The 110,380-nt window shown below is 65.6% G+C and carries 115 protein-coding genes and 4 tRNA genes (1 of these 119 only partly in view); 65 read left to right on the top strand and 54 right to left on the bottom strand.

Translation table 11 applies throughout. The annotated features are described in order from the left end of the window. The 4 genes from AC07TU_RS11800 to AC07TU_RS11785 all read right to left on the bottom strand — a co-directional run. Positions 1–1,768, bottom strand: partial view of a TonB-dependent siderophore receptor gene (locus AC07TU_RS11800; RefSeq protein WP_495188094.1) — the 5' portion only. Its footprint begins 377 nt before the window's first position; 1,768 of the gene's 2,145 nt are visible here — the first part of the coding sequence; the start codon lies at positions 1,766–1,768; the stop codon falls past the left edge of the window. A 111-nt stretch (positions 1,769–1,879) separates the two neighbouring features. Next, a complete protein-coding gene (greB, locus tag AC07TU_RS11795) occupies positions 1,880–2,359 on the bottom strand; it encodes a transcription elongation factor GreB (protein WP_495188386.1) in 480 nt (159 codons plus the stop codon). A gap of 2 nt (positions 2,360–2,361) precedes the next feature. Then, the gene (locus tag AC07TU_RS11790) at positions 2,362–2,775 is read right to left on the bottom strand and encodes a GNAT family acetyltransferase (RefSeq protein WP_495188093.1); all 414 of its coding nucleotides are present in this window, start codon (positions 2,773–2,775) and stop codon (positions 2,362–2,364) included. Between the two features lies 1 nt (position 2,776). Continuing rightward, positions 2,777–4,789 carry a lytic transglycosylase domain-containing protein gene (locus AC07TU_RS11785; protein WP_495188385.1) on the bottom strand — a complete coding sequence of 671 codons (2,013 nt, stop codon included), beginning with the start codon at positions 4,787–4,789 and terminating at the stop codon, positions 2,777–2,779. 71 nt (positions 4,790–4,860) lie between these two features. Between AC07TU_RS11785 and dapA the strand changes: the two genes are divergently transcribed. From dapA to AC07TU_RS11750, 7 genes are all read left to right on the top strand, one after another. Then, positions 4,861–5,742 carry a 4-hydroxy-tetrahydrodipicolinate synthase gene (dapA, locus tag AC07TU_RS11780; RefSeq protein ID WP_495188384.1) on the top strand — a complete coding sequence of 294 codons (882 nt, stop codon included), beginning with the start codon at positions 4,861–4,863 and terminating at the stop codon, positions 5,740–5,742. A gap of 11 nt (positions 5,743–5,753) precedes the next feature. Next, entirely contained in the window at positions 5,754–6,215 is a 462-nt protein-coding gene (locus tag AC07TU_RS11775; RefSeq protein ID WP_495188092.1) for an ankyrin repeat domain-containing protein, read from the top strand. Between the two features lie 50 nt (positions 6,216–6,265). Beyond that, a complete protein-coding gene (smpB, locus tag AC07TU_RS11770; protein WP_495188091.1) occupies positions 6,266–6,748 on the top strand; it encodes an SsrA-binding protein SmpB in 483 nt (160 codons plus the stop codon). Between the two features lie 43 nt (positions 6,749–6,791). Continuing rightward, entirely contained in the window at positions 6,792–7,313 is a 522-nt protein-coding gene (locus AC07TU_RS11765; RefSeq protein WP_066575275.1) for a DUF2062 domain-containing protein, read from the top strand. 71 nt (positions 7,314–7,384) lie between these two features. Next, positions 7,385–9,433: a M13 family metallopeptidase gene (locus tag AC07TU_RS11760; protein ID WP_495188090.1), complete on the top strand. Its 2,049-nt coding sequence runs from the start codon at positions 7,385–7,387 to the stop codon at positions 9,431–9,433. Positions 9,434–9,501: 68 nt separating this feature from the next. Further along, entirely contained in the window at positions 9,502–11,889 is a 2,388-nt protein-coding gene (locus tag AC07TU_RS11755; RefSeq protein WP_495188089.1) for a response regulator, read from the top strand. A gap of 41 nt (positions 11,890–11,930) precedes the next feature. Beyond that, positions 11,931–12,281, top strand: coding sequence for a response regulator (locus AC07TU_RS11750; RefSeq protein ID WP_495188088.1), 351 nt, complete (start codon positions 11,931–11,933; stop codon positions 12,279–12,281). Here AC07TU_RS11750 and AC07TU_RS11745 read toward each other — a convergent pair. From AC07TU_RS11745 to AC07TU_RS11730, 4 genes are all read right to left on the bottom strand, one after another. Then, entirely contained in the window at positions 12,278–12,796 is a 519-nt protein-coding gene (locus tag AC07TU_RS11745) for a phosphoribosyltransferase (RefSeq protein ID WP_495188087.1), read from the bottom strand. The two genes, AC07TU_RS11750 and AC07TU_RS11745, sit on opposite strands and share 4 nt — an antisense overlap. Further along, entirely contained in the window at positions 12,796–13,812 is a 1,017-nt protein-coding gene (locus tag AC07TU_RS11740; protein ID WP_495188086.1) for an adenosine deaminase, read from the bottom strand. Before AC07TU_RS11740 ends, AC07TU_RS11745 begins: the two co-directional genes overlap by 1 nt. 40 nt (positions 13,813–13,852) lie before the next feature. After that, entirely contained in the window at positions 13,853–14,548 is a 696-nt protein-coding gene (locus tag AC07TU_RS11735; protein ID WP_495188085.1) for a class I SAM-dependent methyltransferase, read from the bottom strand. Between the two features lie 91 nt (positions 14,549–14,639). Next, positions 14,640–15,197, bottom strand: coding sequence for a DNA-3-methyladenine glycosylase I (locus tag AC07TU_RS11730; RefSeq protein WP_495188084.1), 558 nt, complete (start codon positions 15,195–15,197; stop codon positions 14,640–14,642). Between the two features lie 143 nt (positions 15,198–15,340). Between AC07TU_RS11730 and recA the strand changes: the two genes are divergently transcribed. The 3 genes from recA (at position 15,341) to AC07TU_RS11715 (ending at position 17,972) form a co-directional block, all read left to right on the top strand. After that, positions 15,341–16,420 (top strand): recombinase RecA, encoded by a 1,080-nt coding sequence (gene recA, locus AC07TU_RS11725; protein WP_495188083.1) that lies wholly within the window; start codon positions 15,341–15,343, stop codon positions 16,418–16,420. Positions 16,421–16,698: 278 nt separating this feature from the next. After that, positions 16,699–17,178: an FKBP-type peptidyl-prolyl cis-trans isomerase gene (locus tag AC07TU_RS11720; protein ID WP_495188082.1), complete on the top strand. Its 480-nt coding sequence runs from the start codon at positions 16,699–16,701 to the stop codon at positions 17,176–17,178. A gap of 152 nt (positions 17,179–17,330) precedes the next feature. Next, positions 17,331–17,972 carry a glutathione S-transferase family protein gene (locus AC07TU_RS11715; protein WP_495188081.1) on the top strand — a complete coding sequence of 214 codons (642 nt, stop codon included), beginning with the start codon at positions 17,331–17,333 and terminating at the stop codon, positions 17,970–17,972. Here AC07TU_RS11715 and AC07TU_RS11710 read toward each other — a convergent pair. Further along, positions 17,963–19,330 (bottom strand): dicarboxylate/amino acid:cation symporter, encoded by a 1,368-nt coding sequence (locus tag AC07TU_RS11710; protein ID WP_495188080.1) that lies wholly within the window; start codon positions 19,328–19,330, stop codon positions 17,963–17,965. The two genes, AC07TU_RS11715 and AC07TU_RS11710, sit on opposite strands and share 10 nt — an antisense overlap. A gap of 72 nt (positions 19,331–19,402) precedes the next feature. On the opposite strand from AC07TU_RS11710, the gene AC07TU_RS11705 reads away from it, so the two are divergent. Genes AC07TU_RS11705 through AC07TU_RS11685 form a run of 5 tightly spaced genes read left to right on the top strand, consistent with a single transcriptional unit; the run spans position 19,403 to position 26,113 of the window. Then, the gene (locus AC07TU_RS11705; RefSeq protein WP_495188079.1) at positions 19,403–20,653 is read left to right on the top strand and encodes a M24 family metallopeptidase; all 1,251 of its coding nucleotides are present in this window, start codon (positions 19,403–19,405) and stop codon (positions 20,651–20,653) included. A gap of 3 nt (positions 20,654–20,656) precedes the next feature. Then, entirely contained in the window at positions 20,657–21,208 is a 552-nt protein-coding gene (locus AC07TU_RS11700; RefSeq protein ID WP_495188078.1) for a hypothetical protein, read from the top strand. 49 nt (positions 21,209–21,257) lie between these two features. Continuing rightward, a complete protein-coding gene (gene alaS / locus AC07TU_RS11695) occupies positions 21,258–23,915 on the top strand; it encodes an alanine--tRNA ligase (protein WP_495188077.1) in 2,658 nt (885 codons plus the stop codon). Beyond that, positions 23,890–24,267: a hypothetical protein gene (locus tag AC07TU_RS11690; RefSeq protein ID WP_495188076.1), complete on the top strand. Its 378-nt coding sequence runs from the start codon at positions 23,890–23,892 to the stop codon at positions 24,265–24,267. The genes alaS and AC07TU_RS11690 overlap by 26 nt, the downstream gene beginning before the upstream one ends. Positions 24,268–24,295: 28 nt before the next feature. Next, entirely contained in the window at positions 24,296–26,113 is a 1,818-nt protein-coding gene (locus AC07TU_RS11685) for a DUF885 domain-containing protein (RefSeq protein ID WP_495188075.1), read from the top strand. On the opposite strand, the gene AC07TU_RS11680 is transcribed toward AC07TU_RS11685, so the two are convergent. The 3 genes from AC07TU_RS11680 to AC07TU_RS11670 all read right to left on the bottom strand — a co-directional run bounded on the left by AC07TU_RS11680 (position 26,110) and on the right by AC07TU_RS11670 (position 30,771). Continuing rightward, positions 26,110–27,885: a cation:proton antiporter domain-containing protein gene (locus AC07TU_RS11680; protein WP_495188074.1), complete on the bottom strand. Its 1,776-nt coding sequence runs from the start codon at positions 27,883–27,885 to the stop codon at positions 26,110–26,112. The genes AC07TU_RS11685 and AC07TU_RS11680 overlap by 4 nt on opposite strands. Positions 27,886–27,963: 78 nt before the next feature. Further along, on the bottom strand, positions 27,964–29,388 hold the full coding sequence (locus AC07TU_RS11675) for a serine hydrolase (RefSeq protein WP_495188073.1): 1,425 nt from the start codon (positions 29,386–29,388) through the stop codon (positions 27,964–27,966). 159 nt (positions 29,389–29,547) lie between these two features. Continuing rightward, positions 29,548–30,771, bottom strand: coding sequence for an NADP-dependent isocitrate dehydrogenase (locus AC07TU_RS11670; protein WP_495188072.1), 1,224 nt, complete (start codon positions 30,769–30,771; stop codon positions 29,548–29,550). 285 nt (positions 30,772–31,056) lie between these two features. On the opposite strand from AC07TU_RS11670, the gene AC07TU_RS11665 reads away from it, so the two are divergent. Then, positions 31,057–31,788, top strand: coding sequence for a phosphatidylserine decarboxylase (locus tag AC07TU_RS11665; protein ID WP_495188071.1), 732 nt, complete (start codon positions 31,057–31,059; stop codon positions 31,786–31,788). A 10-nt stretch (positions 31,789–31,798) separates the two neighbouring features. Then, positions 31,799–32,548, top strand: a complete 750-nt coding sequence (pssA, locus tag AC07TU_RS11660; protein WP_495188070.1) for a CDP-diacylglycerol--serine O-phosphatidyltransferase — start codon at positions 31,799–31,801, stop codon at positions 32,546–32,548. Between the two features lie 11 nt (positions 32,549–32,559). Here the strand turns inward: pssA and AC07TU_RS11655 are convergent, their stop codons facing one another. The 3 genes from AC07TU_RS11655 to AC07TU_RS11645 all read right to left on the bottom strand — a co-directional run bounded on the left by AC07TU_RS11655 (position 32,560) and on the right by AC07TU_RS11645 (position 34,433). Then, positions 32,560–32,886, bottom strand: a complete 327-nt coding sequence (locus AC07TU_RS11655) for a hypothetical protein (protein WP_495188069.1) — start codon at positions 32,884–32,886, stop codon at positions 32,560–32,562. Between the two features lie 52 nt (positions 32,887–32,938). Beyond that, on the bottom strand, positions 32,939–33,157 hold the full coding sequence (locus AC07TU_RS11650; RefSeq protein WP_495188068.1) for a hypothetical protein: 219 nt from the start codon (positions 33,155–33,157) through the stop codon (positions 32,939–32,941). A gap of 130 nt (positions 33,158–33,287) precedes the next feature. After that, a complete protein-coding gene (locus AC07TU_RS11645; RefSeq protein ID WP_495188067.1) occupies positions 33,288–34,433 on the bottom strand; it encodes an acyltransferase family protein in 1,146 nt (381 codons plus the stop codon). Between the two features lie 256 nt (positions 34,434–34,689). On the opposite strand from AC07TU_RS11645, the gene rpsB reads away from it, so the two are divergent. The 3 genes from rpsB (at position 34,690) to pyrH (ending at position 37,432) form a co-directional block, all read left to right on the top strand. Further along, on the top strand, positions 34,690–35,511 hold the full coding sequence (gene rpsB, locus AC07TU_RS11640) for a 30S ribosomal protein S2 (RefSeq protein WP_495188066.1): 822 nt from the start codon (positions 34,690–34,692) through the stop codon (positions 35,509–35,511). Between the two features lie 98 nt (positions 35,512–35,609). Then, the gene (tsf, locus tag AC07TU_RS11635; RefSeq protein WP_495188065.1) at positions 35,610–36,536 is read left to right on the top strand and encodes a translation elongation factor Ts; all 927 of its coding nucleotides are present in this window, start codon (positions 35,610–35,612) and stop codon (positions 36,534–36,536) included. Positions 36,537–36,682: 146 nt separating this feature from the next. Next, the gene (gene pyrH, locus AC07TU_RS11630; RefSeq protein WP_495188064.1) at positions 36,683–37,432 is read left to right on the top strand and encodes a UMP kinase; all 750 of its coding nucleotides are present in this window, start codon (positions 36,683–36,685) and stop codon (positions 37,430–37,432) included. A 59-nt stretch (positions 37,433–37,491) separates the two neighbouring features. On the opposite strand, the gene AC07TU_RS11625 is transcribed toward pyrH, so the two are convergent. Then, positions 37,492–37,743, bottom strand: a complete 252-nt coding sequence (locus AC07TU_RS11625; protein WP_495188063.1) for a hypothetical protein — start codon at positions 37,741–37,743, stop codon at positions 37,492–37,494. Between the two features lie 221 nt (positions 37,744–37,964). Here AC07TU_RS11625 and frr point away from each other — a divergent pair, with 221 nt between their 5' ends. The 17 genes from frr (at position 37,965) to AC07TU_RS11540 (ending at position 51,973) form a co-directional block, all read left to right on the top strand. Further along, positions 37,965–38,522, top strand: coding sequence for a ribosome recycling factor (gene frr, locus AC07TU_RS11620; RefSeq protein ID WP_495188062.1), 558 nt, complete (start codon positions 37,965–37,967; stop codon positions 38,520–38,522). Beyond that, positions 38,519–39,259 (top strand): isoprenyl transferase, encoded by a 741-nt coding sequence (locus AC07TU_RS11615; protein WP_495188061.1) that lies wholly within the window; start codon positions 38,519–38,521, stop codon positions 39,257–39,259. Before frr ends, AC07TU_RS11615 begins: the two co-directional genes overlap by 4 nt. After that, the gene (locus AC07TU_RS11610; RefSeq protein ID WP_495188060.1) at positions 39,256–40,035 is read left to right on the top strand and encodes a phosphatidate cytidylyltransferase; all 780 of its coding nucleotides are present in this window, start codon (positions 39,256–39,258) and stop codon (positions 40,033–40,035) included. Before AC07TU_RS11615 ends, AC07TU_RS11610 begins: the two co-directional genes overlap by 4 nt. Further along, entirely contained in the window at positions 40,032–41,189 is a 1,158-nt protein-coding gene (locus AC07TU_RS11605) for a 1-deoxy-D-xylulose-5-phosphate reductoisomerase (RefSeq protein ID WP_495188059.1), read from the top strand. The genes AC07TU_RS11610 and AC07TU_RS11605 overlap by 4 nt, the downstream gene beginning before the upstream one ends. After that, positions 41,186–42,319 carry an RIP metalloprotease RseP gene (gene rseP / locus AC07TU_RS11600; protein ID WP_495188058.1) on the top strand — a complete coding sequence of 378 codons (1,134 nt, stop codon included), beginning with the start codon at positions 41,186–41,188 and terminating at the stop codon, positions 42,317–42,319. The genes AC07TU_RS11605 and rseP overlap by 4 nt, the downstream gene beginning before the upstream one ends. Before the next feature lie 78 nt (positions 42,320–42,397). Next, positions 42,398–45,169 (top strand): outer membrane protein assembly factor BamA, encoded by a 2,772-nt coding sequence (gene bamA / locus AC07TU_RS11595; RefSeq protein ID WP_495188057.1) that lies wholly within the window; start codon positions 42,398–42,400, stop codon positions 45,167–45,169. After that, positions 45,169–45,819 carry an OmpH family outer membrane protein gene (locus AC07TU_RS11590; protein WP_495188056.1) on the top strand — a complete coding sequence of 217 codons (651 nt, stop codon included), beginning with the start codon at positions 45,169–45,171 and terminating at the stop codon, positions 45,817–45,819. Before bamA ends, AC07TU_RS11590 begins: the two co-directional genes overlap by 1 nt. Beyond that, positions 45,816–46,298, top strand: coding sequence for a 3-hydroxyacyl-ACP dehydratase FabZ (gene fabZ, locus AC07TU_RS11585; RefSeq protein ID WP_495188055.1), 483 nt, complete (start codon positions 45,816–45,818; stop codon positions 46,296–46,298). The genes AC07TU_RS11590 and fabZ overlap by 4 nt, the downstream gene beginning before the upstream one ends. Positions 46,299–46,413: 115 nt before the next feature. Beyond that, a complete protein-coding gene (gene rpmE / locus AC07TU_RS11580) occupies positions 46,414–46,644 on the top strand; it encodes a 50S ribosomal protein L31 (RefSeq protein ID WP_495188054.1) in 231 nt (76 codons plus the stop codon). Positions 46,645–46,803: 159 nt separating this feature from the next. Next, positions 46,804–47,130 carry a PilZ domain-containing protein gene (locus tag AC07TU_RS11575; RefSeq protein WP_495188053.1) on the top strand — a complete coding sequence of 109 codons (327 nt, stop codon included), beginning with the start codon at positions 46,804–46,806 and terminating at the stop codon, positions 47,128–47,130. A gap of 77 nt (positions 47,131–47,207) precedes the next feature. Next, positions 47,208–47,924, top strand: a complete 717-nt coding sequence (gene ccmC, locus AC07TU_RS11570; RefSeq protein WP_495188052.1) for a heme ABC transporter permease CcmC — start codon at positions 47,208–47,210, stop codon at positions 47,922–47,924. Continuing rightward, the gene (ccmD, locus tag AC07TU_RS11565) at positions 47,921–48,052 is read left to right on the top strand and encodes a heme exporter protein CcmD (protein ID WP_495188051.1); all 132 of its coding nucleotides are present in this window, start codon (positions 47,921–47,923) and stop codon (positions 48,050–48,052) included. The genes ccmC and ccmD overlap by 4 nt, the downstream gene beginning before the upstream one ends. Continuing rightward, positions 48,049–48,483, top strand: coding sequence for a cytochrome c maturation protein CcmE (ccmE, locus tag AC07TU_RS11560; RefSeq protein WP_495188050.1), 435 nt, complete (start codon positions 48,049–48,051; stop codon positions 48,481–48,483). The genes ccmD and ccmE overlap by 4 nt, the downstream gene beginning before the upstream one ends. Before the next feature lie 10 nt (positions 48,484–48,493). Further along, complete coding sequence (locus AC07TU_RS11555; RefSeq protein ID WP_495188049.1) at positions 48,494–50,428, top strand: heme lyase CcmF/NrfE family subunit; 1,935 nt, start codon at positions 48,494–48,496, stop codon at positions 50,426–50,428. Continuing rightward, complete coding sequence (locus tag AC07TU_RS11550; RefSeq protein WP_495188048.1) at positions 50,425–50,952, top strand: DsbE family thiol:disulfide interchange protein; 528 nt, start codon at positions 50,425–50,427, stop codon at positions 50,950–50,952. The genes AC07TU_RS11555 and AC07TU_RS11550 overlap by 4 nt, the downstream gene beginning before the upstream one ends. Further along, positions 50,949–51,326, top strand: coding sequence for a cytochrome c-type biogenesis protein (locus AC07TU_RS11545; RefSeq protein WP_495188047.1), 378 nt, complete (start codon positions 50,949–50,951; stop codon positions 51,324–51,326). Before AC07TU_RS11550 ends, AC07TU_RS11545 begins: the two co-directional genes overlap by 4 nt. Beyond that, entirely contained in the window at positions 51,323–51,973 is a 651-nt protein-coding gene (locus AC07TU_RS11540; RefSeq protein WP_495188046.1) for a tetratricopeptide repeat protein, read from the top strand. The genes AC07TU_RS11545 and AC07TU_RS11540 overlap by 4 nt, the downstream gene beginning before the upstream one ends. 2 nt (positions 51,974–51,975) lie before the next feature. On the opposite strand, the gene cmk is transcribed toward AC07TU_RS11540, so the two are convergent. Continuing rightward, positions 51,976–52,620, bottom strand: a complete 645-nt coding sequence (gene cmk / locus AC07TU_RS11535) for a (d)CMP kinase (protein WP_495188045.1) — start codon at positions 52,618–52,620, stop codon at positions 51,976–51,978. Next, positions 52,617–53,954 carry a 3-phosphoshikimate 1-carboxyvinyltransferase gene (aroA, locus tag AC07TU_RS11530; RefSeq protein ID WP_495188044.1) on the bottom strand — a complete coding sequence of 446 codons (1,338 nt, stop codon included), beginning with the start codon at positions 53,952–53,954 and terminating at the stop codon, positions 52,617–52,619. Before aroA ends, cmk begins: the two co-directional genes overlap by 4 nt. Before the next feature lie 111 nt (positions 53,955–54,065). On the opposite strand from aroA, the gene AC07TU_RS11525 reads away from it, so the two are divergent. From AC07TU_RS11525 to AC07TU_RS11515, 3 genes are all read left to right on the top strand, one after another. Beyond that, the gene (locus AC07TU_RS11525) at positions 54,066–54,380 is read left to right on the top strand and encodes a TIGR02300 family protein (RefSeq protein WP_495188043.1); all 315 of its coding nucleotides are present in this window, start codon (positions 54,066–54,068) and stop codon (positions 54,378–54,380) included. Positions 54,381–54,468: 88 nt separating this feature from the next. After that, positions 54,469–54,544: transfer RNA gene (locus tag AC07TU_RS11520), tRNA-Ala, on the top strand. A 156-nt stretch (positions 54,545–54,700) separates the two neighbouring features. Further along, positions 54,701–54,868, top strand: a complete 168-nt coding sequence (locus tag AC07TU_RS11515; RefSeq protein WP_495188042.1) for a hypothetical protein — start codon at positions 54,701–54,703, stop codon at positions 54,866–54,868. A gap of 16 nt (positions 54,869–54,884) precedes the next feature. Here the strand turns inward: AC07TU_RS11515 and AC07TU_RS11510 are convergent, their stop codons facing one another. Beyond that, positions 54,885–56,180 (bottom strand): MFS transporter, encoded by a 1,296-nt coding sequence (locus AC07TU_RS11510; RefSeq protein WP_495188041.1) that lies wholly within the window; start codon positions 56,178–56,180, stop codon positions 54,885–54,887. Between the two features lie 158 nt (positions 56,181–56,338). Between AC07TU_RS11510 and pgsA the strand changes: the two genes are divergently transcribed. Genes pgsA through AC07TU_RS11495 form a run of 3 tightly spaced genes read left to right on the top strand, consistent with a single transcriptional unit; the run spans position 56,339 to position 57,599 of the window. Next, complete coding sequence (gene pgsA, locus AC07TU_RS11505) at positions 56,339–56,893, top strand: CDP-diacylglycerol--glycerol-3-phosphate 3-phosphatidyltransferase (protein ID WP_495188040.1); 555 nt, start codon at positions 56,339–56,341, stop codon at positions 56,891–56,893. Beyond that, complete coding sequence (gene moaD, locus AC07TU_RS11500) at positions 56,893–57,144, top strand: molybdopterin converting factor subunit 1 (protein ID WP_495188039.1); 252 nt, start codon at positions 56,893–56,895, stop codon at positions 57,142–57,144. Before pgsA ends, moaD begins: the two co-directional genes overlap by 1 nt. After that, positions 57,141–57,599: a molybdenum cofactor biosynthesis protein MoaE gene (locus tag AC07TU_RS11495; RefSeq protein WP_495188038.1), complete on the top strand. Its 459-nt coding sequence runs from the start codon at positions 57,141–57,143 to the stop codon at positions 57,597–57,599. Before moaD ends, AC07TU_RS11495 begins: the two co-directional genes overlap by 4 nt. Here AC07TU_RS11495 and AC07TU_RS11490 read toward each other — a convergent pair. Beyond that, complete coding sequence (locus tag AC07TU_RS11490; RefSeq protein ID WP_495188037.1) at positions 57,554–58,489, bottom strand: hydrogen peroxide-inducible genes activator; 936 nt, start codon at positions 58,487–58,489, stop codon at positions 57,554–57,556. The genes AC07TU_RS11495 and AC07TU_RS11490 overlap by 46 nt on opposite strands. A gap of 102 nt (positions 58,490–58,591) precedes the next feature. Further along, positions 58,592–59,335 carry an SDR family oxidoreductase gene (locus tag AC07TU_RS11485; protein ID WP_495188036.1) on the bottom strand — a complete coding sequence of 248 codons (744 nt, stop codon included), beginning with the start codon at positions 59,333–59,335 and terminating at the stop codon, positions 58,592–58,594. Positions 59,336–59,433: 98 nt separating this feature from the next. On the opposite strand from AC07TU_RS11485, the gene AC07TU_RS11480 reads away from it, so the two are divergent. Beyond that, positions 59,434–60,333 (top strand): AraC family transcriptional regulator, encoded by a 900-nt coding sequence (locus tag AC07TU_RS11480; RefSeq protein ID WP_495188035.1) that lies wholly within the window; start codon positions 59,434–59,436, stop codon positions 60,331–60,333. Between the two features lie 6 nt (positions 60,334–60,339). On the opposite strand, the gene ahpF is transcribed toward AC07TU_RS11480, so the two are convergent. The 3 genes from ahpF to AC07TU_RS11465 form a co-directional block, all read right to left on the bottom strand. Beyond that, positions 60,340–61,917 (bottom strand): alkyl hydroperoxide reductase subunit F, encoded by a 1,578-nt coding sequence (ahpF, locus tag AC07TU_RS11475; RefSeq protein WP_495188034.1) that lies wholly within the window; start codon positions 61,915–61,917, stop codon positions 60,340–60,342. A 112-nt stretch (positions 61,918–62,029) separates the two neighbouring features. Next, positions 62,030–62,593 (bottom strand): alkyl hydroperoxide reductase subunit C, encoded by a 564-nt coding sequence (ahpC, locus tag AC07TU_RS11470; protein ID WP_075152053.1) that lies wholly within the window; start codon positions 62,591–62,593, stop codon positions 62,030–62,032. 136 nt (positions 62,594–62,729) lie between these two features. Then, the gene (locus AC07TU_RS11465) at positions 62,730–63,494 is read right to left on the bottom strand and encodes a sulfite exporter TauE/SafE family protein (RefSeq protein ID WP_495188033.1); all 765 of its coding nucleotides are present in this window, start codon (positions 63,492–63,494) and stop codon (positions 62,730–62,732) included. 170 nt (positions 63,495–63,664) lie between these two features. On the opposite strand from AC07TU_RS11465, the gene epsC reads away from it, so the two are divergent. Then, entirely contained in the window at positions 63,665–64,363 is a 699-nt protein-coding gene (epsC, locus tag AC07TU_RS11460) for a serine O-acetyltransferase EpsC (protein ID WP_495188032.1), read from the top strand. After that, positions 64,360–64,701 carry a DUF2794 domain-containing protein gene (locus AC07TU_RS11455; RefSeq protein WP_495188031.1) on the top strand — a complete coding sequence of 114 codons (342 nt, stop codon included), beginning with the start codon at positions 64,360–64,362 and terminating at the stop codon, positions 64,699–64,701. The genes epsC and AC07TU_RS11455 overlap by 4 nt, the downstream gene beginning before the upstream one ends. A 116-nt stretch (positions 64,702–64,817) precedes the next feature. On the opposite strand, the gene AC07TU_RS11450 is transcribed toward AC07TU_RS11455, so the two are convergent. Then, entirely contained in the window at positions 64,818–65,093 is a 276-nt protein-coding gene (locus tag AC07TU_RS11450; RefSeq protein ID WP_495188030.1) for an acylphosphatase, read from the bottom strand. 139 nt (positions 65,094–65,232) lie between these two features. On the opposite strand from AC07TU_RS11450, the gene AC07TU_RS11445 reads away from it, so the two are divergent. Continuing rightward, complete coding sequence (locus tag AC07TU_RS11445; RefSeq protein ID WP_495188029.1) at positions 65,233–66,009, top strand: polyphosphate kinase 2 family protein; 777 nt, start codon at positions 65,233–65,235, stop codon at positions 66,007–66,009. Here AC07TU_RS11445 and AC07TU_RS11440 read toward each other — a convergent pair. Then, a complete protein-coding gene (locus tag AC07TU_RS11440) occupies positions 66,006–66,635 on the bottom strand; it encodes a carbonic anhydrase (protein WP_495188028.1) in 630 nt (209 codons plus the stop codon). The two genes, AC07TU_RS11445 and AC07TU_RS11440, sit on opposite strands and share 4 nt — an antisense overlap. Positions 66,636–66,700: 65 nt before the next feature. Between AC07TU_RS11440 and lipA the strand changes: the two genes are divergently transcribed. Together lipA and AC07TU_RS11430 are read left to right on the top strand one after the other, a co-directional pair. After that, positions 66,701–67,639, top strand: a complete 939-nt coding sequence (lipA, locus tag AC07TU_RS11435) for a lipoyl synthase (RefSeq protein ID WP_495188027.1) — start codon at positions 66,701–66,703, stop codon at positions 67,637–67,639. Continuing rightward, positions 67,639–68,133 carry a type II toxin-antitoxin system RatA family toxin gene (locus tag AC07TU_RS11430; RefSeq protein ID WP_495188026.1) on the top strand — a complete coding sequence of 165 codons (495 nt, stop codon included), beginning with the start codon at positions 67,639–67,641 and terminating at the stop codon, positions 68,131–68,133. The genes lipA and AC07TU_RS11430 overlap by 1 nt, the downstream gene beginning before the upstream one ends. Here the strand turns inward: AC07TU_RS11430 and AC07TU_RS11425 are convergent. Genes AC07TU_RS11425 through AC07TU_RS11415 form a run of 3 tightly spaced genes read right to left on the bottom strand, consistent with a single transcriptional unit; the run spans position 68,061 to position 70,280 of the window. Further along, complete coding sequence (locus AC07TU_RS11425; RefSeq protein WP_495188025.1) at positions 68,061–68,597, bottom strand: CinA family protein; 537 nt, start codon at positions 68,595–68,597, stop codon at positions 68,061–68,063. The genes AC07TU_RS11430 and AC07TU_RS11425 overlap by 73 nt on opposite strands. After that, positions 68,594–69,124, bottom strand: coding sequence for a hypothetical protein (locus AC07TU_RS11420; protein WP_495188024.1), 531 nt, complete (start codon positions 69,122–69,124; stop codon positions 68,594–68,596). The genes AC07TU_RS11425 and AC07TU_RS11420 overlap by 4 nt, the downstream gene beginning before the upstream one ends. 4 nt (positions 69,125–69,128) lie before the next feature. Further along, a complete protein-coding gene (locus tag AC07TU_RS11415) occupies positions 69,129–70,280 on the bottom strand; it encodes a bifunctional 2-C-methyl-D-erythritol 4-phosphate cytidylyltransferase/2-C-methyl-D-erythritol 2,4-cyclodiphosphate synthase (protein WP_495188023.1) in 1,152 nt (383 codons plus the stop codon). Between the two features lie 271 nt (positions 70,281–70,551). Here AC07TU_RS11415 and AC07TU_RS11410 point away from each other — a divergent pair, with 271 nt between their 5' ends. Further along, complete coding sequence (locus tag AC07TU_RS11410; protein WP_495188022.1) at positions 70,552–71,193, top strand: hypothetical protein; 642 nt, start codon at positions 70,552–70,554, stop codon at positions 71,191–71,193. A gap of 48 nt (positions 71,194–71,241) precedes the next feature. Here the strand turns inward: AC07TU_RS11410 and AC07TU_RS11405 are convergent, their stop codons facing one another. Continuing rightward, positions 71,242–72,438, bottom strand: a complete 1,197-nt coding sequence (locus AC07TU_RS11405) for an MFS transporter (protein WP_495188021.1) — start codon at positions 72,436–72,438, stop codon at positions 71,242–71,244. A gap of 136 nt (positions 72,439–72,574) precedes the next feature. On the opposite strand from AC07TU_RS11405, the gene AC07TU_RS11400 reads away from it, so the two are divergent. The 11 genes from AC07TU_RS11400 to AC07TU_RS11350 all read left to right on the top strand — a co-directional run bounded on the left by AC07TU_RS11400 (position 72,575) and on the right by AC07TU_RS11350 (position 84,082). Further along, a complete protein-coding gene (locus AC07TU_RS11400) occupies positions 72,575–73,459 on the top strand; it encodes a LysR family transcriptional regulator (protein ID WP_495188020.1) in 885 nt (294 codons plus the stop codon). Positions 73,460–73,520: 61 nt separating this feature from the next. Further along, positions 73,521–74,546 (top strand): tRNA dihydrouridine synthase DusB, encoded by a 1,026-nt coding sequence (gene dusB, locus AC07TU_RS11395; protein ID WP_495188019.1) that lies wholly within the window; start codon positions 73,521–73,523, stop codon positions 74,544–74,546. Beyond that, positions 74,522–75,634 (top strand): two-component system sensor histidine kinase NtrB, encoded by a 1,113-nt coding sequence (locus AC07TU_RS11390; RefSeq protein ID WP_495188018.1) that lies wholly within the window; start codon positions 74,522–74,524, stop codon positions 75,632–75,634. Before dusB ends, AC07TU_RS11390 begins: the two co-directional genes overlap by 25 nt. Position 75,635: 1 nt before the next feature. After that, positions 75,636–75,887: a CBU_0592 family membrane protein gene (locus AC07TU_RS11385; protein ID WP_495188017.1), complete on the top strand. Its 252-nt coding sequence runs from the start codon at positions 75,636–75,638 to the stop codon at positions 75,885–75,887. Beyond that, on the top strand, positions 75,884–77,329 hold the full coding sequence (gene ntrC / locus AC07TU_RS11380; protein WP_495188016.1) for a nitrogen regulation protein NR(I): 1,446 nt from the start codon (positions 75,884–75,886) through the stop codon (positions 77,327–77,329). Before AC07TU_RS11385 ends, ntrC begins: the two co-directional genes overlap by 4 nt. 60 nt (positions 77,330–77,389) lie before the next feature. Beyond that, positions 77,390–79,651 carry a sensor histidine kinase gene (locus AC07TU_RS11375; protein WP_495188015.1) on the top strand — a complete coding sequence of 754 codons (2,262 nt, stop codon included), beginning with the start codon at positions 77,390–77,392 and terminating at the stop codon, positions 79,649–79,651. 5 nt (positions 79,652–79,656) lie between these two features. Next, positions 79,657–81,033 carry a nitrogen assimilation response regulator NtrX gene (gene ntrX, locus AC07TU_RS11370; RefSeq protein WP_495188014.1) on the top strand — a complete coding sequence of 459 codons (1,377 nt, stop codon included), beginning with the start codon at positions 79,657–79,659 and terminating at the stop codon, positions 81,031–81,033. A gap of 138 nt (positions 81,034–81,171) precedes the next feature. Continuing rightward, the gene (hfq, locus tag AC07TU_RS11365) at positions 81,172–81,696 is read left to right on the top strand and encodes an RNA chaperone Hfq (RefSeq protein WP_495188013.1); all 525 of its coding nucleotides are present in this window, start codon (positions 81,172–81,174) and stop codon (positions 81,694–81,696) included. A gap of 20 nt (positions 81,697–81,716) precedes the next feature. Continuing rightward, entirely contained in the window at positions 81,717–83,009 is a 1,293-nt protein-coding gene (gene hflX / locus AC07TU_RS11360) for a GTPase HflX (RefSeq protein WP_495188012.1), read from the top strand. Beyond that, positions 83,009–83,659, top strand: coding sequence for a peptidylprolyl isomerase (locus tag AC07TU_RS11355; protein ID WP_495188011.1), 651 nt, complete (start codon positions 83,009–83,011; stop codon positions 83,657–83,659). The genes hflX and AC07TU_RS11355 overlap by 1 nt, the downstream gene beginning before the upstream one ends. A gap of 78 nt (positions 83,660–83,737) precedes the next feature. Then, positions 83,738–84,082, top strand: a complete 345-nt coding sequence (locus AC07TU_RS11350; RefSeq protein WP_495188010.1) for a hypothetical protein — start codon at positions 83,738–83,740, stop codon at positions 84,080–84,082. Positions 84,083–84,210: 128 nt separating this feature from the next. On the opposite strand, the gene mazG is transcribed toward AC07TU_RS11350, so the two are convergent. The 10 genes from mazG to AC07TU_RS11300 all read right to left on the bottom strand — a co-directional run bounded on the left by mazG (position 84,211) and on the right by AC07TU_RS11300 (position 93,545). Next, positions 84,211–84,933 carry a nucleoside triphosphate pyrophosphohydrolase gene (gene mazG / locus AC07TU_RS11345; RefSeq protein ID WP_495188383.1) on the bottom strand — a complete coding sequence of 241 codons (723 nt, stop codon included), beginning with the start codon at positions 84,931–84,933 and terminating at the stop codon, positions 84,211–84,213. Positions 84,934–85,024: 91 nt separating this feature from the next. Continuing rightward, the gene (locus AC07TU_RS11340; RefSeq protein WP_495188009.1) at positions 85,025–85,645 is read right to left on the bottom strand and encodes a retropepsin-like aspartic protease family protein; all 621 of its coding nucleotides are present in this window, start codon (positions 85,643–85,645) and stop codon (positions 85,025–85,027) included. Further along, positions 85,642–86,406 carry an MBL fold metallo-hydrolase gene (locus AC07TU_RS11335; protein WP_495188008.1) on the bottom strand — a complete coding sequence of 255 codons (765 nt, stop codon included), beginning with the start codon at positions 86,404–86,406 and terminating at the stop codon, positions 85,642–85,644. Before AC07TU_RS11335 ends, AC07TU_RS11340 begins: the two co-directional genes overlap by 4 nt. 9 nt (positions 86,407–86,415) lie before the next feature. Further along, positions 86,416–87,195 carry a TatD family hydrolase gene (locus AC07TU_RS11330; RefSeq protein ID WP_495188007.1) on the bottom strand — a complete coding sequence of 260 codons (780 nt, stop codon included), beginning with the start codon at positions 87,193–87,195 and terminating at the stop codon, positions 86,416–86,418. Then, positions 87,192–88,748 (bottom strand): methionine--tRNA ligase, encoded by a 1,557-nt coding sequence (gene metG / locus AC07TU_RS11325; RefSeq protein WP_495188006.1) that lies wholly within the window; start codon positions 88,746–88,748, stop codon positions 87,192–87,194. The genes AC07TU_RS11330 and metG overlap by 4 nt, the downstream gene beginning before the upstream one ends. 60 nt (positions 88,749–88,808) lie before the next feature. Then, on the bottom strand, positions 88,809–89,792 hold the full coding sequence (locus tag AC07TU_RS11320) for a DNA polymerase III delta subunit-related protein (RefSeq protein WP_495188005.1): 984 nt from the start codon (positions 89,790–89,792) through the stop codon (positions 88,809–88,811). Further along, entirely contained in the window at positions 89,789–90,412 is a 624-nt protein-coding gene (gene tmk, locus AC07TU_RS11315) for a dTMP kinase (protein ID WP_495188004.1), read from the bottom strand. The genes AC07TU_RS11320 and tmk overlap by 4 nt, the downstream gene beginning before the upstream one ends. Beyond that, positions 90,409–91,596, bottom strand: a complete 1,188-nt coding sequence (locus AC07TU_RS11310) for a D-alanyl-D-alanine carboxypeptidase family protein (RefSeq protein WP_495188003.1) — start codon at positions 91,594–91,596, stop codon at positions 90,409–90,411. The genes tmk and AC07TU_RS11310 overlap by 4 nt, the downstream gene beginning before the upstream one ends. 28 nt (positions 91,597–91,624) lie before the next feature. Continuing rightward, complete coding sequence (locus AC07TU_RS11305; protein ID WP_495188002.1) at positions 91,625–92,506, bottom strand: SPOR domain-containing protein; 882 nt, start codon at positions 92,504–92,506, stop codon at positions 91,625–91,627. Next, positions 92,490–93,545 (bottom strand): lytic murein transglycosylase, encoded by a 1,056-nt coding sequence (locus AC07TU_RS11300; protein ID WP_495188001.1) that lies wholly within the window; start codon positions 93,543–93,545, stop codon positions 92,490–92,492. The genes AC07TU_RS11305 and AC07TU_RS11300 overlap by 17 nt, the downstream gene beginning before the upstream one ends. A 104-nt stretch (positions 93,546–93,649) precedes the next feature. On the opposite strand from AC07TU_RS11300, the gene AC07TU_RS11295 reads away from it, so the two are divergent. Beyond that, positions 93,650–93,739, top strand: a tRNA-Ser gene (locus AC07TU_RS11295). Positions 93,740–93,750: 11 nt separating this feature from the next. Here the strand turns inward: AC07TU_RS11295 and AC07TU_RS11290 are convergent. The 6 genes from AC07TU_RS11290 to AC07TU_RS11265 all read right to left on the bottom strand — a co-directional run bounded on the left by AC07TU_RS11290 (position 93,751) and on the right by AC07TU_RS11265 (position 97,981). After that, on the bottom strand, positions 93,751–94,332 hold the full coding sequence (locus tag AC07TU_RS11290; protein ID WP_495188000.1) for a TetR/AcrR family transcriptional regulator: 582 nt from the start codon (positions 94,330–94,332) through the stop codon (positions 93,751–93,753). After that, the gene (locus AC07TU_RS11285) at positions 94,329–94,967 is read right to left on the bottom strand and encodes a GNAT family N-acetyltransferase (RefSeq protein WP_495187999.1); all 639 of its coding nucleotides are present in this window, start codon (positions 94,965–94,967) and stop codon (positions 94,329–94,331) included. The genes AC07TU_RS11290 and AC07TU_RS11285 overlap by 4 nt, the downstream gene beginning before the upstream one ends. Next, positions 94,960–95,490, bottom strand: coding sequence for a hypothetical protein (locus AC07TU_RS11280; protein WP_495187998.1), 531 nt, complete (start codon positions 95,488–95,490; stop codon positions 94,960–94,962). The genes AC07TU_RS11285 and AC07TU_RS11280 overlap by 8 nt, the downstream gene beginning before the upstream one ends. 174 nt (positions 95,491–95,664) lie before the next feature. Beyond that, positions 95,665–96,717 carry a Leu/Phe/Val dehydrogenase gene (locus AC07TU_RS11275; RefSeq protein ID WP_495187997.1) on the bottom strand — a complete coding sequence of 351 codons (1,053 nt, stop codon included), beginning with the start codon at positions 96,715–96,717 and terminating at the stop codon, positions 95,665–95,667. 105 nt (positions 96,718–96,822) lie between these two features. Beyond that, positions 96,823–96,899: transfer RNA gene (locus tag AC07TU_RS11270), tRNA-His, on the bottom strand. A 38-nt stretch (positions 96,900–96,937) separates the two neighbouring features. Beyond that, the gene (locus AC07TU_RS11265; RefSeq protein ID WP_495187996.1) at positions 96,938–97,981 is read right to left on the bottom strand and encodes an ATPase, T2SS/T4P/T4SS family; all 1,044 of its coding nucleotides are present in this window, start codon (positions 97,979–97,981) and stop codon (positions 96,938–96,940) included. A 107-nt stretch (positions 97,982–98,088) separates the two neighbouring features. Here AC07TU_RS11265 and AC07TU_RS11260 point away from each other — a divergent pair, with 107 nt between their 5' ends. After that, the gene (locus AC07TU_RS11260) at positions 98,089–98,733 is read left to right on the top strand and encodes a prolyl hydroxylase family protein (protein WP_495187995.1); all 645 of its coding nucleotides are present in this window, start codon (positions 98,089–98,091) and stop codon (positions 98,731–98,733) included. Positions 98,734–98,829: 96 nt separating this feature from the next. Here the strand turns inward: AC07TU_RS11260 and AC07TU_RS11255 are convergent, their stop codons facing one another. From AC07TU_RS11255 to lon, 5 genes are all read right to left on the bottom strand, one after another. Beyond that, positions 98,830–101,547 carry a TonB-dependent receptor domain-containing protein gene (locus AC07TU_RS11255; protein ID WP_495187994.1) on the bottom strand — a complete coding sequence of 906 codons (2,718 nt, stop codon included), beginning with the start codon at positions 101,545–101,547 and terminating at the stop codon, positions 98,830–98,832. Between the two features lie 103 nt (positions 101,548–101,650). Continuing rightward, positions 101,651–103,300: a beta-helix domain-containing protein gene (locus AC07TU_RS11250; RefSeq protein ID WP_495187993.1), complete on the bottom strand. Its 1,650-nt coding sequence runs from the start codon at positions 103,298–103,300 to the stop codon at positions 101,651–101,653. A gap of 261 nt (positions 103,301–103,561) precedes the next feature. Then, positions 103,562–103,636 (bottom strand) — tRNA-Val (locus AC07TU_RS11245). A 145-nt stretch (positions 103,637–103,781) separates the two neighbouring features. Beyond that, positions 103,782–104,054, bottom strand: a complete 273-nt coding sequence (locus tag AC07TU_RS11240; protein WP_066580003.1) for an HU family DNA-binding protein — start codon at positions 104,052–104,054, stop codon at positions 103,782–103,784. 159 nt (positions 104,055–104,213) lie between these two features. After that, entirely contained in the window at positions 104,214–106,607 is a 2,394-nt protein-coding gene (gene lon / locus AC07TU_RS11235; RefSeq protein WP_495187992.1) for an endopeptidase La, read from the bottom strand. A 151-nt stretch (positions 106,608–106,758) separates the two neighbouring features. On the opposite strand from lon, the gene AC07TU_RS11230 reads away from it, so the two are divergent. Next, positions 106,759–108,351 carry a M1 family metallopeptidase gene (locus tag AC07TU_RS11230; protein ID WP_495188382.1) on the top strand — a complete coding sequence of 531 codons (1,593 nt, stop codon included), beginning with the start codon at positions 106,759–106,761 and terminating at the stop codon, positions 108,349–108,351. 2 nt (positions 108,352–108,353) lie between these two features. After that, positions 108,354–109,400, top strand: coding sequence for a serine hydrolase domain-containing protein (locus AC07TU_RS11225; protein ID WP_495187991.1), 1,047 nt, complete (start codon positions 108,354–108,356; stop codon positions 109,398–109,400). A gap of 54 nt (positions 109,401–109,454) precedes the next feature. Here AC07TU_RS11225 and AC07TU_RS11220 read toward each other — a convergent pair whose 3' ends face one another. The 3 genes from AC07TU_RS11220 to AC07TU_RS11210 are packed head-to-tail and all read right to left on the bottom strand — an operon-like array spanning position 109,455 to position 110,350. Next, complete coding sequence (locus AC07TU_RS11220; protein ID WP_495187990.1) at positions 109,455–109,610, bottom strand: hypothetical protein; 156 nt, start codon at positions 109,608–109,610, stop codon at positions 109,455–109,457. 36 nt (positions 109,611–109,646) lie between these two features. Then, the gene (locus AC07TU_RS11215; RefSeq protein ID WP_495187989.1) at positions 109,647–109,988 is read right to left on the bottom strand and encodes a hypothetical protein; all 342 of its coding nucleotides are present in this window, start codon (positions 109,986–109,988) and stop codon (positions 109,647–109,649) included. 47 nt (positions 109,989–110,035) lie between these two features. Next, the gene (locus tag AC07TU_RS11210) at positions 110,036–110,350 is read right to left on the bottom strand and encodes a putative quinol monooxygenase (protein WP_495187988.1); all 315 of its coding nucleotides are present in this window, start codon (positions 110,348–110,350) and stop codon (positions 110,036–110,038) included. Positions 110,351–110,380: the final 30 nt, after the last annotated feature.

Genomic DNA, 110,380 nt, shown 5'->3' with positions numbered 1-110,380 from the left:
AGCCTAGGCTGAGATCCCATCCCTTGAGGATCTTGCCCGCGAGCTCGGCCTCATAGCCCTCGGACACCGTGCCGCGCGCGGGGCGCATGGCCGGGTTGGTCGTGCCGGGAATGAAATAGCCTTCATCGACGACCGCGAAATTGTCCTGCTCGATCCGGAAGATCGCGGCGGACGCGCGAAGGCGGCCGTCCATCCACTCGCCCTTCAGGCCTGCCTCATAGCTGTTGCCGACCACCGGAGGCAGGTAATCGCCGTTGCGATCCCTGCTGTCCTGCGGATTGAAGATGCTGGTGAAGCTTGCGTAGGCGGAGATGTTGCCGGTCACGTCGAACACCAGGCCGGCGTAGGGCGTGACGCGGCCGGCATGGCGAATGGTGTAGGCGGCCGGCGTGTAGAGTGCGACTTCCTCGTTGCGTTCCCACCAGCTGACGCGCGCGCCCGCGATCAGCTTGAGCGGGTCGAGCAGTTGGAGGCGGGCCGCGCCGTAAACGGCATATTGCTCGGTCGTGCCGAAGCCGCTCATCCGATAGCGATTGCCCCAGACGGGCTCGGCGTATTTGCTGCCGTCCCACAGATTATAGTTGCCGATGGGGGCGACCGTTGCGGGATCGGGGTCGCGGTTGGTCCAGCCGCCGCTCAGGTGGCGATAATTGCCCCCGACGATCAGCTCGTGCTCACGGCCCAGCAGGTCGAAATTGCCGCGAAGCTGTGCGCTGGCGTTCCACTGTTTGGGACGGGATTCGTACCAATAGCCCTCGGCGGTCATGCCGATGCCGGTGATGCGATCGGGATAGCCGCCGGTCCAGAGCAGTTTCGATTCCTCGAATTGTTCATGATAGGCGACGTCGGCGCGGAGCGACCAGTTGCTGCCGAGGCGCTGTTCGATGGTCAGGAACGCGGTCTTCTCGGTCGTGTCCCACAGATTCCAGCCCGCGCCGGTGGTCTTGGAACGTGGCCAGTTGGTGCGGGTGCCGTCGGCATACCAATAGGGCAATTGGCCCCAGAGGGTGCCGTCGCGCTCGTCACGCTGGTAGCTGGCGCCGATGCTGACCCGGGTGTTCGTGCCGAGATCGGCATCGATCACGCCATAGAAGAGCCAGCCCTTCGACTTCTCGATATCGACGAACGAATCCTGCCGGCTGTATTGCGCGACGAACCGCCCGCGCACCGATCCGTCGGCAGTGATCGGCACGGTGATGTCGCCGGTCGCGGCAAAACGGTTCCAAGAGCCGCCCTCAAGGTCGAGCGTGCCTTTGAGCTCGCTTGAGACGGCGTGCTTGCGCACCAGGTTGATCGTCGCGGACGGTTCGCCGGCGCCCTGCATCAGCCCGTTGGCGCCGCGGATCACCTCGATCCGTTCAAAGATGGCGCTGCTGTTCTTCTCCAGCCCGATATTGCCGGTGACGAAGGGCGCGCCATCGAGCTGGTAGTTGGTGATGTCGAAGCCGCGTGCCGCCAGCGTGTTGCGGCCGCGATCGACCGCCTTGACCGAGATTCCAGTCGTGTAGCCGAGCGCTTCGCCGACATTGACGGCGGCCTGATCCTCAAGCTGTTCGCGGGTGATGATGCTGATCGACTGGGGCGTCTGGCGCGGGGAGAGGTCCAGCCCGGTGGCGAGCGTGTTCTTCTGTTCGCCGCGGCCATAGACGACGATTTCGTCGGACTTCTGCTGCTCACCCGCCGTCTCGTCATCCTGCGCGGCAAACGCCGCCGCAGGTACGGTCAACACGAGCGCGGCGGTGGCCAGCAAGCGGTACGTCGTCTTCATGGAAATCCCCTGTACTGCGCGCCGTCGTGGATCGCCGGACAGGGGCGGGCAGCGCGTTGTGCGTGCCCTGAGCATGATCGCTATTGCGAGTCAATCTTAATTGCAATGAGATCAGCCGGGATAGCTGATTTCCATCACCTCAAATTCCTTCTCGCCCGCGGGCAGCATCACGCGGCGCAGATCGCCGATCGCGGCGCCGCGCAGTGCGCGGGCGAGGGGGGCGTTCCAGCCGACCAGACCCTTGCCCGCGTCCGCCTCGTCATCGCCGACGAAGGTCAGGGTGCGGTGGTTTTCGTCCTCGTCCGCGATGGTGACGGTGGCGCCGAACCAGATGCGGCTGCGATCCTCCTGCCGGCAGGGATCGACGACCTTGGCCGCCTTCATCCGCTTCGACAGCCAGCCCAGCCGCCGGTCGATCTCGCGCAGGCGCTTGCGGCCGTAGATATAGTCGCCATTCTCGGAGCGGTCGCCATTGCCCGCGGCCCAGGCGATGGTCTCGACCAGCTTGGGCCGCTCGCCGCCGAACAGTGCGTCATACTCGGCCTTGAGCGCCGAATAGCCTGCGGGGGTGATGTAGTTGGGACGGTCGATACTCAAAGAAGGCGGCCCATGCTGATGATCGGCTCCTCGCCATAGCCCATGCGCGCCCAGAAGCGGGCGGCCTCGTCATTGCCGGCGCGTACCTGAAGATTGAGCTTGGTACAGCCCCTGGCCGCCAGCTTCTTCTCCGCGGCGCGGACCAGCTTCGTCCCGATCCCGCAGTGACGGGCATTGGGATGGACCGCAAGCTTGTAGAGCCAGCCGCGATGGCCGTCATAGCCCGCGAGGATCGTGCCGAGCACGCGGCCGCCCTCGACCGCGACGAGGAACAGGTCACGCTGGACGGCCAGTTTCTGCGGGACGGCGACGGCGGCGTGGCTGTGGAGCGGGTCCTCGGGAAAGACGGTGCGCCACAGCGCATCGACCTCGCCGAACTGCGCTTCCTGATAGGCCAGGATCTCGATCACGTCAGCCGGGGCGGTTCTTGCCGAGATACCAGCTCAGATGCGCCGGACCACGCGAGCGGGCATAGTTCGGGTGCAGCAGATCATAGACCACGGCGTTCTCGAGCACGCGCTGGACATAGTTCTTGGTCTCGAAGATCGGGATCGCCTCGACCCAGTCAACGACCTCGATGCTGCCGGTGCGTGGATCGCCATTGGCGCGCAGCCATTTGTTCACATTGCCCGGCCCCGCATTGTAAGCGGCAACCGCGAGCGGGTAGCTGCCGCCATAATAGCTCAGCATCCGCTGGAAATAGCTCGAGCCGAGGCGGATATTGTAGTCCGTGTCCACGGTGAGCGAGGACATGTTGTAGCCCAGGCCGAGCTTGCCGGCGGTCTCGCGCGCGGTTCCGGGCATCAGCTGCATCAGCCCGCGGGCACCGGCATGGCTGACTGCCTGCTTGTCGAACTGGCTTTCCTGCCGCGCGATGGCGTGGATGATCGTGAAATAGCCTTCCTCGCCCTGCGGCACGCGCACCGACGGGTAGCCCGCAACGGTATAGTCGCTGAGGCCATTCAGAAGTGCGCTGCGGCCGACCATCACGCCCAGATCGGGGCGGCCGATGCTGCGCGACAGCTCGGTGGCGAGGACATGGTCCTCGGCGCTGGTGGCGTCGGCAGCGATCTGGCGGAGGAACAGGCTCTGGTCCTGCCAGCGGCCGAGCGTGCCGAGCAGCCGCGCGGCCTGAACCACCTCGCGATTGTAGAAGGCAGTGCGTGCACTCGACGAGGCACGGGTGCCGTCGAAGGCTGGCGGTGCCTTGAGCGCGCGGCTCACCCGCTCGGCTGCGAGCTGGCCGTAATAGAGGTCGGAAAAGGCGGCGGCGCGCTCATAATAGCCCTGTGCCGCGGCCTGCTGCCCGGCGGCCTCGGCGGCGCGCCCGGCCCAGTAGAGGCCCTTGGACTGGGTGGTGGGGGTACGGCTGCCGCGCGAATAGCGGTCGAACATCATCACCGCATCGGCCGGACGGCGCAGCTTGTGCATCGCGACCGTGCCGGCGAGCCAGACAAGGCTGGTGTAATCGTCGCGGATGCCGAGGCCCATCGCAGCGACATCGGCGCCGGGGGGCAGGGCATCATCGACCTGCGAGGCGATCGAATAGGCAAGGCTGAACTGGCCGTCGCTCTCCGCCGCGCGGGCATTAACCAGCAGGACTTCGTACCATTCCTCGACATTGCCGGGGAGCGTCGCGAGGTCGCGCGGCCGGGCGAGGAGCGAACGGGCCGAGCCGCTGCCGCCATTGTTACGGAACCACATCGCACGATCGGCGATGAAACCGGGATCGCGCGCGCCGAGCGCCTCGACCGCGGCGGCCTTGTCCTGCGCGTCGGGCCAGTTGCTCTGCATCGACAGGCGCGCGTCGAACAGCGGCCGGTTCTGCGGCGAGGTATAGGCGGCCTGGCGTGCGGCGGCGGTGCGCGCATCCTGCCAGAGCAAGGCGTCCATCCGGGCATCATGATCCGCCGGGGTCAGTGCGCCCGGGAAGCCCGAGAGCACGGCGCTCTCATCGGCGGGGCGGAGCGCGCCGCTGCGCCAGGCGCGGCGGGCCTGCTCATTCGCCTCGGTCCGGCGGCCCGACGCGGCCAGCGCCTCGGCATAACGGACCCGGCCGGCAGCGGTGGCGGGCGGAAACCGTTCGAAGAAGCGGATGACCAGCGAAGGTGCCTCGGCGCCCGAGGTCAGCGACGTCTCTGCCGCGGCGCGGCGGCTGGTCTCGCCCGGCCAGCCGGGGTGGGCGAGCAGGAAGTTCGCATAGTCGCTGAACGGCCAGCGATCCGATTGCTGGAGCCGCTTCCACTGGTCGAGATTATACTGAATCCCCGAACTGGCGGGGGCGGGATATTCCTGCGGCGAGGCGGTCAACGCAGCGAGCTGAATACGCGCGCGTTCCACTCCATCCTGCACGACCTGAGAAGAGACCGCGACACCCGATACGCCGGCGAGCAGAAGCCCGCTCCTGAACAAAGAGGCAAGCATGCTGGACATGATACGCACCGCGCGCCTATTGGCCACCCCGAAATTCGGAAAATTGGGGCTTTTTGGCGCATATGTTCACCGGTTCGATCCCCGCCCTGATTACCCCCTTCCGTAACGGCGACTTCGCCGAGGACGTGTTTCGCGACTTTGTCGAATGGCAGATCGCCGAGGGATCGTCCGCGCTGGTGCCGGTGGGCACGACGGGCGAAGCGGCGACGCTGACCAAGGACGAGCATTTCGAGGTGGTGCGCGTCTGCGCCGATCAGGTGCGCGGCCGCGTGCCCGTGATCGCGGGCACGGGCTCGAACGACACCCGCGTCGCGATCGGCAACGTCAAGGCGGCGAAGGAAGCCGGCGCCGATGCGGTGCTGATGGTGCCGCCCTATTACAACCGGCCTAGCCAGGAAGGCATCTTCCGCCATTTCGAGGCGGTGGCGGCCGAATGCGAGCTGCCGATCGTCCTCTACAACGTGCCCGGCCGCACCGTCACCGACATTCAGCCCGAGACTGTGATCCGTATCGTCCAGGCGTTCCCCGGCAAGTTCGTCGCGATCAAGGATGCGACGGGCGATCTGGCGCGCGTGTCGAGGCATCGCGCGGCGCTTCGTGCGGGCTTCGCGCAGCTTTCGGGCAATGACGATACCGCTCTGGCGTTCAACGCGATGGGTGGAGTCGGGTGCATCTCGGTCAGCGCGAACGTCGCGCCGAAGCTGTGCGCGCAATTCCAGGCGGCATGGGCCGAGGGCGATACCGCGCTGGCGCTGGCGCTGCACGACCGGTTGTTCGCGCTGCACAACGCGATGTTCACCGACGCCTCGCCCGGGCCGGTCAAGTACGCCGTGAACAAGCTGCGGCCCGAGATTTCCGCCGAGCTCCGGTTGCCGATGGTCGGGCCAAGCGAGGCGAGCAAGGCGGCCGTGGATGCGGCGATGAAGGCCGCAGGTCTCATCTAGGAGCTGAAGCGATGCCGCAATGGCCATGGAAGAAGGCACGTCCCGGCGTCGATCTCTATGGCCGCAGCCCGCTCTGGCACCACGCGGCCGAAGGCGATCTCAAGGCGGCGGCGAAAGCGATCCGCGACGGCGCCGACCCGACGGCAGCGGACAAGGACAATTATACCGCACTCCATGTCGCGGTTCAGAACGGCCATGCGAAGATGGTCGAACTGCTCCTCAGCCACGGCGCCGATCCCAATGTCGCCGACCGGCACGGCAACGGACCGCTATGGACGGCGGGCTATTATGCGGGCCGCGACGCCAAAGGGCCGGATGGCCTTGCGAGCGTCGTCGCGCTGCTGGGAGCGGGCGCCGATCCGCGTCGTCTCAACCGGGTCGGCAAGCCGCCGTTGCTATGGGCGAACGCCTGTCCGGAACTGCGCGCCGCGTATGATTCTGCCGGTTTCACCGATGTGATTCCGGACACCTGAGGCGTTAGGGCTTTCCCTGCGCCGCGCGCGGGCCTACATCGCCCCTCCTTATGGCCCGTCCGCGTCCCACCGAATTCGACAAGAAGAAGATCGTCGCCGAGAACCGGAAGGCGCGCTTCGAGTATTTCATCGAGGACGTGTACGAAGCCGGCATCGCGCTTCAGGGCACCGAGGTGAAGGCGCTGCGCTTCGGCGAGGGGTCGATCGCGGAAAGCTATGCCGAGATCCGCAACGAACAGGCCTGGCTGGTCAACGCCAACATTCCCGAATTCAGCCACGGAAATCGTTTCAACCACGAGCCGAAGCGTCCCCGTAAATTGCTCCTTCATCTGCGGCAGATAGAAAAGCTGCATGGCGCGGTAGCGCGCGAGGGGATGACCCTGGTGCCGCTGTCGATCTACTTCAACTCGCGCGGCCGCGCGAAGGTGGAGCTGGCGCTGGCGAAGGGTAAGAAGACGCACGACAAGCGTGAGTCCATCAAGGAACGTGACTGGAAGCGTGAACAGGGAAGGCTCCTCCGCGACCGTGGCTAAGCCGACCTTCTGGGAGCGGGTACGGGCATGGGCGGATCGCAACATGCCCACCCGCGAGAGCCTGGAGGCGAACCGCTTCCTGCGCCCGGTGGCGCATCGCGTGCTGGCGCCGGAGCTTTGGCGCTTCACTCGCCGGTCGGTGCCGCGTGGTGTCGCGCTGGGCATGGTGACGGGGATCATGATCCCGGTCGCGCAGATCTTTTTCTCCGCGCTGCTGGCGCTGCCGTTCCGGGCGAATATCCCGGTTGCCTCGCTGACGACGTTCCTGACCAATCCCTTCACCACCCCGCCGCTCTGGGCGTTCGCCTATTGGGTCGGACGCAAGATCCTGCATTTCGACGCGACCGTCCCCGGACAGCCGATCGCGACTCATGTTGCGAACGACAGCTGGCTCAACTGGTTGTGGTCGGAAGCCGGGCCGGCGCTGATCACCGGACTGGTGACGATCACGATCATCTCGTCGATCCTGGGTTATGTGATCAGCGCGGTGGGCTGGCGCCTGTGGATCGCCAACAAATGGCGCAAGCGGAAGAAAGAGCGCGCGGCCGCTATTGGCGGCCAGTAACACGCGAGACTTGATCGGGCGTATCATCGGCGTAAGACACGCGCATCTCGACTCTTGTCCATAGGTGCATGATGCGTCTTCTCGTTACTTCCATCCTTCTTGCCGGCACCGCAATCGCGGGCACGGCGACAGCGCTTTCGGCGCGTGAGGCGCCCGCTCCGGCCGCCGAAACCGGCTCGAAGCCTCAGCTCGGCACGTTCGGCTTCGACGAGAAGGGCATGGACAAGACTGCGGCCCCCGGCGACGATTTCTACACCTTCGCCAACGGGACTTGGGCGAAGAGCACGCCGATCCCGGCAGACAAGTCGAACTACGGCATGTTCACCGCGCTGGACGACCTGTCGAAGCAGCGCGTGCGCGGGATTCTCGACGCGGTGAAGGACGACAAGAACAGCGCGATCGGCCGCGCCTATACCAGCTATCTCGACACGGCGTCGGTCGAGTATCGCGGACTGGCGCCGATCCAGCCCTGGCTGACCAAGGTCAAGGCGCTGGACAGCAAGGCCGGTTACTCGGCGCTGGTGGTCGAAGCGGCGAAGATGGGCATCAACGGCCCGTTTGGCGGCTATGTCGGCCAGGACGACAAGCATCCCGAGAACTACATCTTCACCATCTACCAGGGCGGCACCGGTCTGCCTGATCGTGACATGTACCTGCTCGACAACCCCAAGATGGCGTCGATCCGCACGGCCTATGTCGCGCACCTTGCGAAGATGCTGACGCTGGCGGGCGAGGACAATGCCGAGGCGCGCGCCAAGGCGGTGATGGATCTGGAGACCCAGATCGCCAAGGTCCAGTGGACCCGTGAGGACGCGTCGGACGCGGTCAAGGGCTACAACAAGTTCACGCTGGCGCAGACCGCGCAGTTCGGGAGCCCGACCCTCGACATGCCGGCGCTGCTCAAGGCGATCAGCCCGAAGATCACCGACGTGCTGATTGGCCAGCCGAGCGCGGTGAAGGGCACCGCCGACATCCTCGACAAGGCGCCGCTTGAGGTGCTCAAGGATCAGATGCTGCTGCGCAGCCTGGGCGGCCTGGCCAACTATCTGCCCGATTCGGTCGCGAATGAGAATTTCGCCTTCTACGGCACCACGCTGCAGGGGACCCCGCAGCGCGAAGAGCGCTGGAAGCGTGCGGTGAGCTTCACCGAAGGCGTGCTGGGTGAGGCGGTCGGCAAGGAATATGCCGCGCGCTACTTCCCGGCCGAGTACAAGGTCGAGATGAACAAGCTGGTCGCCAACGTGCTCGACGCGATGGGGCGGCGGATCGACGCGCTCGAATGGATGCAGCCCAAGACCAAGGCGCGCGCCAAGGCGAAGCTCAAGAACTTCACCGTCAAGGTCGGATATCCCGACCGCTGGCGCGACTATTCGGGCCTTGAGGTCAAGAGCGACGACCTGTTCGGCAACGCAGTCCGCTCCAACCAGTTCGACTTCCAGTACATGATCGACAAGCTGGGCGGACCGGTGCGCAAATGGGAATGGGGGATGCTGCCCCAGACGATCAACGCCTATGCCAATTTCGGGATGATGGAAGTGGTGTTCCCGGCCGCGATCCTGCAGCCCCCCTTCTTCGATCCCAAGGCGGATCCGGCGGTCAACTATGGCGGGATCGGCGCAGTCATCGGCCACGAGATCAGCCATCATTTCGACGATCAGGGCGCCAAGTATAACGAGAAGGGCGAGCTGTCCGACTGGTGGACCCCGGCCGATACCAAGGCGTTCGAGGCGGCGAGCAAGGCGCTGGTCGCCCAGTACGACGCCTATGAGGCGCTCCCAGGCGAGCATGTGAAGGGTGAGTTCACGCTGGGCGAGAATATCGGCGACCTCGCCGGCCTCACCATCGCCCATGACGCCTACCAGCATTCGCTGAAGGGCAAGAAGGCGCCGGTGATCGACGGGTTCAGCGGCGACCAGCGCTTCTACCTAGGCTGGGCACAGATCTGGCGGCGCAACTATCGCGAGGCCAATCTTCGCGCGCGCCTGCTGACCGACCCGCACAGCCCGTCGATCCAGCGCGCCTGGGTCGTCCGCAACCTTGACCCCTGGTACGGTGCGTTCGGTGCGAAGGACGGTCAGAAGCTGTATCTGGCACCTGCGAAGCGCGTCCGCATCTGGTGAGCGCAACCTGCGGCTCCGGCTGGCGCTGAACGCTTGACCGGAGCGCAGGGGAGCGGAAAAGGGGAGTAATGGCCTCGCGTCCCGCTCTCCTTTCCAGCGACCCCCGTTCCGCCGCAGCGCCGCTGATCATCGCGATCGCTGCGGGTGCCGCGGCGGCGGGGATCGTGCTGCTCCTGACCGGTTCGATCATGGTGGCGGCGGGGTTCCTTGCCGCGGCACTGGCGATCGCCGGTGTCGCCTACCTCGTCGTCAGGCTCTGGCCGGCGGCAAGGGAGGAAGAACCGGCTATCGACTGGTCGGTCGCGCACATGCTCGCCTCGATGAGCAACGACGCGCTGGCGGTTACCGATCGCGCCGGGCGCCTGGTCTGCGCCAACGAGCGGTTCGGCGCCTTCTTCCCGACCTATCCCGCGCCGCCTGGCGTCGTGCCGGGCGAATGGGCCTCGGCCCAGCTCGGCACCGCAGGCCGCACCGCGTGGCGCGATGGGCAGGCATCGAGCGGGGCGTTCGATGCCGCCGGAACCAAGCTGACCGCGCATATCACCCGTGTCGGCGATTCGATGCTGGTGTGGCGCTTTGCCGGCACGGATGTCGTCGATCTGGCCAAGCAGGCACAGGCGCTGGTCGCAGGCAATTCGGGCGATCGCCTTGGCAGCGCCGGCATCATGATGGCGCTGCTCGGCGCCGATGGCCGCGTCCGGTCCGCCAACCGCGTGACGCGCCAGCGCGCGATGGGCGACGAGAATGCGATGATCGAGGGGCGCGACTTCACGCGCTTCCTGATCACCGACAATCTCGGCATCGTCCGGTTCGAGCGCGAGGGCCTGTCGGGCACGCCGCTGCGGGTGCTGGAGATCCCGTTCCTGGACGGCGACAATGCACCGATGCTGGTCGCGCTGCTTGATGACGAGCTCGCGATCCCACAGCCGGCGATCGGCGATACCGCCGGCGCACATGTCCGTTCGCTGATCTCGCTGCTGCCGTCGGGCATCGCGCTGGTCGGTGCAGACGGGCGCTTCGTGCACATGAACGATGCCTTTGTGCGCGCCGCGCATGTCAACCAGGCCAATCCGCCCATCTATCCGGGCGATCTGGTGGTGCGCGAGGACAAGGCAGCGCTGGCCGACGCGATCCGCCGTTTCGCTAGCGGCGCGGCGCATTCCGCAGACATGACGGTACGCTTTGCCGAGGCGCCGGACGAAGGCGTCGCCATCTCGATCGCCGCCGCGCGCGGGCTGGGCGAGGCGGCGGTGCTGCTGAGCCTGCGCGACGCGGGCGAGGAAGGGCGGCTCAAGCGCCAGGTGGCGCAGGCGACCAAGATGCAGGCGGTCGGGCAGCTCGCCGGCGGCGTCGCGCACGACTTCAACAACATCCTGACCGCGGTGATCGGCCATTGCGACCTGATGCTGATGCGCCATGCGCCCGGCGACAGCGACTATGACGACATCCAGCAGATCCTGATCAACTCCAACCGCGCCGCGGCGCTGACCCGCCAGCTGCTCGCCTTTTCGCGCCAGCAGACTTTGCGGCCGCAAATCCTGCAGCTGCCGGACGTCATCTCCGAGGTCTCGAACCTGCTCAAGCGCCTGCTTGGCGAGACGGTGGAGCTGGTCGTCAACCACGGCCGCAACCTGGGCCCGGTGCGCGCCGATCCGGGGCAGCTCGAACAGGTGGTGGTCAACCTTGCGGTCAACGCGCGCGATGCGATGCTGACCAAGAACCCCAATGGCGGCGGCACGCTGACCATCGAGACCTTCGGCGTCCCCGCGCACGAAGTGCGGGCGATGGACGAGGATGTGCTTCCGGTGGGCGACTATACCGCGCTCCGCATTTCCGACACCGGCACCGGCATTTCGGCCGAGGTGCTCGCGCATATCTGGGAGCCGTTCTTCACCACCAAGGAAGTGGGGAAGGGAACGGGGCTCGGCCTGTCGACCGTCTACGGCATCATCAAGCAGTCGGGCGGGTTCATCTTCGCCGAGAGCCCGAAGGGCAGGGGCGCGGTCTTCACCATCTACCTCCCCGTCGATTCCGCTGGCGATGCCGGGTCCAAGGCCCCGGCGGTGAAGCCGGTGCAAGGCGACCTGTGGGGCAGCGGCACGGTGCTGCTGGTCGAGGACGAGGCGATGGTGCGTGCGGTGGCCGAGCGCGCGCTGGCGCGGCAGGGCTATACGGTGCTGACCGCCGAGAATGGCGAGGCAGCGCTGGAGCTGCTCCAGACCAGCGCCAAGCCCGACCTGCTGATCTCCGACGTGGTGATGCCGACGATGGACGGCCCGACGATGGTCCGCCATGCCCGCAAACGCTATCCTGACCTCAAGATCATCTTCATGTCGGGCTATGCCGAGGAACAGTTGCGCAAGTCGATCGACCTCGACAATGTCGCCTTTCTGCCCAAACCCTTTTCAGTCCAGCAACTTGCGGAAGCCGCGCGCAGTGCGTTGACCGCGAAATAAGTGGTTGGTGAAAATTGCTTCTCTCGGCTAGTTCGATCGCAATGACCGCGCATACCCGCATCCTTGTCGTGGAAGACGAGCCGCTGATCGCCATGATGCTGGAGGATTATCTGGATATCCTTGGCCGGCAGGTCGCGGGCGTCGCCGACAGCGTCTCGACTGCCCTGCTACTGGTCGCAGCGGGCGGGATCGACGCGGCGATCGTCGACGTGAACCTGAATGGCGGCGAGAAATGCTGGCCGGTTGCCGATGCACTGGCGGCGGCGGGGGTTCCGTTCATCGTCGCGACCGGCGGCGGCGACGACATGATCATCGACGGGCACCGGCATCGGCCGATCCTGGCCAAGCCCTTTACGATGGACGCGATCGAGCAGGCCCTGGCAGGCCTCTAGGCGATCCGGCCGGGCATTTCGGCCGCATCCGCCGCGATCGATGCCGCAGGGGCCACCGCTTCCCACGGAAACACGAACCAGTCCTTGGTCACGCTACGGTCGATCGCGCGCGCGGCATATTCGACGCGCTGGCTGGACGTCGCATTGTCGAGCAATGTCGCAAACCGGATCGCGCCGATGATCGCTCCCGCCTCTGCGAGCTTGGCACGCAGCTTGGCGATGGTCGCGCCGCTATCGTTGATATCGTCGAGGAAGAGCAGTTTTTCGCCGGCACGGGTGCGCTCCGCCAGCCGTTCGAGCGGCGCATCGGCGAAATCATGGACCTGCGAGCTGTGATCGACCGAGAGCATCGGCATGCCCGTCGCGTGGCTCAGATAGACCGCAGGCGAAAGGCCGCCACGGCCGATGCCGATGATGAAATCGGGTCTCCAACTGCGATCGGCATGGATCGCTGCGGCAATCGCAAGCACGTCCGCCACGAGCTGCTCGTGCGAGATGGGCGTGAAGACGGGCATCAGTTGGCCGCCACGAACGCATCGAGCCGTGCGAGGTGCGCGGTCTTCGCGCGCTCATCGAGGAACGATCCGGTGAAACTGTTGCGCGCCAGCGTCGCCAGTTCCGTCTTGCCCAGCCCGCGCGCTGCCGCGACCGCGCGGTAGTTGTCCGCGACATAGCCTCCGAAATAGGCGGGATCGTCCGAGTTGATCGTTGCGCGGAGCCCTTCACCGAGCATGCGGTCGATCGGGTGGTTCGCCATATCGTCCACCACGCACAATTTGTGGTTGGAAAGCGGGCAGACGGTGAGCGTCATCCCTTCGTCGGCCAGCCGCTTCACCAGCACCGGATCCTCCAGGCTGCGATTGCCATGGTCGAGCCGGTCGATGGCGAGCAGGTCGAGCGCCTGCCAGACATAGTCGGGCGGGCCTTCCTCGCCGGCATGGGCAACGCGCTTGAGCCCGAGATCGCCTGCCGCGGCAAAGACGCGCGCGAACTTCTCGGGCGGGTGGCCGACCTCGGACGAATCGAGGCCCACGCCCTCGATCCGGTCGAGCCAGGGCTCGGCTGCCTTGAGGGTGGCGAAGGCCGCTTCCTCGTCGAGGTGGCGCAGGAAACAGAGGATCAGCTTCGAGCTCAGGCCATGCCGCCCCTCGGCGTCGTGCATCGCGGCGAGCAGCCCGTCGGCGGCGACCTGGAACGGGATGCCACGATCGGTATGCGTCTGCGGATCGAAGAAGATCTCGGTATGGACGACACCGTCCGCCGCCGCCCGCGCGAAATAGGCATCAGCCAGATCGTAGAAATCCTGTTCGGTCCGCAGCACGTCCGCCCCGGCATAATAGATGTCGAGGAAATCCTGCAGCCGGCTGAAGCTGTAGGCGGCGCGAACCGCCTCGACGCTGTCGAACGGGATCGCCACCTTGTTGCGCTTGGCCAACGCGAACATCAGCTCGGGCTCGAGGCTCCCCTCGATATGCAGGTGAAGTTCGGCCTTGGGCAGGCCGGCGATGAAAGCGGAGAGGGTGTCGTTCATGGCCGCGCAGGATCGCGCGAACGCAGCCGCAGGGCAAGCGTCAGGCGTACCCCACCCAGCCGCGCCAGGTGAAGGCGGCATAGAAGGGCGTCACGTCGTGGAAGCCCGCGGCGCGCAGCACCGCCTCGTCCTGCTCCGGCGCGAGCATGTTGACCGCTGCGCTCACCGCGTCGCGTGCGCCATAAGCCTGTTCGGGGATCGCGCCCGAGGCGATGGCGAAGGCGGCATAGCGATCGAGCCAGTGCTCCCGCGTCTCGTCCTGCGGATAGCTGCCATGCGCGGCGACGAACGGCGCGCCGGGTTTCAGCCGCTCGCGGATCGCCGCGGCGGTGCGAATGCGCTCCTCTTCGCCGAGGAAGTGCAGGGTGAGCAGGCACACCGCGCCGTCGAAGGGGCCGGGCGGGGCGTCGTCGATATAGCCCTCGATCAGCTCGGCGCGGTGCACGTCCGGGCCGAGCATGCGCGCGGCGAGGTCGAGCATCGCGCCCGCCGGATCGACCCCGGTGAAACGCCAGCCCGGATAGGCGGCGGCCAGCGCCTTGAGCTCCAGCCCGCCGCCCGCGCCGAGCACGAGGATGTGGGCATTCTCCGGTACGCGCTCGGCGAGCAGGATGCCGGTCATCCGGTGGAGATCGGCAAAGCCGGGCACGTAGCGCGGCGGGTTCTCGGCGTAGTTGGCGACGGCCTGGGGATCTGCGAAATGGGCGAGGAATTGCTGTTCGCCGTTATCGGCCATGGTGGAAACCCTTCGAAACACTGGCGGCACACGCATGCCGCGAATCATGAAACTTTAAATGTTGCGTGAAGGGCTTCGCGTCAACCCCGCTTCAGACCTGATCCCGACGAAAGCAGGTCGCGGCATGATCGTTGACCATCCCGACCGCCTGCATCCAGGCATAGACGATCACTGGTCCGACGAATTTGAACCCCTTGGCCTTGAGCGCCTTGGAGATGGATTCGGAGGTCCCGGTTTTCGCGGGAACGGTCTCGCCGTCGCCCTTCACAGGTTCGCCTCCCGCAAGGCCCCAGGCCCAGTCGCCGAAATCCTCCCCCCGTTCGGCAAAGGCGAGATAGGCGCGGGCATTGCCGATTGCGGCCTCGATCTTGGCGCGGGCACGGACGATCCCGGGATCACCCATCAGCCGCTCGACATCGTCTGGGCCGAACGCGGCGACTTGCACCGGATCCCATCCGGCGAAGGCGGCATGGAACTCGTCGCGCTTCTTGAGGATCGTCGACCAGGACAGGCCGGCCTGGAATCCCTCGAGCATCAGCGTTTCCCACAACAGCCGCGAATCGCGGACGGGAACGCCCCATTCGGCGTCGTGATAGGCGGTATCGAGCGGATTGCCCTGTGCCCAGCGGCAGCGGGTCGGTTCGGTCACGTGCGTTCCTCCGCGGAAATGAGAACAAAAAAAGATCGTTCCACTCTTGTTCTAGTGGAACAAATGCTATACGCAACCGTCAACAATGTGATGACAGGCCTGTTGAAGGCGGGGCGTAAAGCCTCTAGCGACGGAGACTTCGGATGGCAGCTTCCCTCAAGGTGATCGACGGAAACATGGCGATTTCTTCGGATAAACAGAAGGCGCTCGACGCCGCACTCGCGCAGATCGATCGCGCGTTCGGTAAGGGCTCGGCGATGAAGCTCGGCTCGAAGGAGACGATGCAGGTCGAGGCGATCTCGACCGGCTCGCTCGGGCTCGACATCGCGCTCGGCGTCGGCGGTCTGCCGCGCGGTCGCGTGATCGAGGTCTACGGCCCGGAAAGCTCGGGCAAGACGACGCTGGCGCTGCACGTCATCGCCGAGGCACAGAAGAATGGCGGCGTCGCCGCATTCGTCGATGCCGAGCACGCGCTCGATCCGGTCTATGCCAAGAAGCTGGGCGTCAACATCGATGAGCTGATCGTCTCGCAGCCGGATACCGGCGAGCAGGCGCTTGAGATCACCGACACGCTGGTGCGGTCGAACGCGATCGACGTGCTGGTGGTGGACTCGGTCGCCGCGCTGGTTCCGCGCGCGGAGATCGAGGGCGAGATGGGCGACAGCCATGTCGGCCTCCAGGCGCGCCTGATGTCGCAGTCGCTGCGCAAGCTGACCGGCTCGATCAGCCGTTCGCGCTGCATGGTGATCTTCATCAACCAGCTGCGCATGAAGATCGGCGTGATGTACGGCAATCCGGAGACCACGACCGGCGGCAACGCGCTCAAATTCTACGCCTCGGTCCGCCTCGACATCCGCCGTACCGGCCAGATCAAGGACCGCGACGACATCATCGGCAACGCGACCCGCGTGAAGGTGGTGAAGAACAAGGTCGCGCCGCCGTTCAAGCAAGTCGAATTCGACATCATGTATGGCGAAGGCATCTCGAAGATCGGCGAGATTCTCGACCTCGGCGTCAAGGCCGGGCTGGTCGAGAAGGCGGGTGCGTGGTTCAGCTATGACAGCATCCGCATCGGCCAGGGGCGCGAGAACGCCAAGACCTTCCTCAAGGAGAACCCTGAGGTCTGCAACCGGCTTGAGACCGCGATCCGCAGCCGCACTGCGCAGGTCGCCGAAGAGATGATGACTGGCCCCGACGCCGAGGACGACGGTCCGGAAGACTGACGGAGCCGACAAAGGTGACAGTTTGAATGCCGTTCCGCGTAATTTCGTCAACTTCGTAAGGCGCGGCGGGACGGTGACAGGATTAGGCCGCGCCGTATCGTGACGAGCGGCGGCGGTCACGGGACTGGTTCCCATCGGAAGGTCCGGCGCCCCACGCGCCGGGCCTTTCGGCTTGGGAATGGCCGGGCGATCGGATAGCTGTTCAGGCGAACGGCTCGCGAACACGCGTGAGCAACGGGAGGGTGGAGCTGGTGCGGAGTATCTCGAAATCGTTTCTGTTGGGCTGCGCGATCGCGGCGGGCGCCGGCACGGCTGCTGCGCAGGATGTTCCTCAACCCGATCGCTCGCAGGATGTCGCCTGGCAGAACCGCCAGATGCTTGCACTGGCCGAACGTCACGGAGCGAAGGGGTGGTATGTCACCCCCAGCGGGCTGCGGTGGCGTCGGATCGCGGGGGACGGCAGCGGCCAGCGGCCCGGACCGGCCGATCGCGTGACCGTACACTATACCGGCACCTTCAGCGACGGCGTCGAGTTCGACAGCTCGGTGAAGCGTGGCCAGCCCGCGACCTTCCCGCTCAATCGCGTGATCCGTGGATGGACGGAGGGCGTCCAGCTCATGGGCGTGGGCGACAAGGTCGAGTTCGCCATCCCGCAGGAGCTGGCGTACGGACCGAACGGGAGAGGCCCGATCCCGGGCCGCGCAACGCTGTTGTTCACCGTCGAGCTGATCGGCATCGAGGCAGCGGGCGGTTCCTGACGGAACGGGCGGACGCACGCGGCTGCCCCTGATCGTCCGCTGGCCATGTCGGCGATTCTGCGGACCTGCAGGTCGCTGGCGCCTGATTTGGCGCTGGTCATCCTTGCCCGGGCAGTGCAGCCTTGCACGATGTCAGCAAGGATGACCGGCCGATGATCACCGTCCACCATCTGGAAAACTCGCGTTCGCAGCGGGTGTTGTGGCTGCTCGAGGAACTCGGGCTGCCCTACCGGATCGAACGCTACGAGCGGAACAAGGCGACGATGCTTGCCCCGCCGGCACTCCGCGCGGTGCATCCGCTCGGCAAGTCGCCGGTGATCGTCGATGACGAGGCCGATGGCGGCCTTGGCCGCACCATCGCGGAAACGGGCGCGATCATCGAGTATCTGGTCGAGAAGGCCGATGGGCGGCTTGGTCCGCCCGCGCATCGTGACGCCGTGCTTCGTTACCGGCACTTCCTGCACTATGCCGAAGGCTCGCTGATGCCGCCGCTGCTGGTGAAGCTGGTGCTCGGCCGCGTGCCGCTGCTCGGCAAGACGGCGCAGAAAAAGATCCAGCCGATGATCGACGTGCATCTCGACTATGTCGAGGCACACCTCTCGCAGCATGACTGGTTCGCCGGTGACGATTTCAGCGCGGCGGATGTGATGATGAGCTTTCCGCTCGAAGCCGCGCGAAACCGGGCGGGGCTGGACGCCTCGCGCCCGGCGACGATCGCATGGCTGTCAAAGGCGCATGCGCGGCCTGCCTATCAGGCCGCGCTCGCTGCAGGCGGGCCCTATGCCTATGCCTGAGAACCTCCCGCCGGCGGTTTGCCGAACTCGCTGAAGCTCTGCTCGTCCACCGCCGGGCCGCCGCCCGTGGGGGCATGCGGGGGCTCCACGTCGGCGGGCTCGATCGGATCGAGGCGCCCGCCTTCCCATTTCGCGACGACGGCACTTGCCACCGCGTTGCCGACGACGTTGGTCGCCGAACGGCCCATGTCGAGGAAATGGTCGATGCCGAGGATCAGCAGCAGGCCAGCCTCCGGAATGTCGAAGAAGCCGAGCGTGGCGGCGATCACGACGAGGCTGGCGCGCGGGACGCCGGCGATACCCTTGCTGGTGACCATCAGCACCAGCAGCATCGTGATTTCCTGACCGAGCGTCAGGTCGATGCCATAGGCCTGCGCGATGAAGATCGTCGCGAAGGTCATGTAGATCATCGAGCCGTCGAGGTTGAAGCTGTACCCCAGCGGCAGCACGAAGCTGGCGATACGCGGCGGCACGCCGAAACGGTCGAGGGCCTCAAGCGTGCGCGGATAGGCGGCTTCGGACGAGGCGGTCGAGAAGGCGAGGAGCAGCGGATCGCGGATGTAGCGGACCAGCAGCGTGGTCCGCTTGCCGACGATCAGATAGCAGACGCCGATCAGCAGCGCCCACAGGATCAGCATGCCGAGATAGAACGTCCCCATGAAATAGGCGAGGTTGCCGATGATCGCCGGGCCGCGTTCCGCCAGCGTCGCCGCCACCGCAGCGAACACCGCGACGGGGGCGAAGCGCATGACGTAATTGGTCACCTGCAGCATCACATGGACCAGCGCCTCGACCGCGCTGACCAGCGGCTTGGCCTTTTCGCCGACCGCGGTGATCGCGACGCCGATGAACAGCGAGAAGACGACGATCTGAAGAATCTCGTTCTTCGCCATCGCCTCGATCCCCGATTTGGGGAAGACGTGAGTGAAGAAGTCCTTGAGGTTGAACGCGGCCTTTTCGACCCCACTTGCGGCATCGACCGGCGGCAGCGGGAAGTTGAGCCCCACGCCGGGCTGGAAGAGGTTGACGAGGATCAGGCCGAGGGTGAGCGAGACGAGGCTGGCGCAGATGAACCATGCGACAGCGCGGCCGCCGACGCGTCCGAGCGCCGCGGTGTCGCCCATATGCGCGATGCCCGCGACCAAGGTGGCGAAGACCAGCGGCGCGATGATCATCTTGATCAGGTTGAGGAAGATCGCGGTGATGATCGAGAAATAGTCGGCGATCTTCTTGAGCTGCGTCTCGGCGCCGGCCGAATCGGCGCCGTAGCTCTGGTGGATGCCGTAATGGAGCCCCAGGCCCACAATCGCACCTAATACCAGCGCGATCAGGATAAATGTCGTCAGTTTCTTGGCCATTGGGCTCCCCTCGTTGCGGCGCCTAGACAGGGGATTGCGGCGTGCGGGTCAAGAGCCCTATCGCTGGTGATCATGATCTTGTCCCGCCGAACGCTGCTCGCCGCCGCCGCTGCGGCACCCCTCGTTGCTCATGCTAGAGTCCTGCAGAGCGCCGAACCCTCTGCCGTCGAACTGAAAAATATCACGGCGGATGCGATCCCGATCGGGCCCGAGGAGCGCCGTGCGCGGCTTGCCCGCGCACAGGCGCTGATGAAGGCGAACGGTATCGGCGCGGTCCTGATCGAGCCGGGGTCGAGCCTGCTCTATTTCACGGGCGTGCGCTGGGGGCGCAGCGAACGGCTGACCGCAGCGGTGATTCCCGTAGAGGGCGATCCGATGATCGTCACCCCGTTCTTCGAAGAGCCATCGGTCCGCGAATCGCTCGGCGTACCGGCGCAGGTGCGCGTGTGGCAGGAGCATGAGAGCCCGTTCGCGGTGATCGCGGGCTGGCTGCGCGAGAAGAAGCTGCACAACCATCGAATCGGGATCGAGGAGACCGTGCGCCACTTTGCGGTAACGGGGCTCGCACAGGCGATCGGCGATGCGCGGCTGATCGTCTCCGCCAATTCGGTTGTGCGCGGATGCCGGATGATCAAGACCCCGGCCGAGATCGCATTGATGCAGAAGGCGGCCGATGTGACGATCGCCGCCTATCGCTGGACTCACCCGCAGGTTCAGGCGGGGATGACATCGCAGGATATCGCCGCGCTGATGAGCGCCGCGACGCGCAAGCTGGGCGGCGAGGTCGCGTTCAACCTGATCCTGCTGGGCGAGGCGTCTGCCTATCCGCACGGCACCGGCAAGCCGCAGCGGGTGGTGAAGGGCGAGGTGGTGCTGATGGACTGCGGCGCGCGGGTCCATGGCTATGAAAGCGACATCAGCCGCACCTTCGTTCATGGCGAAGCCACGGCCGAGCAGCGCAAGGTCTGGAGCGAGATGAAGCGCGGGCAGGAAATCGCCTTTGCCGCGGCCCAGATCGGGACGCCGGCGGGCGCGGTGGATGACGCGGTGCGGCGCTACTACACCTCGCTTGGCTATGGGCCGGACTATAAGCTGCCGGGTCTGTCGCACCGCACCGGGCACGGCATCGGCATGGACGGACATGAGCCGATCAACCTGGTGCGAGGCGAGACGGTGAAGCTGGCCGCCGGCATGTGCTTCTCGAACGAACCGGGCATCTATCTGCCGGGCAAGTTCGGGGTGCGGCTGGAGGACTGCTTCCATATGACCAAGACGGCGCCGCGCTATTTTTCCGAACCCCAGCCTGAGATCGATCGGATCTGACCGATGCTGTTCCGCCGCGACACGCTGGAAGGAATCGCGAGCGGCACCGTCACCCTCGCGTTTCGGCGCTGGCGCAGCGCGGCGGCAACAACCGGCGGTACCCAGCGCACCGCCTACGGGGTTGTGCGGTTCGGACAGGTCGAGCGGATCGGGCTCGAGACGATTGGCGCCGACGACGCGATCGCGGCGGGTTATGCGGACCGCGATGCCCTATTGCGGGAGCTCAATAGCCGGACTGGTGACCTGTACCGCATCGAATTGGCGGGAATCGATCACGATTCCAGAGAGACTTTGCGCGAACAGACGGACGTCGAACCCGACATTCTGGCCTGGCTGGAGCGGATCGACTGGGCGTTGCCGATCCTGAGAGCCATTGAGCAAGCGCCGGAAACACGCGCGGCTGACATCGCGGGCCCGCTGGGCATGCCGCGCGACCGGTTCAAGGCCCGGGTCCGCGAACTCAAGAATCGCGGCCTGACGATTTCGCTCGAAACCGGCTATCGGATCAGTGCGCGTGGTGCGGCTGCCCTCATGAAACTGTCCCAATCAGCCTGATCGAAGTGTTTCGCTTGAGCGAAGCGCCGTGCGCCCCTAAGTCGGCGCGATGACTTCGACCAACGATATTCGCCGCAGCTTCCTCGACTATTTCGAAGGCCAGGGGCACGCGCGCGTGCCTTCGGCGCCGCTGGTGCCGCACAACGACCCGACGCTGATGTTCGTCAATGCGGGCATGGTACCCTTCAAGAACGTCTTCACGGGTCTGGAAACGCGCCCGTATTCGACTGCGGCGAGCAGCCAGAAGTGCGTCCGCGCGGGTGGCAAGCACAACGATCTCGACAATGTCGGTTATACCGCGCGCCACCACACCTTCTTCGAGATGCTCGGCAACTTCTCGTTCGGCGACTATTTCAAGGAACAGGCGATCACGCATGCGTGGACGCTACTCACCAAGGAATGGGGGCTGTCGCCGGACAAGCTGACCGCGACCGTCTATCACACCGACGATCAGGCGTTCGATCTGTGGAAGAAGATCGCGGGCCTGCCCGAAGAGCGGATCATCCGCATCGCCACCAAGGACAATTTCTGGGCGATGGGGTCGGATGGGCCGTGCGGGCCGTGCTCCGAAATCTTCTACGACCATGGCGACCATATCTGGGGCGGCCCTCCGGGTAGCCCGGAAGAGGATGGCGACCGCTTCGTCGAGATCTGGAACCTCGTCTTCATGCAGTATCTGCAGGAGAATGACGAGATCGTCAGCGAGCTGCCCAAGCCCAGCATCGACACCGGCATGGGGCTGGAACGCGTCGCGGCTGTGCTGCAGGGCGTCCACGACAATTACGACATCGACGTCTTCAAGGCACTGATCGCGGAGAGCGGGGCGCTGACCGGCGCCTCGACCACGGGTGAGCATCAGGCGAGCCATCGCGTGATCGCCGATCATCTGCGCTCGGCCGGTTTCCTGGTCGCCGACGGCGTGCTGCCCGCGAACGAAGGGCGCGGCTATGTGCTCCGCCGGATCATGCGCCGCGCGATGCGCCACGCCCATATCCTGGGCGCGAAAGAGCCGCTGATGTACCGGATGGTACCGTCGCTGGTGGCCGAGATGGGCGGCGCCTATCCCGAACTGGTCCGCGCACAGCCGCTGATCGAGGCGACGCTGCTGCAGGAGGAGACCCGTTTCCGCCAGACGCTGGCGAACGGGCTCAAGCTGCTCGACGAAGCGACGTCGGGGATGGGCGAGGGCGACACGCTGTCCGGAGAGACCGCGTTCAAGCTCTATGACACCTATGGCTTCCCCTATGATCTGACCGAGGATGCACTGCGTCCGCAGGGCATGGCGGTTGATCGTGACGGCTTCGACGCGGCGATGAAGCGGCAGAAGGATGCCGCGCGGGCCGCGTGGAAGGGTTCGGGGGCCAAGGCCAGCGACGATGTCTGGTTCGACATTGCGGAGGAACTCGGCGGTACCGAATTCACCGGCTACACCGCGACCGATGGCGAGGGCCAGGTGGTCGCGATCGTCAAGGACGGTGCGCGCGTCGACAAGGCCGGGCAGGGCGATGAGGTCTTCATCCTCACCAACCAGACGCCCTTCTATGGCGAGAGCGGCGGCCAGATGGGCGATGCCGGCGTCGTCAGCGGCGACAAGGTGAAGGCGTTGGTGAGCGACACCAGCAAGCCGCTGGGCCGCCTGCATGCGCATCATGCGACGATCGAGAGCGGCGAGCTGGCGGTCGGCGATACGGTGAGGCTGGCGATCGACGTCGCGCGCCGCGACGCGATCCGCGCCAACCACTCGGCAACGCACCTGCTGCATGCGGCGCTGCGCAACCGCCTCGGCGGACATGTGACACAGAAGGGCAGCCTGGTGGCGCCGGACCGGCTGCGTTTCGACTTCTCGCATCCCTCCGCGTTGACCGCGCAGGAGATTGCGGAGATCGAGGCCGAGGTGAACGCCGAGATTCGCGCGAACGAGGCGGTCAACACCCGGCTGATGACCCCCGACGATGCGGTCGCAGCGGGCGCGCTGGCGCTGTTCGGCGAGAAATATGGCGACGAGGTGCGTGTGCTCTCGATGGGCCGGGTCACCGACAAACGCTATTCGGTCGAGCTGTGCGGCGGCACCCATGTCCGCGCCACCGGCGATATCGCGATCTTCAAGATCGTGAGCGAAAGCGCGGTATCGAGCGGCGTGCGCCGGATCGAGGCGCTGACCGGCGAAGCCGCGCGACTGTGGCTGGCCGATCGCGACGCCAAGCTCCGTGAGGTCGCCGCGACGCTCAAGACCTCGCCCGACGAGGTGCCCGGGCGCATCGCGGCCTTGGTCGACGAGCGCCGCAAGCTCGAGAAGGAACTGGCGGAGGCCAGGAAGGCGCTGGCGCTCGGTGGCGGCGGTGCGGCGGCGCCCGCAGGACCGGAACAGATCGGCGGCGTCAACTTTGTCGGGCAGATCCTCGACGGACTCGATCCCAAGGCGTTGCGTGGCGCGGTGGATGAGGCGAAGGGCCGTATCGGTTCAGGTGTGGTAGCTTTTGTCGCGGTAAATGAAGGGCGTGCAGCGATTGCGGTCGGCGTCACCGATGACCTGACCGGAAGCCTGAGCGCCGTTGAGCTCGTCAAGCGTGGTGTTGCCGCGCTGGGCGGGCAGGGCGGCGGCGGGCGCCCGGACATGGCGCAGGGTGGCGGACCGGAGGGCGAAAACGGCCCGGCCGCGATCGAAGCCGTGAAGGGCGCGCTTGCCGAGGAGAAAGAAGCTGCCTGACCGTGTTTTCCTGACCGCCGCTGCCGCTGCGGTCCTGTTCGCAAGCCCCGGCGTTTCGGCGCAGGGCAAAGTACCACCCTATCCCGAGGCGCTTCGCTGCGCCGCGCTGACCAATGCCGCTGCCAAGATCGGCAAGGGCACGCCGCAGGAATCGGCGCTGTTCGACCATACGATCTTCTGGGGCATGGCGGCGTCCGATGCCGGGCGCGCCGCGGGCAAGACTGCCAAGATGGTCGAGGCCGAGGTTGCGCGCGACGGTGCTACAGCCGAAGCGCGGCTGCGGGCGCAAGATGGCGCGACCAATGCGGCGCTGGCGGCTTGCGTGCGCCAGGTGCCCGCGCTCAACAACTGACTTGATACAGGGGGATAACCAGATGCCGATGCGCCGCCGTTCGTTTGTTGGTTCGGCTGGCGCTGCGGCGCTGGTTGCCGCGTTGCCTGCCACCGCTCGCCAGGCGAAGCCTGCAGGTGGTACCGGGGACGTCAAGTTCCGCGCGCTGCTCGACGCGATCTTCAATGATCGGCTGGCGGAGAATCCGGAAGGCGCGACCTCGCTCGGCCTCGACACGGGCAAGAATGTGGCGCTGAAGTCGCAGCTTTCGGGGCGCTCACCTGCCGATGACGCGCGCAGCCTTGCCCGTTCGAAGCGCGAGTTGGCCGCGGTGCGGGGCTTTGCGTCCGAGACGCTGGGTGAGGATGCCCGGCTGGATCAGGACGTGGTCACCTATCAACTCGAGCGGAGCGTCGCCGGACGCGAGCAGTTCACCTATGGTGACAGTGGCGGGCGGTTCGTGCCATTCCGGCTGAGCCAGCTGAGCGGCGCCTATCGCGAGGTCCCCGATTTCCTCGATACCCAGCATCGCGTGAAGGATGCCGTTGATGCCGACGCCTATCTGGCGCGGCTTGGCGCGTTCGCAACGGTGATCGATCAGGAAACCGCACGCCAGCGGGCGGATGCGGCCCGCGGCGTGTTCGCGCCCGACTACATCCTCGACACGACGCTCAAGCAATTCGCATCGCTGCGTGACAAGCCGGCCGCGGAAAGCGGACTGGTGACCGGCTATGCAGCCAAGCTCAAGGCTGCGAACCTGCCGCCCGAGCGTGCAGCCGAGGCCGCGAAGATCGTCACGGAAAAGGTCTTCCCGGCGCTCGACCGCCAGCGCGCGCTCATCACCGAGCTGCGCGGCAAGGCGGTGCACGACGCGGGCGTGTGGCGGCTGCCTGACGGCGAGGCCTATTATGCCGCCGCTGCGGAAGCTGCGACCACGGTCCGGATGACCGGTGACGAGATCCACAAGCTCGGTCTTGAGCAGGTCGCCGAGATCAGCGCGCGGATCGACACGATCCTGAAGGCGCAGGGCATCAGCGAAGGTACGGTCGGCGCGCGGCTGGTGGCGCTCAACGAGCGGCCCGACCAGCTCTTCCCGAACACCGACGAGGGGCGTGCCGCGCTGCTCGCCGAGCTCAACAAGCAGATCCGCGCGATGGAACCGCGCCTGCCCGAGCAGTTCGCGACCCTGCCCAAGGCGCCGGTCGAGGTTCGCCGCGTGCCCCCGTCGATCCAGGCGGGTGCGCCGGGCGGTTATTATCAGGCGGCGACACTCGATGGCTCGCGCCCGGGCATCTACTATATCAACCTGCGCGACACGTTCGACCGGCCGAAATTCGGCCTCGCCACGCTGACGCATCACGAGGCGGTGCCCGGGCATCATCTGCAGGTGATGCTGGCGCTCGAATCGCCCGACATCCCGCTGATCCGCCGCCGCGGCGGTTTCAGCGGCTATAGCGAGGGCTGGGCGCTCTATACCGAACAGCTCGCCGACGAGATGGGCATGTTCGAGAACGATCCGCTGGGGCAGGTCGGCTATCTCCAGTCGCTGCTGTTCCGCGCGACCCGGCTGGTGGTCGATAGCGGGATGCACACCAAGCGCTGGAGCCGCGAGAAGGCCACGGATTATCTCATCGGCGTCACCGGTATCGCGCGCGGCCGCAGCCAGGGCGAAATCGACCGCTACACCGTCTGGCCAGGCCAGGCATGCAGCTACAAGATCGGCCACACCGTCTGGGTGCGCCTGCGCGACGAAGCCAAGGCCAAGGCGGGTGCCAGTTGGGATCCGCGCCAGTTCCACGAGGTGTTGCGCAAGGGTGCGATGCCGCTGGCGGTGCTGGAGCGCGTCGTCCGGTCGCGGATGGGCTAGGTCTCAGCCTCTTTTCGTACCCGGCGCAGGCGGGGTTCGCGTTCGAGCCCCGCAGTCTCCTTGATCGTCTTGCGCATTTCGTCGCGCTTCTCGTGGATCGAGGCGATCACGGGGCCAACCGCTACACCAAGATCGACCAGCACCGCTTCGGCGAGCTGAAGCGAGCTTTCGAGCGTTTCAGGGACCGCGTCGGTGGCACCAGCCTTGTAGAGTTCGGCCGCGTGCACGGTGTCGCGGGCGCGGGCAATGATCGGGAGGGTTGGCACCCAGCTGCGTACCCGGCGTGTGAGACGAACGGTTAGGACCGGGTCGTCCATCGTCAGGATCAGTGCATCCGCATGGCCGAGGTTGAGCCGGTCCACCAGTTCGCTGCGCGCGACATCGCCGAACATCACCGTATATCCATCACGCCGGGCAGCGGCGACGCCATCGATATCGGCATCTACCGCAATATAGGGTTTGCCGTGCGCCTTCAGCATGTCGGCAACGGTGCGGCCGACACGACCGAAGCCGATGATGACCGTGCCGCCCGGAACGATTTCTGGGTTTGACGCGACCTCCCCGTCCAGATCGCGTTCCTCCAGCTTGCGGGACGCGAAGCTCCCGGCCTTGGCGAGCAATGGTGTGACGGTCAGGCCGATCGCGGTGACCGTGGTCCAGAAAGCGGCTGTCGAAGGCAGGATCAATCCCGCCGTCGCTGCGACGCCGAGGACGATCAGCGTAGTCTCCGACGGGCTGGCCATCAGCACGCCCGCCTCCGCCGCGGTGCCGGTGCGTGCGCCCGAAAGCTTGAGGAGAACCATGGTGACCAGCACCTTGATCCCCATCACGCCCAGGATCGCGGCGAGCAACAGCGGCCAGTCGTGCATCACCATCCGTAAGTCGAGCCGCATGCCGACGGTGATCAGGAACACGCCGAGTGCCAGCCCCTTAAACGGCGCGGTGATCACCTCGACCTCGCTGTGATACTCGGTCTCGGCGATCAGCAGCCCTGCGAGCAGCGCACCGACGATCGGGGACAGGCCGACCGCGGTGGTCGCCATGCTGGCGACGATGACCACCAGCAGGCTGGCGGCGAGGAACAGTTCGGGAGACTTGGTCCGCGCTGCCTGGGCAAACAGGCGCGGGAGATAGAGACGGCCGCCAACGTAAAGGATCGCGACAACGATTGCGCCGCGGCCGAGCACGCCGGCGAGCTCGCCGATCCCGGCGTCCGCGGCTGCGGGTGCGAGCGCGCCGAGCAGGAAGATGATCGGCACCAGGGCCAGATCCTCGAACAACAGCATCGCAAAGGCCGAGCGGCCGACCGCACTGGTGGTGCCGGCGATGGGCAGGACGAGCGCGGTGGAAGAGAGGGCGAGCGCAAGCCCCAGGCCGAGCGCACCGGCCCAGTTCTGCCCGAGGAAATAGAGCCCTGCGCCGATCAGCAGCGCGGCACCGAGCAGTTCGGCAACGCCGACGCCGAACACCAGCGTCCGCATCGTCCATAGTCGCCGGAACGAAAGTTCGAGGCCGATCGAGAACAGCAGCAGGATGATGCCGAACTCGGCAAAGGGTTCGATCGAATGGGGATCGGTGATCGTGACATAGTAGAGCCACGGGAGCTGCGGGACGAGTTGCCCGAGACCTGCCGGGCCGACCAGCGCGCCGACCAGGATGAACCCGATCACCGGGCTGATCCTGAAGCGGGTGAAGGCGGGGATGACCAGTCCGGCGGCCCCCAGAATGACGAGGGTATCACTGAAGGTGTGGTTGGTCAGATCAAGCGCCATGCAGCACTCTTAACCGGGCACGGAATGATTTGTCATCGGTGGGACGGCCCGTTTTTTCAGGGCTGGGATGTTATCGATTCAACGCCGCTCCAGCGCCTTCAGCGCGCTGGCCAGCTTCTCGTTCGACGGGGTCAGCGCCAACGCGCGCCGATAGGCGGCGATCGCGGCGGGAATATTTCCCGTCAAGGAATGGACATAGCCGAGATTCTCGGCCGCATTTGCGCTGTCCGGGTAGAGTGAGGCGGCGAGGGCGAAAATCGCCAATGCCTGCTGCGGTCGGGCGGAGCGAAGCATTCGATACCCCCAATCGCTCAGCTGCCTTTCGGGAAAGGCAATGGTGGGGTCGGCACTGCGCAGCTCGGCAGCGATGGCCCCAAGCTGTTCGAACCCGCGTTTCTGCACTGCCGTGCGCAGCCGCATGACCGGAGGCAGCACGAAGCCGTGCACATAGTTGGCCGCGACCCGATCCAGGAGGAGCTCTGGCGAGGCGCCCTGCAAATTGGTGAGGATGATGACAGCCACATTGTCGTCAGGGTAGATAGCGAACGCCCCGCGATTGCCACCGGAAAGACCCGCCCAACGGTTCACCGTGCGATTGTCGGTCGCCCAGCCGAGCGCGCGCTGTGTTCTGGTGCCGTCAGCAAGAATCGCCGGCGTCCACATCACGGGTAGCGACGCACGATCGGTCAGCCGCCCTTCGAGCAACGCAACGATCCAGCGCGCTATGTCGCCGGCTGTGCCTTCCATCCCGGCAGCGGTGCGCATCATCGGCGAGAATTCGGTATCCGCCCGCGTCAATGTGCCGGGATTGTTGAGGGTGGGGCCATTGAAGCGATAGGATTTCGCTTTGCCCGGCGCCCAGTCGCGGATGTCGCCAAAGCCGGTGCGGCGCATTCGGGCCGGCACAAACTGGCCGGTGCGGAAGAAGGTCGTGAAGGGCTGCGCAGTCAGCCGGTCGATGATGCGGCCGAGCAGGACATAGTTGGTCTGATTGTAGCTGCTGCGCGTACCCGGCGCAGATGCGAGCGGCAGCGCGGTGACCGCGGCCCAGGCGGCTTCCTCTCCACCCGTGCCGATCAGCGCCCCGGAATCGGGATCGACGATGTCCGGAAGGCCGGAGCTGTGGGTCAGCAGCTGGCGTATCGTGACCGCGCGCCACGCAGCCGGAAGGTCGGGAAGGTAGCGGGAGACCGGCGCCGAAAGGTCGAGCTTTCCTGCCGCCACCAGTTGCATCGCGGCAACCCCGGTGAACGCCTTGGTCATGGAATTGAAGGGGAAGATCGTATCAGAGGTGACCGGTGTGCCGCTTTCGACATCCGCGACTCCCCACGCGCCTTCAAAGACGATGCGTCCATCGCGCACGACCGCGACCTGAAGGCCCGGAATACGGCTGTCTCGCATCTCATCGAGAAGGAGTTGGGTTGTCGCCCGGTTGGCGGCGGCCAGAGGAGGTTGCGGCGCAGCGGCGGCAATCGCCGGGGGAGATGCGACCGTCACCGCCATCGCGACGGCAAGGGCTGAGCCGGGCGGCAGCGCGAATGGCATGACCGGACCCTAGTGTAGACGCCACGGCCACGCAAATCGTCGCACACCCGAAACGAAACATCCCGGCGCGGGTGGCCCCGGCCGGGATGTCTGGAAATCAGCGAATGCTGTTTGCGATCAGTTCCAGCTTGCCATTTCGGTTTCGAGGTTCTCGCGGATCGCCTCGAAGAACTGCTCGGTGGTCATCCAGGGCTGTTCCGGGCCGATCAGCAGCGCGAGATCCTTGGTCATCTTGCCGCTCTCGACGGTCTCGATGCAGACGCGCTCCAGCGTCTCGGCGAACTTCACCACTTCGGGCGTGTCGTCGAACTTGCCGCGGAACTTGAGGCCGCCGGTCCAGGCGAAGATCGAGGCGATCGGGTTGGTCGAGGTCGCCTTGCCCTGCTGATGCTGGCGATAGTGGCGGGTGACGGTGCCGTGCGCCGCTTCCGCCTCGACGGTCTTGCCGTCCGGCGAGAGCAGGACCGAGGTCATCAGGCCCAGCGAGCCGAAGCCCTGTGCGACCTGATCCGACTGGACGTCGCCGTCATAGTTCTTGCAGGCCCAGACGAATTCGCCGCTCCACTTGAGTGCCGAGGCGACCATGTCGTCGATCAGGCGGTGCTCATAGACGATGCCGGCCTCGGCGAACTTCTCCTTGAAGCCCTCATTGTCGAACACTTCCTGGAACAGGTCCTTGAAGCGGCCGTCATAGGCCTTGAGGATGGTGTTCTTGGTCGACAGGTACACCGGCCATTTGAGGTTGAGGCCGTAGTTGAACGAGGCGCGGGCGAAGTCGCGGATCGAATCGTCGAGATTATACATCGCCATCGCGACGCCCGAGCTCGGGAAGTTGAACACTTCGCGGTCGATCACCTCGCCGTCGACGCCCTCGAACACCAGGCGAAGCTTGCCGGGGCCGGGGATCTTGACGTCGGTGGCGCGATACTGGTCACCGAAGGCATGACGGCCGACGACGATCGGCTTGGTCCAGCCCGGGATCAGGCGCGGCACGTTCGAGATCACGATCGGCTCGCGGAACACGACGCCGCCCAGGATGTTGCGGATCGTGCCATTGGGCGACTTCCACATTTCCTTGAGGTTGAATTCCTCGACGCGCGCCTCGTCCGGGGTGATCGTCGCGCACTTCACGCCGACGCCGAACTCCTTGATCGCGTTGGCCGCATCGACCGTGATCTGGTCGTTGGTCTCGTCGCGCTTTTCGACGCCGAGGTCGTAATATTTGAGGTCGATGTCGAGATAGGGCTTGATCAGGCGCTCACGGATCCATTCCCAGATGATCCGCGTCATCTCGTCGCCGTCGATCTCGACGACCGGATTCTTGACCTTGATCTTCGCCATGCTCGCTTTCCTGTTCGTGAGGGAGGTTTGGCGGTGCGTCTAGGAGGAAGGGGCGGGGGGATCAAGGGCGGCGGCAATAACTGTACGTCATCGTTCAGTTAGTTGACAATGCTGACGCGAACAGCATGTTTTCTCGCGGTGACAAGCGCGCATTCCATGGCGGAGCAGCCGGCGCGCATCCTCGCGGTGCGAGCACAGCAGGCGGAATCCAACATTGCAAGTCGCCCACAGACAATATGCGGCGGACGATTGTCAGGGGGCGGCGAACCCGGCTAAAGCCCGCCCATGCCTTCACTCGAAAAGCCGCCCACCGGCAACCCTCCGGTCAAATGGCGCTGGCCCGCCGTACACCCCGAAGGGCGCAAATACGTCCTGATTTCGGCCGCGGTCACGTTGCTGTTCCTGTTTGCCATCTGGGACGAACTGGGCTTCCTGCTGATCGGCGTGACGATCTGGGTCGCCGCCTTCTTCCGCGACCCGATCCGGGTGACGCCGCAGGCGGAGGGGCAGATCATCTCGCCCGCCGACGGGCTGGTCACGATGATCGAGCGCGTGCCGGTGCCGCGCGAAATCGCCGGGCCGGAGGGGCTGAACGAAGAGACGCGCGTGCGCGTTTCGATCTTCATGAGCGTGTTCGACGTCCACATCAACCGCACCCCCGTGGCCGGCACGATCCGTCAGGTCGTCTATATCGCGGGCAAGTTCCTCAACGCCGACCTCGACAAGGCAAGCGAGGAAAATGAGCGCCAGCATTTCGTGGTCGAGACCCGCGATGGCCTTCGCGTCGGCTTCACCCAGATCGCCGGCCTCGTTGCGCGGCGCATCGTTACCTTCGTCAAGCCCGGCGACATGGTCGCGGCCGGTCAGCGTATCGGCCTGATCCGCTTCGGCAGCCGCGTCGACGTGTTCCTGCCCGATGACTATGCCCCGCAGGTTGCGCTGGGCCAGCGTTGCGTCGCGGGCGAGACCGTGGTCGGACGCAAGGGCGCGATCGCCGCGGAGGGCGTGGCCCAATGAGCCGTAACCGATGAGCCTGAAGCCGCGGCCCCTGCGGCGCGGCATCCCGCTGCGCACCATCGCCCCCAACGCGATCACCGCGCTGGCGCTGTGCTCCGGTCTCACCGGGGTGCGCTTCGCGATCGCGCAGGATTGGGAGCGCGCGGTGATGATGATCATGCTCGCCGCCGCGCTCGACGGGATAGACGGCCAGATCGCGCGCATGGTGCGCGGCGAGAGCAAGTTCGGCGCGGAGCTGGACAGCCTGTCCGATGCAATCTCGTTCGGCGTGGCCCCGGCGCTGATCCTGTACCTCTGGGCGCTGATGCATGTGCCCAAGGTGGGGTGGATTGTCGCGTTGCTCTATGCGGTTTTCTGCGCACTGCGGCTGGCACGGTTCAACGCACAGATCGATACCGAGCAGCCGCGCAAGCTGGCCGGGTATCTGACCGGTATTCCGGCGCCGGCAGGTGCCGCGCTGGCGATGCTGCCGCTCTATGTGTGGCTGTGGAGCGGCGAGGAACTGGCGCGCTCACCCTGGATCGTCACGCCCTGGGTGGCGTTCGTCGGACTGCTGATGGTCTCCAGCCTTGCCACCTATTCGTGGAAGTCGCTGCGCTTGCGGCGCAATGTACGGTTCGAGGCGCTGGTGGTGCTGGCGATCCTGCTCGCCGCGCTGGTCACCGCACCATGGCAGACACTGACGGTGCTGTGTGTGGGGTATCTGGTGACGCTTCCGTTCAGCGTGCGGGCCTATCGGCGGAGCCGGCCCACGGCATAGCGACCGGCCGTTCAGGGGATGCCTGGGCCGCGGTCCGCATCGGTTTCGGGACGCACCTGAACTTGCCGAAATCCTGCCTTCCGCACGGCGCTGCGCGCCTTTGAGATGCAGCGCGCCGGCGTGTCCTCCGATGTCAGAATCTCGATGCCGGCCTGCTTGTCATAGTCGCGCAGTTCCTCGCGAAGCTGCCGCGCGTCGAGGCCTGCATCGGTCACGAAGAAGATGCACCCTCCTTCGTAGAAACTCGCCCAGGCAGTGTAGCTGCGGGAGAAATCAAACGCAGGCTGCTTTTCGCTCAGCTGCGGCGCAGCGGAAAACAGGAGTATGGCGAGGAGCATCGGCCGAGACCTTGCCGGGAAAGCCCCTGCCTCTCAATGAAATTCGCCGAAGTCAGGCCGCAGCGCGGAGCGGGCGGGCGTCCATCGCCATCGGCGCTGCCGGGCGCACCGTCCGGATGCGCGGCGCGGCTGCGGGAGCGAGAGCCGGGACGGTCTCACCGGTGATCAATGCGCGCATATAATCGAGACGCGGGGCAATGGTGATCCACATCGACCAGATCGAAGCCGCGATAGTGGTGGTGAAGAGCAGGGCGACGAGCAGTGCGGTCATGTGAACCTCCCGGGCGGCATGCTTGATGTCCGCCGTGTGAGCCCTTTATGTTCCGCTATCGTTCCGGCTGTCAATCTCTTTTTGTTCTCATGTTCCAGCCGCTGTTCGAGCGGCCGGAACATCCGTGCGATTACGCGGCCCGGGTGAGCAGGCGTTTGCCGAGCCAACGACGGACCGGGAGGTCGTAAAGCTTGAGGCTGATATAGGCGAGGGTGATGGAGGCGGCGGCGACCGCGACCCCGCCGAAGATCGCCGCGCCCGTCGACGGCTTATCCGTCACGATCCACGCCATGTAGATGTACACGAACGGATAATGGGTGATGTAGAGCGGATAGGAGAGATCGCCGAAGAAGCGCGCGATGCGCAGCGACACGCCGTCCATCTGCTGCTGTCCCGTCCCGATCGCGACGACCAGCGGGAAGATCACCAGCACGCAGAGCGCTTCGTAGAGGCCGTTCATCCAGAGGTTCGCGGTGCCGCCGAAGCGGGGCAGCGAGAGCGCGACGATCAGCAGCAGGCTGCTAGCCCAGAACGCACCCTTGACGCGGATCTTCATGCCGAGCCGCATCATCAGCACGCCGGCAAAGAAGGGGAAGAGCAGCCGGACGAAGCCGATATAGAGGCCTTCGCCGGTGAGCGTCCAACCGCCCACGAGATCACCGCGCTCACCGAACACCGCGAGATGGAACAGCGCCGCGCCGGCGATGGCGACGAGCAGGCCGAGCCAGCGGTTCGACAGCCTGTACAGGCCGACTGCGTAGAGGATGTTCGCGCAATATTCGAAGAAGAGCGACCAGGCCGGCCCGTTGAGCGGGAAGGTCTCGCCCCAGCCGCGCACGTCCATGGACGGCAGGACGGGGATCAGCGTGAAACCGATCACCATCAGCATCAGCACCTGCCAGAGCGAGGCGCCCGCCGCGAGCGGGTAGAAGGGGTCGATCTGGAACACGAACAACGCGGCGCCGACGATCGAGCCGAAGATCACCATCGGCTGAAGCCGGACGAGGCGGCGCTTGTAGAACTCCCACTGGGTCATCCCGCCCCAGCGGTCGTCATAGGCGTAGGCAACAACGAAGCCCGACAGCAGGAAGAAGAAATCCACCGCCAGATAGCCGTGGTTGATGATCATCTTGTGCAGGTCGCCGCCGGTATGCCCCTCGAACAGGTGCATCAGCAGGACCATCAGCGCAGCGACGCCGCGCAGGCCATCCAGAATGACATAGTGGTTCTTGGCCGGCGCAGTTACACTCGCCGGCGCCGCATCTGCACGCGCCAAGATTCCCCTCCCAAAGCTGACACGCCGACATGTTCGCGGCGTTTTCAATGGGACATATACAATACCATTGCATTGATAATGCAATACCAATTGTGGCGCAGGCGTTACGATCGGGGCATGGCATTGCAATCCGCCGCAGCCTCGGCTAAGGGCGCCGCCTCAACCCCACATGGGAAGCATCATATCCCGGTGCCGCGGGCCGCAAGGCTTGTCGGTCACTCGCTTCCCAGAGGATCAACCGGAAGGAGTTATCCCTATGGCGGCACCCGTCGTCTCCATGCAGCAGCTGCTCGAATCGGGCGCGCATTTCGGCCACCAGACCCACCGCTGGAACCCGAAGATGAAGCCCTACATCTTTGGCGAGCGCAACGGCGTCCACATCATCGACCTGTCGCAGACCGTGCCGCTCTTCGCGCGCGCTCTGGAATTCGTCAGCTCAACCGTCGCCGCCGGCGGCAAGGTGCTGTTCGTCGGCACCAAGCGCCAGGCGCAGGAAGCGATCGCCGAGGCAGCTCGCAAGTCGAACCAGCATTTCGTCAACCATCGCTGGCTGGGCGGCATGCTCACCAACTGGAAGACCATCTCGCAGTCGATCAAGCGCCTCAAGACGCTTGAAGAGCAGCTTTCGGGCGACACGCACGGCCTGACCAAGAAGGAAGTGCTGAACCTGACCCGCGAGAAGGACAAGCTCGAGCTGTCGCTCGGCGGCATCCGCGACCTGGGCGGCATTCCGGACATCATGTTCGTGATCGACGCCAACAAGGAAGAGCTGGCGATCAAGGAAGCCAACACGCTGGGTATCCCCGTCGTCGCGATCCTCGATTCGAACGTCTCGCCCGACGGCATCGCGTTCCCGGTTCCGGCGAATGACGACGCGTCGCGCGCGATCCGCCTGTACTGCGAAGCCATCGCCATCGCGGCGACCCGCGGCAACCAGCACGCGCAGGTCGTGAGCGGTGCGGACTTCGGCGCAGCCGAGAACCCGCCGGTCGAAGCCGCGCTGGCCGAGCCGGAAGCTCCGGCAGCCTCGACCGAGCCGGAAACGGCAGCCGAGGGCGAGCGCCAGATCGACGCCTGAGCCGTCATCGAAGCGTAATTCGGGCGGGGCAGGGCGGTTTTCGCAATGCTCCGCCCGCACCATATTCGAAGCAAACAGCTTAACCTGAGGAATTAGACATGGCCGAGATCACTGCAGCAGCCGTCAAGGAACTGCGCGAGAAGAGCGGCGCCGGCATGATGGACTGCAAGAAGGCGCTGACGGAAACCGGTGGCGACATCGAAGCCGCCGCCGACTGGCTGCGCGCCAAGGGTCTGGCGGCTGCCGCCAAGAAGTCGAGCCGCACCGCGGCCGAGGGCCTGGTCGGCGTTGCCGTCGCGGGCACCAAGGGCGTGGCCGTCGAAGTCAACTCGCAGACCGACTTCGTCGCCAAGAACGACATCTTCCAGGGCTTCGTCCGCGACGTGACCTCGGTCGCGCTCGAGCTGGGCGACGACCTTGATGTCATCAAGGCCGCGCCGCTGCCGACCGGCACCGTCGAGGAAGTGCTGACCGCCAACATCGCGACCATCGGCGAGAACCAGGTTCTGCGCCGCGCGAAGAAGGTCGAAGTGACCAACGGCGCAGTGATCCCGTATGTTCACAACGCGGCGGCCCCCGGCCTCGGCAAGATCGGCGTGCTCGTCGCGCTCGAAAGCGATGCCGGCGTCGACGTGCTCGAGCCGCTGGGCAAGCAGATCGCGATGCACATCGCGGCGGCCTTCCCGCTGGCGCTCGACGAGAGCGGTCTCGACCCCGAGGTGCTGGAGCGCGAGCGCGCCATCGCCAAGGAAAAGGCAGCCGAGAGCGGCAAGCCGGCCGACATCATCGAGAAGATGGTCGAAGGCGGCGTCAAGAAATTCGCCAAGGAGAATGCGCTGCTCAGCCAGCTGTTCGTGATGGACGGCAAGACCCCGATCTCGGACGTCATCGCCAAGGCTGGCAAGGACGCAGGTTCGACGATCGTGCTCAAGGACTATGTCCGCTTCCAGCTCGGTGAGGGCATCGAGAAGGAAGAGAGCGATTTCGCGGCGGAAGTCGCGGCGACGGCGGGCCTGAACCGCTAAGTCGTTTCGCAAGCAAAACGGGGCGCGGTGACTTCGGTTGCCGCGCCCTTTTTTGTGGGAACGCTCCGGGCTTCCCCGCTTGTCCCTGCCGCGAGCCTCATCTAGGGTCCGCGCGCTCCCCGAAAACCAACAGAATCAAGGGCCAGATGACCGCACCACGCTTCAAACGAATCCTGCTCAAGCTTTCGGGCGAAGTGCTGATGGGACAGGGCCAGTTCGGCATCGATCCCGCCACCTGTGAGCGTGTCGCGCGCGAGGTGAAAGCCGCGACCGAAGCCGGGTTCGAGATCTGCATGGTCGTCGGCGGCGGCAACATCTTCCGCGGACTCGCGGGCGCCGCGCAGGGCTTCGAGCGGGCGAGCGCCGACTATATGGGCATGCTCGCGACGGTGATGAACGCGCTGGCGATGCAGAACACGCTCGAGCGGCTCGGCGTCGATACCCGCGTCCAGTCGGCAATCCCGATGGCGAGCGTTTCCGAGCCCTATATCCGCCGCAAGGCGATGCGGCACATGGAGAAGGGGCGGGTGGTGATCTTCGCCGCCGGCACGGGCCTGCCGTTCTTCACGACCGACACCACCGCAGCGCTGCGTGCGGCCGAGATGAACTGCGACGCGCTGTTCAAGGGCACCAGCGTCGACGGCGTGTACAATGCCGACCCCAAGAAGGTGCCGACCGCGACGCGGTATGAGGAACTGAGCTTCGACCGGGTGCTGGTCGACAACCTCAAGGTCATGGACGCGACCGCGGTGGCGCTGTGCCGCGACAACGACATTCCGATCGTGGTGTTCAACATCCGTGACGAGGGCAATCTGGAAGCCGTGCTGCGCGGCGAAGGCACCTCGACGATCGTCCGCAATCCGCCCGCCGAAACTGAAGAGCCCGCGCGCGCTTGAGACGGATCAGGATGCCGTGGTCAACAGGGGCTGCGCGATCCTGGCCGGGATCGCGCGCGTCATTTCGACTTGGCGCGGGGGTGCTCTGCGGTCCTTTCGACGCCCTTTGTGCTGATGCTCTTGTCGTCGGGAGCGACCATGGCGGGCCGATTGGGTCCCTTCTGGATCGCCGGCTGGATCGTGGACTGTTCGGTGACCGCACGGTCCCTGGTCGTCATTTTCACGGTCATCTTGGCGGCTTCGTCGCTGGCGGCCTGCGATCCCAGCACCAATGTGGCAGCGACCGTTGCAATCGTGATGAGTTTTTCCATCTCCGGAACCTCCCCATTTCGCCAGCAGCCCGGTCAGGGCGTAGCGTATCGGCGATAGTTCGCTCCGCGACATGGATGACGCATGAACGCGATCCCCGAGATGCCGGAAGCAATTGCCGTCATTCGTCCCGTTACATAGGGAACGGAACCCGGTATGACGCCGCGTCCATGCGCCACGCGCGCGATCATTTGTTACGTACAGGATAAAGAGGAGCCCGATAATGGCCGCTTATGACAAAGCCGATCTCGAACGCCGGATGGCGGGTGCGGTCGAAGCCCTCAAGCACGACCTGCAGGGCCTGCGCACCGGCCGCGCGAGCACCACATTGCTCGATCCGGTGACGGTCGAGGTCTATGGCGCACACATGCCAATCACCCAGGTGGCGACGGTTGCCGCTCCCGAGCCGCGCCTGTTGTCGGTGACGGTGTGGGACAAGTCGAATGTCGGCCCGGTCGACAAGGCGATCCGTTCGGCCGGCCTTGGCCTCAATCCGATCGTCGATGGCCAGACGCTGCGCCTGCCCATTCCGGACCTGACCGAGGAGCGCCGAAAGGAACTGGCCAAGCTTGCCAGCAAATATGCGGAGAACGCCCGCATCGCCGCGCGCAACGTGCGCCGCGACGGCAATGACAGCCTGAAAGCCGACGAGAAGAAGGGCCTGTTCGGCGAGGACGAACGCAAACGGCACGAGACCGAGGTCCAGAAGCTGACCGACGCGACCATCGCCGATATCGACGCGGCAGCCGCGGCGAAGGAAAAGGAAATCCTGGGCAAGTGACCGCGGCTTCCGCGCCTCTTCCGGCGAGTCCGGAGGGCGGGCCTGTTCCCCGCCACGTCGCGATCATCATGGACGGCAACGGACGCTGGGCGAAGGCCCGGCGGCTGCCGCGTATCGCCGGGCACAAGCAGGGCGTCGATGCGGTACGCCGCGTCTCCAAGGCCGCGCGCGAGCTGGGCATCGAGGTGCTGACGCTCTACGCCTTCTCGTCCGAGAACTGGCGGCGGCCCGAGGATGAAGTCCGCGACCTGATGGGTCTGCTGCGCCACTTCCTTAAGAACGAGCTGCGTGACCTGGTGGCCGAGAATGTCCGGCTGCGCGTGATCGGTGATTATCATGCGCTGTCCGGCGATCTGGTCGCGATGATCGACGGCGCCATCGAGCGCACATCGGTCAATACCGGCGCGACGCTGGTGATCGCGCTCAACTACGGCGCACAGGCCGAGATCGTGGCGGCAGCCCGGCGGCTGGCTGCGGCCGCGAAAGCGGGTGAGCTCGACCCGGCGGCAATCGACGATACGATGTTCGGCGATGCGCTGACCACGCATGGCCTGCCTCCGCTCGACCTGCTGATCCGCACTTCGGGCGAGCAGCGCCTTTCCAACTTCCTGCTGTGGCAGGCGGCCTATGCCGAGCTGCTGTTCGTCGATACGCTGTGGCCCGATTTCGACGCCGCCGCGCTGGCCGACGCGATCGCACAGTTCGGCAAGCGGCAGCGGCGGTTCGGAGGATTGTGACGCAAGGCTCGCCACGGAAGAATGTCGACCTGCCGGTGCGCGCACTGGTGGGGCTGGTGCTGATCGCGGTTGCCGCGGCAGCCCTGTGGTCGGGCGGGTTCGCCTTCTGGCTGCTGGTGACGATCGCCGGCATCATCATGATGTACGAATGGGGCGGGCTGCACGACGCGAACGCGCAGCAGAAGAGGCTCGCCCAATATGCGCTGACCGTCCCGCTGGCGATCATGGCACCGGTCGCGGCAGGGCCGGGTTTCCTGGCGTTCGGGCTGGTGCTGGGCGCGATGTTCTTCATCGCGATCGTGACGCGCAACGGGAAGCTTGGGATCGGCGTGCTCTATATCGGTCTGCCGGTGCTGGCGCTGTTGACGCTGCGCGCCGCGGAGCAGGGGCTGCTGCTCGCCTTCTGGACGATGGCGCTGGTCTGGGCTTGCGATATCGGCGCCTATTTCGCCGGTCGTACCTTTGGCGGCCCGAAGCTGATGCCCGCGGTCAGCCCCAACAAGACCTGGGCCGGACTGATTGGCGGCGTGGCCGGAGCCTTGCTGTTTGCAGCGATCCTGACGCTCTGGGGACTGGACTGGCGGCTGGCCGCAGCGACCCCGCTGCTCGCGGTACTCGCGCAAATGGGCGATCTCTATGAAAGCTGGCTGAAAAGGCGCGCGGGCGTCAAGGATTCGGGCAATCTGCTGCCCGGCCATGGCGGCGTGCTCGACCGGCTCGACGGACTGGTGCCGGTGGCGCCCGTGGCCGCATTGCTGGTGCTGGCAGTTCGATGAGGAGCGTCACCATCCTTGGCGCGACCGGATCGGTCGGCACGTCGACGCTCGACCTGATCGAGCGCGATCCGGCAGGGTTCGAAGTGCTCGCGCTGACCGCGCATTCGGATGTCGGCGCGCTGGCCGCCGCGGCGATCCGCACCAATGCCCGATTGGCCGTGATCGCCGACGAAACCTGTCTGCCGGCGCTTCGCGATGCACTGCGCGGCACCAATGTGGGCGCTGCGGGCGGTCCAGCTGCCGTATGCGACGCGGCGCGGATGGGCGCCGACTGGACGATGGCGGCGATCGTCGGCACTGCAGGCCTCAAACCGGTGATGGCTGCAATCGAAGGCGGCAAGACGGTGGCGCTGGCGAACAAGGAGTCGCTGGTGTCCGCGGGCGATGTCGTGACGCGCGCGGTCGCTGAGCACGAGGCGATATTGCTCCCGGTCGATTCGGAGCATAATGCCATTTTCCAGTGCTTTGAGACCGATAATGCAGACAAGGTTTCAAAGATTATCCTGACCGCGAGCGGCGGTCCGTTCCGTGAGCGATCGCTGGAGGAGATGCATGGCATCACCCCGGAGCAGGCCGTTGCCCATCCCAACTGGTCGATGGGCGCCAAGATCAGCGTCGATTCGGCAACGCTGATGAACAAGGGACTCGAACTGATCGAGGCGTTCCATCTATTCCCGGTGGCGGCCGAACAGCTCGACGTCATCGTCCACCGCCAGTCGGTGATCCATTCGATGGTCGAATATGCCGATGGATCGGTGCTTGCGCAGCTCGGCTCGCCCGACATGCGTGTGCCGATCGCGCATGCATTGGCCTGGCCGCAGCGGATGGAGACCCCCTGTCAGAAGCTCGACCTGACGCGCATCGGCCGGCTCGATTTCGAGGCGCCCGACTATGACCGATTCCCGTGCCTGAAGCTGGCGCGGGAGGCGCTGGCGGCGGGCGGAGCGCGGCCTGCGGTGCTGAATGCGGCGAACGAAGTGGCGGTGGCCGCATTCCTGGCACGGCGTATCGGCTTTCTTGAAATTGCCGCAATCGTCTCGGATACGCTGGAGCGCTATGATCCGGCCGCACCGGAAACGCTCGATCAGGTCTTGATGATCGACGCGGAGGCGCGGAACATTGCGGGCGAGCGTGTGAAGGACTGCGTCATTTGACCGAGAATCCCGGTTTCTTCTTCTACATCCTTGCCTTCCTGCTGGTGATCGGGCCGCTCGTGTTCGTGCACGAGCTGGGACATTACTGGGCGGGCCGGCTGTTCGGGATCAAGGCGGATGCCTTCTCGATCGGCTTCGGGCGCGAGATTGCGGGCTTTACCGACAAGCGCGGGACACGATGGAAGTTCGGCTGGCTGCCGATGGGCGGCTACGTCAAATTCGCCGGCGATATGAACCCGGCCGGGCAACCCGATGCTGCGTGGCTGTCGCTTCCCGCGGCCGAGCGGGCGAAGACCTTTCAGGCGAAACCGGTGTGGCAACGCGCGATCGTGGTTGCGGCGGGACCGGTGACCAATTTCGTCATCGCGATCCTGATTCTCGCTGCCTTCGCAATGACCTTTGGCGAGAATCGCACGCCCAGCGTCGTCGGCCTTGTCGAGGCGCAGAGCGCGGCTGCGAATGCCGGCCTGCAGCCCGGCGATCGGATCGTCGCGGTCGAAGGGCGCGAAATGACGCGGTTCAACGACCTGCGCCGCTATTTCACCCTGCGTCCCGACGATACCGTCAGCCTGACCATCGAGCGCAATGGCGAGCGGCAGGAGTTGAGCGCCAAGGTCGGTGTGCGCGTCGAGCGGGACCGGTTCGGCAACGAGTACAGAATCGGGCGGATGGGGATCGGCCCGACGGCGCCGGTGCACGAGACGGTCGGCCTGATCGGGGCGCTGCCTGCCGGCGTCCGGATGACAGGCGAAGTGATCCAGACCACGCTCGACGGGCTGGGACAGATCATCACTGGCCGCCGCTCTGTGGAGGAGCTGGGCGGGCCGCTGCGAATCGCGCAGGTCTCGGGCGAGCGTTTCGTGCTCGGGCCGACCGAGTTCGTATTCCTGATCGCGCTCGTCTCGATTAATCTGGGATTCATCAACCTGTTGCCAGTCCCGGTGCTGGATGGCGGCCATCTTCTGTTCTATGCGATCGAAGCGGTGCGGCGGAAACCCGTCGGACCGGAGGTGATGGAGTGGGCGTTCCGCGGCGGGATGGTGGCGATCCTGGCGCTGATGCTTCTGGTGACATTCAACGATCTCGGCGCCTTTGGCGTGTGGAGAAATCTGGCCGGGTTGATCGGCTGACGCGGTTGGGGCAGGGCGGTTCGCCGCCGGCCCGCGCTTCGGCCAGAACAACTCTTCAAGTCCGACTGGGGTAGGATAGTGACTGCAATCAAGGTGACTAAAATCGGCGTGCGCGCCACCGCACTGCTCCTGACGGGCACTGTCCTGTCGGGCGTGGCGTTCGCGCAGCAGGCGCCCCAGCCGCCGGCTCCCGCTCAGCCCGCCCCGGCGGCGGCACAGCAGGCGCCGGCTACGCCGGTCGCGACTCCCGCACCGGCGCGGACGATTCGCTCGCTGCGCGTCGAGGGCACCCAGCGCCTCGAGCCGGAGACGGTGCTTTCCTACACCCGCCTCCGCGTGGGCCAGTCCTACACGACCGAGAGCCTCGACCAGGCGATCCGCGACCTGCTGGCGAGCGAGCTGCTGGCCGACGTGTCGATCGAGGGCGTCGAGAGCGGCGACATCGTCGTGCGGGTGCGCGAGAATCCGATCATCAACCGCGTGGTGCTGGAGGGCAACAAGCGGCTGAAGAACGAGAAGATCGTCAAGGAAATCAAGCTGGCGCCGCGCCAGATGTTCACCCGCACCGCGGTGCGTGCCGACGTCGCGCGCATCGTCGAGCTCTATCGCCGCCAGGGCCGTTTCGCCGCGACCGTCGAGCCCAAGATGGTGAGCCTCGACCAGAATCGCGTCGACGTGATCTTCGAGATCCAGGAAGGCGCCAAGTCGAAGGTTCGCCAGATCAACATCATCGGCAACGAGGTGTTCAACGACGGCAAGCTGCGCGGCGAGATGGCGACCAAGCAGGCGCGCCTCACCAGCATCTTCAGCTCGAATACCAGCTACGACCAGGATCGCCTGGCCTATGACCAGCAGAAGCTGCGCCAGTTCTACCTGACGCAGGGCTATGCCGATTTCCGTGTGGTCTCGGCGGTTGCCGAGCTGACGCCGGACAAGAAAGACTTCATCATCACCTACGTGGTCGAGGAAGGACCGCGCTACAAATTCGGCCCGGTGACCGTCGACAGCAACATCCGCGACTTCGACGACAAGGTGCTGGCCGGCAACCTCGCGATCAAGGAAGGCGACTGGTACAACGCCAAGATGGTCGAGGACACGGTCGACCAGCTCTCCGAGACGGCGGGCATGTTCGGCTACGCCTTCGCGAACGTCTCGCCCGAGTTCAAGCGCGACCGCGAGAAGTTGACGATGACGCTCAACTTCAACATCGCCGAAGCGCGCCGCACCTATGTCGAGCGGATCGACATCGTCGGCAACACGCAGACGCAGGACAAGGTCATCCGCCGCGAGATGCGTCTGGCCGAGGGCGACGCCTTCAACACCTTCCTGGTCAAGCGTTCACAGGATCGCATCAATTCGCTCGGCTATTTCGGCGAGAAGTTCGAGATCGAGCAGAAGGAAGGCTCAGCGCCGGACCGCGTGGTGCTGACCGCCAATGTCGAGGAGAAGTCGACCGGCGAACTGACGCTGTCGGCGGGCTTCTCGAGCCTTGAGCGGTTCATCTTCCAGGGATCGATCCGTCAGCGCAACTTCCGCGGCAAGGGCCAGGATCTGCGCCTGTCGGCAGACTATTCGAGCTATTCGAAGTCGGTCGAGGTCGGCTTCACCGAGCCTTATCTGTTCGACCAGAACATCGCGCTGGGCGGCACCATCTTCCGCCGCGACTACAACTCGTTCAACTATCTGGGCAGCGATCGCCGGACCACCTACGAGCAGGTCTCGACCGGCGGCCAGCTGGTGCTGGGCGTGCCGCTGACCGAATATTGGACTGCGTCAGCGCGATACTCGCTCACGCATGACTCGGTCGGTCTCGACCAGAACACCTTCTTCACCGACGGCAAGTGCGACCCGCTCAAGGCCGGACGCTATCTCTGCGAAGCGCTGGGCAAGCGCTGGACGTCGGCGGTCGGCCTGTCGCTGATCTATGACAGCCTGAACAGCCGCCTGCGTCCGACCGCGGGTCAGCGGCTGGTGGTGGGTGGCGACTTCGCCGGCCTTGGCGGCGACGTGAAGTATATCCGCGGCCGCTTCGATGCCGACAAATACTGGAATATCGGCGGCGGCTGGGTCTTCTCGGCCGGACTTGAGGGCGGGTATATCCACAGCCTCGAAAGCTCGGCGGCCGACGTTGATCCCGTCCGGATCACCGATCGCTTCTTCCTGGGCGAACCGCAGTTCCGCGGTTTCGACATCCGCGGCGTAGGCCCGCGCATCCAGCGCCTCAGCTACACCGGCACCGTCGCGGCCGGGAACCAGACGCTGGTCACGGACAGGGATCAGATCTTCGACGACGCGATCGGCGGCCGCGCTTACTATCTCGGCAAGCTCGAGCTCGAGATCCCGCTGGGCGCCGGCGCGCGCGAAATGGGCATCCGGCCGTCGATCTTCGTGATGGCGGGCGCAAACTGGGGCGTGCGTCAGCCGGGCAAGACGGCGGACTTCACGCAGGCGACGGACGGCAGCGGCAAGCTGCTCTACAACGCCGACGGATCACCGTCGCTGCTTCCGATCCTGACCCCGCAGTTCGATTCAGAGGGCCGGGCCCTCTATCAGGTGCCGCTGACCGATGCCGTGGCGCCGGGTCAGCTGACCACCTGTACCGTCGGTTATTCGAGCACCTCGGGCGGAGCCTGCTCCGGTACCTCGATCAACTCGCGCTACAACTTCCAGACCGATCCGTTCCTTGAGCGTTTCCTGGGCAACTCGCCCCGGCCGCGCATCTCGGTCGGCATCGGCGCCAACTGGAACTCGCCGTTTGGGCCGCTGCGGCTCGATCTCGCCTACGCCTTGACGAAGGTCGAGGGCGACGACGACAAACTCTTCAGCTTCAACGTAGGAACATCCTTCTGATGACCATGCTCAAATCACTTATGTTGGTGGCCGCTGCGGCGGCGCCGGTCGCGATCGCTACCGCGGTTCCGGCCCATGCCCAGGTCGCCGGCATCGCCGTCGCCGATCCCGAGGCGGCGATCCAGAACAGCAATGCGTGGAAGACCGCGCTGAGCCAGATTCAGACGACGCACAAGACCGCGCTCGATCAGGCGAATGCGCGCGCTCAGGCGACGCAGAACGAACTGCGTCCGCTCGTGCAGGCACTCCAGACCGCAAGCCGTGCGCCCAACGCCAACCAGCAGCAGCTGCAGCAGCAGGCCGCAACGATCCAGCAGAAGGAACAGGCAGCCCAGGCCGAGATCGGCCGGCTGACCCAGCCCGCGCAGCTCGCGCGCGCCTATGTCCTCGAGCAGATCAACCGCCAGCTCAACCCGGCGTCGCAGGCCGTGATCAGCCAGAACAAGCTTCAGCTGCTCCTGCGTCCTGAAGCACTGCTCTGGGCCGGTCAGGCCACCGACGTGACCGCCGCGATCACCACCGAGCTGAACCGGCTGGTGCCGAGCGTCGGCATCACCCCGCCGGCCGGCTGGCAGCCGGGCCAGCAGCAGCAGGGTGCTCAGCCCGCCGCGCAGCCGACCCCGACGCAGCCCGCGCCGCAGGGCCGATGAGCGACGACGCCGCAGTGACGGGGGCCTCCATCGGCCCGCTCGATATCGGGCGGGTCATGGCGGCACTCCCGCACCGTTACCCGATGCTGCTGGTCGACCGGGTCGAGAGCCTGATCCCCGACCAGCGCATCGTCGCGATCAAGGCGGTGACGATCAATGAGGAGTTCTTCCAGGGGCATTTCCCCGGAAGGCCGATCATGCCCGGCGTTCTTCAGGTCGAGGCACTGGCGCAGGCGGCGGGCGTGCTCGCGGTCGAAAGCCTTGGCCTCGCCGGTACCGGCAAGCTCGTCTATTTCATGTCGATCGACGGCGTGAAGTTCCGCAAGCCCGTCGAACCCGGCGTGCTGCTGCGGCTCGAGGTCGAGTTCGTCCAGAAGCGTTCGCGTGTCTGCAAGTTCGCGGGCAAGGCGTATCTGGGCGATGACCTCGCGACCGAGTGCGAGTTCACCGCGATGATCGCGGACCCGCCGAGCACCTGAATTACAGGCGGCACCAGCCCGCTCCCAACCATGATTGCAACATGGGCCCGGCTCTGCTAGGGGCCGCGCCTCTTGCTGCCGGTCGGAAACCGGCGGCCTATTCAAGGAATTGCCCGTGAAGAATGACACGCACCCCGACTATCACATGATCAAGGTGCAGATGACCGACGGCACCGTGTTCGAGACCCGCTCCACCTGGGGCAAGGAAGGCGACACGATGCAGCTCGACATCGATCCGCTGGCGCACCCGGCTTGGACCGGCGGCCGCGGCCAGATGCTCGATTCGGGCGGTCAGGTGGCGCGCTTCAACAAGCGCTTCGGCGGGCTCTCGCTCACCAAGAAGTAAGGTCTGCAGGTTGCAGGTCCAGCGCCGCTGGGCCGCGCCGGCACGCTTGCTATCCATGCGCCCCGGCGGAACTGTCCGCCGGGGCGCTTGCGATTTCGGCAAGCGCACACAACAATGCCGTTAACGCGGCATTAGCCATCCCGGCCGTAGGTTCGCCCCATGATCTCGATGGGCAAACCCAGCTTCACAGCAGAATTCGAACCCGCCATTCTGGGCCGTCGCCGCGCACCGCGCGCTCCGGTTTCACTGGATGCGAAGATCGGCCGCGGCGGGCTCGATCGCGCCCTGTGCAAGGTCGTGGACCTCTCGCTTCACGGCGCCAAGATCGAGACTTTCTCTGCGCTGCGCCGCGATTCGATGATCTGGCTGACGCTCCCGCATGTCGGTCACTGGGCCGCCCGTGTCGTCTGGGCCACCGATTTCGAGGCTGGCCTCGAATTCCAGATCGCACTCTCCGAAGACGAGTTCGACAAGCTCGCCGCCTGAGGCGCCGATATCGTGACATTCAGGTGAATCCGGGTTTGGACTTGGACGGCGAATCCGCCTAAAGGCGGCGAAACGCCGTGATCCACGCACTCGCCAATCCCACGCGCTTCCTCAAGATCGCGCGCCCGCTGACGCCCATCCTTTTCTGGAGCGGGCTGTTGCTGGTGCTTGCCGGCGCCTGGGGCGGCCTCACGCAGACGCCGCCCGACTATCTCCAGAAGGAGAGCGTCCGCATTCTCTACATCCATGTGCCCAGCGCATGGCTGGGGATGGGGGGCTGGACCTCGCTCGCCATCGCCTGTTTCGCCTATCTGGTATGGCGGCATCCGCTGGCCAGCCTGGCCGCACGGGCGATTGCACCGGTCGGGGCTATGTTCGCCGCGCTGTGCCTCATCACCGGATCGATCTGGGGGCGCCCGACCTGGGGCACCTGGTGGGAATGGGACGGACGGCTGACCTCAATGCTGTTGCTGTTCTTCGTCTATATCGCCTGGATCGCGCTGGAGCGCGCCGACCGCGAGCGGGGCGGCGACGGGCGCATTCCGGCGCTGTTCGGGATCGCCGGAACGGCGCTGCTGCCGGTGATCCGCTATTCGGTGGTGTGGTGGCAGACGCTGCATCAGGGACAGAGCATCACTTTGACCCAGTCGAGCATCCATGATTCGATGCTGTGGCCGCTGCTCCTGACCTCGGTGGGATTCAGCCTGATGTTCGGCGGGATCGTGCTGATGCGGATGCGCGCTGCGCTGGCGACCCAGCGCGTCGAGGCGCGGCTGCGGCGGATGGCGGCATGAACCACTGGCCCTTCATCCTCGCCGCCTATGCGGTGGTGACCGTCGGCGTCGGCGGGCTTTCGCTGGCGAGCTGGATCGCAATGCGAAACGCTGAACGTGCGGCCGACGCATTGAGAGACCGCAAATGAAGCGCAAGCATCAGCGCCTCATACTGGGTCTTGCCGCGCTCGCCGCAATCGGCGGCGCGAGCGGCCTGGCGCTGTCCGCGCTCAAGGATCAGGCAGCGTTCTTCTACACGCCGAGCGACGTCGCGACCAAGAATCCGGAGATCGGCAAGGCCGTGCGCCTGGGCGGGATGGTCGAGACCGGATCGATCAGGCATCTGCCCGACGGTGTGACGATCAGCTTCGTCGTTGCCGACAAGGAGGCCAAGGTGCCGGTACGCTTTACCGGCGTCGCGCCCGACCTGTTCAAGGAAGGCTCCGGCGTGGTCGCCGAAGGCAAGTTCACCGCCGATGGCGGCTTCGTCGCGGACAATCTGCTCGCCAAGCATGACGAGCGCTACATGCCGCCGGAGATTGCCGACAAGATGCCGTCGCCTGACACGCTCGCCAAATGATTGACGCCGCATGATCGCCGAAGCCGGACTAGCGGCGCTGTGGCTCGCCGCAGCGATAGCGCTGATGCAGCTGGCGATGGCCGCGCTGGGGCTTCGCCTCAAACAGGACGAACTGGTCGCCGCGGTGCGCCCCGCAGCGATCGTGCAGGGTGCACTTGCCGCCTTGTCGTTCGGGCTGCTGATCGTGCTGTTCCTGCGGTCCGACATGTCGGTGCTGCTGGTTGCGCAGAACAGCCATTCGGCCAAACCCTTGCTCTACAAGTTCGCGGGCGCATGGGGGAATCATGAAGGCTCGATGCTGCTTTGGGTTACCGTGCTGGCACTGGCCGGTGCGGCAATCGCGCTACTTGAGCGCAAGCTCGACCGCGCGACATTGACCGCGACGCTGGGCGCTCAGGCGTTCATCGCACTGGGCTTCTATGCCTTCCTGCTGGTAGCCTCGAGCCCGTTCACCCGGCTCGATCCGCCGGCGCTCGACGGCTTGGGGCTCAACCCGCTGCTGCAGGACCCGGGTCTGGCCTTCCATCCGCCGACACTCTATTTCGGCTATGTCGGGCTTTCGATCGCCTTCTCCTTCGCGGTCGGCGCGATGGTGACGCGGGAAGTCGGACCGGTGTTCGCCCGCGCGATGCGGCCCTGGGGGCTCGCGGCCTGGGTCTTCCTGACCATCGGCATCACCGCGGGCAGCTACTGGGCCTATTATGAGCTGGGCTGGGGCGGCTGGTGGTTCTGGGATCCGGTCGAGAACGCGTCGCTGATGCCCTGGCTCGCGGCGACGGCCTTGCTCCATTCGGTCAATGTGCTGGCGGCGCGCGACGGGCTGCGCGCCTGGACGCTGATGCTGGCGGTCGTCGCTTTCTCGATGTCGATGGTCGGCACCTTCCTTGTGCGCTCAGGGATTCTGACCAGCGTTCATGCCTTCGCGGTCGATCCGACGCGGGGGAGTTTCATCCTTGTCCTGCTCGCCATCTATATCGGCGGGGCGCTCGCGCTCTATGGCGCGCGGGTCGGACGGGTGAAGGCAGGGCAGGGGTTCGACCTGCTCAGCCGCGAGGGCGGGCTGGTGCTCAACAATCTGCTGCTCTCGGTGATCCTGGGAATCGTGCTGATCGGCACGCTCTACCCGATCGTCGCGCAGGCGATGGGCGAGCAATTGTCGGTCGGACCGCCCTTCTTCAACAAGGCGGCGGGGCCGATCGCATTGCTGCTGGTCGCGGCGATGGCGATGGGGCCGCTGCTCAACTGGCGGCGTGATCACATCAACGCCCTGCTGGGCAAGCTGACGGTGCCGCTCACGCTGAGCGTGCTGGTGATGGCGGGAACCTTCGCCGCAGCGCCGGGAACGGGCTGGATGGAGATCGTCGGGCTAGGCCTTGCCGCAGGACTTGCGGTGGCGAGCTTCGCGCCGCTTTGGAAGCGCAAGCTGCTGCGCACGCCGCTGTTCACCTGGGGCATGGTGATCGCGCATTTCGGCGTCGCGGTGAGCCTGGCCGGCATGGCCGCCGACAGCGCCTTCACCAGCGAGCGGCTGGTCGCGGCGCGCTACGGCCAGCCTTATTATGTCGGGCCCTGGCGCGTGGTGCTCAACGGCGTCGCGCCGGTGGTGGGCAGCAACTGGTCCGCGGTCGAAGGTCGGGTGACCGCATCGCGCGGGCCGGTCGAAGGGGCGATGATCCTGCTGCGGCCGCAGCGGCGCTTCTATTCCTCGCCGCCGACGGATACTGCCGAAGCATCGATCGCGACGCGGGTCGACGGGCAGCTCTATGCGGTGCTCGGTGCGCAGGACGCGCAGGGACGCTGGCAGCTACGGCTGTGGTGGAAGCCGTTCGTGACCTTGATCTGGTTCGGCGGCGGGCTGATCGCGCTGGGCGGCGCATTGTCGCTGATCGGGCGGCTGAAGCGTGAGCGGCGCAATGTGATGCGGCGCGAGGAGGCGGGGCTGTGAAACGCTGGACCCTCTGGGTGCCGCTGGCGGTGTTCCTGGCGGTGGCCGCGCTGGCGGCGTGGCGGCTGACCGGAACCAGCGAGACGGTGGTCAAGTCCGCGCTGGTCGGCAAGCCGCTGCCCGAGTTCACGCTGCCGGCAATGGTCGAGGGAAAGCCCGGGCTTTCACGCGCCGATCTCGCGACGGGCAAACCGCGCCTGCTCAACGTGTTTGCGAGCTGGTGCGTGCCGTGCATCGCCGAGGCGCCGCAGCTGATGAAGCTCAAGGCGGCGGGGGTCGAGATCGACGCGGTGGCGATCAAGGACAGTCCGGAGGCGGTGAAGGCGTTCCTGTCCCGCCATGGCGATCCCTATGCCCGGATCGGCAATGACTATGACCGGATCGTCCAGATCGGCATCGGATCGTCCGGCGTCCCCGAGACCTTCGTGATCGACGGGCAGGGACGGATCGCGTCTCAGCATATCGGCGACATCCGCGCGGAGGACGTACCCAAGCTGCTCAAGGCGCTGGAGGAAGCGGAATGAGCCTGTTGCTCGGCCTTGCGCTGGCGGCGGGCGTGCCTGCCGATCTTGGCTATTCGCAGATCCCCGATGCGTCGAAGGAAGCGCGGGCGGCCGAGCTGATGGGGACACTGCGCTGCCTGGTCTGTCAGGGCCAGTCGATCGCGGACAGCGACGTCGACATGGCCGCCGATATGCGCCGGATCGTCCGCCAGAAGATCGCGGCAGGCGAGAGCCCGGAGGCGGTGCGCGGCTGGCTGATCGAGCGCTATGGCAGCTATGTGACCTATGATCCGCCCTTGAACTGGACCACCGCGCCGCTGTGGCTCACGCCGTTGCTGCTGCTCGGCGCAGGGCTGTGGCTGGCGCGCGGAACGCTTCGGAGGCGGCGCAAATGATGGGGTGGATCGGTCTTGCCGCGATCGGTGTGGCGTCGTTCGCCCTGCTTTGGCTTCTGGGCCTGCCCCGGTCCTTGTGGTCATTTGCAGGCGCTGCGCTGATGCTGGGAGCGGCCGGCTATGCGCTTCAGGCACGGCCGGAGCTGCCCGGAGCACCGGTCGCAGCGGCGAAGAAGGCGCGGCCGGACGAGCCGGAACTGCACAGGCTGCGCGGCGACATGTTCGGCCGCTTCACGGTCAACGACAGCTATTTCGTCGCGGCGGACGCACTGGTGCGGGGCGGCGATCCGGACAAGGCCGCCAAGTTGATGCTGGGCGGCGTTCGGTCCACGCCGCAGGACGCCTCGCTGTGGACCTGGCTGGGAATGACGCTGGTCGAGGCGGATGGCGGCACGATGTCCCCCGCTGCTGGCCTTGCCTTCCGCCGTGCGATAGCGCTGGCGCCGGAACATCCCGGACCAGCCTTTTTCTACGGCCTGGCCCTGGCCCGCGTCGGACAGCTCGACGCGGCGTCGCCCTGGCTGCAGCGATCCCTGAAGCTGACTCCGGAAAAGGCCGGGTATCGGCCGGATGTCGAGCGGACGGTCCGTTCCGTAGCGCTCTTTGCGGCGATGCAGGCGCGTCAGGGACAGCCGCCCGCACGCTGAGATCAGCCGGCGGAGGCGGCTGCTTTTCGCTTGAGCTGCGCTTCGACCAGCTGGATCGCCTTTTCCACAGCGGCCTCGATCGACAGGAAGCTGGTATCGAGCAGCGCTGCATCGGCTGCGGCGACCAGCGGTGCTTCGGCACGCCTCGAATCGCGTTCGTCGCGCGCGCGGATATCGGCAAGCACCTTGTCGAGGCTGGCCATGATGCCGTTGCGGCGCAGCTCGGCATGGCGGCGTTGTGCGCGGATCGTGGGTGTCGCCTTGACGAACAGCTTGGCGTCCGCGCCCGGGGCGATGACGGTGCCGATATCGCGCCCGTCGAGCACCGCGCCACCGGGCTGCTGAGCGAATCGCTTCTGGCGCTGGAGCAATGCTGCGCGAACCAGCGGGTGCGCCGAAACGACCGAGGCGACCTTGCCGACCTCGTCGGTGCGCAGCCATTCGTCGGCAAGCAGCAGATCGTCGAAGCCCGTCGCGGCGACCGCGTCAGCCTCCTTCTCGGGGTTCAGCTCGTCACGCAGAACGGTTGCGGCGACGGCACGATAGAGAAGACCAGTGTCGAGGTGCGGAAGCTTATAGTGGCGCGCAAGCGCGCGGGCAATGGTGCCTTTTCCGGATGCGGCAGGGCCATCGACGGCAATGATCATGTTTGGGTCCGGCCAGTCAGCGAATCGAGGGTCGAGAAAAAGCCGGGATAGCTGGTTGCCACCGGCGACACGTCGTCGATGCTCACATCGGTCCTTGCACCGAGTCCAGCCACCGCCATGCTCATCGCGATGCGATGATCGAGTTTCGAGGCGACCGGAGCGCCGCCCGCGATCGGTTCACCGCCGGTCCCGGTGATGGCGAGGCCGTCCTCGAACTCCTCAAGCACGACGCCGTTGGGCTGGAGCGCGGCGACCATCGCCGCGATGCGATCCGATTCCTTCACACGCAGCTCGTCGGCGCCACGCGCGACGGTACGGCCCTGCGCGAAGGCGGCTGCGACGAAGAGCACGGGATATTCGTCGATCATGCTCGGCGCGAGGTCATGCGGCACATCGATCGCGCTCAACGGCGCGTGACGTACACGCAGATCCGCAACCGGTTCGCCCCCGACGATGCGCGGATTCACTTCGGTAATGTCGGCGCCCATCATGCGCAGCGCGGTGATGAGACCGGTGCGGGTCGGGTTGAGGCCGACATTGGCGATGGTGATGTCGGAGCCGGGTACGATCGACGCCGCGACCATCCAGAAGGCGGCAGACGAAGGATCGCCGGGGACGGTGATCGCCTGCGGCTTGAACTCAGCCTCGCCGCGCAGCGAGATGATGCGGCCCTGCGGCGTTTCCTCCACCGTGAGATCCGCACCGAAGCCGGCGAGCATCCGTTCGCTATGGTCGCGCGTCGGTACCGGTTCGATCACCCGGGTGATGCCTGGCGTGTTGAGGCCAGCAAGCAGGACCGCCGACTTGACCTGCGCGGACGCGACCGGGAGCGTGTATTCGATCGGCACCGCGGGGCAGAGGCCGCGCATGGTGAGCGGCAGGCGACCGCCCGGGCTGGAGGTGAAATCGGCGCCCATGCGGGACAGCGGATCGATGACGCGGCCCATCGGACGCTTCGAGAGCGATGCGTCGCCGGTGAAGGTCGCGGTGATCGGGTGGCTGGCGATCAAACCCATCAGCAGGCGCGTGGAGGTACCCGAATTGCCCATCTCGAGCGCGATCTCGGGCTGGAGCAATCCGCCAACACCGACGCCCCAGACATGCCACACGCCATCGCCGTCGCGCTCGATCTTCGCGCCCATCGCGCGCATCGCCGCAGCGGTGGCAAGAACGTCCTCGCCTTCCAGCAACCCCTCGATCCGGCTTTCGCCGACGGCGAGACCCGCAAACATCAGCGAACGATGGCTGATCGACTTGTCGCCGGGGACGGTCAGAGTGCCGCGCAGCGGACCGCGGGCGGAAATGGCGAGGGGGAGGGGAGTTGCACTGCTCATCGGCCGCGGCTTTGACAGCGGGCTTGCGCTATGGCAAGGCGCCCGCCACTTCAAACGGGGACCAAAGGTTCCCGTCACCCTGTAAAATCGAAGAAAAGGCAAGAGCGGCACATGGTGAAGCCGGAATGGGGCACGAAACGGACCTGCCCGAAATGCGCGACGCGCTTCTATGACCTGACCAAGGACGAGCCGGTCACCTGCATCAGCTGCGGCTTTGCCTGGGACCCCGAACCGATCCTGAAGTCGAAGCAGCCGCTGCCCTTCGAGGTGGTCAAGGAGGCCGACAAGAAGAAGGACGACGCGGATCTCGGCGACGAGGATCTGGACGTCGATGAGGACGCCGAGGGCTCGCCCGACGACGATGTCGATCTGGGTGGCGACGACGATCTGGGCGTCGACACGGGCGATGACGACGACGAAAGCTGATCGGAATCGCTAAAAATCGGGAAAGTGAAAAAACCCGGTTGCAAAGCGTGCGATGGCTGCTAGAGGCCATCGCCTTCCCGGAACGGATGGGGCCGTAGCTCAGCTGGGAGAGCGTCGCAATGGCATTGCGAAGGTCAGGGGTTCGATCCCCCTCGGCTCCACCAACCGCTTCAAAAGCGGGAAGAAAACAGGGCGCGCGCATCGCAGGATGCGGCGCCCTTTTTCGTTGCGTACGACGCCGGGACGCGTCCCCAAACAGGACAGGGGTTAACCACCCTTGATGCGGGACAAAATCGTAAACGGCGCGTTAACTGTCGGGTATGGAACGCCTGCAATATCTTCCCGAGCCGGACCGCGGACACCCCTTTCGCACCGCGCTGCCCACCGTTCGCCGGAACGTGCGCAAGCGCGAGGACGAGAGCGATCTGAAGCTGTTCCTGCTGAGTTACGCGGCGTTCTTCATCTGCTTCTACACCTTCTTCATCTGAAGGCGGCCTGCGGCGCCTAGTCGCAGGCGCGGTGCAGTTTCTGGGCGATCCAGGCCGAGATCAGGCACATGCCGGCCACGACGAGCAGCATGTCCTCCGACGAGATACCTGCTGCAGACAGCCCCAGCACGAACAGCGAGCCGAACACCATCGCGCCTGCGTTGACGATGTTGTTCGCCGCGACGGTCCGCGCGGTCTGATCCTTGGTCACAGTGGTCGTTAGGAACGCGTAGAGCGGGACGACGAACATACCGCCGGTGATCGCGATCGCAGTGAGGGTGAAGATGACGATCCATGCCTGACGCTGCAGGATGAAGCTGGAGAAATCATAGAGCGTGCCGGCAGCGGCAGGCTCCCAGAGCCGCACCTCGACCGAGAAGAGCACGACGATCACCGCCATCAGGATGACCGAGATCGGCGAGTATTTCGCCGAAACCTTGCCCTTGAGCATCGCATTGATGACCATCGACCCGATCGCGACGCCGACCGAGAACACCGCGACGAGCAGCGAGGACACGCGCGCGTCGGCGGTGAGGACGTTCTTCACCAGCGGCGGGAAGATGATGATCAGCACCGATCCGATGGTCCAGAAGAAGCTGATCGCACAGATCGACAGATAGAGGCGCGGAATGTGCATCGTCGCCGCGATCAGGCGCCAGGACGAAGTGAAGGGGTTGAAGTTGATCTTGAGCTTCGGTCCGACCCGCGGCGCGGCGGGAACCATGCGGCCGGTGAGCCAGCCGATGACCGCAACCACCAGCACCAGCGCCGCGGCGATGCGCATGTCGTGCGCGACCCAGCCTGCGGTAACGGTGCCGAGCAGGATCGAGAGGTAAGTCGCGGCCTCGACCATGCCGGTGCCGCCCAGGACTTCCTCGTCCTTCAGATGTTGAGGCAGGATCGCGTATTTGATCGGGCCGAAGAAGGTCGAGTGCGCGCCGAGCCCCAGTACCGCGCCCAGCATCATGCCAAGCCCGGTGAACGCATAGCCCGCCTGCGCGACCAGCATTCCGGCACCGCCGAACAGCATCAGCCCGATCTCGGCGGTCTTCACCCAGCGGATGATCGACGCCTTGTCATGCGTATCGGCGAGCTGCCCCGCGAGCGCCGAGAGCATGAAGAAGGGAATCAGGCTGATCCCGGTCGCCAATGCATTGAACTGGAACTCGACCGCCGGATCGCTGAAGATCTGGTAAGTCGCGAACAGCACCATCGCGGTCTTGAACAGATTGTCGTTATAGGCCCCCAGAAACTGCGTGATGAACAGGGGCAGAAACCGGCGCTCCTTGAGCAATCCGAGCGCGTTGTGCATGCGTTGGCGGGCCTTCGTCCGTCTGAAACTGTTGCGGGCATAGCCGCGCGGGCGGCGTGGCGGCAACCGCTATCGCTGTCCCATGACAAACGGGTGGCATATAACGAAGGATGGCGGCGGGGGATGATTGCGCGGAGATGCGGTGCTAGAGCGGAACGATGCTGACGCTGCCCAACGTTCTGACGCTATCGCGAATCGTCACCGTGCCGTTGCTGGTGTTCTTCCTGTGGTGGCGCGACTGGCAGACGGGCTATGCGCTCGGCTTCGCGACCTACTGCCTGATGGGAATCACTGACTATTTCGACGGCTATCTCGCGCGGTCGCGCGGGACAGTATCGAAGCTTGGCGTCTTCCTCGATCCGATCGCCGACAAGATCATGGTCGCGGCTGTGATCCTGATGCTGTGCGCAAAGGGAATCATCGCCGATCTGCACGTGATCGCGGCGCTCGTGATCCTGTTGCGCGAAATCGCGGTTTCAGGGCTGCGCGAATTCCTGGGCGGCATCCAGGTATCGGTGCCGGTTTCGGCGCTGGCCAAGTGGAAGACGGCGCTGCAACTCACCTCGCTCGGCGGATTGGTGCTGGCGGGGGCGGTGCCTGGAATGCCCTGGGTGCATGACGTAAGCTTGGCGATGCTGTGGGGCGCGGCGGTGCTGACGCTGGTCACCGGCTGGGACTATCTGCGCGTCGGCCTGAAGCACATGGACAGCTGATGCAGCTGCTCTATTTCGCCTGGGTTCGCGAACGCATCGGCACCGGCGAAGAGACGGCCGAGCCGCCGGAGGCGGTGCGCACTGTTGCGGATCTCGCCGGTTGGCTGCGTGGCCGCAGTGCCGGCCATGCGGAGGCGCTGGACGATCTCACCCGGCTGCGCGCGGCGGTCGATCAGCGCTTCGTGCCGCTCGACAGCGAATTGGGCCTGGCGAAGGAAGTCGCCTTCTTTCCGCCGGTGACGGGCGGATGATCCGCGTTTCGATCGATCATGCGCCGATCGACATCGGCACCGAACTCGCCGGAATCGAGGAAACGGGTGCGGGGGCGGTCGCTAGCTTCACCGGAGTCGTCCGCGCCGATGACGGCGTCACCGGCATGGAGCTGGAGCATTATCCCGGCATGACCGAAGCCGTGCTGTGCGACCTGGCCGAACAGGCGATGATGCGCTGGGGGCTGCTATCCGCCGTGATCGTGCATCGCGTGGGGCCGATGGTGCCCGGTGACCGGGTGGTACTGGTCGCGACCGCGGCCGCCCATCGGCGCGAGGCGCTGGAAGCCTGTGCGTTCCTGATCGACCGGCTCAAGACCGAGGCGCCCTTCTGGAAGCGTGAGACTCGCGGGGACGATACCCGCTGGGTCGAAGCCCGGCGGAGCGACGATCAGGCCGCGGCGCGCTGGACCGGGCCGGACGGCAGTCCCGACTGAGCCAGTACCTCGGCGAGCAGACGGAAATCGCGCTCGCGCGGTGAAGCCTTGCGCCAGACCAGCGCGATGCGGCGCGACGGGTTATCCGCCTTCAGCGGACGTGCCGCGACATGGGTATGATCGAGGATGCCCGCATCCAGCGCCATTTCGGGTAGCATCGTCACGCCAAGGCCGTTGTCGACCATCTGCACCATCGTGTGGAGCGAGGTGCCGAGCATCGTCGCTTCGGCGCGGAGCTCGGGCCGGTTGCATGCGGCGAGCGCGTGATCCTTGAGGCAATGGCCGTCCTCAAGCAGCAGCAGGCGCGTCTCGTCGATTTCACCGGGCGTCACCGCCTTGTGATCCGGCTCATATTCGCCCTCGGGGAAGGCTACGAACAGCCGGTCGTCGAACAGGGGGGCAGTCTCGACATCGCCGCAGGCATAGGGAAGGGCGAGCAACACGCAATCGGTGCGCCCGGTGTGCAGGCTTTCACATGCCGCACCGCTCGGCTCCTCGCGCAGGAACAGCTTGAGGTCGGGATAGCCTTCGCGGAGCCGCGGCAGGATGCGTGGGAGCAGAAAGGGCGCGATGGTGGGGATAACGCTCATCCGCATCTCGCCCGACAAGGGCCGGCCGGCGGCGCGGGCAAGATCGGCGAGTTCCTCTGCCTCGCGCAGCACGCGGCGTGCCTTGTCGACAATCCGTTCGCCCAGCGGCGTGAAGCGGACGACGCGGCGGGTACGCTCGACCAGGACGACGCCGATCAGCGTTTCCAATTCGCGCAAGCCGGCGGAAAGGGTCGACTGGGTGACGAAGCTCGCCTCCGCCGCACGGCCGAAATGGCCGTGATCCTTGAGCGCTACCAGATATTGGAGCTGCTTGAGCGTAGGGAGGTAAGTCTGCGCCATTGATCGTCCAGAGCGATGAATGGCGCAGATATAAGTGCCCTGAGCGATTATAAAAGGCTGGAATGGCGCCGGATTTCAGAATCGGAGCCCGGCGCCATCGACTTAGCCGGCTTGCGCCAACGCGACCGCATCCGGCCCGGCAGGGAAGTTGAGCCGACCGCTCTCATCATGCACTGCGCGCCACACACCGTCGGCGACATCGGCAGCCGTGGTCGTCAAGCCTGGATTGGCGAATGCACCCAATATGGGCTCGGCAAAGGGCATATAGGCTGGCGGAATCGCTTCCTCGATCGTCACATCGGTGTTCTGGGTGAAGCGTGTGTCCGGGCCATAGCCCGGCTGAACGAGGGCAACCCGCACCCCGAAGGCGCGAAGTTCGTGCGCGAGCGATCCGGTGAAGCCCTCGATCGCGGTCTTGCTGGCGGTATAGACCGACACGAGCGGCATCGGCATCAGCACCGCGCTCGACGTCAGGTTGACGATGACGCCCGAGCCGCGTGCGCGGAATGCGGGGATCACCGCCTGGGTCATCGCCATCACGCCGAAGGTGTTGGTTTCGAAGATCGCGCGCGCCTTTGCCATCGAGGTCGCTTCGAGCGCGCCGATCAGGCCAATCCCTGCGTTGTTCACCAGCACGTCGATCGGACCCGCGGCGTCGAGCGCTGCAGCGATGCTCTCGGGCTTCATCACGTCGAGCGCCAGAATACGGAGCCGATCAGAAGGGGGCAGGATATCCTCGCGCGGGCTACGCATGGTCGCGATGACATTCCAGCCCATGGCGAGGAAATGACGGGCCGTTTCCAGGCCATAGCCGGAGGAACAGCCGGTGATGAGGATGGTCTTCATGATCGTCTTCCTTGGAATTGTCGGTGGCAGGGAAATGCCGGAATCGATCAGGACGATCTACAATTGATAGTCCGAATTTCATTAGCTATCGTCCGGATATGGCTGACCCTCTTTCTCAGGTGATTGCGCTGCTCCAGCCGCGGGGCGTGTCCTCCAAGCTGATCAGCGGAGCGGGGCGCTGGGGCGTGCGCTATGGCGACTATGGCGCGCCGAGCTTCTGTACGGTGATCGAGGGCGCGTGCCGGCTTGCGGTCGACGGCCAAGAGCCGGTGACGCTGCAGGCTGGAGATTTCGTGCTGATGCCAGCCACCCCGGGGTTCGTCCTGTCGGGCTTCGAGCCGGTCGTCCCGGGCTTCATCGATCCCAAGGCAGCGCCGCCACCGGAGGATGAGGTGCGGCATGGCGACCGGGACGGCGAGCCTGATGTTCGCCTGCTCGGCGGCTTCTTCCTGTTCGGGTCGCCCGATACATCGCTGCTCGTCTCGCTACTGCCGGCGCTTGTCCATCTGCGCGATGCCGAGCGGCTGTCGCTACTGGTCCGGCTGGTCGCGGAGGAAAGCGGGTCGGATCAGCCGGGCCGCGACATGGTGCTGGAACGGCTGGTGGAGATATTGCTGATCGAAGCGCTGCGGACGACCCAGCGCGATGGGGCGCCACCGGGACTGCTGCGCGGGTTGAGCGACCGCAAGCTGGCCGAGGCGATGCGCCGGATGCACGCCGACCCGGCGCGACCCTGGACGGTCGAGCAGCTTGCGCGTGACACAGGCATGTCGCGCTCGGCGTTCTTCGAGCGCTTCAGCGGCGCGGTGGGCGTGCCGCCGATGGAATATCTGCTGGCGTGGCGCATGGCGCTGGCCAAGGATCTGTTGCGCCGAGGTGATTTTGCGCTGGCGGATGTGGCCGAGCGGGTCGGCTATGGCTCGGCGAGCACGTTCAGCACGGCGTTCAGCCGGCATGTCGGCCAGCCGCCCGGACGCTATGCCCGGGCGGCCGCCTGACACAGATCAGGCTGCGGCGGCCTCGATCGCTTCCGCGGGCAGGCGGATGAGATAGTCGAAGGCGGAGAGGGCAGCGGTCGAGCCGGCACCCATCGCGATCACGATCTGCTTGTAGGGCACGGTTGTCACGTCACCCGCCGCGAAGATGCCGGGCTGGCTGGTCTCGCCGCGCGCATCGATCTCGATCTCGCCGCGCGGGGTGAGGGCGATGCTGTCTTTGAGCCATTCGGTGTTGGGCACCAGGCCGATCTGGACGAAGATGCCCTCCAGCTCGATGTCATGCTCTTCACCGCTGTTGCGGTCCTTGTAGGTGAGGCCCGTCACCTTCTCCGCGCCGTTGACGCGGGTTGTGAGCGCCGAGGTGACGATCTTGACGTTGGGCAGGCTGGCGAGCTTGCGCTGGAGGACGGCGTCGGCGCGGAGCTGGCTGTCATATTCGATCAGCGTGACATGCGCGACGATGCCGGCAAGGTCGATCGCAGCCTCGACGCCTGAATTGCCACCGCCGATCACCGCGACGCGCTTGCCCTTGAACAACGGGCCGTCGCAGTGGGGGCAGTAGGCGACGCCCTTGTTGCGATACTCGTCCTCGCCGGGCACGCCCATCTGGCGCCAGCGTGCGCCGGTGGAGAGGATCACCGTCTTGGCCTTGAGCGTCGCGCCGTTGGCCAGAACGACCTCGTGCAGTCCGCCCTCGCGCAACGCCGGGATCAGCTTCTCGGCGCGCTGGAGGTTCATGATGTCGACCTCGTTCTCCTTGACGTGGCTCTCGAGCTGCGCGGCGAGCTTCGGCCCTTCGGTGTAGGGGACCGAGATGAAGTTCTCGATGCCCATCGTGTCGAGCACCTGGCCACCAAATCGCTCGGCAGCGACGCCGACGCGAAGCCCCTTGCGCGCGGTGTAGATGGCCGAGGCAGCGCCAGCCGGACCGCCGCCGACGACGAGCACGTCGAACGGTTCCTTCGCCTCGAGCTTGGCCGCAGCCTTGGCATCGGCCCCGCTGTCGAGCTTGGCGACGATCTGCTCGAGCTCCATCCGGCCCGAGCCGAACGGTTCACCGTTGAGGAAGACGGTGGGGACGGCAAGCACCTGGCGCGCATCGACTTCCGCCTTGAACAGCGCGCCGTCGATCGCGACGTGGCTGATCTGGGGGTTGAGCACCGCCATCAGGTTGAGCGCCTGAACCACGTCCGGGCAGTTCTGGCACGACAGCGAGAAATAGGTCTCGAAGTGCAGTTCGCCTTCCAGGCCCTTGACCTGCTCGATCACGTCCTGCGCGGCCTTGGACGGATGGCCGCCGACCTGGAGCAAAGCGAGGACGAGGCTGGTGAACTCATGCCCCATCGGAATGCCGGCGAAGCGCACGCCGATATCGGTGCCGGCGCGGCGGATCATGAAGCTCGGCTTGCGCTTGTCATCGGCGCGGACCAGCGCGATCTTGCCGCTCAGCTCCGCGATTTCGGTGAGCAGGGTCTCGAGCTCGCGCGACTTGGCGTCATCGCCCAGGCTGGCGACGAGCTCGATCGGCTCACGGATATTCACCAGATAGCCTTCAAGCTGCTGCTTGAGATGTGCGTCGAGCATCGGAAACTCCTGAAACTGGAAACAATACGGCCCGGGGCTACGGGAAGTTAGCCCCGGGCCGCTTGGGCGCCCGCACAGGGGGAGGGGGACGGGCGCTTAGGTCTATTTCGGCTTAGATCTTGCCGACGAGGTCGAGCGACGGGGCCAGGGTGCTCTCACCCTCTTCCCACTTGGCCGGGCAGACTTCGCCCGGGTGCGCCGCAACATACTGTGCCGCCTTGATCTTGCGCAGCAGCTCCTGCGCGTTGCGGCCGACGCCCTCGCTGGTGATCTCGACGATCTGGATCACGCCCTCGGGATCGATCACGAAGGTGCCGCGGTCGGCAAGGCCCTGGCCTTCACGCAGCACGTCGAAGTTGGTCGACAGCGTGTGGTTCTGGTCGCCCAGCATGTAATAGTTGATCTTGCCGATCGCGGGCGAGGTGTCGTGCCATGCCTTGTGGCTGAAATGGGTGTCGGTCGACACCGAATACACCTCGACGCCCATCTTCTGCAGGGTCGGGTAGACGTCGGCGAGGTCCTCGAGCTCGGTCGGGCAGACGAAAGTGAAGTCGGCCGGATAGAAGAAGAAGACGGCCCACTTGCCGCGCACGTCGGCGTCGGTGACGTCGACGAACTTGCCTTCCTTGAAGGCGGTCGCGGTGAACGGCTTGAGCGAGCTTCCGATGAGGGCCATGTTCTGGTTTCTCCGTTATGATGCAGTGCAACTTGTGCGACGCCGCATATAGGTTGCACTGCAACGGAGATGAAACCGGAAGTCTCGCTTTGATTGATCGAGACAATCACTCAATCAATCGGAACTGATCGAACCTTCAGACGAGGGCGCGGTAGACGCTGAAGCTGCTGGTGAGCGTCAGGACGATGCCGACGAGGATCAGCAGCGTCTTGGTCGGCACCCGCTTGGCCAGAATCGCACCGAACGGTGCGGCGAGGACGCCGCCGATCAGCAGCCCCACCACCGCTTCGGTGAACGCCGACAGACCGAGATGGAGGATGAAGGTGATCGATACCGATAGCGTCAGGAAGAATTCGACGCTGTTGACCGTGCCGATGACATAGCGCGGCTGCGTGCCCTGGATCAGCAGGTTGCTGGTGACGACCGGGCCCCAGCCGCCGCCGCCCGCCGCATCGAGAAAGCCACCGGCGAGGCCGAGCGGTTCGACGATCTTCGGTTCCTTGTGGTGCCGGGTCGGGAAGCTGATCCCGCGCCACAGCAGGTAGACGCCGATCAGCGCGAGATAACCCATCACAAACGGCCGGGTGACCGAGGCGTCGAGCGAGGTGAGCAGATAGGCGCCGGTGACACCCCCGATCACGCCCGGGACGAGCAGGCGGAAGAACAGCTTCCAGTTCACATTCTTGTGAAGCGCGTGGCTGATCCCCGAGACGCCTGTGGTGAAACACTCTGCCAGGTGAACCCCGGCGGACGCGGTCGCGGGTGGGACGCCGAGCACGCTGACCAGCAATGTGCTGGAGATCACGCCGAACGCCATGCCCAGCGCGCCATCGACGATCTGCGCGGCGAATCCGACAGCGATAAAGGGAAGCAGTGCCTGGAAGTCGATCGCCTCGAACATCAAATCCCTTTCGTTCCAGTCACAACACGGTCACAGGCGCCCGGGTTTGGCCGCGTCCCCCAATTCCTACAAGATACATCGTGTTTAGTAAGGCCAAGCCGGAAATGCGCCAAACTGGAAAACGCGCCGGTTGATGCCTAAATCGGGTTACTGATAAAAGGGGCCTGTTCATGTTCGGTGGTCTGGGAGCCTATCTGGATTCGATTCGCGCGCGGGACCCCGCGCCGCGGAGTCGTGCCGAAATTCTGCTGTATCCGGGCGTCTGGGCCCTGTTCTGGCACCGGGTTGCGCACGCGCTCTACAATGCGCGGCTCTTCTTTCTCGCGCGCTTCGTCAATCACACGTCGCGCTGGCTGACCGGTATCGACATTCACCCCGGCGCAAAGATCGGCCGCAATTTCTTCATCGATCACGGTTTCGTGGTGATCGGCGAGACGGCGGAGATCGGCGACGACGTCACCATCTATCAATGCGTGACGCTGGGCGGTACCAGCCCCGACAATGGCGTCGCGGGCAAGCGGCACCCAACGCTGATGGACGGCGTTATCATCGGTTCGGGCGCACAGGTTCTGGGTCCAATCACGGTCAATCCGCGCGCCCGGATCGGCGCCAATGCGGTGGTCACCAAGGACGTGCCCGAGGGTGCGGTGATGGTCGGCATCCCGGCCAAGGCGACGTTGGTTGAAGCGGACAAGTGGCAGAAGGACTTCGTGCCTTACGGCACGCCGTGCAGCGAGCTCTACGACCCCGCCACGCAGAAGCTTGAGATCATGCGTTGCGAACTCGACGCGATGCGCAAGCGGCTCGACGAATTGCTGGCCGAGCGTGAGGCTGCGGGCACCCGCAGGAAGCAGCGCGACCGCGCGTGACGGGCATCGTCACCCCGTTCCCGTTCAGGCAACCCAGCCAGATCGGTTTCGACCGGGCCGAGCTGATGCGCATCCTCGACCTGTATGGCCGCATGGTCGCGGCCGGGCATTGGCGCGACTATGCGATTCAGCTCGGGCGCGAAGCCGCGGTCTTTGCAGCCTTTCGCCGGACCGCCGAACGCCCCGAGTTCCGCGTCGAAAAGCGCCCTGCGCTGCGCAACCGGCAGGGCATGTGGGCGCTGGTCAACGAATCGGGCGCGGTGCTCAAGCGCGGGCATGAGCTTGGTCCGGTTCTCGCGCCGGTCGAACGCCGGCTGATGAAGCTGGTCGAGGACTGAGCTTGTCCGATGCGCCTCGCGGCGCGTAACCGCACCAGCCCGCTCCCCCACCCGGCCACCCAGCGGTAGCATGATATGGGTGGCCGGGTGGGGGAGCGGGCTGGTGCCGCCAAATATCAGGCCGTAAAGCGCTTGGTGAAGCCTTTCACATTGCCCGCTTCGGCCGGCATCGCGTCGATCCGCGCGACATCCGCCATCACCGGCCCTTCCCGGCATCGGTCGACAAAGGTGTCGAGCGCCACATCTTCGCCGTCCGCCAGGATCTCGACCCGGCCGTCCTGAAGATTGCGGACCCATCCGATCACACCCAGTTGACGCGCAGTACGCACCGCCCAGTCGCGATAGCCGACGCGCTGCACGCGTCCCTCGATCAGCAAACGCTGAGCCGCCATATTCACTTTACCCCACACACCCGTACGCAAACGCCGCGCACACCGATTGTCATATTCAGGCACGGCGCGGCTGCGAAGGCCACTCAGGCGCAAATGCGGGGCATTTCAGCGCGCTTTCGGCGGTGTTAGGGTGCGCGCCATGAAAATCGACCTCAGCGACCATGAAGCGGGCGACAAATTCGCCGGGGATTATGACAAGGCGCTTGCCGCTGTGCAGGAGCGGCTGGAGCGCATCCAGGTCGCATACATCATCCACAAGCGCCCCGCGATCCTTGTGCTGGAAGGATGGGACGCGGCGGGGAAGGGCGGGATCATCAAGCGGCTGACCGCGCAATGGGACCCGCGCTTCTTCGAAGTGATGCCGATCGCCGCGCCGAGCGAGGACGAGCTGGCGCATCATTTCCTCTGGCGCTTCTGGACGCGGCTGCCGGCCAAGGGCCACATCGTGATCTTCGACCGCAGCTGGTACGGCCGCGTGCTGGTCGAACGGGTCGAGGGCTATGCGAGCAAGGCCGAGTGGACGCGCGGCTATGACGAGATCAACGATTTCGAGGCGCAGCAGATCGAAGCCGGCGCGACGATGGTGAAACTGTTCGTCCACATCACCCAGGAAAAGCAGGACAAGGAGCTGGCCGAGCGGCTCGACGATCCGTGGAAGCGCTGGAAGACCGGGCCGGACGATTATCGCAACCGGGCGAAGCGCGCGGAATATCTTGAAGCGATCGAGGAGATGTTCGCCCGGACTAACACCAAGCACGCGCCGTGGACGGTGATCGACGGCAACAGCCGCAAGGCGGGGCGAATCGCAGCACTCACTGCGATTGCGGATCAGCTCGAGGCCAGGGTGCCGATGACTCCGCCGCCGATCGATCCCGAGTTCGAGAAGATGGCCCGCGCGGCGCTTTCCGCCGGTTAGGCCGGGGCGAAATTCCCGTTCTCGTTCATGACGTGCAATTCGCCATGGGCAATCGCGAAATAGGCGCCATGGATGGTCAGCAGTCCGGCCGCCTCACGCTCGGGGATGCAGGGGAAGGTCCGCAGGTTGGCGATCGAGACGCGCACCGTTTCGAGCTCCATTTCGTGAATCGCTTCGGCGCCGTGGCCGTGCTTGGCGACGATCCGGGTGCGGGCATCGTCGAGCAAATCGACCCAGTGATCGATAAAGCCGCCCTCGCCGGGCGCGGCGCCCGCGAAGCGGCGGGAGAAGGCGGCATGGACACCGCCGCACATGCCGTGGCCCATCACGACGATTTCCTCGACCTCGAGCTGGGTGACGGCGAACTCGAGCGCGGCGCTGACGCCGTGACGGCCGCCGCCCAGTTCGAACGGCGGCACGAGATTGGCGACGTTGCGCACCACAAAGACCTCGCCGGGGTGCGTGCCGAAGATCGTCGCGGGATCGACCCGGCTGTCGGAACAGGCAATCACCATCACCTTGGGGCTCTGTCCGCGGCTCAGCTCCGCCCAGCGCGCATGCTCGCGGGGCCATTCTTCGGTGCGGAAGCGGCGATAGCCGGCGACAAGGTCGGTGAAGTGAGTCATGCGCGCTTCATTGGCGCAGGCCGTAGGGGCTGGCAAGCGGCGTGCGGGATCGCTATCTGCGCCCCATGAGCGAAATGGCACCGATCCCCGAAGCCCGTCCGGAACGTCAGCGCAAGCCCGACTGGATCCGCGTGAAAGCGCCAACCTCCGCCGGTTTTGCCGCAACGCGCGCGCTGATGCGGTCGAAGAGCCTGACCACGGTGTGCGAGGAAGCCGCCTGCCCGAATATCGGCGAGTGCTGGAGCAAGAAGCACGCGACGGTGATGATCCTGGGCGACACCTGCACGCGCGCCTGCGCCTTCTGCAACGTCAAGACCGGCATGCCGCGGATGGTCGATCCGATGGAGCCGAACAACGTTGCCGACGCTGCGGTGCAGATGGGGCTCGAGCATATCGTCATCACTTCGGTTGATCGCGACGATCTGCCCGACGGCGGTGCGAAGCAGTTCGTCAAGGTGATCGAGGCGATCCGCAAGGCAAGCCCGACGACGACGATCGAGATCCTGACGCCCGATTTCCGCAACAAGCACGAGCAGGCGGTCGAGATGATCGTTGCGGCGCGGCCCGACGTCTACAACCACAATCTCGAAACGGTACCGAGGCTCTATCCGACGATCCGCCCCGGCGCGCGCTATTATGCGTCGATCCGGCTGCTGGAGACGGTCAAGAAGCTCGATCCGTCGATCTTCACCAAGTCGGGCGTGATGCTCGGCCTTGGCGAGGAGCGGCTCGAGGTCCATCAGGTGATGGACGACATGCGCAGCGCGGACATCGATTTCCTGACGATGGGCCAGTATCTCCAGCCCACGCCGCGCCACGCCAAGGTGCAGGATTTCGTCACCCCGCAGGCGTTCGACGCCTATGCCGCCATTGCCCGCGCCAAGGGCTTCCTGCTGGTCGCTTCGTCGCCGCTGACCCGGTCGAGCTATCACGCCGGCGAAGACTTCGCGAAGATGAAGGCGGCGCGTGACGCCAAGCTCGCAAAGGCGGCGGTTCCCGCCTGATGCCGCGTCACGCCGAAACCCGGCGCTTGCCCTATACGCCGGAGCAGATGTTCGACCTGGTGGCTGATGTCGGCCGCTATGGCGAGTTTCTGCCGTGGGTCAGCGCGGTGCGGGTCCGTTCGGACAGCGAGACCGAGATGGTCGCGGACCTGATCGTCGGCTTCAAGGGGCTGCGCGAGACGTTCAGCAGCCGCGTATCCAAGCAGCGGCCAGGCCATATCCGGGTCGATTATCTGGAAGGCCCTCTCAAGCACCTCCACAACGACTGGAAGTTCCGGCCGGACGGGCAGGGCGGGTGTCTGGTCGATTTCGAGGTCGACTTCACCTTCAAGAGCCGGGTGTTCGAGATGCTGGCGGGCCAAGTGTTCGACCGCGCGCTGCGGATGATGATCAACGCCTTCGAACAGCGCGCCGCCAGGCTCTATGGCGATTCGTCGGCCGGGACCGCGGGCTCGCCCGGCAGCAGCAGTTCAAGCGCGCACAGCGCCGCCTGAAGCCGCACGCCACCACGGCCGATATCGCCGAACTCACGGGTATCGGCCACCACCACATCGGGATCGGCGTTCTTCTCCGCGCGAGCGAACACGACATGGCCGACCGGCTTCTTGTCACTACCGCCGCCTGGACCCGCAATGCCGGTGATCGCCACCGCGACATCGGCATCGCTCGCTTCCAGCGCCCCCTGCGCCATGCTCCACGCCGTCGCGATCGAGACCGCTCCGAAGGTTTCCAGCACGTCGCGGCTGACACGCAGCTGCGCCATCTTGGCTTCGTTCGAATAGGTGACGAAGCCGGCGCTCATCACATCGGACGAGCCGGGAATTTCGGTGATCGCGGCGGAGACGAGACCGCCGGTGCAGCTCTCGGCAATCGCGACCTTGCGGCCCGCGACGCGGTTTGCGTCGACGACCTTGCGCGCGGCCTCGACCAGCGCTTCGGGGAGAATCACTTCGTTCATCGCGGGCGGCCCATAGGGCATATCGGCAGCCTTGGCGCGCGCTTTTCGTCGTTCTGACTGAGCTGGAGCAACGCGGCGAACACTGCGGCCAGATTGCGCGGCGGCAGGGGGGCGAGGTTGGTGACGATCCGGTCGAGGCCGGGACAGTCGGCCGGCTTCACTTCCTGCGCGATGGCAGGCGCGATGATCGCGCGGACCGCGGGGATCGCGAACTGCGAATCGGCGATGAACCCGGCGTCCGGCCCGAGCAGTTTGCGGATCCCGCCCTGTGCCGCAGGCATGGCAGGCGCGACCCCGGCGTTGATCCGCGCCATGAAGGCGGCGCTGGGCTGACGCAGAAAGGCATTGGCCGGAAGCGCGGCGCAGACCCGGCCCATTTCCCGGATCATGTCGGGCAACATCACCTGGAACAGCGCCTCAGCCTCGTTGCCGGTGAGACAAGGCCGGGCGGATTGGGCCGAAGCCGCCGACGAAGCGGCGAGACCGGCCCAGAGCAGGGCCGTGGCGGCAAGACGGGGGATACGCATGGGGTTACTCCGGCAAACGGACCGTAGCGATGGCCTGAGCGGCCATGCCTTCGCCGCGGCCGGTGAAGCCGAGGCGTTCGGTGGTGGTCGCCTTGAGACTGACCCGTGACACGGGCAACCCAAGGATCGCGGCGATGCTGGCGCGGATCGCCTCGCGGTGCGGGCCGATCTTCGGCGCCTCGCAGATCAGCGTCAGGTCGACAAAGTCGATGATCCCGCCTTCGGCGCGTACCAGCCCGGCCGCATGGTCGAGGAACTGGGCCGAGGCCGCGCCGCGCCATTTCGGATCGCTGGGCGGGAAATGCATCCCGATATCGCCCGCGCCGATCGTGCCGAGCAGCGCGTCGGTGATGGCATGGAGCGCGACATCGGCGTCGCTATGCCCCGACAGCCCCTTGTCGTGCGGGATCAGCACACCGCCGAGCCATAGCTCCTGTCCGGCCTCGAAGCGGTGGACGTCGAAGCCCATTGCGCTGCGCGAGATCAGGGTGGCGGCATGACGCGCCTCGGCAGCGGCGAAATCGGCGGGATGGGTGATCTTTTCGAGCATGGGGTCTCCGGGGACCAGTGCGACCTCCTGGCCCATGCGGCGGAGCATCTGGGCATCGTCGGTGGCTTCCTCGCCATCGGGCCAGGCGCGGTGCGCGGCGAGGATGGCGTCGAAATGGAAGGCCTGGGGGGTCTGGATGCGGTTGAGGCCCGCGCGCGGGACATTGTCGCCGAGCGTGGCGTTGCCCCGGGCCAGCGTGTCGGCCACCGGGAGTACGGGAACGGCACCGGGGGCATGGTCGAGCGCCGCGAGCAGGGCATCGATCACTACGGCGGGAAGGAAGGGGCGGGCGGCGTCATGGATCAGGACGCGGGTGACGCCCTTACCCTCCAGCGCCTCAAGCCCGGCGCGAACCGAATCGCGGCGTTCGGCGCCGCCTGTCACCAGCCTTACGAAGTTGACGGAATCGCCCAGTTTTTCACAGGCGTCATCTTCCTGCCCCTCGCCGACCACGAGGGAGGTTTCGGTTATCGCCGGATGCAAGGATAGTGCGGTAACGCTATGCATAAGCATCGGTTTTCCGAAGAGATTGGCGAATTGCTTGGGTACGGCTCCTCCCGCGCGGACGCCCTTACCGGCGGCGACGATGATCGCGGCGACGGTCATGACGCGACAGGGACGCGACAGGCGCGCGACACCGACGCGACATGTTCGAAGCGGTACGCGACACGAATGCGACGCCAACGCGATAGGGACACACCGGGCGCGGACAGCGGCGCGACAACGACGCGACGGTCACGCGCCACCAAGACTGCGCCAATGGCGGGAAAAGCAAGAAATACGGCGGATCGCATCGAACCTGCCTAGCGAGGCGGGTGCGCGTAGGAAAGTTGTTAGGCGCTCGTGCCAGGGGCGCTTCCGCCGATTGCGGACGCCCGTGAGCCTTGGCATCGTCGGGCCGACGACACATTACGAGGTAGCGATGCACATGCGGGCCTGTTCGTTCATTCCCCTGCTGGTGCTTGCCGCTTGTGATTCCGCGAAGGTCGACAACAAGGTCGTCAATATCGCGCCGGTTCTGCCGATCGAACAGGCCGCGGCGCCGGCATCTCCTCCTCAGCTTTCGTGGAGGCCTTGCGCCGAAGATCGGTCGTCAACTGCCTATGACGGCAATCGCTGGTGGGGCGAGCTGACGCTTTGTTCGGGCGACCTTCGCATCCATCTGACGGCGGAATCGACCGACCTGAGCGGCCCCAATCTGAGCACAAGGGCGCAAACCGCCACCTGCTCCACCGTCGACAAGGCGACGGTCGGCGAGAGCATGGCGCCTTCATATTTTCGCCTGAGCCATTCCAAACAGTTGCGACGCGCCAAGGACGTGATCCGCGGGACGGTGCGCAAAATCGCGCCGGAGTGCGGTGGGCCGTTCAACGCGGACGGGCTTCTCGACGAGAGGTTCGACAAGAGGTTCGCGGAGTTTTCGGACAAATACTGGCGGTATCTTTCCCGAGCCGAGCTGGAGAAGGTGCTTTCCCAGCGAGAACGCGAGGTAAAACGATCGCAAGCTGCCAAGCGATAAAAGAACCGGCCCGGACGATGCCGGGCCGGTTCCAGGATAGGAGTGCCTCTAGCCGCGCACCGCCGGGAAGCCGTGACTGCGGGCCGCAGCGGCGACCAGCAGGGTCGCGCCGAGCAGGGCGAGCACCGCGATCGGGAAGGCCCCGACACCGATGCCTTCCAGCAGCAGCCCCCCGGCGATGCCGCCGCCCGCGACCGCAAGGTTCCAGGTGGTGACCAGCATCGACTGGGCGACGTCGGCCGCTTCACCCGCGGTTTTGGCCGATGCGGTCTGGAACAGGGTCGCGGCGCCGCCAAAGGCGAGGCCCCAGATCGCCGCCGAAGCATAGACCACCACCGGAACGGTGCCCGCGATCCCCAATGCCACCGCCGAGAGGGCGAACAATATGATGCTGACCAGGACCAGTTCGCGCAGCCAGCGATCGATCAGCACGCCGGTGACCCAGATGCTGGCGAGCGAGGCGACGCCGAACACCAGCAGCACCGTATCCACCCGATCGGTGATCCCGGCCTGAGCCAGGAAGGGGGCGATATAGGTGTAGAGGATGTTGTGCGCGAAGACATAGGCGAAGATGACGAACAGCACCGGCCGGATGCCTGGGATGGTCAGCACCGACTTGAGCGAGAAGGCCTGACCCTGTTTCTGACCCGGGAAGTCCGGCACCTTCGCCAGCACCCAGAAGACCAGAACGACCGTCAGCGCGCTCATTATGCCAAAGGTCCAGCGCCAGCCGATCATCGTACCCATGAAGGTGCCAGCCGGGATGCCGAGCGACAAAGCGAGCGGCGCGCCGACCATCGCGACGGCGATGGCGCGGCCCTGAAGATGCTCGGGCACCATGCGCGCGGCATAGCCCGCCGCCAGCGCCCAGAGCAGGCCGGCGCTGACCCCGGCGAAGAAGCGGGCGATCAGGGTGACGACATAATTGTCGGAGATCGCCGTCACGGTGTTGACCACCGCAAACCCGCCGATCGCGAGGAGCAACAGGGTACGCCGCCGCCAGTTCTGGGTCAGGATCGTCAGCGGAATGGCCGTGAGCAGCGAGCCGACGGCATAGACGGTGACGAGCTGGCCGATCAGCGCCTCGGACTTGTCGAGGCTGGCGGCCATTTGCGGAAGGAGGCCCGAGGGCAGGATCTCGGTCAGGAGGGTGATGAACGCGGCCATGGCAAGCGCCAGCAGGCCGCTCAGCGGCAGCCGGGCTTCGGCCGGGCTGCCTGGTATCGCAATCGTTACACTTGTCATGATCGGGAACCCCTTCTCGGAACTTGTTGCAGAGCAGCAATGAGCTTGAGGGGCCAAGTAAGGGGTGTTGAACGCACGAAAAACAGGCCATAGTTCAAAACACTTTGGCCATTTTGTCGGTCATCAAGGAGCCGTCATGGACAGTCTGGGAGCGCTCCACGCCTTTGTGCAGGCGGTCGATGCGGGTGGCTTCACCGAAGCCGGGCGCAAGATGGGCACATCGGCGTCGGCGATCAGCAAGGCGGTGGCGCGGCTGGAGGACCGGCTGGGCGTGCGGCTGTTCCACCGGTCGACGCGCAGCATCACGCTGACGCAGGAAGGCGCGACCTTCCTCGAGCGCGCGCGGCGCATCCTGTGCGAGTTCGAAGCGGCGCAGCTGGAGGTGACGCAGGGCCAGGCGGTGCCACAGGGCAGGCTGCGGGTCAGCGTGCCGTCGATGAGCATGGTGCCGATGCCCCAGCTCGCCGCATTCAAGCGGCTCTATCCCGACATCGAGCTGGAGCTGGACGCCAACGATCGGGTGGTCGACGTGATCGGGGAGGGGTTCGATGCGGTGATCCGCACGGGCGAACATGACGATTCCCGGCTGATGACGCGGACATTGGGCCATTTCCGGCGGATGATCGTCGGCTCGCCGGACTATTTCCGCGAGGCGGGGACGCCGGAGACGCCCGCTGACCTGATCCGGCATCCGGCGCTGGTCTATCGCTACACCTCCAGCGGCAGGCTCGATCAATGGCCGCTGGCGCTGGACGGCGAGCCGGTACCGTTCGAGATGAACGTCAGTCTGGTCACCAATGCGCTCGAAGCGCAGATCGGCCTGGCTGAGCTTGGCCTTGGGATCGCGTGCGTTCCGGACATCTCGGTGACGGAGCAGCTCAGGCGCGGAACTCTGGTCAGCGTGCTCGACACCTATCTCGAGAAGCGCACCAAGGTGTGCGTGATGTGGCCGAGCAGCCGGCACGCATCGCCCAAGCTGCGCGCGTTCGTCGACTTCGCGCCGAACCTGCTGCCGCGCTGAGGCGCTACTTGCGCTTGAACGGTTGCGCCTGTAGAGCCCGCTGCCTATTTTTCAGGCACAGATGACGATGTTGAAGCCCATCCAGATCGGCCCGGTGACGGTCGAGACGCCGGTGCTGCTCGCGCCGATGACGGGGGTCACTGACCTGCCGTTCCGCCGGCTCGTGCGCCGTTACGGTTCGGGGCTCAACGTCACCGAGATGATCGCGAGCCAGGCGGCGATCCGCGAGACGCGCCAGTCGATCCAGAAGGCGGCATGGGATCCGATCGAGGAGCCGGTGTCGATGCAGCTGGTCGGCTGCACTCCCTACGAAATGGGCGAGGCGGCGAAGCTCAACGAGGATCGCGGCGCGGCGATCATCGACATCAACATGGGCTGCCCGGTGCGCAAGGTCACCAATGGCGATGCCGGGTCAGCGCTGATGCGCGTGCCGGAACTCGCCGCGCAGTTGATCGAGGCGTGCGTCAAGGCGGTGAAGGTGCCGGTGACGGTCAAGATGCGCATGGGCTGGTGCCATGACAGCCTGAACGCGCCTGAGCTGGCGCGCGTCGCGCAGGAGATCGGCGCGCAGATGATCACCGTGCACGGCCGCACGCGCAACCAGATGTACAAGGGCAGCGCCGACTGGGCGTTCGTGCGCAAGGTCAAGGACGCGGTGTCGATCCCGGTGATCGTCAATGGCGATATCTGCTCGCCCGCCGACGCGCGCATGGCGCTCGAGCAGTCGGGCGCGGATGGCGTGATGATCGGACGCGGCGCCTATGGCCGGCCGTGGCTGCTGCGCCAGGTAATGGATGCACTGACCGGGCAGGGCGAGCGGGAAGACCCGAGCATCGACGAGCAATATGCCCTGATCGCAGAGCATTACGCGACGATGCTCGACCATTATGGCGAGATGACCGGCGTCAATCTGATGCGCAAGCATATCGGCTGGTACACCAAGGGGCTGCACGGTTCGGCTGAGTTCCGCAACAAGGTGAACCAGGAAGCCAAGGCGGCGACCGTGCTGGCAATGCTCGACGAATTCTACGCGCAGTTCCGCGGCAAGCCCCTGCACGAGCTATGGCGCCCCCAAGAAGCGGCCTGAGGCCGCCGCCGCAAGCCGGCGAACCCGACCTGACCGAAATCTTCGGCGGGCTTCCCGTGGCAGCGCTGGTGCTCGACCCGCAGGACCGGGTGGTGCGCGCGAACATGGCGTGCGAGCATCTGCTCAACCACAGCGAGAAGGCGATGCTGGGCCAGCGGCTCGACCGCATCGTGACCCCGCCCGAGGGGTATCTGGGGCGGCGCGACGGGCATGGCTTCGCCGCGTTCGACGTCGAGATCGAGCCGACGCGCTCGCCCCGCACCCGGGTCGACTTCATCGAGCAGCCGATCGCCGAGCATCCCGGCTGGCGGATCGTGACGCTGCACCAGGCGCCGACGTCACGGCGGCTTTCCGTCGGCGCGGACCGCAGCGCCGGCGCGCGCGCGGCGGTGGGCGCGGCAGCGATGCTGGCACACGAGATCAAGAACCCGCTCTCGGGCATCCGCGGGGCTGCACAGCTGCTGGCGGACGATGACGGGGCGGATGGCGGCGAGGGCAGGGCCGAACTGACCAAGCTGATCACCGACGAGGTCGACCGCATCGCCGCGCTGATCGACCGGATGCAGGATTTCACCGACACCCGCCCGCCCAAGCTGGCGCCGCACAATATCTATCCGCTGCTCGACCATGCCCGGCGGGTGGCGCAGGCGGGGTTCGCGCGCGGGATCGTTGTCGAGGAGCGGTTCGATCCCTCCTTGCCTCCGGTGATGATGGACAAGGACGCGTTCCTTCAGGTCGCGATGAACCTGCTCAAGAACGCTGCCGAGGCGCTCAAGGACACCCCTGATCCCCGGATCGTACTGGTGACCCAATATCGCCATGGCGTCGCGATGCGCCCTGGCCCGGATCAGCCACGCCGCTGGCTGCCGATCGAGTTTTCGGTGAGCGACAATGGGCCCGGCGCACCCGCCGATATCGCCAGCCATTTGTTCGAGCCGTTCGTCTCCGGCAAGCCCGAGGGCAAGGGCTTGGGCCTTCCGCTCGTCGAGAAGCTGGTCCGCGACATGGGCGGGGTGGTCGAATATGCGCGGGCGGGCGATCCCGAGATGACCGTCTTCCGCGTCAACCTGCCTCGCGCGGACGGCTGATATGGACTGGGTCGATATCGTCGGCTGGGCGGGGGCGGTGCTGGTGCTGGCGGCCTATGGGCTGGTATCGACCAAGCGGCTCGACGGCGACAGCGTGATCTATCAGGCGCTCAACGTCGCGGGCGCAGTGGGGATGCTGGTCAACACCTATGTCCGCGGGGCACTCCCCTCGGCCGCACTCAATGTGATCTGGATCGGGGTCGGCATCTATGTGCTGGCCAGGGTATTTCTTCGAAAGCGGCAAGACGCATGAGTGTGACCGGCTCCATCCTGATCTGTGACGACGATGCCGCGATCCGCACCGTGGTGACGCAAGCACTGCGCCGTGCCGGGCACAAGGTGACGGCAGCGGCGTCGCTGGGGGATCTCAAGCGCGAGATGCGCAGCGTCCTGCCCGATGTGGTGGTGACCGATGTAGTGCTGCCAGACGGCAACGGACTGGACCTCGTCGCGACGCTGACCGGCGAATATCCCGACCTGCCGGTGATCGTGCTGTCGGCGCAGAACACGCTGGCGACCGCGGTGCGCGCGACCGAGGCGGGGGCGTTCGACTATCTGCCCAAGCCGTTCGACCTCGACGCGCTGACCACCACGGTCGCGAGCGCCCTGGCGCGCGGGCGCCGGCTGGTCGACGATGTCGCGGCGAGCGAAGATCACGCCGTTGCGCTGATCGGCCGCTCCCCGGCGATGCAGGACGTGTATCGCATCATCGCGCGCGTCGTCTCGAACGAGCTCACCGTGCTGATCACCGGCGAGAGCGGGACCGGCAAGGAGCTGGTCGCACAGGCGATCCACGACCTGGGGTCACGGCGGCGCGCGCCGTTCGTTGCGCTCAACATGGCGGCGATCCCGCGCGAGCTGATCGAGGCCGAACTGTTCGGGCATGAGAAGGGCGCCTTCACCGGCGCCGCGGCACGGGTGGCAGGCAAGTTCGAACAGGCATCGGGCGGCACCTTGTTCCTGGACGAGATCGGCGACATGCCGATGGAAGCGCAGACGCGGCTGTTGCGGGTGCTGCAGTCGGGTGAGTTCACCACCGTGGGCGGGGCACGGGCGATCCGCGCGGACGTGCGCATCGTCGCAGCCACCAACAAGGATCTGATGAGCCAGGTGGTCGCGGGGCAGTTCCGCGAGGATCTGTTCTACCGGCTCAACGTCGTGCCGATTGCGCTGCCCGCCCTTCGCGAGCGCCGGCAGGACATCAAGCTGCTCGCGCGCCATTTCCTCGACCGTGCCGTCGAGGACGGCCTGCCGCGCAAGGCAATCGGCGACGATGCGATCGCGGCGCTCGAGGCGCATGACTGGCCCGGTAACGTCCGCGAGCTCGAAAATCTGATGCGGCGGATGGCCGCGCTCCATCGCGACGAATGGATCGACGCGGCGGCGGTGCGCACGATGCTGGGCGAGGCGGCAGCGATGCTCCCCGCGGCGCGCGACGAAGGGATCGAAGCGGCGGTGCATGCCCGGTTGGCGCGGATCGCGGTCGAGGAACCCAAGGTGCTGGAAGACGGCAGCCTCTATGACCGGATCATCGGCGAGGTTGAGCGGCCGCTGATCGAATCGATGCTGGCGCGTCATGGCCAGAACCAGCTGCGCGCAGCGCGGGCGCTGGGGATCAACCGCAACACGCTGCGCAAGCGGCTCGATACGCTGGGCATCGATGTCGGCGGATCGCGGCAGGATGACGGGGTCTAGCGGCGACTTGTTCGAATAAGTGTGTTTTCAAGGCAACGGGTATGTTGTAGCCATGCAACGATGACCGCCGTCGCCGAGCCGATTGCAGATACATTGCCGGGTGCGCGGCGGTTCACGCTCACGCCGATCCTTGAGCTGGTCGTTTTCGGCGTAGCGGTCGGCATGATGCTGACCACCTATCTGGTGATCAGCGGCAACACCGAATCGCAACGCCTGCTGACCCCGCCGCTGGTCGCGCTGCTGCTGGTCGCGAACCTTGTCCCGCTGGTCGCGCTGATCGTGCTGATCGGCCGCCGCGTGGCGATGCGGCGCGCGGCGCGTTCCGTGCTGGGCGGGCGGGCGCGGCTGCATGTCCGGCTCGTGGCGATCTTCTCGATCCTGGCGAGCGTGCCGACGATCTTCGTGTCGATCGTCGCGTCGCTGCTGTTCCAGTACGGCGTCGAATTCTGGTATTCGGATCGCGCGCGATCGATGCTGGAAAATGCGTCGACGGTCGCCGCGGGCAGCTTCGACGATCTCAAGGAACGGGTCGGCCAGAATGCCGACAAGATGGCGTTCGACGTTGCCGGCGAGCTCCTGGAGACCCCCATCGACGCGCCGCGTTTCACGCAGTTCTTCGCTTTTCAGACCCAGCAGCGCGAGCTTTCCGAAGCGGCGCTGTTGCGCGAGATGCCATCGGGCGAATTCCAGACCCTGGTGATCCTCAACCCCTATGAGGCGCTGATCGAACAGCAGATCAGCCGCAGCGCCGTACGCAAGATCAAGGCCGGCGCTACCGGCGCAGTGGTCGAAGACGCGGGCGGTCGCGTCCGCGCGCTGATCCGCCTGCCGCAATCCTCCGATCTCTATCTGTACGTCGCGCGCGTCGTCGATCCTGTGCTGCTCGATCGCAAGAACCGGGCGGAATCGGTGGTGAGCAGCTATCGCACGCTGACCGAACGGTCGCGCACACTGCAGCTGCAATTCAACATCGCGCTGCTGGTGCTGTCGCTGCTGATCGTGGGTCTGGCGGTTTGGGTGGCGCTGGAGATCGCCGATCGGCTGGTCCGCCCCGTCGGCGATCTGGTGAAGGCCGCGCGCGACGTCGCCGAGGGCGATCTTGGCACCCGCGTCCCGACCCCGAAGTCACAGGATGAAATCGGCATCCTCGCCACGGCGTTCAACCGGATGACCGACCGGTTGCAGGAGCAGACCAATGCACTGGTTGCCGCAAACGCCCAGTCCGAGAGCCGCCGTGCGCTGATCGAGGCGGTGATGTCCGGTGTGACGGCAGGCGTGGTTTCGATCGACGCGGACCGGCGCATCCGCGTCATCAACAGTTCGGCAATGGCGCTGCTCAACCCGGGCGAGGCCCCTGTCGGGCGGCTGCTGTCCGAAGTCGCGCCCGAGCTCGATCATCTGCTCGACGGGGAGGCGCGCGAGGACATCGTCCAGCTCGCCAGCGGCGGCGAGGCGCGGACGCTGGCGGTGAAGATCACCCGCGACGAAGGCGGCCAGGTGCTGACGTTCGACGACATCACGCAGCAATTGCTCGACCAGCGGCGCGCAGCCTGGTCCGACGTGGCGCGACGGATCGCGCACGAGATCAAGAACCCGCTGACACCGATCCAGCTCGCCGCCGAACGGCTCCAGCGGCGCTACGGCAAACAGGTCGATGCGGAAGACGGCACCTTTGCGAAGCTGACCGACACGATCGTGCGGCAGGTGGGCGACCTGCGGCGGATGGTGGACGAATTCTCGTCCTTCGCGCGGATGCCCAAGCCAATTTTCCGCGAGGAATCGCTGCTCGACATCACGCGGCAGACCATGTTCCTGCACGAGGTCGCGAAGCCCGAGATCCGCTATACCCTGACTCATCCCGATCCGGTGCCGGCCCTCGTGTGCGATCGCCGCCAGCTGGGGCAGGCGCTGACCAATCTGGTCAAGAACGCGACCGAGGCGGTCGAGACGCGCACCGAGGCGGATGGCGAGGGCGAGCGCGGCATGGTCGCGATGACGATCCGCGCGGGCGAGCCGGGACAGCTGCTGATCGACGTGGACGATAATGGCATCGGCCTTCCTGCCGAGCGCGAGCGGATCGTCGAGCCCTATATGACGACGCGCGCGCGGGGCACGGGGCTTGGGCTCGCGATCGTCAAGAAGATCGTCGAGGAGCATTTCGGGACAATGACCTTCGCCGACCGCCCTGGCGGCGGCACACGCGTAACGCTGTGCTTCGACATCGCGACGCTGGAGCGCATGGCGGGAACCGGTGGCGAAGACAGTGGTGACGAGCCCGGCGGCGCGGTGCCCGCCGGCCTCACAAGAAGCAAGAACGGGTAAGGCGTATGAGCTTGGACATTCTGGTCGTCGATGACGAGCGCGACATCCGCGAACTGGTCGCGGGCGTGCTCGAGGACGAGGGCTATGAGACCCGCGGCGCAGCGGACAGCGATGCGGCGCTCGAGGCGATCGCCGAGCGGCGGCCGAGCCTGGTGCTGCTCGACGTGTGGCTGCAGGGATCGCGGCTCGACGGGTTGGAGCTCCTCGACGAGATCAAGCGGCGCGATCCGTCGATCCCGGTGCTGGTAATCTCGGGCCATGGCAATCTGGACACGGCCGTAGCGGCGATCCGACGCGGCGCCAGCGACTTCATCGAGAAGCCGTTCGAGGCCGAACGGCTGCTGTTGCTGGTCGAACGCGCGACGGAGACCGAGCGGCTGCGGCGTGAGGTTGCTTCGCTGCGGGCGAGCGTGGGGCGCGAGACTGACCTGACAGGGACTTCCGGGTCGATCAACGGCGTGCGCGCGACGCTGAAGCGGGTCGCCGCGACGGGCAGCCGGGTGATGATCACCGGCGGCCCCGGCACCGGCAAGGAAGTCGCCGCGCGACTGCTCCACGAATGGAGCAACCGGGTGAGCGGGCCGTTCGTGATCGTCAGCGCCGCGCGAATGACGCCGGAGCGCGTCGAGGAAGAGCTGTTCGGGGTCGAGGACGGCGATCTCGTCCATCCCGGCCTGCTCGAACAGGCGCATGGCGGCACGCTGTTCCTCGACGAGATCGCCGACATGCCGATGGCGACGCAGGGCCGGATCCTGCGGGTGCTGACCGAACAGAAGTTCACGCGCATCGGCGGGCAGCGGCAGGTGAAGGTCGATGTCCGCGTGGTCTCCGCGACAGCGCGCGATCTGATGGCCGAAATCGCCGAGGGACGGTTCCGCGAGGACCTGTTCTACCGGCTCAACGTCGTGCCCGTCGCGATCCCGCCGCTGACCGAGCGGCGCGAGGATATTCCGCCGCTGGTCGAGCATTTCGTCGCCCATTACGCCACCGAGCGCCGCGTGCCGACGCCCGAGGTGGCGGCCGATGCGATGGTCGCGCTGCAAAGCTATGAATGGCCGGGCAATGTCCGTCAGCTGCGCAACGTGGTCGAGGCGACGGTGATCCTGGCGCCGGGCGACCGTATCGGCCGGATCGACATCGACCTGCTGCCGGCCGATGTCCTCGGCCGCCGCAACGGAGAGGGCGACGGCGCCGGGGCGACCGCGATGATGGGCGCGCCGCTCAAGGAAGCGCGCGAGACCTTCGAGCGCGAATATCTGCGCATCCAGATCCGGCGTTTCTCGGGCAACATCTCGCGTACCGCCCATTTCATCGGGATGGAGCGGTCGGCGCTGCACCGGAAGCTCAAGCTGCTGGGCATCCATGAGGAACGCGAAGACTAGCCGCTGAATTCTGGCGCAAGACGTTCGTCGAAAAGCCGTCCGACAGGGTGAGGCGGGCCACTGGACCTTCCCCGGCCGACCGCCTACATTGCCGCATGCGCCGCGGGTGGCGCGCCTCCGACGCCGGGAAACGGCGCTTTGCGGGAAAAATCCTGCCAAAAACAATGGAAGTCGCACGACATGGCCGACAAGCAGACATCCCTCCAGGATCTGTTCCTGAACGCACTGCGTAAATCCAAGACCCCCGTCACCATGTTCCTGGTCAAGGGCGTGAAGCTCCAGGGGATCGTGACCTGGTTCGACAATTTCTCCGTGCTGCTGCGCCGCGACGGTCAGTCGCAGCTGATCTACAAGCACGCCATCTCGACCATCATGCCGTCGGGCGCGGTCGATGTCGCCTCGATCGTAGATGCGGTGCCGGAATCGTCCTCCAAGAACCCGGTTCTGCAGGAGATTTTCCTGAACGCGGTGAAGCGTCAGCAAGAGAATGTCACCATGTTCCTGGTCAATGGCGTGATGCTTCAGGGCGGGATTGCAGCGTTCGACCTGTTCTGCATGCTGCTGCAGCGCGACGGCGTCTATCAGCTCGTCTACAAGCACGCCGTATCCACGATCCAGCCCGCGCATCCGCTGAACCTGGCCGATGACGGCGAGGAAGGCTGAGAGGCGAAGCGCCTGAACTTATGAGTACTGGTTTCGATCGCGATTCGGACGAGTTCGCGCGTGGCGCGCGGGCGGTGGTGGTCTATCCCGACCTTGGCGGCAGCACGCGCGACGCCGAGGCGCGGCTGGAGGAAACCGCCGGCCTCGCGCTCGCGATCGGAATCGAGGTGATCGAACGCGTCGCGCTTCGCATCCGTGCGCCCAAGCCGGGTACGCTGATCGGATCGGGTCAGGTTGACGCGCTGGCCGAGACGGTGCGCGACAGCGAGCTTGGCCTCGCCGTGTTCGACGCGGCGCTGACCCCGGTGCAACAGCGCAATCTGGAAACCGCGCTTGGCTGCAAGGTCATCGACCGCACCGGTCTCATCCTCGAGATCTTCGGCGAGCGCGCTCGCACGGCTGAGGGTCGGTTGCAGGTGGAGCTCGCGCATCTCGACTATCAGGCCGGCCGGCTGGTGCGCAGCTGGACCCACCTCGAGCGCCAGCGCGGTGGCTTCGGCTTCCTTGGCGGCCCTGGCGAAACCCAGATCGAGGCCGATCGCCGGCTGATCCGCGACCGCATGGCGCGGTTGCGGCGCGAGCTCGATTCGGTGAGCCGCACCCGTGGACTGCACCGGGACCGGCGCCAACGCGCGCCTTGGCCGGTGATCGCGCTGGTCGGCTATACGAATGCTGGAAAATCGACGCTTTTCAATCGCCTGACCGGCGCTGATGTCATGGCGGAGAATCTGCTGTTCGCGACCCTCGATCCGACGCTGCGGCAGATCTCGCTACCCGGGATCGATAAGGCGATCCTGTCCGACACGGTAGGATTCGTGTCCGAGCTGCCCACGCAGCTGGTCGCCGCATTCAAGGCGACGCTGGAGGAAGTGGTTTCGGCCGACCTGCTGATCCATGTCCGCGACATCGCGCACCCGGATACGCAGGCGCAGAAGGACGATGTCGAGGCAGTACTGAAGGAGATCGGCGTCGATCCCGCGACGCCGCGGTTCGAGGCCTGGAACAAGCTGGACCTGCTCGATGCGGAGCAACGCGACGAACTGCTCGCGGAAGCCGCCAAGCGCGACGATGTCGTCGCAGTGTCAGCGTTGAGCGGGGAGGGTATCGCGACCCTGATCGGCAAGGTCTCCGGCCTGCTGACCCAGGGGCACCGGCGCTATACGATCCGGCTCGATCCCAGCGACGGCGCCGGTGCGGCTTGGTTGCACCAGCATGGTGACGTCGTCGAGCACTGGATGGACGGCGAGCATGCGATCTATGAAGTACGCATGGCGCCGAAGGACTATGAAAGGTTCGAGGTTCGCGGCGCATAATGTTGGATCGACGTGTTTTTCTTGCGTTCTGTGCGCTCTCGCTCGTTTCCTCCGCACCGCCGCCCGAACCCTCAGTCGTTCGGGTACGGCTCATTACCTCGGCCGGCAACATCACGCTTGCGCTCGACGCCCGGCGCGCGCCCAGGACAGTCGCCAACTTCATGCTCTATGTCGATGACGGCCGGTTCGAAGGAACCGAATTCTACCGTACGGCGCGACGTGTGAGCGATCCCAAGCTGGGGTTCGTCCAGGGCGGCATCGGTACCGATGCACGCCGGATGCTACCCGCGCTTCCGCTGGAGCCGACCAGCCGGACCGGGATCAGGCATCTGAGCGGCGCGATCTCGATGGCGCATGGCATCGATCCCAATTCGGCGAACGGCAATTTCTCGATCATGGTTGGGGACAATCCCTCGCTCGACGCGCGGCCGAACACGCCGGGCTTTGCGGCATTCGGCACGGTGACCGGCGGAATGGATGTCGTGCGGAGGATGCTCGCAATGCCGAGCGGCGGGGGAAGGGGTGTGATGCGCGGGCAGATGATCCTGAAGCCCGTGAAGATCATCCGCGCCGAGCGGCTGGACGGCACGCTAAGGCCAAGCGGACGGCCCAAGAGCTGGCTGATCACACTGCCCTGGCACAAGAAGTAGGGGCTGGCGGGCGGTTTTTCCGCCCATCCGGGCGATTCTGCACTTGCTGCAACGCAACATCGTTGCCAGATTATTGCCATGGATACCGCTAACGGGGCCGAATCGCCGGCCAACCCGACGCCGATCGTGCTGGAGGGGATTGTCAGGCAGCTCTGCCTGAACGCCTTCTACAATCGCACGCGCATGGTGCTGGCGCCGCACATCCTCTACATGCGCGGCGACGCGCTCTATGTGGACGCGCAGGTGATCTCGCGTGATTTCGTGATCCCGCGCGAAGAGAAGATCGGCACCTTCAAGCTCGACGGGCTCAAGAATCTCGCGCTGACCGAGCGCAGCTTCGCGATCAGCAAATTGTTCGATCGCAGTGCCGAGAAATATGCCGCAGCGCTGATGGCAGTGGAGGCTGCGACCGAGCCCGCCTGATTTCCGCCCCGGCGACATCATCCTCCCGGACAATTGCAGGGGGAGAGGGCGCACAGGGGGAGAGGGCGCACATGCTGGCCATCGAGCATTCACCAACGACAAGCTGAGCACAGCGTCCAGGACGTCAATCAGGCGCGCTTGACCCGCTGCCAGAGCGCTTCCTGGGCATCGAGATCGAGCGAGGCAAAGGCATCGCCAGCTTCGGCCTCCATCGCGCGGAAACGGGTTTCGAACTTGGCGTTCGCGGCGCGCAATGCGGCCTCGGGATCAACGCCCAGCTTGCGTGACCAGTTGACCATCGCGAACAGGAGGTCGCCGATCTCCTCGGCGCGATGATCGTCAGACGCGGCAGCTTCGACCTCGGCCAACTCCTCGTCGATCTTGGCGCGGGCGCCCGAGGGATCGGGCCAGTCGAAACCCGTGCGTGCGGCGCGCTTCTGAAGCTTTTCAGCGCGGGTGAGGGCGGGGAGGCCAACCGCTACCCCGTCCAATGCGCCGCTGGCCCCTTTGCTCCCCCGCTCTGCGGCCTTGATTTGTTCCCAGAGGTGATGGCCGCCCTCAGCTGCCCCCAGGAAGATGTGCGGATGGCGGCGTTCCATCTTGGCGCAGATGCCGGCGATGACGCCGGACAGGTCGAAGTCGCCGGCTTCCTGCGCCATGCGGCTGTGGAAGATCACCTGGAGCAGCAGATCGCCAAGCTCGTCCTTGAGATCGGCCATGTCGTGGCGTTCGATCGCGTCAACGACCTCATAGGCTTCCTCGATCGTGTACGGCGCGATCGTCGCGAAGGTCTGGACCGTATCCCATTCGCAGCCGGTGACGGGATCGCGCAGCCGCGCCATGATCGCCATCAGCCGTTCGATACCCGGGGGCTCGATCGCGGCGATATCGATTGCGGGGGAGTCCTCCCGATCGCTCACGACGAAAGTCCGATAATATACATTATGTTAAATCGCTCTTGGATTGCGGTTCGAGGATCAGCACATTCCCCTCCACCCGCCAGGATTTGAGCCGCGACAGAAAATTCATGCCGAGGACGTCGAGATCGCCAAAGCTCGACGCGACGAACACTGTGAGATCGTCGGTGCCGAGCGGACCGACCTCGACCCGCTGCGCGCGTGCACGCCGTGCCTCCACCGTGCCATTCGCCGTCGATACGCTGACCGGCATGCCGCGTGCGTAGTCGATCCCGGCAGCCTGCGCGGTCTCCTCGCTGATCGCGCTTACCGTCGCGCCGCTATCGATCAGCATACGGCGTTCGACGCCATTGATCGTCGCACGTGCCCAGAAATGACCATCCGGCGAGAGCTGGATGCGGATGGTTTCGCCTTCGGCTACCTGGGGTGCCTCGGAAACGCCGATCTTCGAGCCGATCGTGTTGAGTTGATCGAGGATAGTATGCCGGTTGACGACGACGAGATAGATCAGGCCGGCGATCACCGCCCAGCCGATCACGGTCTTGAGGATGAAGCCCAAGGGCAGCCTGCGGATGCTGAGTGATCCCAGCACCAGCACGAGGAAGCCGACCAGCGCCACCAATTGAACGATCTGCGTCTCGCTCAAACCACGATCTCCATGCCGTCATAACCGGGTTCCACCCCCGGCGGCAGCTCGGCAGTCAGCGTCCCATAGTCCATCGTCTTGTCCATATGCACGAGGACGGTGTGCCGCGCACGGCATTTGCGCGCCCATTCGAGCGTTTGCGCCAGATGCGGGTGGGTCGGATGCGGCTCACGGCGAAGCGCATCGGCGACCCAGAGATCGAGATCCGTGTAGAGCCGCTCCATTTCAACCGTAAACTCATTGAAATCAGTCGCATATCCAACTGACTTCCCATCATGCTCAAACCGCAGCCCGGCCGACATGATGCCGCCATGGGGCTGATCCACGGTACGGACGACGATATCGCCGACTGTCATCCCATCCATCAGCCGCTCGATGGTCGCGGTCGCGCGATAGGGGCCCCCTCCCTCGAACACATAGCGGAACCGCGCTGAAAGGCCGGTGACCGTCGCCGGCGGTGCAAAGCCCGGCACAGGCTCACCGCGGACATGCATCAACTGGCGCAGGTCGTCGATGCCATGGGTGTGATCGGCGTGATCATGCGTCCAGATCACCGCGTCGACATCCGCCACATCGGCCGCGAGCAGCTGGGCGCGCATATCGGGGCTGGTATCGACGAGGATGCGCGTCGTCGCGCTTTCGACCAGGATCGAGGCGCGGGTGCGGCGGTTCCGCGGTTCGGCCGGGTCGCAGTCGCCCCAGTCATTGCCGATCCGCGGCACGCCCGACGAGGTGCCGGAACCGAGGATGCGGGCCTTCACATCCCGCCCCTATGCCAGTGTTTTCGCGAACAATTTGTGGAAGTTGGCGCGCGTCGCTTCCGCCAGCTCTTCGGCATCCACGCCGCGCAACTGGGCGAGGAAGCGGCAGGTATCGGCGACGAAGGCCGGCTCACCGGTCTTGCCGCGATGGGGGACCGGGGCGAGGAAGGGGGCGTCGGTCTCGATCAGCAAGCGATCGAGCGGGAGCCGCGCGGCGGTCTCCTGCAGATCGCGCGCATTCTTGAAGGTCACGATGCCCGAGATCGAGATGTAGAAGCCGAGGTCCATCGCCTTGTCGGCGAACTCGCCGCTGGCGGTGAAGCAGTGGATCACGCCGGGATAGGCACCCTTCCCCATCTCATCCGCCAGGATGTTCGCGGTATCCTCCTCGGCATCGCGGGTGTGGACGATCAGCGGCAGGCCGGTTTCTCGGCTCGCGGCGATATGCGCACGGAAGCTCGCCTGCTGCTGCGCACGGTCGCTATGGTCGTAATAATAATCGAGACCGGTTTCGCCGATGCCGACGACACGCGGGTGCTGCGCACGGGCAACGAGCTTGGCGGTGTCGATATGCGGATGCTCGTCCGCCTCGTGCGGGTGGATGCCGACCGTCGCCCAGACGTCCGCCTCACGCTCGGCGGTGGCCAGCACCTCGTCCCATTCGCGTTCGCGCGTGGCGATATTGAGCATCGCCACCACGCCGCTTTCGCGGGCACGCGCCAGCACCTCGGGCTGCTGCTCGCCAAGCCCCTTGTAGTTCAGGTGACAATGGCTGTCGGCTAGCCTCATGCCGATGGTTCCGCCGCCAGTTCGAGCCGCGGGAAGACGCCGGTGGGCGGCGCGAGGCGGAAGCCCGATGCCGTCAATGCGTCGTACCAGCCCTTGTCGTCGAGGGCGGCGTGATCGCGCGCTTCCTGGCCAAGCTGATCGAGGATCTTGCCAGCGGATTCAGGGATCACCGGCAGCACGAGGATGGCGAGATCGCGGATCGCCCGGACCAAGGTGCCGAGCACAGCGTGCATCCGCTCCGGATCGGTTTTCCGGAGCGCCCATGGCGCTTGGGCATCGATATACTGGTTGCAGGCGAAGACGGCGCGCATCCACGCCTCGAGCGCCTGGCCAAGTGCGAGGTTCTCGAACGCGTCACGGAACTCATGTCCGGCTTCGGTCACGGCGATCAGCAGTTCGGCGTCCGCAGCCTCACCGCGGCCATTGCCGGGCAGTTCACCCTCAAGGTTCTTGGCGATGAAGGCGAGCGTGCGCTGGGCGAGGTTGCCGAAGCTGTTGGCGAGATCGGCATTGGCGCGGGTGACGATCGCCTCATCGCTGAAGCTGCCGTCGCTGCCGAACGCGACCTCGCGCAACAGGAAGTAACGCAGCGATTCGACGCCATAGAGCCGCGCAAGCTCCATCGGATCGACCACATTGCCGGTCGATTTCGACATCTTCTCACCCCGGTTGAGGATGAAGCCGTGCGCGAAGACCTGCTTGGGCAGTTCGATCCCGGCGGACATCAGGAACGCCGGCCAGTAGACCGTGTGGAAGCGCGTGATGTCCTTGCCGATCAGGTGCAGGTTCGCCGGCCAGTAATGCGCGAGCGCACTGCCGGCGTCGGGATAGCCGATGCCGGTCAGGTAATTGGTCAGCGCATCGACCCAGACATACATGACGTGACCGGGCGAATCCGGCACCGGCACGCCCCAGTCGAAGCTAGTGCGCGAGATCGACAGGTCGACCAGCCCGCCCTCGACGAACTTGACGATCTCGTTCCGCGAGCGCTCGGGCCGGATGAAGTCGGGCTGAGCAGCGTAGAGGTCGAGCAGCTTCTGCTGGTATTTGGAGAGGCGGAAGAACCAGGTCTCCTCGGCGGTCCACTCCACGGGCGTGCCCTGGGGCGAGAGCTTGACGCCCCCTTCCCCTTCGGTCAGCTCCTTCTCTTCGTAGAAGGCCTCGTCGCGGACCGAATACCAGCCCTCATACCGGTCGAGATAGAGGTCGCCATTGGCCTCCATCGCCTTCCAGATCGCCTGGCTCGCGGCATAGTGATCGGTATCGCTGGTGCGAATGAAGCGATCATATGAGATATTCAGATCACGCGCCATATCACTGAAATAAGCAGACATTTCATCGGCAAGTTGACGCGCGGTGAGATCCCGGGCGCGTGCGGTCTGGGCCATTTTCAGGCCGTGTTCGTCTGTGCCGGTCATGAAGCGCACGTCGCGTCCGGCCTGGCGCTGGAAGCGGGCGATCGCGTCGGCGGCGATCATCTCATAGGCATGGCCGATATGCGGCTTGCCGTTGGGGTAATGGATCGCGGTGGTGATGTAATAGGGTTCGGCCATGCGGGCGCTCTAGAGCAAGCGCGCGCGGGTTTGAAGCACTAGCGTGTCGGGTTCGATGCGCTAGCGCACAGCGAGGCGCGCGAGGATGCCGCCCATCTCGAACACCGTCGCCTGCGCGTCGAGCGACTGGGCAAGCGCAAGCGGCCCGAGCTGCGAGGCCTGCTCATAGGCGCCCAGCGCGTCGGCAAGTGCCCTTCCCTGCTTGGTACGCGCTTCCGCGGCGATGAAGGCAGGGACGCGGGCAAGGAAGGCCTCGTAACGCGGCTGCGCGGCCTTGGGACCCAGCGTCTTGGCAAGGCGGGAGCGGATCGAATTGTCCGGATCGCCGCGGTTGGCGATCGCCGACATCTCGATATCGAGCGTCGCGAGATCGAGCCCGGCAAAGCCGAGCGCCTTGCCCGGAGACCCACCGCCGGCGCGGACCAGCGCATCGATCTCGGCCGCGCTCGCTTCGGGCAGCTCGGTGCGAAGGACCGAGGCGACCTCGGCATCGCTCAGCGGATCGAAGCGCAGCAGGCGGCAGCGCGAACGGATCGTGGGGAGCAGCCGGCCCGGCGAGTGGCTGACGAGCAGGAAGATCGTCCCCTCTGGCGGCTCCTCGAGATTCTTGAGCAGCGCATTCGCGGCGCCGGGGCGTTCGACGTCGTCGATCGCATCGATCACCACCACGCGACGCGACGACATGCTCGGCTTGGTCGCAAACATCGGCCCCAGGCCGCGCACCTGCGCGATCGAGATCGACCGCGCAAGGTTCTCGCCGGGCTTGTCGGGATCCTTGGGAAGCCGCGCCATCAGCCGATAATCGGGATGTGCGCCCGCTTCGATCATCCGGCGCGTGGGGTGGTCTTCCGGCACGTCGAAATCGCCGGTGAGGTCGCCCTTCCCCGCAGCTTCGGCCAGCATCCGCATTGCGGCTTGCCGGGCGAAGCTCGCCTTCCCTACGCCTTCCGGCCCGGTGAGCAGCCAGGCATGGTGAAGCTGTGCGCCGGAAAGAGCCGCGCGGAACGCGGCCTTTGCCGCGGCATTGCCGGCAAGTGACGTCATGACAGCAGATCGGCGAGCGCATCGAGAAGTGACGTCGTGACGTCACTTTTTTCGCGCGAGGCGTCGATCACGCGGACCCGCTCAGGCTCTGCCGCAGCAATGCGGCGGAACTGCATCGCAACTGCCGCGTGGAAGTCCGGCCCGCGCACACCGAACCGGTCATGCGCCCCACCGTCGCGAGCATGGGCACGCTCGGCCCCGGCCCCTTCCGGGAGGTCGAGGAAAAAGGTGCGGTCAGGGAGCAGCCCCTTCGATCCGAAACCGTGCAGCGCCAGGATCGCGGCGTCGTCGATATCCTGCGCCCCCTGATAGGCGCGCGTCGAATCGAGATAGCGGTCGCAGATCACCCAGCTGCCGGATTCGATGGCCGGCCGAATGAGTTTCTCGACATGGTCGGCGCGGGCAGCGGCGAACAGCAAGGCTTCGGTGTGCGCGCTCCAGCGATTGACCGCGCCCTGCATCAGCAGGCCGCGGATCGCCTCCGCGCCTTCGGTCCCGCCGGGCTCACGCGTCAGCACAACATGAATGCCGCGCGCTTCCAGCGCCTCAGCCAGAAGGCGTGCCTGGGTCGATTTGCCAGCACCCTCCCCGCCCTCAAGGCTGAGGAAGCGGCCCCTCACGCGAAGAACGACATGAGACCGGCCCAGACGCGGCCGAAGAAGCCTGCCTCACCGACATCGCTCTCTGCTACCAGCGGCATGCGCTGTTCGGGCAGGCCCGGCGCGGTGATGACCAGATCGGCGATATGCGCGCCCGCCTTGATCGGCGCCTTGATCGGCCCCTGATAGGACACGGTCGCCTTGAACTGCGGACTGGTGCCCGCGGGGACCGCGACCGAAAGGTCGCGCGGGGCGACGAGGCCGACCTGCGACGCGTCGCCGAGCTGGACCTGCGCGGAATCGACCTTGCGGCCCTTGCTCACCACCTTCTGCGCCGACCAGGCACGGAAGCCCCAGTCCATGAACTTGACCGATTCCTCGATCCGCTGGTTGAAGCTGGTGAGCCCCGCCACCACCATGACGACGCGGCGGCCATTCTGTTCGGCGGAACCGGTGAAACCATAGCCGGCTTCCTCGGTATGGCCGGTCTTGAGACCGTCCGCGCCCTTGACGCGGCCGAGCAGCGGATCGCGGTTCGCCTGGGTGATCGGCGCACCGCCCATGGTGGTGCCGAAGGTGAAGCTCTCCCGCGAGTAGAAGCGCTTGTAGAGATCCGGGTGGTTCGAGATCGTCGCCTTGGCGAGGTGAGCGAGATCGCGGGCAGTCACATAGGTGCGGCCTTCATCGGGCCAGCCATTGGAGGTGCCGAAGCGGCTGTTCTTGAGGCCCAGCTCCTGCGCCTTCTGGTTCATCAGATTGACGAACGCTTCCTCGGTCCCCGCGACCGCCTCGGCCAGCACGACGCAGGCGTCATTGCCCGAAACCACGACGATGCCATTGATCAGATTCTCGACGCTGACCTTCTGACCCGGCGACAGGAACATGGTGGAACCTGCTGAAGGACCATGCCATTTCCTCCAGGTTTCCGGCCGGACATCAACCATCTGGTCGAGCTTGAGCTTGCCCTGCTTGATCAGGTCGAACGCGACATAGGCGGTCATCATCTTCGCCATCGACGCGGGCGGCATCCGCCGGTCCGCGTCCTTGGCATAGAGCACCGCACCCGACGACAGATCCTCCATGAACGCCACCGGCGCCACGGTTTCGAACGACGGCGTCTGCACAGGCGCGGCGCCGGCGTTCTGGGCCGCAGTCGGTGCGATGGCGGTTGCGAGTGCGGCGGCGGAAAGCAGGAACTTCTTCATGGGATCTTTGGAGTCCGAAGGTTGGAGGTCAGGGAATGGAAAGGATGCGCGCGTCGCCATAGCCGCGCTTGGCAGCATCCGCACGTGCGCGTTCGGCGGCGGCCTTGTCGGTGAACGGGCCGAGCTGGACGCGATGGATGCTGCCCGAGCTGCGCACGCTGCCGCCGAGTTGATCGGCGAGTGCGCGAGCACGTTGGGCGTTGGAGAGCGCCGCAACCTGAACGATCAGATTGCCGCGAGCGGCGGGCTTGGGTGCCGGCTGAACCTTCGGCGCGGGAATCTCCGCCTTTGCCGGTTGCACCGGGGCAGGTTCGGGCTTCGCGGGCTGCGGCTTCGCAGGCCGTGGTTTCGCGGGCAGCGGCCTGGTGACGACCGGCTGCGCGGGTTTCACCACCACCAGAACCGGCGCGGGTTGCTGTTCGGCGAGCATCCGGCGCAAGCCGACGAGCAAGGCCTGCGGCGCATCGGCACGGGTCGGTGCGGCCCGACCGGCTGAAAGCAGCGCCGTGTCCTGCGGCGTCACGGTGACGCGGCGGATGCGTACGGGCGCATTAGCCGCAACACCAAGCTGCGTCGCGGCTGCCGACGATAGTTCGACCAGCCCGCGCCCCTCTCCGCGCACCTGCACCAGGATCGTCCTTCCGGTGTCCAGCGCGGTAACCTCTGCAAAGCTGCCAGCGGCAAGCTCGCCACTGAGCGCGAATGTGCCTTCGCCTTCCGCAAGCGTAATGCGGCCCACGCGATCGAACCGCGCCTCGCCCGGGCGGAGCTGCGACGAACCCTGCGGCGCAGAGCTGGGCGGTGGCGCCCCTTGATCGCCCCCGGCCGGCGGCAATTCCTGGAGACGTTGCGCCGCGCTCGCGCCACTGGCGGCGAGCAACAGCAGGAAAAGGCTAGTTTGCGACTTCATCGGCGAGCAACCCCACGGACAGCGCATAGAAGTTCGAGCAGTTATAGTCGAGGATCACGCGATAGTTGCCGGTGAGGAGATAGGCGGTGCGGCCCGGGCCATCAGGCTCGAGCAAGGTAGCCTGGATATTGTCCGCAGGCCAGCTGCCCGACTGCGGCAGGATGCCTAACGCCCGCCACTCGGCCATGGTCTTCCAGCCGGAGTGACGGTCGAACACGCGGCCGCAGCGCGGCGAGCGGGTGCGGTTGACGGCGGCGCTGCGGTTGAAGCCCGACGGCACGTTGACCGCGACGCCCCAGGGCTGCCCCGGCCGCCACCCCGCATTGACGAAATAATTGGCGATCGAGGCGAGCGTGTCCGCCTCGTTCGACCAGATGTTGGCGACCCCGTCGCCATCGCCATCGCGGGCGAGGCGCAGGTAGATCGAGGGCAGGAACTGCGGATAGCCGAACGCGCCCGCCCAGCTGCCCTTCAGGCGCTCGCGGGGCACGCCGCGGTCGATCATCTTCATCGTCGCGATGAACTCGCCCGAGAACAAGGCACGGCGGCGCCCTTCATAGGCGAGCGTGGCGAGGCTGCGCGGCAGATCGAAATCGCCGGTGTAGCTGCCGTAGTTGGTTTCATGCCCGAAGATCGCGACCATGATCGATTCGGGGACGCCGGTCTCACGCTCGACCCGGGCCAGCTGCGGACGCAGGCGGCTATAGGTGGCGCGGCCGCGGTTGATCCGAGCGGCATCGACATGGCGCGCCTTGTATGGCGCGAAATTCGGGATCGACGCCGTCGCAGTCGGCGGCCCGCCGGGCTGGGCGCGGTCAAGCTCGATCACGCGGGCATTATAGGTCAGCGAAGGCAACACGGCATCGAGCGTGCGCGCGCTGACGCCCTCGCGCAGCGCCTGCTGGCGGAGCGGGCCGTTGATATAGGCCTGGAACCCCGCCTCGTCCTGAGCCACCGCCGGGGCGTTTGCGAGCGTACACGCCGCAACCACCGTCCCCAACACACCGATACGCCGTACAAGGCCCTGAAAATCCCGCATCAAGCATCTGTGCCACAGCGTTCCGCAGGCATGAACCCCCAAGCGCAACGAAATCGCAGGCCTCTTGCAGAAAACACGGCGAACGCCCAAAGGCGCTTGCCAGCGGAAGGGTGGCCGAGTGGTTTAAGGCAGCGGTCTTGAAAACCGCCGTGGGTGCAAGCTCACCGTGGGTTCGAATCCCACCCCTTCCGCCAATCGGCTCCGGTCAGCGGCGCAGCAGCGCGCGATAGCTTCCGACCGATTGCTCTAGCGCGGCGGCGATGTCTTCCCTGTCCTCGACCACGCAGAGAAGCGCGGTGCCCTCGATCAGCGCCAGGCAGTGATCCGCGACCGCCTCCGGATCGAGCGGTTCGGGAAGATCTCCCCGCGCCTGATCGCGCGTTACGGCAGCAAGGACACGGGCGCGAGCGTCCGCCACCTGCGCTCGGATCTGCGCCCTAACCCTTGGCATGATCGAGAAGATGAAGCGGTAATAGGCGATGCGATCGGGCACCACGGCCGAAACCGCAGCCATAAGGCGGGCGTAACCGGCGCACAGATCGTCAAGAACCGCGTCCAGCCCCTCTCCCGCCGCCGGGACGGGGGCTTCGTCCGGCCCGAAGAAGCGCAGGAAGAAATGCCCGATCGCCGCGTCGTAGAGCGCGTCCTTGTCCCGGAAATGGTGATAGACCGCGCCCTTGGACAGGCCGGTCGCGGCCACCAGGTCCGCCATGCTTGCACCTTCATACCCGCGTGCGATGAACAGCCGGAAGGCACTTTCGACAATGGCGGATCGCGTATCCTTCATCCCGGCTCTCCAAAGGACAGGAACATGCAATGGGCATGGACCCCGCCAAGGTCCAGCGACGCGCGCTTCCGGAACCCCCAGCGTTCGTAGAGGCGGACATTGGCTTCGTTCTCCGTATCGAGCGCGATGCCGGTGGCGCGCGGGTCGCTGCGTGTCTGCTCGATCGCATCTTCGACCAGTTGCTTCCCGAAGCCGTGGCCCTGCGCCTGAGGCAGCACGCCGACCATGACGAGATAACCATGTGCTTCCCTGGTTGCTGCAGCGCGGGTGCGCTTGGTGTAGCTGTTCAGGAACGCGGTCCCCTTGATCGGAAGTGCGAGCGCCACGGGCAGAAAGCGAAGCGCGGAGGCGAATGCGCCGAGCGTCGAGGCGAGCGGAGAAACCGGCGGCTCAAGGAGCGCGCAGGCGGTCAGCCGCCCGTCGACGAACACGCCGCGCGGGGTACTACGCATCAGGCGGTTCATGTCGAACATGAAGGACAGGAACGACGTGACCCGGCGTTCCCATCCCCCCTCCCGGCGCAGGCCGAAGACCGTGAGAAACAGCGGGTCCGCCTCGAACGCCTGTGCCATGACCTCGATGAAATCAGCCCGGTCGCCGGCGCCCAGATCCCGGATCAGCATCGAGTCAGCCATGGCGGTAATGGTCGACCGCGAAGCTGAAGAGCACCTTGAGCATGAACAGCGCGCAAACGACGGTCATGAAGGGCGACAGGCCGGGCCATAGCGTGATCCCGGTAAGGCCGATCGCCAGCAGCAATCCTCCGACAAAGGTCTGAGACGGCTTGCCGGCGAGCAGGTTGACGAAGGCCGCCCCGGCAATGGTGAAACTCCAGACGGCGATCGACGGGGCAAGGTTCATGTTCAGCAGCGCTGCGACAGCGACGACATGGACATGGATGGCGATGAAGAGCCAGCGATTGCGGGGACGCCCGGCATAGAAATCGCTGGTCCCGCGCGTGAAATTGGCGACGCAGCCAGCCGCGATATCGAGCACCAGCAACAGTGCCAGAACGGCTCGCCACGGTGCCACGGCGCCGATCAGCTCAGGCGATGCCATGGCGAGCGCGGCGGGCACGGCGATCCCGAACCCAAGGATCGCGGCCAACTGGCCCGGCTGCTGGGTTTCGCCGAATACGTCATGCAGATGGCGATGCATATGAACCGAGCCCAACCTCACCTCCCGAATCAAACCGAACGGTCGGTTTGTTGATAGAGGCGGCGCGTGCCCTGTCAATCGGCGCCATGACTGCTGACGAAAAACGCCCTGGCCACGTTGTGCGGCCAGGGCGTTCATTCTTCGAAGCGGATATCCGGCGACGCCGGTTCCGGATCAGCCGCGACCGATCAGCCGCTTCGCGATCGTGTCAGCGACTTCGCTCGCCGGTGCGCCGGTGCGGGCACTTTCGTCCCACACCTCGTTGAGGCGATCGGGAATACGGGCGATGCGCGCCTCCACCTCGGCGCGGTCTCCCTTGCCCAGATACTCCAGACCCACGTTGATGATGCCGCCGGCGTTGATGACATAGTCGGGCGCGTAGAGGATGCCGCGCGCGTGGATACGGTCGCCGTCGCCGCGCGTCGCGAGCTGGTTGTTGGCGCCGCCCGCCACGACCTTGCAGTCGAGCGCTGCGATCGAATCCGCGGTCAGGATCGCGCCGAGCGCGTTGGGGCTGACGATATCGGCCGAGATCTGCAGGATCGCGTCAGCCGCAACCACGTCGGCGCCCAGCTCCTTCGCCAGCGCCGCAGCCTTGTCGGCATTGACGTCGGCCAGCGTGATCTTGGCGCCATCGGCGGCGAGACGGCGGGCAAGGCCGCCGCCGACGCTCCCGACGCCCTGAACGGCAACATGTACGCCGGCCATCGAATCGGCGCCCAGCGCGCGCTTTGCTGCTGCCTTGACGCCGAGATAGATGCCGAGCGCGGTGAACGGGCCGGGATCGCCGCCCGCTTCTCCACCCTCGACGGGCAGGCCGGAAACGTGACGGGTGCGAGTCGCGATGACCTTCATCCGCTCCTCGGACATGCCGACATCCTCGGCAGTGACGTAGCGGCCGCCGAGCGATTCGACCGCGTCGCCGAACGCCAGCAATTGTGCCTCGCTGATCGTCGCGCCACGCTCGGGCGCCAGCACCACACCCTTGCCGCCGCCAAGCGGAAGGCCGGCCATGGCATTCTTGAACGACATGCCGCGCGACAGGCGGAGCGCGTCGGTGACCGCAGCCGCGCTGTCGGCATAGTGCCAGAAGCGGACGCCACCCGCCGCCGGACCAAGCTTGGTCGAGTGGATCGCAATCACCGCCTTGAGCCCGCTCTGCGGGTCGCAGATCAGGTGCACGCCCTCGTGCTCGTCAAAATCGGGAAGATCCCAAACCGCGCTCATTCCGCCTCTCCAATGACGCTAACAATATTTCCGGAGCGCGTAATATTGTTCCGCACGCCGGAGCGCCAGCCCCAAATTGAGGGTGTGGTATAACCGCGGGGAGAATGGGGCGACCGACGGGACTTGAACCCGCAACCCCCGGCATCACAAGCCGGTGCTCTAACCAATTGAACTACGGTCGCCGTGGAGGGGCGCGCTTAGCGGCACCATGGGCCAACCGTCAAGCCAATCCCCACCGAAACCCGGCGGAATCGAGAATATGCGGGTGCTTTGCCCCGGCCGCGGGCCCGCCGGCACCCGCCCGCGTGATGCGAATCGCCTCATCGGCGGTGATCGCCCCCTCCCGCGCCAGTACGCGCGCCGATGCGGCAAGCGTCGGAGCGGTAAGGAAAGCGTGCCGGGTCAACAGCGCGCTGTCGGCCCCTTTCGCCAACAGCCCATGGATCTGACCATCGACAATCACGGCCTCGTACACAAGGGCGGTACCGGCATACCCCGTTCCGTCGCAGCAACCGCACCCTGCCGCCCGGAAGATCACGGTACCGGGATCGATTCCGAGCAATGCCGATTCGGACGACCGCGCCTGTACCGGCAGACGGCAATCGGGACAGAGCCTGGGCGCCGCATGCACCGCAACCACCGCCCGGAGCGCAGCCCCGAGCAGATGCCGCTCGACCTTGAACGTACGAAGCTGTTCGATCGCGGATACGGCGCTGATGGCGTCCATCGCGATCACGATCCGCTGCCCCGCCCGCGCCAGATCAAAGGCAAGCGCGGCTGCGGCAGGGTCGGCGAGGCCATCGACAAGGATCGAATCGCAATCCATCCGCGCCGCGGCTTCGAGGGACTCGCGCTCGCCCGCTATCCACGGGGCATAGCTCGCCGGTTCGGCCAACGCCTCGGCAAGCGCACGGCGGCTGGCAGACGGGCCGACCGCGACGACGATCCCGCCCGGCAACTCGAGTGCGGCATGAAGCTGCTTTCGCATCGTGCCGGGAATTCCGGTAGCCGCGAGCGCATCGCGCACCACGCCATGCGCATCGATCCGGATGACGATCCTGTCGTCCATCCGCGCAGCACCCGGGTGTGCATGGGCGCGGTCGAGCCAGGGAGCCGAGACCTTGAACTGACCAAGCGGCGCGAGCGCCCGCCCCTGCCGCGCCATTGCGGCCACCGATCCGCCGTCGAGAAGCAGGTGCAATGCGGTCGCGCCGTCACGGACGGCAGTGCCGATCAGATCTTCGAGCGCGGGAACCGATATCATGTGTCGCAGCTATGGCGCAGAGATGACAAATTGGCTTCGTTTTCATGACAGTTTCGCGACGATTTCCGCGGCTGGCGGGCTGACTTCCCTTCTGGCATCTAGCCCGGATGATCGCATCTTCAGGCTACCCTATCGAACCGGTTATCGAGCGGCTTTCGGCCCAGCCCGGTATCCAGAAAGTGCCAAGCCCCAAGCTGACGCTGTTCGTGCGCAAGAACTTCCTCGATCCGGCATTGTGCGCGCGCCTGATGACGCTGATCGACGCAAACCGCCGTCCATCGACCGTCTCCGACTATAATGGCGATGGCGCCTTCCGGACGAGCGAGACCTGCGACCTGTCGAGCGACCTTGCCGAGACGCAGGAAGTGAACCGGCTGGTCACCGCGTTCACCGGTCTCGATCCCGCGCATGGCGAGCCGCTGCAGGGACAGCGCTACGAGGTCGGCCAGGAGTTCAAGGCGCATACCGACTATTTCGAGCCGACCGGGGTCGACTTCGAGAAATTCTGCTCGGTCGCGGGGCAGCGCACCTGGACCGTGATGATCTACCTCAACGATGTGGAGGCCGGCGGCGCGACGCGCTTCAAGGCGATCGACAAGATCGTCCAGCCCGAGGCCGGGAAGCTGCTCGCGTGGAGCAATCTGCGCCCCGACGGCTCCCCCAATCCCACCACGCTGCACCATGCGATGAAGGTGCGCGCGGGCCTCAAATACGTCATCACCAAGTGGTTCCGCGAACGCCCCTGGGGATAGGACTGCGCGGCCATGAAAAAGCCCCGGCCGCATAGGGGAGCGGCCGGGGCTTTCCCCCTTTTGTCCTGGCCGGGGGGTACCGGCCAGAATCTCGCGTCAGAATTTCGCGGTGGCGCCGACGCTGAACACCCGGCCCAGGCGGTAGCGGTTGATGTAGACCAGCCCGTTCTCGCCGAAATCCTGATATTCGTTGTACTTGGTACCCGTGAGATTGCGGCCTTCGAACTTCAGCTCGAACTCGCCGCCCAGCACCTTGATACCCTGACGCGCCACCACATCGAGCCGGAAGCCCGGCTTTTCGATGATGTCGGGCAGCAGGTTGGGACCGCGGTTGGTCACACGCTCGCTCGCATAGTTGAGCAGCAGGGTCAGCTGCGAGAGCGACTCGGTGTCCTCGATCCCGAACTGGAAATTGACCAGATGGTCCGACTGGCCGGTCAGCGGAGCACCGTCACGGAAGATCAGGTTGGCGGGCAGCAGCGCGGGGACGCCGCTTCCGTTCTGGATCGGGCTCGGCACCAGCGTGTTGTCGGCCTTAATCTTCGACTGGGTGTAGGTGTAGTTGAGCGACAGCATCAGGCGGCGGGTCGCGAAGAACCCTTCGCCCAGCATGTCGAGGGGCAGATACTTCACCACCTCGAACTCGCCGCCATAGAGCTTGGCCGAAGGCGCATAGGAAAAGCCGGTCTGAAGCGGCGATTCGTTGGTCGGGAAGAAGGCGACCTGCTCGGTCGGATTCTTGAGGTCCTTGTAGAAGCCCGCGAGCGTGATGCGCTGCCCCTTGGGCATGAACCATTCGTAGCGCGCTTCGAAATTCTTGAGCTCGGAGTCGCGCAGCTGCGGGTTGCCGAAGAACAGGCGGTCCGATTCGAAGTCGCGATAGACCTGCGGCGCCAGCTCGCGGAACTGCGGGCGGGCGATGGTCTTCGACCCGTGCATACGCAGCTGCATGTCCGGTGCGAAATTCCACGTGACCGTCAGAGCCGGCAACCAATAGTCGTTGGCGATCGTGGTACCGACGAACTGGGCCGAGCTGGTGGTCACCGTCTGCTTGCCGTCCTCGTAACGGACACCGATCGTGGCACGCAGGCCGTCGAGCAGCTCGCCTTCGGCCTGGAGGTAGCCGGCATGGATGCGGAGCTTCGCGTCATAGGCCGCCGCACCGTCGGCGCCCGAAACGTTGAACAGCCGGATACAGCCGGTGCCCGCAGGATTGGCGCAAGCGCCCATGATCGAGTCCTGCGAGAGCAGCAGGTCGGGGCGCAGATAGCTCCACGGGGTCGAAATCCCGCCGCCGAGATAGGTGCGGTAGCGGAAGTCGTAGCGGAACGAGTCGCGCTGCGTGTCGCTGTAGAAATAGCCCGCCGAGATCGTGATCGGGCGCGCGGTGGGAAGCTTGTAGGCGAAATCGGCCTGACCGCTCCACAGCTCTTCGTTGAGCTCGCTGAACGCGATCGTCGCAGCTTCGCCCAGACCGTTGAGGCTGTTGACCCAAAGCCCCTGGCCGCCGGCCGCGGTCTTGTCGAAGCGATAGCTGAAATAGCGCTCATACGGCGCGTTGCGCTCGGTCTTGGCGTAGCTGCCGCGCAGATCGACCTTGAAATCGTCGAACTTGAACTCGCCCACCAGCTGGGTGTTCATCAGCTGACGCTCGAACCAGCTCGTGTTCTGCTGGAGCACCTGATCGCCGTTGCTGTTCGGATAGACCGTCGCCGTCCCCATTCGCGCCTGCTTGAGCGTGTCGTGGATATAGACGTTGGTCCAGCGGATCTTGTGCTCGCCGAATTCGGCACCGAAGCCGAGCAGGCCGTTCACCACAGCGCGGTTGTCGGTCAGCACGGTGCGGAAGTCACTGCGCAGCGCGCCATCGACGTCGGTTGTGTCCTGCTGGGTCGCGTCGCGGGTGCGGAAGCTGTTACTGACGCTCGCCGAGGCGATCACGCCGAGACGGACCGAACCGACATCGACCGAATGACCGAAGTTGAGGTCGCCGCTCCAGTTGGGCGGGAGATGATAATTGGCCTCGACCAGCGTGGTCTGCGCGTTGGTGAGCGTCGCGATCTGCGCCGACGAGAAGCTCGGCTGGGTCAGACCGCCCGCGCGGATGAAGCCGGGAACGTCGCGCTCGCCGGTGTCATAACCCAGCGTATCGAGGCGGCCGCCGTCATAGACATAGCCCAGTTCGCTGGTGCTGACGGTGTCGAACGTCACCGATCCGCCGAACTGGATGAAGCTCTCTTCCGGAACCGCGCGGGTCGTGAGGTTGATCACGCCGCCGCCGAACTCGCCGGGATAATTGACCGAATAGGTCTTCTGGACCAGCGCCGAGCCGACGATCGTGGTCGGGAAGATGTCGAGCGGAACAGTGCGCTTGAGCGGCTCCGGCGAGGGCAGCGGCGAGCCGTTGAGCATCGACGACGAATAGCGGTCGCCAAGACCGCGCACGAAGACGAAGCCGTTGCCGACGACGCTGAGGCCGGTGACGCGAGTCAGCGCGCCTGCGATATCACCTTCACCGGTGCGGGCGATGTCCTCAGCCGACAGGACCGAGACCACCTGCGGCGTCGCGCGGATGACGTTGGGGATGTTGCGGCCCGTGACGACGATTTCCTGGCCCGCATCGGCGTCAAAGCCGGGTGCGGAGACATCGACGGTCTCTTCCGCCTGAGGTTCGGCCTGAGCGTCAGTCTGGGGCTGGGTCTGCTCCGGAGCCGGGGCCGCAGGAGGCGTGGCAGCGTCCTGCGCCAGCGCCGCCGGCGAAACCAGCTGGGTCGAGACGAGGAGCAGGGTTCCAAATGCGAGGCGCTTGGTCATGGTCGCGGGATCCGAAGTCTTGAGGTCTGTTCTTGTTGGACGATGCCGGAGCAGCGGATGAACCGCCGCCCCGGCACGTGTCCGTCGGGTGCCTGAGCGCGGATCAGGCGCCGTTGCAGGCGAAGTAGACCGAGTTGAACTTCGGCGGGCCTTCCTCCTGGATCGCGGCGTTGGCCGCGCGGATGGTCGACTTGCCGCCATTGGCTTCGGTACCCGCCACGACGTTGAGGCACGGAACCGTCGACTTCACGATGCCGTTGACGAAGGTATAGTCGGCACCGCCGCGCAGACGGATCGCAGCCGGCGCAGCCGCGGTCTGGATGAAGGTGAAGTTCGCCATGCGGCCGAACTGACGCGGCAGGAAGTCTTCGTTGCCGTTCGAGTCGATCTCGGTCGAGAACGAGTCGCTGGTGGCGCCGTTGGGCTTCTGCACCGCGACCAGGAACTGGATGAAACCGCGCCAACCCACATCCGTGTCGAAGCCGTCGTCATCGGCGCCGGTGATCGCGATGTACTTGAGGTTCGTGGTGCCGCCGAAGATCTCGATGCCGTCGTCCGAGCTGTTGTGGACATGGACATGGTCGATCACGGTGCCCGAGCCGGTGCCGCCGAGGGTCAGGCCCTGCAGCTCGTTGCCGAGGCTGATCTCGATGCCCGAGTAGCGGATCTGGACATACTGGATGGTGCCGCTGCTGTCGTTCTGGACGGCACCGCCGTAGAGCGCGTTGCCGGTACCCTCGACCACGTTTTCACAGGTGGTGCTGGTGCCGCCAGCGTCGTTCGAGCCGCTCGAGCAGTTCGAGATCGGCGCGCGGCCGGCGAGGATGATGCCGCCCCACTGCCCCTGGGTCGAGTCCGAGGTTGCCGCCGGGTTCAGGTTCTGCGTCGAGGTGAAGATGATCGGCGCGCTGGCGGTGCCGATCGCGTTCAGCTTCGAACCACGATTGACGACGAGGAAGTCGTTTGCGGCATCGGCATTGTTGGCGACGAACAGCGCGCCCGCGCCGATGTTCAGCGTCGCGGCCGCGCCACCAGGCGCCGCACCCGTCGCACCGACATCGACGCCGACATCAACGCGGCCGTTGATCTGATAGGCGATGCCATCGACCGCGTTCAGCGTCACCGTGCCCGAGACCAGCGCCGGCAGGCGGCACAGGCGATAATTGTTCGCAACGCTTTCATCAGCCGAAGTCGCAGGGTCGTTCGGCACCGCCGTCGTGCCCGCCGGGCAAGCGCTGGCTGCCGGCGCCGCCGCGCTGCGCGAAAGCGAGGTGACGCAGTTGTTCGCCGCCGGGATCGAGGCGGTGCCGGTGAAGTTCGCCGTGCCCGAGCTGCAGGTCCAGTTCTGGAACGCCGTGTCGCCCGAGCCGCCGATCGCGCCGATGAAGCTGGTGTTGACGAAGAACGAGTTCAGCGTCGAGGCGTTGAACGGGGTCACCGAAGCGGCCGCGCCCTGCGGGATCAGACCGTTGAGCGGGTTGCTGCCGGTGACGGTGTTGTTGGTGCCGTCGGTCAGGAGCTTGAGCTGCTCGTCGAGCGTGACGGTAACGCCGCTCTGCGCCGTTTGTGCAAACGAGGCGGTCGGCGACGGGGTCGGCGTCGGCGGGGTCGGCGTCGGGGTGCCGCCACCCGGCGGAACCACGATCGTACCCGGGCCGGGCGACGCAACGCTCGACGCGCCGTCACAAGCGGCCAAGGTGGCGCCCGCGACGCTCGTCATCAGGATGAGGCTCAAACGCTTGAAGTCGGCCATGAAATTCTCCGTTCCGGGGATCCCGGTTCTGTCAGGATTTGGGCGTGCGCCCCGGATCGACTCGGAACATCCCCCTGCCGACCACGCCGGTCGCGCTAGGGGCGGCGCATGACGCGCGGATGGGATTTCGGAGAAATTTCGGAGACTCTGATGTTACGATTTCGTGACGTTTGTTTCAGGAATGTGAAACATCGCTGCCCGGCCCGATCGACGACAGGCAAAGAAAAACCCGCCAGGCAGTGGCCCGGCGGGTCTTTGGGGTGGTGGGCGCGGCTGGGATTGAACCAGCGACCCCTGCGGTGTGAACACAGTGCTCTACCACTGAGCTACGCGCCCGATACCCTGATCCCTGGCTTTCCAGGGCAACTCCGGCGAACCGGAGCGCCCCCGCCGGACTGGTGATCCGGCCGGGGAGCGGTGCGTCTAGGGGGACGAAGCAGGCTTGTCCAGCCCCGTCCGCCCCTAAATCAGCAACCGAAAATCAGTTGACCGCGTCCTTCAGGCCCTTGCCGGCCTTGAACTTGGGCTGCGACGACGCCTTGATTGGCATCGGTTCGCCGGTGCGCGGATTGCGGCCGGTCGAAGCCTTGCGCTTCGAGACCGAAAAAGTGCCGAATCCGACGAGGCGAACCTCGTCCCCCTTCTTGAGTGCGGTGGTGACCGCGTCGAAGACCGCTTCTACCGCCTTGCTCGCATCGCCCTTGCTGAGACCAGCGGTGTCAGCCACCGTCGCGATCAGTTCCTGCTTGTTCATGCCCTTAGAACCCCTGCTTTTCTGTGGCTATGTGATGAAAAGACTCAACGGCGCCGAAACGCCGGTGGGGCAGCAAACAGGCTCCCGCCCCCGCTGTAAAGCGGAAAGCGCGCCAACGCGCCGAAACGACGCGAGAATCTGCCCTTACGCGATCTCAACCTAGTGGCGAAGCGGCTCGCCACCCGAAGTGGATACCGGCGGCTGTGCGGCCAGCTCATCCGCTTCGGTCCAGTCGATCGCGGCGAGCGGCCCGGTCAGCGCGAGCTCGAGTACCTGGTCGACATGGGCGACGGGAATGATCTTCAGGCCCTCGCGGATGTTCGCGGGAATCTCGGCAAGATCCTTCTCATTCTCCTGCGGGATCAGCACGGTGGTGATACCCCCGCGAAGCGCCGCGAGCAGCTTCTCCTTGAGGCCGCCGATCGGCAGCACGCGGCCGCGCAGCGTGACCTCACCGGTCATCGCGACATCCTTGCGCACCGGCACACCGGTGAGCGTCGACACGATCGCAGTGACGATGCCGATACCGGCCGAGGGTCCGTCCTTCGGCACCGCGCCTTCGGGCAGATGGATATGGATGTCCTTGCGCGCGAAGATGCTCGGCTTGATGCCATAGGCAGGGCTGCGCGCCTTGATGAAGCTGAACGCGGCCTCGACCGATTCCTTCATCACGTCGCCGAGCTTGCCGGTGGTCTTGATCGCACCCTTTCCGGGGACGGTCACGCTTTCGATCGTCAGCAGTTCTCCGCCGACTTCGGTCCAGGCAAGGCCGGTAACGGCGCCGATCTGGTTCTCTTCCTCACCAAGCCCGTGGCGGTATTTCTGCACACCGGCAAACTCGTGGAGGTTGTCCGGCGTGATGGTCACGCTTTCCGCCTTCCCCTCCAGAATCTTGCGCAGCGCCTTGCGGGCGAGCTTGGCGATCTCACGCTCGAGGGTACGCACGCCCGCTTCGCGGGTGTACTTCTGGATAAGGGCACGAAGCCCCTCGTCGGTAAGGGTGAACTCACCTTCCTTGAGACCGTGCGCCTCGATCTGCTTCTCGACCAGATGGCGCTTGGCAATCTCGACCTTCTCGTCCTCGGTATAGCCTTCGAGCCGGATGATCTCCATGCGATCGAGCAAAGGCTGCGGCAAATTCAACGAGTTGGCGGTCGTAACGAACATTACGTCCGAAAGATCGACATCAATCTCCAGATAATGGTCGTTGAACTTGCTGTTCTGTTCCGGATCGAGCACCTCGAGCAGCGCCGAGGCGGGATCGCCGCGGAAATCCTGGCCGAGCTTGTCGATCTCGTCGAGCAGGAACAGCGGGTTGCTGGTGCCGGCTTTCTTGAGGTTCGACACGACCTTGCCCGGCAGCGAGCCGATATAGGTGCGGCGGTGGCCGCGGATTTCGGCCTCGTCGCGCACACCGCCCAGCGACTGGCGGATGAACTCACGCCCCGTAGCCTTGGCGATCGACTTGCCGAGCGAGGTCTTGCCGACGCCCGGCGGGCCGACGAGGCACAGGATCGGCCCCTTGAGCTTGTTGGTGCGCGCCTGCACCGCGAGATACTCGACGATGCGGTCCTTGACCTTCTCAAGCCCGTAATGGTCGGCGTCGAGCACCGCCTCGGCCTCGACCAGATCCTTTTTGAGCTTCGACTTCTTGCCCCAGGGCAGGCCGAGCAGCACGTCGAGATAGTTGCGCACGACAGTCGCCTCGGCGCTCATCGGCGCCATGGTCTTGAGCTTCTTGAGCTCGCCCTGCGCCTTTGCGCGCGCTTCCTTGCTGAGCTTGAGCGTGGCGATCTTCTGGGTCAGCTCGGCGATCTCGTCGCCCTCGCCTTCCTCGCCCTCGTTACCCAGCTCGCGCTGGATCGCCTTCAGCTGCTCGTTGAGATAATATTCGCGCTGGGTCTTCTCCATCTGGCGCTTCACGCGCGAGCGGATCTTCTTCTCGACCTGGAGCACGCCGAGCTCGCCTTCCATGAAGGCGAACACCATCTCGAGCCGCTTCTGCGGGTCGGTCTCGACCAGCAGCGACTGTTTGTCCGCGACCTTCACCGCGATATTGCCAGCGATCGCATCGGCAAGGCGCGAGGCCTCCTCGATCTCGCCGAGCTGGACCGCAGTCTCGGCGGGCAGCTTGCGGTTGAGCTTCGCGTAATTTTCAAACTGGTCGACCGCCGAGCGCATCAGCGCCTGGATCTCGTTACCCTCAATGTCCTTCTCGTCGACCGGCGAGACCGTCGCGGTGAGAAAGCCGCCGGTCTCCTCCATGCTCTCGAGCTTGCCGCGCTCCTTGCCCGCCACCAGCACGCGGACCGTGCCGTCAGGCAGCTTGAGCAGCTGCATCACCTCCGCCGAGACGCCGATCTCGTAGAGATCGTCGCGGCCAGGATCGTCATTGGCCGGATCAAGCTGCGCAACAAGGAAGATCTCCTTGTCGTCGTTCATCGCCGCTTCGAGCGCAGCGACCGACTTGTCGCGGCCGACGAACAGCGGCACGATCATGTGCGGAAACACGACGATGTCGCGAAGCGGAAGGACAGGATAGGTGGACTTCATGTGTACTCCAGGGTCCGCCGCACGGAGCGGATTCGAAGGACTATATGGGGTGCGGGGGCGTGGCATCAATCAGCTGTTGACTGCTGGGCTGATTCTCCTGTGTTCCCCGGCCCTTGCCCAGAAGGGCGAACCGCCGGTCACGCCGGTGACGATGCGTTCGGGCGGCGAGATCGAACCGGAGCGCGCGGCACTCAAAGTAGAACATGTGGCGCTCGATGTCCGGATCGAGCCGGAACGGCGGTTCCTCTCCGGGGTGGCGGAACTGACACTTTCGACACGCATCGCACAGACCCGCCTGTTGATCGACCTCGACAAGAATTTCGAGGTTTCGGAGATCATTATAGACGGTACGGCCCTGAAGACCGGAAGCTGGCGCAACCCGGACGGGCGGCTGACGATCGATCTGCCCAAGCCAGTCGCGGCGGGCAGCAAGATCGTGGCCAAGATTCGCTATGCCGGCCGGCCGCACGAAGCGGTCAACGCGCCCTGGGACGACGGCATCGTCTGGTCGAGCTGGCAAGGCAAGCCCTGGGTCGCGACCACCGCACAGGGCTATGGCTGCGACCTCTACTGGCCATGCCTCGACTTTCCGGCAGGTGAAGTGCCGGAGATCCGCCTCGCCATCACCGCCCCCGCGGGAACGCAGGCGATCGCCAACGGCAAGCTGATATCGGTCGAGCCCGTCGCGGGCGGCACGACGCGCTGGACCTGGGAAGCGAAGAACATCAACCCCTATCTCGTCGCGATCAACATCGGTCCCTATGGCGAGATCAAGGGAAGCTACGACAGCAGGTTCGGGAACAAGGTGCCGCTGCACCTGTGGCACCTGGTCGGCAAGGAGAAGCAGGCACAGGGCCTGTTCGCCGAGTTCGCCCCGACGCTCGATTTCTTCGAGAGCGTGATCGGCCCCTTCCCCTTTGCCGACGAGAAACTGGGCGTGGTCGAGACACCGCATATGGGCATGGAGCACCAGACGGTGAATGCCTATGGCAACGACTACAAGAAAGACGAGACCGGGTTCGACTGGCTGTTCCAGCACGAGCTGGCGCATGAATGGTTCGGCAACCAGATGACCGGGGCCAACTGGGACGATTTCTGGCTCCACGAGGGTTACGGCCAGTATATGCAGCCGCTCTACGGCCAGTGGCGTGAGGGCGAGGCGCGCTATGCCGCGATGATGGCGCACCAGCGCAAATATGTGCTGAACCGCAAGCCTTTGGTGTCGGGCAAGGTCAGAACCTCGGAAGAGGTCTATCAGGAGCAGCAGGGCGGTCCGGGGCAGGACATCTACTACAAGGGCGCTTGGGTGCTACACACGCTGCGCTACCTGATCGGCGACAAACCCTTTTTCGATGCGACACGGCGGCTGGTCTATGGACGGCCCGATCCGAAGCCGGGCAATTTCAAGCCGCGCTTTGCCTCGACGCCCGAGTTCGAGCAGCTGATGAACACGGCAGCGGGCCGCGACCTCAGCTGGTTCTTCGACGTCTATCTGCGCGAGGCGGTCTTGCCCGAGCTGCTCGAGACGCGCGCAGGCAGCAAGCTGACGCTGAGCTGGAAGACGCCGAAGGGAACCCCCTTCCCGCTTCCCATCGAGGTCGCAGTGAACGGCGAGACCCGCAAGCTGGCGATGGCAGGCGGGAGCGAGACGATCGACGTGCCCGCCGGCGCACATGTCGTGATCGACCCGATGGCGCGGGTGCTGCGGCGGAGCGAAGCGATCGAGGCGATGCAGCGGCGATGATGGTGCGTTTCGCGTTTATGGCCGCTGCACTTGTTGCGGGAGCGCCTCTTCCGGCATCGGCGCAACTCGACCTGTCGGTGATGTCGGCCGAGATCGGGGCAGGCAAATATCGCAAGATCGAAGCCATCCGTGTGATCCGCCACGGGCGGACGGTGTTCGAGGGAAACTATCGCGGCAACACCGCGGAAAGCCGCATCGACGCACGCTCAAGCGGCAAGTCGATCACGGCAATCGCGATCGGCATGGCGATCGATGACGGCAAGCTGGCGAGCGTCGACCTGCCGGTGTTCGATTTCTTCAAGGATCGCGCCCCCTTTGCGCATGACAGCCCGGCGAAGCGGGCGATCACGATCCGCGACCTGCTCACCATGTCCTCAGCGCTCGATTGCAACGACTGGACCGATGCCAGTCCGGGCAATGAGGAGCGGATGTACGGCACGCGCGACTGGACCCGCTTCGCGCTCGATATTCCGGTCAGCACCGGCTACGTCCGCGGCGCCGGCGGGCTGGGCCGTTATTCCTACTGCACAGCGGGTGCGTTCCTGCTCGGTCGCATCGTCGAGCGCGCGACGGGCGAGCGCTTCGATGCCTATGTCCAGCGGCGCCTGTTCGATCCGCTGGGCATCACCGGCGCGCAATGGAAGGCGTCCCCCAATGGCGAAATCCAGAGCGGCGGCCAGCTGAGCCTGCGCGCGCAGGACTTTGCGGCGATTGGGCAACTGATCCTGGATGGCGGCATGAAGGACGGGAAGCAGATCGTCTCCCGTACCTGGCTGCGCGAGATGCTGACCGTCCGTGCCAAGGCGACGCCGCTCGACGGCTATGGCTATCTGTGGTGGGTCCGCGACTATCGCGAAACCGATAATCCCCGCCCCTGGCCGGGCTTCTACATGTCGGGCAATGGCGGCAACAAGGTGGTGCTGCTCCCCGACCTCAAGACGGTCGTCGTGATCCTGAGCACCAACTACAATCAGCGCGACATGCACGATCTGACCAGCGCGTTGATCGAGCGGCATATCCTGCCTGCGCTGGTGAAGGCCGCGCACTGACGCGATGCGGATCGAGAAACCGGAGGGCGGCATGAACCGCCCCCCGGCCCTTACTCAGTGCTTATGCTCTTCGGGCTTGCCGTCCTTCGGACAGCAGCTGCAGTCCTTCATGTCCTTGCAGCATTTGCATTCGGCCTTGGGCCCCTCGGCAGCAAAGGCAACAGAGGGAAAGGCGATGGCAATCGCCACGCCCAGAATGATCTTCTTCATAGACTTAACTCCGTTTGATGCTTGAACGTTGGAAGTTCAGGCGTCGCGCGGAGGAGGATAGTCGGGCGGGTCGCGCAGACCCGTCAGCGGCTGCACGGCACGGGGCGCGGCAAATTCCGGGATGGCGGCGAGTTCGACCGGAGCCGGAACCGCGCCGATGACCAGCACGCAGGGCGCGCGGCAGATCGCGTCGCCCGGGGCGGCCTTGTCCGGCACCGAATCGCCCGACGGCATGCCGGGCATCGATTCCCCGCATTCGCTCATCGGCGCGGAGGCGGCCGGCGCGGCGGTCGCCACGCCGCACATCAGCCCGCTCGGCCCGGAGACCAGCAGGAACAACGGTGCGGCCAGGCGAAGCCAGCGGGACACGCTCTGCATGAACATCACCCGTGCTTATTCACCCGGCCGCGCGCCGTTGCAATCGTTCAGGCGACCTTCTGCTCGAGCGGCCAGTCGGCGGTCTCGAGATAATGCGGCTCCATCGGCGCGCCGAACGTCTCCTGCACCCATGGCCCCTTTTCGAGCGAATGTGCGGCGGCGCGGTGCGCCTCGACCGCATCCCAGTCGCGATAGATGGCGAATTCGAATACCGCCTCAGGGTCCCTCGGGTCGCGCAACACGACGGCAAGCTGGTTGCCGGGTTCGGTGCGGACCGAGACGAGCGCATCGGCAAGACGCGAGGCGAGCTCATCGGCCATGCCGGGCTTGGGCGTGAAACGGACGAAAGCGGCAACGGCCATGAATATCTCCTCGGATCGATGAAAAGGCGC

The sequence above is a fragment of the Sphingomonas sp. GW821-FHT03E12 genome (assembly GCF_059420685.1).
The sequence above is the reverse complement of the archived record's forward strand: the minus strand, read 5'-3'. Positions and strand labels throughout refer to the sequence as shown.

What these genes read in the sequence shown, in the direction of transcription:
- AC07TU_RS11785 (WP_495188385.1), bottom strand. Translation starts at nt 4,789, where the DNA reads ATGCTTGCCTCTTTGTTCAGGAGCGGGCTTCTGCTCGCCGGCGTATCG.
- dapA (WP_495188384.1), top strand. Translation starts at nt 4,861, where the DNA reads ATGTTCACCGGTTCGATCCCCGCCCTGATTACCCCCTTCCGTAACGGC.
- AC07TU_RS11775 (WP_495188092.1), top strand. Translation starts at nt 5,754, where the DNA reads ATGCCGCAATGGCCATGGAAGAAGGCACGTCCCGGCGTCGATCTCTAT.
- smpB (WP_495188091.1), top strand. Translation starts at nt 6,266, where the DNA reads ATGGCCCGTCCGCGTCCCACCGAATTCGACAAGAAGAAGATCGTCGCC.
- AC07TU_RS11765 (WP_066575275.1), top strand. Translation starts at nt 6,792, where the DNA reads ATGCCCACCCGCGAGAGCCTGGAGGCGAACCGCTTCCTGCGCCCGGTG.
- AC07TU_RS11760 (WP_495188090.1), top strand. Translation starts at nt 7,385, where the DNA reads ATGCGTCTTCTCGTTACTTCCATCCTTCTTGCCGGCACCGCAATCGCG.
- AC07TU_RS11755 (WP_495188089.1), top strand. Translation starts at nt 9,502, where the DNA reads ATGGCCTCGCGTCCCGCTCTCCTTTCCAGCGACCCCCGTTCCGCCGCA.
- AC07TU_RS11750 (WP_495188088.1), top strand. Translation starts at nt 11,931, where the DNA reads ATGACCGCGCATACCCGCATCCTTGTCGTGGAAGACGAGCCGCTGATC.
- AC07TU_RS11745 (WP_495188087.1), bottom strand. Translation starts at nt 12,796, where the DNA reads ATGCCCGTCTTCACGCCCATCTCGCACGAGCAGCTCGTGGCGGACGTG.
- AC07TU_RS11740 (WP_495188086.1), bottom strand. Translation starts at nt 13,812, where the DNA reads ATGAACGACACCCTCTCCGCTTTCATCGCCGGCCTGCCCAAGGCCGAA.
- AC07TU_RS11735 (WP_495188085.1), bottom strand. Translation starts at nt 14,548, where the DNA reads ATGGCCGATAACGGCGAACAGCAATTCCTCGCCCATTTCGCAGATCCC.
- recA (WP_495188083.1), top strand. Translation starts at nt 15,341, where the DNA reads ATGGCAGCTTCCCTCAAGGTGATCGACGGAAACATGGCGATTTCTTCG.
- AC07TU_RS11715 (WP_495188081.1), top strand. Translation starts at nt 17,331, where the DNA reads ATGATCACCGTCCACCATCTGGAAAACTCGCGTTCGCAGCGGGTGTTG.
- AC07TU_RS11710 (WP_495188080.1), bottom strand. Translation starts at nt 19,330, where the DNA reads ATGGCCAAGAAACTGACGACATTTATCCTGATCGCGCTGGTATTAGGT.
- AC07TU_RS11705 (WP_495188079.1), top strand. Translation starts at nt 19,403, where the DNA reads ATGATCTTGTCCCGCCGAACGCTGCTCGCCGCCGCCGCTGCGGCACCC.
- AC07TU_RS11700 (WP_495188078.1), top strand. Translation starts at nt 20,657, where the DNA reads ATGCTGTTCCGCCGCGACACGCTGGAAGGAATCGCGAGCGGCACCGTC.
- alaS (WP_495188077.1), top strand. Translation starts at nt 21,258, where the DNA reads ATGACTTCGACCAACGATATTCGCCGCAGCTTCCTCGACTATTTCGAA.
- AC07TU_RS11685 (WP_495188075.1), top strand. Translation starts at nt 24,296, where the DNA reads ATGCGCCGCCGTTCGTTTGTTGGTTCGGCTGGCGCTGCGGCGCTGGTT.
- AC07TU_RS11680 (WP_495188074.1), bottom strand. Translation starts at nt 27,885, where the DNA reads ATGGCGCTTGATCTGACCAACCACACCTTCAGTGATACCCTCGTCATT.
- AC07TU_RS11675 (WP_495188073.1), bottom strand. Translation starts at nt 29,388, where the DNA reads ATGGCGGTGACGGTCGCATCTCCCCCGGCGATTGCCGCCGCTGCGCCG.
- AC07TU_RS11670 (WP_495188072.1), bottom strand. Translation starts at nt 30,771, where the DNA reads ATGGCGAAGATCAAGGTCAAGAATCCGGTCGTCGAGATCGACGGCGAC.
- AC07TU_RS11665 (WP_495188071.1), top strand. Translation starts at nt 31,057, where the DNA reads ATGCCTTCACTCGAAAAGCCGCCCACCGGCAACCCTCCGGTCAAATGG.
- pssA (WP_495188070.1), top strand. Translation starts at nt 31,799, where the DNA reads ATGAGCCTGAAGCCGCGGCCCCTGCGGCGCGGCATCCCGCTGCGCACC.
- AC07TU_RS11655 (WP_495188069.1), bottom strand. Translation starts at nt 32,886, where the DNA reads ATGCTCCTCGCCATACTCCTGTTTTCCGCTGCGCCGCAGCTGAGCGAA.
- AC07TU_RS11650 (WP_495188068.1), bottom strand. Translation starts at nt 33,157, where the DNA reads ATGACCGCACTGCTCGTCGCCCTGCTCTTCACCACCACTATCGCGGCT.
- rpsB (WP_495188066.1), top strand. Translation starts at nt 34,690, where the DNA reads ATGGCGGCACCCGTCGTCTCCATGCAGCAGCTGCTCGAATCGGGCGCG.
- tsf (WP_495188065.1), top strand. Translation starts at nt 35,610, where the DNA reads ATGGCCGAGATCACTGCAGCAGCCGTCAAGGAACTGCGCGAGAAGAGC.
- pyrH (WP_495188064.1), top strand. Translation starts at nt 36,683, where the DNA reads ATGACCGCACCACGCTTCAAACGAATCCTGCTCAAGCTTTCGGGCGAA.
- AC07TU_RS11625 (WP_495188063.1), bottom strand. Translation starts at nt 37,743, where the DNA reads ATGGAAAAACTCATCACGATTGCAACGGTCGCTGCCACATTGGTGCTG.
- frr (WP_495188062.1), top strand. Translation starts at nt 37,965, where the DNA reads ATGGCCGCTTATGACAAAGCCGATCTCGAACGCCGGATGGCGGGTGCG.
- AC07TU_RS11605 (WP_495188059.1), top strand. Translation starts at nt 40,032, where the DNA reads ATGAGGAGCGTCACCATCCTTGGCGCGACCGGATCGGTCGGCACGTCG.
- AC07TU_RS11590 (WP_495188056.1), top strand. Translation starts at nt 45,169, where the DNA reads ATGACCATGCTCAAATCACTTATGTTGGTGGCCGCTGCGGCGGCGCCG.
- fabZ (WP_495188055.1), top strand. Translation starts at nt 45,816, where the DNA reads ATGAGCGACGACGCCGCAGTGACGGGGGCCTCCATCGGCCCGCTCGAT.
- AC07TU_RS11575 (WP_495188053.1), top strand. Translation starts at nt 46,804, where the DNA reads ATGATCTCGATGGGCAAACCCAGCTTCACAGCAGAATTCGAACCCGCC.
- ccmD (WP_495188051.1), top strand. Translation starts at nt 47,921, where the DNA reads ATGAACCACTGGCCCTTCATCCTCGCCGCCTATGCGGTGGTGACCGTC.
- ccmE (WP_495188050.1), top strand. Translation starts at nt 48,049, where the DNA reads ATGAAGCGCAAGCATCAGCGCCTCATACTGGGTCTTGCCGCGCTCGCC.
- AC07TU_RS11555 (WP_495188049.1), top strand. Translation starts at nt 48,494, where the DNA reads ATGATCGCCGAAGCCGGACTAGCGGCGCTGTGGCTCGCCGCAGCGATA.
- AC07TU_RS11545 (WP_495188047.1), top strand. Translation starts at nt 50,949, where the DNA reads ATGAGCCTGTTGCTCGGCCTTGCGCTGGCGGCGGGCGTGCCTGCCGAT.
- AC07TU_RS11540 (WP_495188046.1), top strand. Translation starts at nt 51,323, where the DNA reads ATGATGGGGTGGATCGGTCTTGCCGCGATCGGTGTGGCGTCGTTCGCC.
- cmk (WP_495188045.1), bottom strand. Translation starts at nt 52,620, where the DNA reads ATGATCATTGCCGTCGATGGCCCTGCCGCATCCGGAAAAGGCACCATT.
- aroA (WP_495188044.1), bottom strand. Translation starts at nt 53,954, where the DNA reads ATGAGCAGTGCAACTCCCCTCCCCCTCGCCATTTCCGCCCGCGGTCCG.
- AC07TU_RS11525 (WP_495188043.1), top strand. Translation starts at nt 54,066, where the DNA reads ATGGTGAAGCCGGAATGGGGCACGAAACGGACCTGCCCGAAATGCGCG.
- AC07TU_RS11515 (WP_495188042.1), top strand. Translation starts at nt 54,701, where the DNA reads ATGGAACGCCTGCAATATCTTCCCGAGCCGGACCGCGGACACCCCTTT.
- AC07TU_RS11510 (WP_495188041.1), bottom strand. Translation starts at nt 56,180, where the DNA reads ATGCACAACGCGCTCGGATTGCTCAAGGAGCGCCGGTTTCTGCCCCTG.
- pgsA (WP_495188040.1), top strand. Translation starts at nt 56,339, where the DNA reads ATGCTGACGCTGCCCAACGTTCTGACGCTATCGCGAATCGTCACCGTG.
- moaD (WP_495188039.1), top strand. Translation starts at nt 56,893, where the DNA reads ATGCAGCTGCTCTATTTCGCCTGGGTTCGCGAACGCATCGGCACCGGC.
- AC07TU_RS11495 (WP_495188038.1), top strand. Translation starts at nt 57,141, where the DNA reads ATGATCCGCGTTTCGATCGATCATGCGCCGATCGACATCGGCACCGAA.
- AC07TU_RS11490 (WP_495188037.1), bottom strand. Translation starts at nt 58,489, where the DNA reads ATGGCGCAGACTTACCTCCCTACGCTCAAGCAGCTCCAATATCTGGTA.
- AC07TU_RS11485 (WP_495188036.1), bottom strand. Translation starts at nt 59,335, where the DNA reads ATGAAGACCATCCTCATCACCGGCTGTTCCTCCGGCTATGGCCTGGAA.
- AC07TU_RS11480 (WP_495188035.1), top strand. Translation starts at nt 59,434, where the DNA reads ATGGCTGACCCTCTTTCTCAGGTGATTGCGCTGCTCCAGCCGCGGGGC.
- ahpF (WP_495188034.1), bottom strand. Translation starts at nt 61,917, where the DNA reads ATGCTCGACGCACATCTCAAGCAGCAGCTTGAAGGCTATCTGGTGAAT.
- ahpC (WP_075152053.1), bottom strand. Translation starts at nt 62,593, where the DNA reads ATGGCCCTCATCGGAAGCTCGCTCAAGCCGTTCACCGCGACCGCCTTC.
- AC07TU_RS11465 (WP_495188033.1), bottom strand. Translation starts at nt 63,494, where the DNA reads ATGTTCGAGGCGATCGACTTCCAGGCACTGCTTCCCTTTATCGCTGTC.
- epsC (WP_495188032.1), top strand. Translation starts at nt 63,665, where the DNA reads ATGTTCGGTGGTCTGGGAGCCTATCTGGATTCGATTCGCGCGCGGGAC.
- AC07TU_RS11450 (WP_495188030.1), bottom strand. Translation starts at nt 65,093, where the DNA reads ATGGCGGCTCAGCGTTTGCTGATCGAGGGACGCGTGCAGCGCGTCGGC.
- AC07TU_RS11445 (WP_495188029.1), top strand. Translation starts at nt 65,233, where the DNA reads ATGAAAATCGACCTCAGCGACCATGAAGCGGGCGACAAATTCGCCGGG.
- AC07TU_RS11440 (WP_495188028.1), bottom strand. Translation starts at nt 66,635, where the DNA reads ATGACTCACTTCACCGACCTTGTCGCCGGCTATCGCCGCTTCCGCACC.
- lipA (WP_495188027.1), top strand. Translation starts at nt 66,701, where the DNA reads ATGAGCGAAATGGCACCGATCCCCGAAGCCCGTCCGGAACGTCAGCGC.
- AC07TU_RS11430 (WP_495188026.1), top strand. Translation starts at nt 67,639, where the DNA reads ATGCCGCGTCACGCCGAAACCCGGCGCTTGCCCTATACGCCGGAGCAG.
- AC07TU_RS11425 (WP_495188025.1), bottom strand. Translation starts at nt 68,597, where the DNA reads ATGAACGAAGTGATTCTCCCCGAAGCGCTGGTCGAGGCCGCGCGCAAG.
- AC07TU_RS11420 (WP_495188024.1), bottom strand. Translation starts at nt 69,124, where the DNA reads ATGCGTATCCCCCGTCTTGCCGCCACGGCCCTGCTCTGGGCCGGTCTC.
- AC07TU_RS11415 (WP_495188023.1), bottom strand. Translation starts at nt 70,280, where the DNA reads ATGACCGTCGCCGCGATCATCGTCGCCGCCGGTAAGGGCGTCCGCGCG.
- AC07TU_RS11405 (WP_495188021.1), bottom strand. Translation starts at nt 72,438, where the DNA reads ATGACAAGTGTAACGATTGCGATACCAGGCAGCCCGGCCGAAGCCCGG.
- AC07TU_RS11400 (WP_495188020.1), top strand. Translation starts at nt 72,575, where the DNA reads ATGGACAGTCTGGGAGCGCTCCACGCCTTTGTGCAGGCGGTCGATGCG.
- dusB (WP_495188019.1), top strand. Translation starts at nt 73,521, where the DNA reads ATGACGATGTTGAAGCCCATCCAGATCGGCCCGGTGACGGTCGAGACG.
- AC07TU_RS11390 (WP_495188018.1), top strand. Translation starts at nt 74,522, where the DNA reads ATGGCGCCCCCAAGAAGCGGCCTGAGGCCGCCGCCGCAAGCCGGCGAA.
- AC07TU_RS11385 (WP_495188017.1), top strand. Translation starts at nt 75,636, where the DNA reads ATGGACTGGGTCGATATCGTCGGCTGGGCGGGGGCGGTGCTGGTGCTG.
- ntrC (WP_495188016.1), top strand. Translation starts at nt 75,884, where the DNA reads ATGAGTGTGACCGGCTCCATCCTGATCTGTGACGACGATGCCGCGATC.
- AC07TU_RS11375 (WP_495188015.1), top strand. Translation starts at nt 77,390, where the DNA reads ATGACCGCCGTCGCCGAGCCGATTGCAGATACATTGCCGGGTGCGCGG.
- ntrX (WP_495188014.1), top strand. Translation starts at nt 79,657, where the DNA reads ATGAGCTTGGACATTCTGGTCGTCGATGACGAGCGCGACATCCGCGAA.
- hflX (WP_495188012.1), top strand. Translation starts at nt 81,717, where the DNA reads ATGAGTACTGGTTTCGATCGCGATTCGGACGAGTTCGCGCGTGGCGCG.
- AC07TU_RS11355 (WP_495188011.1), top strand. Translation starts at nt 83,009, where the DNA reads ATGTTGGATCGACGTGTTTTTCTTGCGTTCTGTGCGCTCTCGCTCGTT.
- AC07TU_RS11350 (WP_495188010.1), top strand. Translation starts at nt 83,738, where the DNA reads ATGGATACCGCTAACGGGGCCGAATCGCCGGCCAACCCGACGCCGATC.
- mazG (WP_495188383.1), bottom strand. Translation starts at nt 84,933, where the DNA reads ATGGCGATCATGGCGCGGCTGCGCGATCCCGTCACCGGCTGCGAATGG.
- AC07TU_RS11330 (WP_495188007.1), bottom strand. Translation starts at nt 87,195, where the DNA reads ATGAGGCTAGCCGACAGCCATTGTCACCTGAACTACAAGGGGCTTGGC.
- metG (WP_495188006.1), bottom strand. Translation starts at nt 88,748, where the DNA reads ATGGCCGAACCCTATTACATCACCACCGCGATCCATTACCCCAACGGC.
- AC07TU_RS11320 (WP_495188005.1), bottom strand. Translation starts at nt 89,792, where the DNA reads ATGACGTCACTTGCCGGCAATGCCGCGGCAAAGGCCGCGTTCCGCGCG.
- AC07TU_RS11310 (WP_495188003.1), bottom strand. Translation starts at nt 91,596, where the DNA reads ATGAAGAAGTTCCTGCTTTCCGCCGCCGCACTCGCAACCGCCATCGCA.
- AC07TU_RS11305 (WP_495188002.1), bottom strand. Translation starts at nt 92,506, where the DNA reads ATGAAGTCGCAAACTAGCCTTTTCCTGCTGTTGCTCGCCGCCAGTGGC.
- AC07TU_RS11300 (WP_495188001.1), bottom strand. Translation starts at nt 93,545, where the DNA reads ATGCGGGATTTTCAGGGCCTTGTACGGCGTATCGGTGTGTTGGGGACG.
- AC07TU_RS11290 (WP_495188000.1), bottom strand. Translation starts at nt 94,332, where the DNA reads ATGAAGGATACGCGATCCGCCATTGTCGAAAGTGCCTTCCGGCTGTTC.
- AC07TU_RS11285 (WP_495187999.1), bottom strand. Translation starts at nt 94,967, where the DNA reads ATGGCTGACTCGATGCTGATCCGGGATCTGGGCGCCGGCGACCGGGCT.
- AC07TU_RS11280 (WP_495187998.1), bottom strand. Translation starts at nt 95,490, where the DNA reads ATGCATCGCCATCTGCATGACGTATTCGGCGAAACCCAGCAGCCGGGC.
- AC07TU_RS11275 (WP_495187997.1), bottom strand. Translation starts at nt 96,717, where the DNA reads ATGAGCGCGGTTTGGGATCTTCCCGATTTTGACGAGCACGAGGGCGTG.
- AC07TU_RS11265 (WP_495187996.1), bottom strand. Translation starts at nt 97,981, where the DNA reads ATGATATCGGTTCCCGCGCTCGAAGATCTGATCGGCACTGCCGTCCGT.
- AC07TU_RS11260 (WP_495187995.1), top strand. Translation starts at nt 98,089, where the DNA reads ATGATCGCATCTTCAGGCTACCCTATCGAACCGGTTATCGAGCGGCTT.
- AC07TU_RS11255 (WP_495187994.1), bottom strand. Translation starts at nt 101,547, where the DNA reads ATGACCAAGCGCCTCGCATTTGGAACCCTGCTCCTCGTCTCGACCCAG.
- AC07TU_RS11250 (WP_495187993.1), bottom strand. Translation starts at nt 103,300, where the DNA reads ATGGCCGACTTCAAGCGTTTGAGCCTCATCCTGATGACGAGCGTCGCG.
- AC07TU_RS11240 (WP_066580003.1), bottom strand. Translation starts at nt 104,054, where the DNA reads ATGAACAAGCAGGAACTGATCGCGACGGTGGCTGACACCGCTGGTCTC.
- lon (WP_495187992.1), bottom strand. Translation starts at nt 106,607, where the DNA reads ATGAAGTCCACCTATCCTGTCCTTCCGCTTCGCGACATCGTCGTGTTT.
- AC07TU_RS11230 (WP_495188382.1), top strand. Translation starts at nt 106,759, where the DNA reads ATGCGTTCGGGCGGCGAGATCGAACCGGAGCGCGCGGCACTCAAAGTA.
- AC07TU_RS11220 (WP_495187990.1), bottom strand. Translation starts at nt 109,610, where the DNA reads ATGAAGAAGATCATTCTGGGCGTGGCGATTGCCATCGCCTTTCCCTCT.
- AC07TU_RS11215 (WP_495187989.1), bottom strand. Translation starts at nt 109,988, where the DNA reads ATGCAGAGCGTGTCCCGCTGGCTTCGCCTGGCCGCACCGTTGTTCCTG.
- AC07TU_RS11210 (WP_495187988.1), bottom strand. Translation starts at nt 110,350, where the DNA reads ATGGCCGTTGCCGCTTTCGTCCGTTTCACGCCCAAGCCCGGCATGGCC.